The following is a 113476-nucleotide window of genomic DNA, read 5'->3' as shown; positions in this document are numbered from 1 at the left end:
AGTCGGTCACCTCCGACAACACCGGCCAGCCGCTGGAGGTGGTCAAGTCCCTCTATCGGGCCGACCTCTTTCAGTTTTCGGTGGTCCTCGACCAGGAGGACCCCGGCCAATAGCGGGTAGAGCACAGAAAAAAGAGCGCCCATCCCCGACAGGGGTGGGGCGCTCTTCTTGTATTCTTGAAAGGGGGCGGCAATCAGCCGTCCAGGGAGAAGGTGTTGCCCCCCTCCGCCTTGGCCTGGTAAAGGGCCTTGTCCGAGCGGTGGTACAGCTCCTCAAAGGTGTCGCCCGGGCGGGCGATGGCAATGCCCACGCTGGCGCTGATGTCCGCGTGGCGGTTTTCACAGCGCTCCACCAACCGGCGGCAGAAGCCTTCGGCCAACTGTGTGGCCTCGGCGGCGCTGCAACTGGGCAGGCAGGCGATGAACTCGTCGCCCCCCAGCCGGCCCAGCACCCCGCCGGGGAAGGCCTCCTCCATGCAGCGGGCCAGCTCGGTGAGGACGTCGTCCCCCATCTGGTGGCCAAACCGGTCGTTGACCGACTTGAAGCGGTCCAGATCCAGCAGGAGGAAGGCGGCCGTCTCGCCGGGCTGCAATCCCTCCAACAGCTGCAGAACTTCCTTTTCACAGGTGCTGCGGTTGTAGAGCCCGGTGAGCCCATCGGTCTGGGAGCGGTGGAGGAGGGAGACCCGCTCGGCCCGCTCCTTTTCGATGTTGCGCAGCTTGCCGATGCAGTAGAGGGGGCGGTCTTCATCGTCATAGAGGCAGACGCGCAGCAGGGAGAACCAGGCGGAGGAGCCGTCGGCCAGGGAACAGCGCATCTCTGCCTGAACCGATTTTTGGTTGAGATCGAACATCTGCTTGACCACCTGCTCGTCCCACCCCGACAGGTTGGGGAAGAGTTCGCTCGCCCGCGCCTGGTAGTGGGGGATGACCAGGTCGCAGCCAAAGGCCTTGGCGAACTTGTCGGACACGGTGAGGGAGTCGGCCCGCACGTCGTATTCAAAGAGGAACTCGTCGCTGAGCTCGGCGATGGTGCGGTAGCGCTGCCCGTCCAGCACCAGCCGCTGCTGGTGGCGGATCTTGGTGCGCACAAAGAAGATGACCAGCCCCAGCACCACGGCGAAAAGGGCGACGACCATCAGCACCGATTGCAGGGGGTAGGCGTAGAGCAACCCCATCAGACTGACCTTTGGCTGGGTGGTGAGGGTGTTTTGAAAGACGGCGTCCTGCCGCTCCCGCTCGGAGATGCTGCCGATGGCCTTGCTGAGGACGGTGAGCAGGGTGGTGTCCGCCGGGCGGGGGAGTGCCAGGCAGAGCCCGGCGGAGGAGTCGTCCAGCGGGGAGTAGACCAGATTGCGGGAGGAGCGGTTTTGCAGGTACTGTTGCAGCAGGTAGGAGTTGGTGACAAAGGAGTCGACCTCTCCCCGCTCCACCGCCTGCAGGCAGGCCAAGGGGGTATCATACCAGACGATCTCCTGCCCAGCCAGCTCATCGTTGACCGGGTAGCCCCGCAGGCAGGCGGAGCGGTTTTCCCTGCCGGGGTCGGTGGCGTTGCCGCGCACCAGGATGCGCTGTAAGGGCAGGTAGGACTGGGTGAGGGTGAGGCCGGCCTCGGTGGCCGCCTCCGCGTTGGGGGGCGCCCCGATGAGGAGGTCGGCCTCCCCCGCCTGGACCATCTCGACTCCCTTCTGGTAGCTGGCCACCTCGCGGCAGTCAAAGGAGAGGCCGGTCTCGCGGCCGATCTGTTCCAGCAGGGTGGCGCTCACCCCGGTGAACTCCCCCTTTTCCTGGTGGTGTAGGGGGTCCCATCCGGCGGGGTAGACCGCCCGCAGGGTGCCGCTGGAGGAGATGTAGTCCCGCTCCTCCTGGCTCAAAAAGAGGGTCGGGTCGTCGTTCTCCCCAAAGTACTTCTCGTAGAGCTGGGTGTCGTAGTGGAAATCCACCTCGCGGATCTTGGCGAGACCGGTGTTCAGACCGCTGATGATGTCGGTCTTCCCCTTGGTGGTGGCAAAGTAGTGGGGGCTCTCGGCAAAGCGGGCAATGATTCGCCGATCCGAGCCCACCGCCGTGTCCGCCTCCAACAGGGCGTCCACCTCGCCGCTGTCCAGCGCATCCAGCCAGGGGTCCTCCCCCTGATAGGTCACCACCTGGGCGTCGATGTTGTTGGCCGTGCAGAAGCTCTCGAAGTGCTGGATGCGCCGCTTGGCGGTGGCCTGGGCCCCCACCCGGATGTTGGAGAGGGCCGAGTAGTCGCTCTCGCTGAAGCGGGTGTTGTCGGCGCGGACCGTCAGCACCGCAAAGGAGGTGCCGGCGCTGTACTCGGGAAAGTCGTAGAGCTCCTCGGTCTGCTCGCTGCGGAGCATCCCCCCCATCAGGTCGATCTCCCCGGACTCCAACATGTCCAGCAGGGTGGTGAGGGAGGTGTTGATGTCCCCCTCGACCTCGACAAACTCGTACTCCCAGCCGGTGTACTTGGCGATCTCCTGCAGGTACTCGTAGGTGTAGCCGGTGTACTCCCCGTCCGCCGTCTTTTCAGAAAAACCCTGCAAAATGGGGAACCCCACCCGCACGGTGGCGGTGGCCTGGGGCTGTGCCGCCAGGGCCGCTGCAGGGCCCCCAGGCAGAGCAGCGCGCAGAGAAGGGCACAGAGGAGGGCGATCCCCCGCTTGCCGTGTCGAAACATCAAAAATCCCCTCCTGTTTTGACTGATCTGCCGGATGGGCGCAGTGCGATACGGAAGGGGGGAGGTGCAGCCGGCTGCCCTGTCCCCCTGGGGGGAGGTAGGCCCTTGGCTTTGCGTCCCGGTCTTTCGCCCGGTTTGCCCATCTATTCAGTTGAAAAGTCGATATATTTGTATTATAGCAAGTTTGGCGTTGTGAAACAACGGATATTGTCCAAAAATAGTCGGCTTTTTTTAAAATATGCAAAAAGGCGGCGGAATGTGTTCCGCCGCCTGCAAAAGGCAATGGACCGTCGGCGCGTCAGCCGCCGTAGACCCCCATGCTGCGGTACTTCTGGTACCGGTTGTCCAGCAGGGTGCGGGTATTCTGGGTGCAGAGGGCCTCCAGCTCCCGCACCAGCACCTCCTTGACGGCGATGCAGGTCTTGGCCGGGTCGGTGTGGGCCCCGCCCTTGGGCTCGGGGATGATGCCGTCGATGATGCCGAACCCCAACAGGTCGGGGGCGGTCATCTTCAGCAATTCAGCGGCCTGCTCCTCCTTGGAGGGGTCTTTCCAGAGGATGGAGGCGAACCCCCGGGGGGAGATGACCGAGTAGACGGCGTTCTCCAGCATGTAGACCCGGTCGGCCACGGCCAGCCCCAGGGCCCCGCCGCTGCCCCCTTCGCCGGTGATGACGGTGAGGACCGGCACCTTGAGGAACATCAGCTTTTGGATGGAGCGGGCAATGGCCTCGCCCTGGCCCCGCTCCTCCGCCCCGACCCCGCAGAAGGCGCCGGGGGTGTCGACGAAGAGGAGGACCGGCCGCCCGAACTTCTCGGCCTGGTCAAACAGCCGCATGGCCTTGCGGTACCCCTCGGGGTGGGCCATCCCGAAGTTGTAGCGGATGTTCTCCTCGGTGGAGTGGCCCTTGCGGTGGCCCACCACCGTCACGGCCCGGCCGTCCAACAGGCCGATGCCGCCGTAGATGGCCGCGTCGTCGCCGAAGGCGCGGTCGCCGTGAAACTCGATAAAGTCCTCCACCAGGGCGGAGACGTACTGCTCCACGCTGGGGCGGTGGATATTTTTGATGAGCTGCATCCGCTCATAGGCGGTTTTCGGTGCCATGGCGCGCCCTCCTTACTTGCTGTGAATGGCCAGGATCTTTTGCAGGGTCTCCCGCATCTCGGGGCGGGGGACGATCCGGTCCACAAAGCCGTGCTCACAGAGAAATTCTGCCGACTGAAAGCCGCTGGGCAGCTTTTCGCCGATGGTCCCCTCGATGACCCGGCGCCCGGCAAAGCCGATGGTGGCCCGGGGCTCGGCGAGGATGATGTCGCCCTGCATGGCAAAGCTGGCGGTGACCCCGCCGGTGGTGGGGTCGGTGAGAACGGTCACGTAGAGCAGCCCCTCCTGGGAGTGGCGGCCCACGGCGGCGCTGACCTTGGCCATCTGCATCAGGGAGTAGATGCCCTCGTGCATCCGCGCCCCGCCGGAGGCGGTGAAGAGGACGACCGGCAGCTTTTTCTTGGCCGCGTACTCAAAGAGACGGGCCAGCTTCTCCCCCACCACGCTGCCCATCGAGGCCATGAGAAAGTGGCTGTCCATCACCCCGACGGCGGCGGGGTGGCCGCCGATCTTCCCCACCCCGGTGACCACCGCCTCCTGCAGGCCGGTGGCGCTGCGCAGGTTTTCCAGCTTTTCGGGGTAGCCCTTGAACTTGAGGGGGTTGGCGCTGCGCAGCTTGCGGTCGAGTTCGCGAAAGCTGCCCTCGTCGCAGGTCATGGCGATGCGGTCATAGGCCGAGACCCGGCTGCAGTGGCCGCAGAGGGGGCAGACGAAGAGGTTTTTGGCGTAATTTTGCCGCAGCACCTCTTTTTTGCAGCGCTTGCAGACCACCACCTCTTTGGGGTCGCCCTCGTCGTCCTTCTGCGGCTTGAGGAACTGCGAGACGGTGCGGGTCTTTTTGAACATGTCCAGGATCACGGTCTATTCCCCCTCTCCCTGGCGCGAAAACTGGGCCAGGAGATCGCTCTTTTCCAAAAAGTTGGTGTCGAAGTTGCCGGTGGTGAACGCCTCGGAGCTGATAATGGCCATGGAGAGGTCGATGTTGGTGATGACCCCGTCAAAGAGGTATTCGGCCAGGGCGCGCTTCATCCGTGCCAGGGCCTGTTCCCGGCTCTCCCCCCAGACGATCAGCTTGGAGAGCATGCTGTCGTAGTAGGGGGGGATGGTGTAGCCCTGGTAGATGGCCGAGTCCACCCGCACCCCCGGCCCGCCGGGGACATGCAGCCCCTCCACCGTGCCGGGGCGGGGGGCGAAGTTGTGGTAGGGGTCCTCGGCGTTGATGCGGCACTCGATGGCGTGGCCGTGCAGGGCGAGGTCTTCTTGGGCAAAGCCCAGCGCCTCCCCGGCGGCGATGCGGATCTGCTGCTCGATGAGGTCGAGGCTGCAGACCAGCTCGGTGACCGGATGCTCCACCTGGATGCGGGCGTTCATCTCGCAGAAGTAGTAATCCCCCTGCCCGTCCACCAGAAACTCCACCGTGCCGGCCCCCCGGTACCCCGCCTGTTTGGCCACCGCCACGGCGGCGGCGCCCATCTCGGCGCGCTTTTCAGGGGTCAGCAGGGAGGAGGGGGCCTCCTCCACCAACTTCTGGTGGCGGCGCTGGATCGAGCACTCCCGCTCGAAGAGGTGCACCGTGTTGCCGAGCGCATCGGCCAGGATCTGAAACTCGATGTGCCGGGGGTCGGCCACGAACTTCTCGATGTAGACCCGCCCGTCGCCAAAGCTGGCGGCGGCCTCGGCGGCGGCCTCCATAAAGGCGTTTTTCAGCTCTTCCGGCCCATCCACCTTGCGGATGCCCTTGCCGCCCCCGCCGGAGGCGGCCTTGAGCATCACCGGAAAGCCGATCTCCCGGGCGATCCGCTCCACCTCTCGGTATTCGCCCACCGCCCCGTCGGAGCCGGGGGTCACCGGGACCCCGGCCTCCCGGGCGGTCTGGCGGGCGGCCACCTTGTCCCCCAGCAGGGAGATGGTCTTGCTGGAGGGGCCGATAAAGGCGATGCCGCAGTCCTCGCAGGCCTTGGCGAAGTCGGGGTTTTCCGAGAGGAAGCCGAACCCGGGGTGGATGGCCTCGGCCCCGCTGGCCTCGGCCGCCCCCAGCAGATTGCGGATGTTGAGATAGCTGTCCTTGGCCAGCGGCCCGCCGATGCAGATGGCCTCGTCGGCCAGCTGGGTGTGCAGGGCCTCCCGGTCGGCGGTGGAGTAGACCGCCACGCTGGTGATGCCCATGTCCCGGCAGGCGCGGATGATCCGCACCGCAATTTCGCCCCGGTTGGCGATGAGAATTTTAGAAAACATAACGAGAGACCTCCATTGCGCTCGAATCAGATGGCTTGGCGAAGGCGTGTTTGCTTACTGGATGGCAAAGGTCAATTCGCCCGAGGCGGCCTTTTTGCCGTTGACGTAGGCCACCCCTTTGCCGATGCCGATGGGCCCCCGGCGCTTAATGATCTCCACCGACAGCTCCAGGGTGTCCCCGGGGCGGACCGGCTCTTTAAAGCGCACCTTGTCCAGCCCGCCGAAGAGGCCAATCTTCCCCTTGTACTCGGGCAGGGAGAGGATGGCCACCGCCCCGGTCTGGGCCAGCGCCTCCATGGTAAAGACCCCGGGCAGGATGGGGTAGCCGGGGAAGTGCCCGTCAAAAAACACCTCGTCGCCGCTCAGGTGCATCCGCCCGACGGCCCGCACCCCGGGCTCGAGCTCGGTGATCTCGTCGATCAGCAGCATGGTGTTCCGGTGGGGGATGATTTCCTGGATCTGCTCTTTTGTCAGCAACACATCGCTCATATCGTCTGTTTCCTCTCTCAAGGCGGGGCCCCAGAGGGGCCCCGCAAAAATTTGCCAGGTCTTACTGAATGACCATCACCGTCTGGCCGAACTCCACCAGCTCGCCGTTTTGCAGGTAGATGCGGGCCACCTTGCCGTCGCAGGGGCTCTGGATCTCGTTGAGCATCTTCATGGCCTCGACGATGCAGAGGACGTCGCCCTTTTTCACCTCCTGCCCCACGGTGACGAAGGGTTCGTCTTCGGGGGAGGGGGAGCTGTAATAGGTGCCCACGATGGGGGAGGGCACCGGCGTCCCCTCGATGGCGGGGGCGGCAGGGGCGGGGGCAGCGGCCGCTGCGGGGGCGGCAAAGACCGGCGGGGCAAACTCCGCCTTGAAGGAGAACTCTCCCAGGTGCAGTTCTACGGCCGTGGCCCCCTGGGCCTTGGCCTGAGAAAGCAGCTCACTGGCTGCGCTTTGCGCTTCGCGAATATCCATGGTGTTTCCAACCTTTCCAAAAGGGGCGCGCGAGGGGGGAGGCCAGACGCTTCCCCGCGCCGAACTCTGCGGGGCGGCCCCGCTCTTTTTTGGGATGTGCTCTTTACCGGTAGGCCCGAACGACGATGGTGGCGTTGTGGCCGCCGAAGCCCAGCGAGTTGGTCAGGGCCACCTCCACCGGGGTGTGCAGGGCCTCGTTGGGGGTGTAGTCCAGGTCGCATTCGGGGTCGGGCTCCCGGTAGTTGATGGTGGGGGGGATGACCCCGTCGCGCACCGCCAGGGCGCAGACCAGGGCCTCCACCCCGCCGGCGGCCCCCAGCAGGTGGCCGGTCATCGACTTGGTCGAAGAGATGTGCAGCCCCTTCGCCGCCTCGCCGAAGGCCAGCTTGACGGCGTTTGTCTCAAAGGCGTCGTTGATGGGGGTGGCGGTGCCGTGGGCGTTGAGGTAGTCCACCTGTTCGGGGGTGACCCCGGCGTCCGCCATGGCCAGCTGCATGGCGCGGCAGGCCGCCTCGCCCGAGGGGTCGGGGCTGGTGATGTGGTAGGCGTCGGAAGAGGCGCCGTAACCGGCCAGCTCCCCGAGGATCTCGGCGCCCCGGGCCTTGGCGTGCTCCTCGCTCTCCAGCACCAGGATGCCGGCGCCCTCGCCCATGACGAACCCGGCGCGGCGGGCGTCAAAGGGGACCGAGGCGGCGTCGGGATCCTCGCAGGTGTTGAGGGCGTGCATGTTGGAGAACCCGGCGATGGCCAGGGGAACGATGCAGGCCTCCGCCCCGCCGGCCACCATGCAGTCGGCATAGCCGTGGCGGATCAGGCGGAAGGCCTCGCCGATGGCGTGGGCCCCGCTGGAGCAGGCGGTCACCGGGCAGTAGCTGTCGCCCTTGGCTCCAAAGCGCATGGAGATGCGGGCCGCCGCCATGTTGGAGATCATGGTGGGGATGAAGAAGGGGGAGACCCGGCCGGGGCCCTTGGTGAAGTACTTCTCAAACTCGTCGCAGAAGGTCTCCATCCCGCCGATGCCCGAGCCCACGATGGTGCCGAAGCGGTAGGGATCGGTGTTCTCGGGGGTGATGCCGCTCTGTTCCATGGCTTGGCAGGCGGCGGCCAGCGCGAACTGGCAGAACCGGTCCATCTTCCGGGCCTCTTTTTTCTCGATGTAGTCGGTGGGCTCAAACTCCTTGACCTCGGCGGCCAGGGTGGCCTTGAACCCCTCGGTGTCAAAATGGGTGATCTTGCCGATGCCGTTTTTGCCGGCAATCAGGTTTTTCCAAAAGGTCTCGATGTCGTTGCCGATGGGGGTGATGGCCCCCATGCCGGTGATCACTACGCGGTTCATACAAATCCTCCGTCTTTTCTGTCTGGATGGGGGCTACATGGCCAGCCCGCCGTCTACGATGAGAACCTGGCCGGTGATGTAGTCGGCCGAGGGGGAGCAGAGAAAGGCCACCGCCCCGGCAATGTCCTCCACGGTGCCAAAGCGCCCCAGGGAGATGGAGGCCTTGGCCCCCTCCACCACCTTTTCGGGCAGGGTCTGGGTCATGGCGGTCTCGATGAAGCCGGGGGCCACCGCGTTGCAGGTGATGTTCCGGCTGCCCAGCTCCTTGGAGATGGTCTTGGTCAGGCCGATGAGCCCCGCCTTGGAGGAGGCGTAGTTGGCCTGGCCGGCGTTGCCGTACACCCCGGCCACCGAGGAGATGTTGACGATCTTCCCCCGGCGGGCCCGGGTCATCCCCTTGGCGCAGAGTTTGCTCATGTAAAAGGCCGAGTAGAGGTTGACGTTGAGGACGGCCGAGAACTGCTCCGGCTTCATCCGCAGCAACAGCCCGTCCTTGGTGATGCCGGCGTTGTTGACCAGCACCGCCACCGGCCCGTGCGCGGCGGTGATCTCTTCCACCGCCTGCTCACAGGCGCCGTAGTCGGAGACGTCCCAGGGCTTGGCGATGACCTTTGCGCCGGCCGCCTCGCAGGCCTCGATGGTCTCCCGGGAGACCGGCAGGTCCAGCTCCTCCTGCGAGATGCTGTTGATGATGAGGTCAAACCCCTCTTTCGCCAGCCGTTTGCAGATGGCGGCGCCGATCCCGCGGGAGCCGCCGGTGACCAGCGCCAGGGGGCGCTTATTCTCGTGTTCCATTCTCAAAACCCTCGTTTCTTCTGGATGATCGGTTTGTCCACCCGCCCCGCCGACTGGCGGTGGGAAACGGGGCCGCCCCGGGCGATTCCCGGCGGCAAAACCTCTTTTTATTTTACCATAAAATTGACAGAGGCAGTACCGGTTGCGCGAAAAGATGCAAAAAAAATTTACATTTCCCGGCAACCGCGGCGGCGCGAAAAATGCTTCGATTGACAAACTAATTGTTTTTCATTATAATGGGGGCCACAGTGTTTGTCAACTTTTTCCCAACGCCTCTGGCGGCGGGGGCCCTGCCGCCCCGCACAGGGGCTGTTGGGCGGGCCGGCTGTTTGCAGCGCCGGCCTCCCTTTTATAATAGGAGGAATGAACGATGAGCCAAATCACCCTGCTGTTCCCCGGACAGGGCGCCCAATTCACCGGCATGGGGCAGGACCTCTGCCAGGCCTACCCCGAGGCCAAGGCGGTCTTTGACCTGGGCAGCCAGGTCACCGGCCGCGACCTGGCCGCCCTCTGCTTTGAGGGGGACGAGGCCACCCTGGCCAAGACCGAGAACGCCCAGCTCGCCATCTTCGCCCACTCGATGGCGGTGACCGAGGTGCTGCGGGCGAGAGGGATCGCCTTTGAGGCGGCGGCCGGCTTCTCCCTGGGTGAGTGCAGCGCCCTCTGCGCCGCCGGGGCCTGCACCCTGGAACAGGGCTTTGCCCTGGTGGCCGCCCGCGGCCGCCTGATGGGGGAGGCGGCTGCCGCCCAGGGCGGCGCCATGGCCGCTGTCATGGGGCTGACGCCCGAGCAGATCGCCGACTGCTGCCGACAGATCGAGGGATATGTGCTGCCGGTGAACTTCAACTCCCCGGCCCAGACGGTGATTGCCGGCGACCCGGCGGCGGTGGCGGCGGCCTGCGCCCGCTGTGCCGAGGCGGGGGCCTCCCGCACGGTGCCCCTCAAGGTCAGCGGGGCCTTTCACACCCGGTACATGGAGCCCGCCTCCGACGCCCTCTACGCCGAGCTGGAGGGGTTTGCCTTCGCCGACCCGGCCCTGCCGGTCTACGCCAACGGCACCGGGGAGCCCATCCCCGCCGGCGTCGACCTGCGCGCCCATCTGGCCCAGCAGATGAAGGGCCCGGTGCAGTGGGTCAAGACGGTGGAGAACCTGGTGCGCGACGGCCACCTGCTGGGGGCCGAGTGCGGCCCCGGCAAGGTGCTCACCGGCAACGGCCGCCGCATCAGCCGGGAGATGAAGGTGAAAAACCTGCAGACCGCGGCCGACGTGCAGAAATTTCTCGACGAGCAGGCCTAAAACGGCCACACCCAACAGAGAGAGGAGGGGAGCGGGTGCCCTGTTCCCAGCAGATCAACCACTTTTTGACCGCCATCTTTCAAAACATCCTCTCGGTGGAGGAGGGGTTTGTCCACAATGCCCTCAAGGACCGGCGGGTGACCATTACCGAGATCCACATCCTCGACCAGATCGGGCCCGAGGGGGCGCGGCGGATGGGGGACGTGGCCGAGAGCCTGGGGGTCACCCTCCCCACCCTCACCGCCTCGGCGGAGCGGCTCTGCCGTAAGGGGCTGGCGGTCAAGGCGCGCGACGGCGTCGACCGGCGGGTGGTCAACATCTCCCTCACCGCCGCCGGAAAAGAGGTCTGCCGGCTGCACAGCGAGTTTCACCAGCGGCTGGTGGCGCGGGTCACCCAGGGGCTGGAACCCGGCGACCTGCCGGCGTTTACCCGGCTGCTGGAGCAGGTCAACGGCTTTTTTGAGGAGCTGGCCGCCGAGGGGGGCGCCCTCCTCGGCTGACGGGCCCTTTCCGGCCTTTCAAGCCGTTTGGCATCGCCCCTAAAAATATAGGTCCAGCGAAACACGGCGGCACAGGGACTGCAAGCGCGGTCCCTGTGCCGCCGTCTCCGTCTCCGTCTGTCACAACGCCGGGGGGACAAGGGGACGACATCTCTTCCGCTGTCGTCTGCCGCCGGGCTGCGCGGTAAAAAAGCGGTCTTTTTTCAGCCGACCGGGGCTGCGGCCGCCGGGAAAAGCGCGGTGCGATTCCGGTGGCCGCATTTTGTTAAAATGGTGTGAATGGGGGCAAAAAGACGCTTAAAATGGGCCAAAATGTGTGACTTACTAACCGTTTTTGGTTAAATTTTTCATTTTTTCCTATTTTTTCTGAAAAATGATTGACAAAAATGAATGGAGGAGGCTATACTGAAATTCCAGACCGATGCGTTTTCAGTAGAGACGCCGCGGTTTGGTATAAGACTGCAAGAGAGAGCGCCTGGGACAGAAATGCCCCAGGCGCTCTCTCTTGCGAAGATAATCCTTATTTGGCGGTCAGATCCATTCCCAATTCGTCCACTTGGGGAACGGCTCCCGTCTTGTCGTTTTCCGCTTCCCAAAAGGCGCGGTAGAGTTCGTCGGCCTCCTCACTGTGAAAGTCCACGATATAGTTTTTTCCGTCTTTTCCGGTGATCCACTCACACTCCAGGGGACCGTATTTGTCCTGCCGCTCCAATACGAAGTGAAAGCGGTCGTTGTCATACAGCATATAGCGGACAAAGCTCTCCCCCTCTTTGCCGGGGATGGCGAGCCGGCAGTCGTAGAGATAAACCTTCTCTTCGGGGGGCAGGTTTCCGGTTGCCGCAGCGCCGTCCCGCAACGCCGCCTCCACCATGTACATCTGCCCGATATTGGGGACCGAGATGGTGGCGGTGTCCGTCTGGCGGGGTTGGTCGCTGTTTTCCTGCAGCAGTTGCTGCCAGTATTTTTGGGTGTCGGCATAGGCGTTTTCCTGGGAGTTGCCCTCCTCCGTGTAGGCGTTTTTTCGCTGTTTTTCAAATAGCTGCTCCCGGTTGGAAAAGATCGTCACCCCGACAACTGTGACGACAATGCCCAAAAACAAAAGCTGCAGGCCGAACTTGAGTCCCTTTTTCATGGCGCTTGACCTCCTTTTCGGTGGGAAACGACACACCTCTTGTACCTTAAACATACCACAAGACGGGAATTGGAAAATACGGGCATTTTGCACAAATATAATCCAAAAAGTTGTATTTGTGAGTATAAAACAAAAATTCGACAGGTTTCGACTTTTATTCTAACAATTGCCTTTGCAAACTGGACAATAGCGATAGTTGCCTCTGTAAATTATATATAGTATACATAAAATAATTAAAAGTTATAAAAAAATGGGCATATTGACTTTTCTTGCTAAAACGATATACTGAAATCAGAAACAGCGCTGTTTGGTAGAGAAAGGTTTGTTGACAGGGAACTCTGGAAAGGAGAAGGAAGATGAAAAAGACAAGTGTCAAAAAGTGGTTTGTTGCGGCGACGGCGGCGGCAATGCTCCTTCTGGCCTTTGCCGGCACCGCCCTGGCGGGAAAATGGTGGGCGGTAAAGACGGCGACGGGGAACTACACGACGTACTCGGCTTGGTCGAACACGAGCTCGTATGTGGCTGCACATGTGGAACAGGCCGGCTCTGACTCGGGGACACTCTATCTGAGAGGGGTCGGCAGAAACAATGGCGATAGCACCCCTCAGCTCAGCATGTCGGATATGCGGAGCTGGCAGGGTTATCTCCTCACTGACCAGTACCGGGCTGCCCTGTGGGGCGCGGGCACAGGAACGGGGTATGTAGCAGTCTGACAGGTTACCTTGCAAAATCCAGGGGGCCCCCTGGATTTTGCGCGTTTGGGAGATGTGGTTAAAAGGAGGGCTTTTCTATGCTGCAGATGACCAAAAACAGCTTGCGCCTGTTTTTTCGCAATATCGCGCTGGTTCTGGCCTTTGGCGCGGTTCTGGCCGCGCCCCACCTGTTGATGCTCCCCCGAATGGATTCGCTTGTCTCCCTGGGGGCCGGCCAAATAGCCAGCTATCACTTTGCGAGCCTGCTCCTGCAGCAGGCGGGCCTCTTCTTTTTGCTCTTCGCCTTTATCGGCTATGAATTTTTCTCCCGGTCAAAAAGGGCCTTTTTGCTGGAGACGGTCAAGACCTGTCCCAACGGCCACCTTCGGCTTTTGGGCGCGCAGTTTCTGGCCATGGAGTTGTTGCTCCTTGCCGCCGTTGTCAACGTGAGCCTCTATTTCGTCTTCGGCGTCGCCTTCACCGGCAATACCCAGGGGCCGGTCGTCGCCAACCTGCTGCTCTCCCTTGTTCTCTACTTCCTCCTCTCGGGGACGGTGGCGCTGTTGCTGGGGTGCGTGTTGGCCCTCTGCGCCGGGCGGATGGCGGCCTACGGGGTGATGGTCCTCTGGAGCTACCTGGCTTCCGATCTCCCCTATATGGTTTTGACCAGCTTGCAGGAGAAGATCGGCCCCGCGGCCTACTGGCTGCGGGACCTGCTGGGCGTCTGCTTTGCGGGGGAGGGGTTTGTGGACCCGGCCTACGGGCTCCCGGTGGAGTGGTATCGCTTTGCCCTGGTGTTTTTCTGGGTGTTGGCGCTGGGCGCCGTCGTCCTCATCTTTACCCGCCCCTCTCCCCCCAAAAACAGACGCTGGGTCGCGGTGGGGATGGCGGCCCTCTCCCTTTTTTGCCTGACAGCCTATCTCTGCAAACAGGGGTATCGCCCCATGGACTCGCGGATAGACGGGCGGATGGTCGACTCCTACTATTCGTACGCCGACGTGCAGCCCAGGGAGGAGCCGGCGGGATTCGCCGTTTCCGCCTGTGAGATGGACCTGCGGGTTGGCGATGGGCTGAAGGCCCGCGTCGTGCTGGACCTGGAGCAGACAGAGGGGCTGGCAGGGCTGAAGTTTACCCTCTACCACGGCTACCGGCTGCAGGCGGTGACGGACGGGGCGGGCAACCGCCTCCCCTTTGAGCGGGAGGGCGATTACCTGTATGTCCCCCAGGATGCCGGGACGCCCCTTTCCCAGTTGACCTTTTCCTACGGCGGCATGTCGGGGGAGTTTTATTCCAACGCGCAGGGGATCCATCTGCCCGGCTACTTCCCCTACTTTCCGATGGAGGGGTATCACCGCCTGGACGGGGGACTATCGGGCGAGTTTGCGCCGGGCGCCCGCGAGCCGCATCTGACTGAAAGCCGCCCCATCACCCTGCGCCTGCAGACCCGGCTGCCGGTCTTTGTCTCGCTGCCGCAGCAGCCCGACGGCAGCTATGCGGGGCTGTCCACAGGGGCGACCATCTTTGGCGGCCAGTACGTGCGCGGGCCTTTGGGAAGTTACGACGCGGTCATGCCCCAGATGTCGGCATACCCCTTTTATGTGGATGGATTTGAAGAGGCGCTGGAGCGCTTGGGCGGCCAACTGGGCGTCGACCTCTCCCAAAAGTTTAGGGACAAACCCCTCTTTGTCTCCCCCCAGGGCTTTACGAGAGGCGAAAAAAGTTGCTATATTGAAATGGAGGACTGCTATGTCATCCTGGGGGCGCTGGCGCCGCGGCCGATCACCAACGTGATCAAGATGTTGGCGGGGAGCAACTTGGAAAAGCAGCACGTGGCCTACCTCACCCACCTCTACCTGGACGTGGGCATGCGGGACGACTTTATCGCCTATTTCACGGGAAAGTGGGACGGCTCCATTCCCAACGAATTTGCCGGTGATCTGGGTCCTGCCGGGTACAAGGAGATGTATCAGACGTTTATGGACGCCATTGAAAAAAATGGCGAAGACGCCGTTCTGAAACAGGTGGGTGCCTATTTGACAGATGACGGTGACACGCGAGACCGCTACACCTTTGTCAACAGCTTGATGGAGTAGCGGCACACGGCAAACAGATGGAGGAGGGTCCAGCCATGTTGGAAATGAAGGCCGTACAGAAGAGTTTCAAGAAAAAAATGGTCCTCAAGGGGATCGACTGTGAAATCGGCGAAGGGGTATATGGCCTCCTGGGCCCCAACGGCGCGGGGAAGACCACCTTGATGCGCTGCATCGTCGGCCTGTACAGCTTGCAGGGGGGACAGATCCTCTTCGATGGAAAAGACGTGGCGAAAAATGGCGATTTGCTCGCCCGTATCGGCTATCTGCCACAGAAGTTTGGGCTTTTCAAAGAGCTGAAAGTCTACAATATGATGGAGTATTTTGCCACCCTCAAAAACATCCCCAAGGAAGAGCAGCGGCCCGCTATCGAAAAGAGCTTGGAGATCGTCAATCTCAGCGAGCGCATGGGGGATCGCGTAGGGGCGCTGTCCGGCGGGATGATCCGCCGGTTGGGCATTGCACAGGCTGTGCTGGGAGAGCCGGAAGTGATCCTTTTTGACGAGCCGACAGCGGGCTTGGACCCAGAGGAGCGGATGCGTTTTAAAAATATCATAGCTTCCATTAAAAAAGGGCGGACCATCTTGATTTCCACCCATATTGTAGAGGATGTTGAGGCAGTTTGTGATCACATTCTGGTGATGGACAACGGCTTGATCGTTGGTGCAGGCACCGACAGTCAGGTGCGGGCAGCGGCGCAGGGCAAGGTCTACTTGATACCAGAGCAGGAAAAGCTCCCCGCCGGAAGCTATATTGAAAAGCGACTTGAAGGGGAGGAGGGGGTCCTTTTGCGTGTTCTGTCCTCCGCCCCCCTAGCTGGGGCGAGGGAAGCAGCGCCCACAGTCGAGGATGGCTATATGTCGATGATCAAGCGAATTTGACGGGGAGGGGATTTTGTGGTCCGCCTGGTCTACCTTCGGTTTCGCGCCATGGGGAAATTGTATTTTGTTGTGCCGCTCGGGCTGTTCGTCCTGTTGCCGATACTCTGCTGGTTGGCCTACCAGCAGCCCGGAAATTCGGCCTATTTGGATGTGGCCGATTACCTGGAGCAGCTGGGTGTACTGCTCTGTGTCTGGTGGCCCTGTGCAGCTTTGAAAGAGGATATGGAGGGCGATGGCAACGAGTTGCTTTTCATGTATATGGGCAAAAAAGGGCGTAGGCCGGTTTGCGATTTGGCCAATATCGGCTGGTATCTGCTCCACTTTTGGCTCATAGGTTCGATGTTGCTGTTGGTAGATGGGCGCTACGGGATGTTTCTCGTCCGCACAACGGGGCAGATCGTATTTATTTGGAGCGCTTGCTATCTTTTGATCGGACTGCTGCAGTCGACCGCCATTCCCCTGATGCTATCTGTGGGGTATTTTTTGGGCGGACATTTAATAGAGGCCGATGTGCGTGGAAAGCTGACGATTTTTGAACCGGCCTTTCAAGTCACCTGGCAGTTGGTGCAGCAGAAGACAACGATACTTCTGTGCATCGGCTTGGTTTTCTGTGCTGTGGCCCTCGCCCTTATGAGACGCCCTGTCAAATAGATGAGAATGGGATTCGAGCTTTTTCACATTGGGTTGTGAAGAAGCTCCTTTTTCTTTATAATAGAAGAAAAGACGAGGGGAAAGGACGGAAGCGACATGGCCTACTATGTAGGGATCGACCTGGGGGGGACCAACATCGTGGCGGGGGTGGTGGATGAGCACTGCCGGATCCTCGCCAAGGCGGAGACCAAGACGAGGGCGCCCCGCCCGGCGGAGGAGATCTGCGCCGACATGGCGGCCGTCTACCGCCAGGCAGTGGCGGCGGCCGGTCTCGCGGAGGGGGCGATCGACTGGATCGGCGTGGGCTCTCCCGGGGTGATCAACAAGGCGGCCGGCCAGGTGGAACTGGCGGCCAATCTGGGCTTTCAGGGGGCGCCGGTGCGGCAACTGCTGCAGGCGCTCACCGGCAAATCGATCTACGTGGACAACGACGCCAACGCCGCCGCCTACGGCGAGTTTTTGGCCGGGGTGGGCCGGGGCGCCGACAGCCTGGTGATGATCACCATCGGCACCGGCATCGGCGGGGGGATTATCCTGGGCGGAAAGATCTGGTCGGGCTTTCGCTACGGCGGGGCCGAGCTGGGACACATGGTCATCCGCGCTGGGGGGAGGCGTTGCACCTGTGGCAGAGAGGGCTGCATGGAGGCTTACTGTTCCGCCACCGGCCTCATCCAGACCACCCGCGAAGCCATGGAGGGGGCGCCGGACTCCCTTCTCTGGCAATTTGGCGGCGATTTGGACGGGGTCTCGGGGCGAACGGCCTTTCAGGCGGCCGATCGGGGGGACGCGGCGGCCCAGGCGGTGCTCGAGTGCTATATAGACGACTTTGCCTGCGGGGTGGCCAACGTCATCAACCTCCTTCAGCCCGAGGTGATCGCCATTGGCGGCGGCATCTCCCGGGAGGGGGAGCGGCTGGTGGGTCCCATCCGGGAGCGGGCACTGCGGGTGGTGATGTCCCGCCACTCCCCGCAGAACACCCGCATCCTCCCCGCGGCCTTGGGAAACGACGCCGGGATCATCGGCGCGGCCTTCCTGGGCAGAGAGGGACAATAGGTAAAAAAGGGCGGTTTCGACTCTGCGATACCGCCTTTACTTTTGTGTGGGCCGATGATAGAATAGACAACGTGATTGCAAAAATGATGGAGGGGAGACGGGCTATGAAACAGGGGTTTGACCACGAGAAATACCTGCGGGAACAGTCGGAATTTATTTTGGAGCGGGTCAACAGCTGCGAGAAACTCTATTTGGAGTTCGGCGGCAAGTTGATGGAGGACATGCACGCCAAGCGGGTGCTGCCGGGGTACGACCCTAACGCCAAGCTGAAGCTGCTGGAGAAGATGAAGGACCAGGTGGAGGTGGTCATCTGCGTCTACGCCGGCGACATCGAGCGCAACAAGGTGCGGGCGGATTTCAACATCACCTACGACATGGAGGTGTTCCGCCTCATCGACGACCTGCGCTCCTATCAGCTGGACATCAACAGCGTGGTCATCACCCGCTACGAGCAGCAGCCGGCGGCCACCCAGTTCATGAACAAGCTCAACCGCCGGGGGATCAAGACCTATATCCACCGGGCCACCAAGGGCTACCCCACCGATGTGGACACCATCGTCAGCGACGAGGGGTACGGCGCCAACCCCTATATCGAGACCCAAAAGCCCATTGTGGTGGTCACCGGCCCTGGGCCGGGCAGCGGCAAGCTGGCCACCTGCCTCTCCCAGCTCTACCACGACTACCGCCGGGGGCAGCCCGCCAGCTACTCCAAATTCGAGACCTTCCCCGTCTGGAACGTCCCCCTGAAACACCCCCTCAACGTGGCCTACGAGGCCGCCACCGTGGATTTGAAGGACGTCAACATGATCGACTCCTTCCACTACGACGCCTACGGCGTGCTGGCGGTCAACTACAACCGGGACATGGAGATGTTCCCGGTCATCAGCCGGATCATCGAAAAGATCACCGGCAGCCAGCTCTACCGCTCCCCCACCGACATGGGGGTCAACCGGGTGGGCTTTGGTATCACCGACGACGAGGTGGTGAAGGAGGCCTCCCGACAGGAGATCATCCGCCGCTACTTCAAGACCGCCTGCGAGTACAAAAAGGGGACCCTCGACCAGGAGACCTTCCACCGGATGGACGCCATCATGAAGGCGGCCAACCTCAAGCCGGAGGACCGCACGGTGGTGGTGGGGGCCCGCAAGTACGGGGCTTTGAAAAACGCCGGTCTGCCCGAGGGGGAGAGCTGCTCGGTGGCCGCCATCGAGCTGGCCGACGGCAAGATCATCACCGGCAAGTCCAGCGAGATGATGAGTGGGTCGGCGGCGGCCGTCCTCAACGCCATCAAATACTTGGCCCACCTGGCGGACGAGATCCATCTCCTCTCCCCCATGATCCTACAGCCCATCATCAACCTCAAGAGGGGGACCCTGCACAGCCGGCGCACCACCCTCAGCTGTGAAGAGATCCTCATGGCCCTGAGCGTCTGTGCCGCCACCAACCCGGTGGCCCAGGCCGCGCTGGACAAGCTCTCTCTCCTGCAGGGGTGTCAGGCCCACACCACCGCCATCTTGAGTCAGAGCGACGAGCAGATTTACAAAAAGCTGGGGATGGACGTGACCAGCGACCCCGAATTCCCCTCGGAAAACCTCTATTACATGTGAGATAGAGAAGAAAAAGCCCCCGGCAGACAGCGTCTGCCGGGGGCTTTTTGATTTGTTGGATGAAAGAGCAGTTAAAAAATGTCTTTTGCGTCTGATAAAAGATAGAAAAGAGCTTTTTATTCGACATTTTTCGCGAAAACGGCAAATAAATTAAGAGACCCGTTTCTGGGAGATAGGTTCCTCCTGTGCAGGGGAGGTGGTGACACCGGGGACAGACACCTCGTCCCCCTCGGCGTAGTTTTTGCGGGTGAAGACCACGTAGACGGTCATAAAGAGGATCTTTAGGTCCTGCCAGAGGGAGAAATGGCACAGGTACTCGCGGTCCATGGCCACCTTTTTGTCGTCGTCCACCAGATCGCGGCCGTTGGTCTGGGCAAGGCCGGTGATCCCCGGGCGCAGCTGATAGACCCCAAAGCTGTGGCGCAGTTGATGGGTGTAGGCCTCGGTCACCACCAGGGGACGGGGGCCGACCAAACTCATGTCGCCCCGCAGCACGTTCCACAGCTGGGGCAGCTCGTCAAGGCTGGTGCGCCGCAGCACCTTGCCCACCCGAGTGATGTATTCGGTGGCATTTTTCAGCTCCGCCGTGGCCACGTTTTTGGGCGCCTCGGTGCTCATGGAGCGGAATTTGTAGACGCGAAAGACCTTCCCGTCCTTTCCCACCCGTTTCTGGCGGAAGATGGCAGGTCCCTTGGAGTCGAGTCTGACCGCCAGCGCGGTGAGAAGCAGCAGCGGACTGAGAAAAACCAAGGCCACAGCCGAGAGGAGGATGTCCAACAAGCGCTTGAATGCCGCATACACGCGCTGTGCGGGGGTGAGGCGGAGGGATCGTGCAGCCGAAAACACAGGCGCGGGCGAGATCCTCTGCGAACCGGTCCCCTGCGCGAGATTTTCAGTGTTGTCCATATGAAAACCCCCAACAAAATAAAAACTAAATTGATTTACAAATTATGGTTTTTCGTTCACAAAAAAATTCTGTAAAAAAGGCACAAAGAGCCACTCGGTTTTTGGCCAAATTGGCTTTTTTTGTGCCGATCAAAGGGTGGTTTTTTGAGAACGAAAACGCATACGATCTTCTTCCCCAACATTATACCGTAAAGGCTTTTTTTCGTCAAATGGGAGAATCCGGCGGCTTCGGGAATGATTGTATCCCCTGGGGCATAGAGATGTACCAATATTGACGCGGCGGCCAACGAGAGCCGTGAGAGGGTGAGTGCGTGAAGGGGAATGTGGAAGAGCGGGCCATCTCGCTGGGCAACTTTATTGTGGAGAACAAGACGACGGTGCGGCATGCGGCCAAGGCCTTTGGGGTGAGCAAGTCCACGGTGCACAAGGATGTGTCCGACCGGCTGAAAAAGCTCAACCCCGCCCTCTGCCGGGAGGTCAAAAAGGTGTTGGAGATCAACAAGCAGGAGCGGCATATCCGGGGGGGCCTTGCCACCCGGCACAAATACCAGGTGTTAAAAGAGGAGGAGTGACCCCCCTCCCCCCGCTTTGCGGCAAAAAAAGAGAGGCCTGTCAGCCGACAGGCCTCTCTTTTTTTGAGAATATTGAATGATTCGCTGTTTTCTGTGCACAAAAAATAGCGGGGGGACAGCCGGAGTTATTTGGAGAAATAAGCTGCGGGGTCCACGTAAGCGCCGTCTTTTTTGAGCTCAAAGTGCAGGTGGGTGCCGAGCTTGCTCTCCCCGGGGATGGACTGGGCCACCGTGCCGATGACGTCGCCGCTCTTGAGGGTCTGCCCCTCTTTGACGGTGACCTTTTGGGACAGGGACTTGTAGATGCCGGTGGCGCCGCCCTCAAACTGGATCTCCACCACGGTGCCCCAGATGTCGTCGTCCCGCACCGAGGTCACCTTGCCGTTTTGGCAGGCCTTGACCTGGGCTCCGGCCTCGGCCTTGATGTCGATGCCGTTGTGGGTGCGCCAGTCGCCCAGGGTCTGGTCCTTGATCACCTTGCCGTCAGAAAAGGGGTTAATGGTCTCGCCAGAGATGGGCGAGACAAAGACCCCATTGGACGCAGTCTGCTGCAACGCGGGTTCGCTTTGCTGCCCGGCAGAAGCGGACGAGGAAGAAGAGCCCTGCCCCTGCGAGGACGAGGTACTTTGCGAATTCGACGCGGCGGAGGACGACTTGGGTTGAGAGGTCACCGGCTTTTCCACCACCTCTGTATCGGATGAGTCCCATGAAGGCACCTCCTGGTTGATTTGACTTTGGGGGTCGCCGCTCTGAACGGCGTTTTGGATCAGCGCCCAGGAGGCCAGCCCGGCCCCCAGCAGACAGACCGCCAGAGCGACGTAGAACCCCTTGCCCCGAAGCCATTTTTTCAGGCGGGGCTGGTTGTAGCGTGGGTTTTGCATGTTTTTCACCTCCGACAGTAGTCTTGACAGCCAACGGGCGAGATATGCGCCCGCCGCCGGGTCGTTTTGCGCCCGTTCCCCGCTCAAAAGTGCGCGCAAAAAACCGCCCCTCTTACAAAGAAGAGGGGCGGAAACGGGTGCCGGCTTGCTATTTCACCTGGTCGCGGGGAACCACTTCCAGGGTGTGGCAGATGGCGTCGAGCACCTCGAAGTGCGCCTTGTAGTGCTCGGGGTCGCCGTTGAGGTAGAGGACATAGAAGTTTTTCTCATCCTCTAAATAGTAGATGCGGCTGGCCACCTTTTTGCCGTCCTTTTCGGTGTCGACGTCATACCCTTTGGCGGCGTCAAAATGTTCAAAGGTGAACTCCTGCAGGTCGCCGAAGGTCGAGTACTTGTGCAGGTATTCCAGCCCGTTGGCATAGTACAGCTCGATGAACTGGTCCAGCGTCTTGACGCTGCGCTCGGTAAACATCTCGTCGTCCTTTCGGTAGCGGACGATCTGCAGATTGACCTTTTCGTCGATCCAGTCCAGGCCGATGGCGTTTTTCTCCACGCTGGAGAGCTGCTGAAAGTGCTCCTGATAGGCCACGCGCATATAGCCGTCGGCGCTGGTGAAGTAGCCGCTGCCGTCGTAGTCGTAATAGGTGTCGCCGCAGCCGGTGAGCAGCCCCAGGGCGCAGAGTGCAACCGCCGCGATGGCGGCGAATCGGCCCAGGCGGGCGCGAAGGTATTTTTTCATGGAACCTGTTTCCCCCTTGTAAGACATCCAGAGAGCCGACTTTTCGGCGGCCCGGCGGGCGCGCTTGCCCGCTGCTATTGTTACATTGTAGCATATTTTGCCACAAAAACAAGCGGCATAAATCTCCAAGCGGCAAGAAACACTATCGCAAAGGGAGGAATGCCAAATGCAACTGTCCAATATGGAATACGATAAAATGGTCAAAAAATATTCGCCCAACAGCAGCCTCTTCAAAGACTGCGTCTGGGCGTTTGTGGTGGGCGGGGCCATCTGCACCCTGGGCCAGGCGCTCATCGGCCTCTACGGGTACTGGGGGGCGGACAAGCTCACCGCCGCCACCCTCACCTCGGTGAGTCTGGTCTTTTTGAGCGCCCTGCTCACCGGCCTCAGCCTCTACGACAAGATCGCCAACCACGCAGGGGCTGGCACCCTGGTGCCCATCACCGGCTTTGCCAACGCCGTGGTCAGCCCCGCCCTGGAGTTCAAGAGCGAGGGGATGGTGCTGGGCCTGGGGGCCAAACTGTTTGTCATCTCGGGACCGGTCATCGTCTACGGGGTCTCGGCGGCGGTGATCTACGGGGTGATCTATTACCTGATGGGCCTGTTTGCCTGATGCGTTTGGAGGAGATAAGATGATCAAGAAAATCGGCCAGAGGACCCTGGCCTTGGAATCCGCCCCGGCCCTGATCCAGTGGGCGTCGGTGGCGGGCAAACGGGAAATGGAGGGCCCCCTCTCGCAGGAGTTCGACTTTGTGACCGGGGACACCAGCTTCGGCGAAAAGACCTGGGAGAAGGCGGAGAGCGCCATTCAGAAAAAGGCGGTCGCCCTGGCGCTGGAAAAGGCGGGGCTGCAAAACAGCGACATCGACTACGTCTTTGCCGGGGACCTGCTCAACCAGTGCATTGCCTCCAGCTTCGGCCTGCGGGAGTTCGGCATCCCCCTCATCGGCCTCTACGGCGCCTGTTCCACCATGGCCGAGAGCCTGTCGCTGGCCAGCATCTTTGCCGCCAGCGGCTGCGCCGACCGCTGTGCGGCCGTGGCCTCGTCCCACTTTTGCACCGCCGAGCGGCAGTTTCGCCTGCCGCTGGAATACGGCGGCCAGCGCACCCCCACCGCCCAGTGGACCGCCACCGCCGGCGGCTGCGTGGTGGTGGCGGCCCCGGGCCAGGGCAGCGGCCCCCGGGTCCGGCACGTGACCATCGGCAAGATCGTCGACCTGGGGGTCACCGACGCCAACAACATGGGCGCCGCCATGGCCCCCGCGGCGGCCGACACCATCAAGACCTATCTGGAGGACACCGGCACCGCCCCCACCGACTACCAGCTGATTTTGACCGGCGACCTGGGCCAGGTGGGCAGCTCCATCCTCTACGACCTGCTGGCACTGGATCAGATCGACATCGCCCCGGTGCACAACGACTGCGGGCTGCTGATCTACGACCGGCAGAGCCAGGACGTCAAGGCTGGCGGCTCGGGCTGCGGCTGTTCGGCCTCGGTCCTCTGCTCCCTCATCCTGGGCAAGTTTGCCCGGGGAGAGCTGGATAACATCCTCTTCGTCGCCACCGGCGCCCTCCTCTCCACCACCAGCTCCGCCCAGGGGGAGAGCGTCCCCGGCATCGCCCACCTGGTGCACATCTCGGCGGACAGAGATCGGCCCACCGGCAAACCCGCTGCCCGGAAAGGGGGGAAGTAGGATGGAATACCTGAAAGCCTTTGTGGTCGGCGGTCTGCTCTGCGTCATCGGCCAGATTTTGGTGGACAAGACCAAATTGACCCCCGCCCGCATCCTGGTGGGATTCGTGGTGGTCGGCGTGGTGCTGGGGGCCCTGGGTCTCTACCAGCCCCTGGCCGATTTCGCCGGGGCCGGGGCCACCGTCCCCCTGTCGGGCTTTGGCAACCTGCTGGCCAAGGGCACCAAAGAGGCCGTGGACAGCCAGGGTCTGCTGGGAGCGCTCACCGGCCCCTTGACGGCCGGGGCGGCGGGGATCACCGCCGCCATGTTCTTCGGCCTGTTGGTGGCCCTCATCTTCAAACCCAAGGACAAGGCCTGATTTTGCGCCGAGAGCGCCGGCCCCCCTCTCCCCGCCCTTGCAGCTTGCAGGGGGAGAGAGGGGAACCGGCGCTCTTTGAGAGGGCAAAGGCGCGGCACTTGGAAAAAAAGACAATAAAAAAAGCAGACCCCTGAGAGGACTGCTTTTGCGTCACACACTAAAAAGAGACCATTACGCGCTGGCGTTCAGTTTGCGAGCGAGGCTGGATTTTTTCCTGGCAGCGCAGTTCTTGTGAAGAATGCCCTTGGTCACGGCCATATCGATCTTCTTGATGGCGTTGCCAACGACCTCCGCTTTGTTCTCGCTGTTCTTCTCCAAGGCAATCTCGGCAGACTTGATGCTGGAACGCAGAGCGGACTTGATCATCTTGTTGCGCAGGTTCTTGGCCTCGTTGACTTTGACTCTCTTCTTAGCTGACTTGATGTTAGGCATAATCGCACCTCCTTCGCATGGAATCGTACAAGTTATCTTAGCATTTTTGCCGCGGGATTGCAAGGATTTTTTTGAAAAAATCTCGATTTCGCGCCGTATGGGGCAAGTCCCCGCCCAAAAGGAGTGATCAGCAGATGGATATTCGCACCGACCTGGCCATCGAGTGGCTGGACATGGCCGCCGGCCTCGGCCCCGACGACTGGCAGCAGGAGGAGACCGTCGAGGGGGGGATCACCCTCTCGACCACCCGCATCCGCACCCAGGCGGCGGCCGAGCGCATCGGCAAACCGGTGGGGCAGTACCTCACCGCCAGCTTTTCAAACCTCCTCCACGACGCCGCGCAGAACACCGCCCTGGCAGAGCTGCTGGGGGAGCACCTAAAGCGCCTTCTGCCCGAAAAGGGGGGCGTACTGGTCCTGGGGCTGGGAAACCCGTCCATCACCCCCGACGCGGTGGGCCCCCGCGCGGTGGAGGGGGTGATGGCGACCCGGCACATCGGCCCGGCCCTGGAAAAGGCCATGGGCATCTCCTTTCGGCCGGTGTCCGCCCTGGCGCCGGGGGTGTTGGGGCAGACCGGGGTCGAGGTGCAGGAGATCGCCCGCGCCCTGGTGCGGGACACCGCCCCAGCGGCCCTGGTGGTGATCGACGCCCTGGCGGCCAAGGCCACCCAGCGGCTGGGGCGGACCGTACAGCTCTCGGACGCGGGGATCGTGCCCGGCTCGGGGGTGGGCAACGCCCGCAGCGAGCTCTCCCAGAACACCCTGGGTATCCCGGTGGTCGCCATGGGGGTGCCGACGGTGGTGGACGTGGGCACCCTGGTGCGGGAGTACACCCAGGAGAACATCGAGGAGGAGCGCTCCCGAATGATGGTCACCAGCAAGGAGATCGACCAGATCATTGCCCGCATCTCCAAGGTGCTGGCCCTGGCGGTCAACCGGGCGCTGCAGCCCCACCTCTCGGCCGAGGACATCGCCCTGCTCACCGACTAGGGGCGAATAGGCGGTTTTCCGGCCGGTCATACTGGTGAAGGGGGCGCCATATACTGTACCAACAGACGTGTAGGAGGTGCAGCATGGCGCGCAGTAGGACAAGAACTCCTCCCAAAAGGCGGGGACCGAAAAAGTGGAAGATGGGGCTGGCGGCCTGCACGGTGGTGCTGGCCGTCTGCTATGCCAATTTGGGCAAGATCCTCTCCCTCTGGCAGGGGCTGACTGCCCAAAACCGGGCCATCGTCCAGTCGCTGGAGGGGGGCGTCCCCTCGGAGGAGAGCGGAGAGGGCGGCGCGGTGCTGGAAAAGGGGGAGAGCTGGACCGACTTTTCCGCCCTGCTGCCCCAGACCACCGCCCCCGCGGACACCCCGCCGGAGGGCACCCAAAAGCCCGAGGGGGCGATGCCCACCGAGGCGGTGGACCTGGCGGTCCAGAGCGGCGTCAACTACCAGTCGGCCTACATCAAAAACAAGACCAGCCTCTCGGACGGGCAGATCGCCGAGCTGCTCGGCACCGGGCCCGGGGCCAAGATCGAGCTGGGCAGCGACCAGCCCCAGGTGCTGATCGTCCACACCCACGCCACCGAGAGCTACGAGCACTACGACCTGGGCTACTACGACCCGGACGCCAGCTCCCGCAACACCGACAACGCCCAGAACGTCACCCGGGTGGGGGAGGAGATCGCCCGCCAGCTCAACGCCGCCGGCATCAAGACGGTGCAGGACAAAACCCAGCACGACTACCCCCAGTACACCGGGGCCTACGATCGCTCCCGAGAGACCATACAGAGCTACCTCGAAAAGTACCCCAGCATCCAGGTGGTGCTGGACGTGCACCGGGACGCCATTCAGTATTCCGACGGCACTCGAGCCAAGCCCACCACCGTCATCGACGGGAAGAAGGCCGCCCAGGTGATGTTCATCGTGGGCTGCAACAGCGACAAGACCCCCATCCCCAACTACGAAAAGAACCTGCGCTTTGCCGCCAACTTGCAGTCCAGCCTCGCCCAGAGCTACGACGACTTCATGCGCCCCATCCTCTTTGACTACCGCTTTTACAACCAGGACCTGGCCCCGGCCTGTATCCTCATCGAGGTGGGGGGGCACGGCAACAGCCTGGGGGAGGCGGTCTACTCGGGCCAGCTCATCGGCAAGGGGATGGCCGAATATCTCAAGACCCTGGCGTGAGCGCCGGGGCGGACGAAAAAGAAAAAGGAGCATCTGCTGTGAGCGCAACCAGAAAGTACGCGGCCGCCTTTGTTTTCACCCTGGCGGCGCTGATGGTGACCCTGGCCATGGGGGTGGCCTATCTCAACACCTACCGCATGGTGCACGGGCCGGTGTCCATCCCCCAAATCGACGTGGTTCCCTATATAAAGGAAGGGGCGGCCCTCCTCTGGAAGGCCGCCCCCTCGGGGCTGCGGCTGCTCGTCGCCGCCCTCTTTCAACTGTGAGTGCCCGCCCCCCGCTCTGCCGGGGGGCGTCTTTTTGGCAAAAAAGGCCGCGCGGCGTTGCCTGGGCTCCCCCGGCCGTGGTATAATAACCGCATTGCGACCACCGCTCTTCGCCCTTTGGCCCAAAAGCGGGGCGGCGGTCACCGAGTGACATTGACGCGTCGGCCGGGGTCGGCCGACGGACAGGGGGACATCCATGAGCTATCGCGACAACATCCGCAACTTCTCCATCATCGCCCACATCGACCACGGCAAGTCCACCCTTGCCGACCGGCTGCTGGAAGCCACCGAGTCGGTGGCCCAGCGGGAGATGAGCCAGCAGCTGCTGGACAACATGGATTTGGAGCGGGAGCGGGGCATCACCATCAAGGCCCGGGCGGTCAAGCTGGACTACCGGGCCGAGGACGGGCAGGTCTACACCCTCAACCTCATCGACACCCCGGGGCACGTGGACTTCAGCTACGAGGTCTCCCGCTCTCTGGCGGCCTGCGAGGGGGCCATTTTGGTGGTGGACGCCACCCAGGGCATCGAGGCCCAGACCCTGGCCAACACCTACCTGGCCCTGGAACACGACCTGGAGATCCTGCCGGTCATCAACAAGATCGACCTGCCCTCCGCCGACGTGGAGCGGGTGGGGAAGGAGATCGAGAACTTCATCGGCATCGACGCCAGCGAGGCGCCGGCGGTCTCGGCCAAGATGGGAACCAACATCGAGGCGGTGCTCCGCCAGATCGTCAAGCTGATCCCTCCGCCCCAGGGGGACGAGGGCGCCCCCCTGCAGGCGCTGATCTTCGACTCTTTTTACGACAGCTACAAGGGGGTCATCGTCTACATCCGGGTCAAGGAGGGGGAGGTGCGCCCCGGCCAGCGCATCCGGATGATGGCCACCGGCGCCGAGTTCGACGTGGTGGAGGTGGGCTACCTGCGGGCCACCCAGATGGAGAAGTGCGACCGGCTGCGCGCCGGGGAGGTGGGCTATCTCACCGCCAGCATCAAAAATGTGCAGGACACCCAGGTGGGCGACACCGTCACCACCGCCGAGAACGGGGCGGCCGAACCCCTGCACGGCTACCGCCAGGTGCAGCCGATGGTCTTTTCCGGCCTCTACCCGGCCGATGGGGCCAAGTACAACGACCTGCGCGACGCGCTGGAAAAGCTCAAGCTCAACGACGCCTCCCTCTCCTTTGAGGCGGAGACCTCGGCCGCCCTGGGCTTTGGCTTTCGCTGCGGCTTTTTGGGCCTTTTGCACATGGAGGTCATTCAGGAGCGGCTGGAGCGGGAGTTCAATATGGACCTGGTCACCACCGCCCCCAGCGTGGTCTACAAGGTGGAGCTGACCGACGGCACCGCCAAGGTCATCGACAACCCCATGGACTACCCCGACCCGGCCACCATCGCCCAGGCCTACGAGCCCTTTGTCAACGCCAGCATCTTCTCCCCCTCGGAGTACGTGGGCAACATCATGGAGCTGTGCCAGGAGAAGCGGGGCGTCTTTAAGAATATGGAGTACGTGGACGAAAACCGGGTGGACATCCGCTATGAGCTCCCCCTCAACGAAATCATCTACGACTTTTTCGACACCCTCAAGTCCCGCACCCGGGGCTACGCGTCGCTGGACTACGAGCTGTCGGGCTACCAGCCCTCCAAGCTGGTCAAGTTGGACATCCTCTTAAACGGCGAGGTGGTGGACGCCCTCTCCTTTATCGTCCACACCGACAAGGCCTATGCCCGCGCCCGGCGGATGACCGAGAAGCTCAAGGAGCACATCCCCCGCCAGATGTTCGAGGTGCCCATCCAGGCGGCGGTGGGGGGGAAGATCATCGCCCGGGAGACGGTGCGGGCCCTGCGCAAGGACGTGCTCGCCAAGTGCTACGGCGGCGACATCACCCGCAAGAAAAAGCTGCTGGAAAAGCAGAAGGAGGGCAAGAAGAGGATGCGCCAGCTGGGCAGCGTCGAGGTCCCGCAGGAGGCCTTTATGGCGGTGCTCAAGCTCGACAGCGACTCCTAAAACGCCGTCCGGTCTGCCCGGGGCCCTGCACGAGCGGATCGTGTGGGGCCCCGGCCGCAAGGGGAGAAACGAGATGAAGATGCCCACCGCCATCCCCGAGGGGATGCTGGCCTCCTGCGGGATGAACTGCCTGGTCTGCTACAAGCACTGCCTCTCCCCCCAGCCCTGCGGGGGCTGCCGGGAGGGCGGGGAGGGGATGCCTGTTCACTGCCGCCGCTGCACCATTCGGGCCTGTGCCGAAGGGCGGGGGCTGCGCCTCTGCGCGGCCTGTCCCCTATTTCCCTGCCGGCAGGTGAAGCGGCTGGATCGGAGCTATCGCGTCCGCTACGGGGTCTCTTTGATCGAAAACGGACGGAGGGCGGCGGCGGAGGGGACGGCCGCCCTGCTGCAAGAGGAGGCGCGCCGCTGGCGGTGCCCCGGGTGCGGCGGGGTCGTCTCCCTGCACGACGGGGTCTGCAGCGACTGCGGGGCGGAGAAGAGATGAGAGAGGCGAGAGGGGGAGCGAGGATGGAGGACCGGCCGTTGGGGATGTATCTGCACATCCCCTTTTGCAGGCGAAAGTGCAACTACTGCGCCTTCTACTCGGCCCCTGCCGGGGAGGCCGCGTGGGAGGGGTACGCCGATGCCCTCTGCCGCCACATCGCCCTCTGGGGGGAGAGGCTGGGCCGGCGGGCGGTGGACACCGTCTATTTCGGCGGCGGCACCCCCAGCCTGCTCTGGCGGCAGTTGCCCCGGGTGTTGGCAGAGCTGGGGCGCTGTTTCCAGCTGGACACCGGGGCGGAGATCTCCCTGGAGGCAAACCCCGGCACGGTGGGGCGGGAGGAGCTGCGCGCCCTGCGCCAAGCGGGGTTCAACCGCCTCTCCCTGGGGGTGCAGTCGGCGGTGGAAGGGGAGCTGCGGGCCCTGGGGCGGCTGCACACCGCCGCCGAGGCCATGGCCTGTGTAGAGGCCGCCCGGGAGGCGGGGTTTGCCAACCTCTCGCTGGATTTTATGCTGGGCCTGCCCGGCCAGAGCGAGGAGAGCCTGGAAAGGATGGAGGACTTTGTCCGCCGGGCGGCACCCCAGCACCTCTCGGCCTACATCTTGAAGGTGGAGGCCGGCACCCCCTTTGGGGAGATGGGGGAGGCGCTGCGGCTGCCCGACGACGACACCGCCGCCGACCTGTACGAGAGCTGTGTGGCCCGCCTCTCCGCCCTGGGCTATGGCCAGTACGAGGTGTCGAATTTTGCCCTGCCCGGCTTTGCCTGTCGCCACAACGAGAAGTACTGGAGCCTGGAGGAATACCTTGGCATCGGCCCGGCGGCCCACTCCCTGTTGGGGGGCACCCGCTTTTTCTACCCGGCCGACCGGGCGGCCTTTGTGGGCGGGGGGCTGGAGCAGCTCCAGCGGGAGGGGACGCCCGACTGGGAGGAGTACGCCATGCTGCGGCTGCGCACCGCCGCCGGGCTGGACACCGGCCGCGCAGGATTGCCGGACGGGCTGTTGGAGCGGGCCCGACCCTTTGAAAAGCCGGGGCTGCTGTACATCGAGGGCCCGGTCATCCGGCTAACCCCCAAGGGGTTTCTGGTCTCCACCCCCCTCATCGCCGAAATTTTGTACGGCTGAAAAGAGCGGCCCGGCCAACTGGCCGGGCCGCTCTTGCAGCGCGATGGAGGGGGAGGGGTCAGCCCTCCTCCTCGCTGGTGGTGTGAAATTGGACGGCGACCCCGGAAATCGCCAGGGCAATCCCTGCCAACAGCCCCCAGAGGGGGTTTTTCAGCCCCAACAGGGGGAGGAGGCCCGCCCCTGCGCAGAGCCCGCCGCCGATGCCGGTGGAGAGGATGAGGGCGGGCCGCAGCAGTTTGAGGGAGAGGCCCCCCGCCAACAGCCCGGCGGCACAGCCGGCCAGGGCCCCGGCCCAGGGGATGGAAATCAGGGAGTAGATGCCGACAAAGGCGGTCAGAAAACAGAGCAGAAAGACCCCGCCCCGGTAGACGCGGTAGGCCAGCAGGGCCCCGACCACCCCCAGCAGCAGGATGGGGAGGAGCAGGAGCCACCCCTCAATGGAGAGGAGGGCGGCGAGCCAGCCCCCCAGGGCCGCGCCCAGGACAAAGCCCGCCAGGGAAATCCAGAACTTGCTCAGCTTGAAGCCCAGAAAACAGTCGGCCAGGGCCAGCAAAACGGTAAAAATCGTCGGCCAGAGGGCCGCTGGGGCGGAGAAATCAGGCATCACAGGTGCTCCTTTCTAAAGGGCGGCCTCCCACTCGGCGGGGCGAAAGCCCACCAGCACCCGGTCCCCCAAAAGCAGCAGCGGGCGCTTGATGAGCATGCCGTTTTGGGCCAGCAGGGCGTACTGCTCCTCCTCGCTCATCCCGGGCAGCCGGTCCTTGATGTGCTCGTTTTTGTAGACCAAACCGCTGGTGTTGAAAAACCGCTTCAGGGGCAGGCCGCTGCGGGCGTGCCACTCGGCCAGTTCGGCCGCGGTGGGGGTCTCCTCCACGATGTGGCGGGTCTCGCAGGCCACGCCGTGCTCGTCGAGCCAGGCCTTGGCCTTTTGGCAGGTGGAACATTTGGGGTACCAGATCAGCAGTGCGTTCATTGACAAATTGCCTCCCATCCGCCCCGGCGACAGGCCGGGACGCCGTTTGTATTTGTATTTTTAATAAAAAGAGGTCGGTGCGCGGCGCTCCCCTTCCGGCGCGCCGCGGCAGCGGGGCAGATGCCGCCTCGCCGCAGGCAGAAGACCGAGGGCAGGGGAAGGGAACAGGGGCCGTCTGCGCCGACCGGGCCGCTGTGGTATCGCGACCGCCCTGCGGCCGACAAGGCCACAGGCGCTGCGGCATTTGGCCGTGGGGCAGAGGGCGTCCGCACATCTGCCGGACCGCTGCGACATCGTGACCGCCCTGCGGCCGACAAGATCACAGGCGCGGCGGCATTTGGCCGTGGGGCAGAGGGCGTCCGCACATCTGCCGGGCCGCCCCGGCATCGCGACCGCCCTGCGGCGGACAAGGCCACAGGCGCTGTGGCATTTAGCCGTGGGGCAGAGGGCGTCCGCACACCGGCCGGGCCGCCCCGGCATCATGGCCGCCCTGCGGCTGCCATACCGCCGGCGCCGAGGGCGCGGTGGCACTCGGCCAGGGGGCAGGGGGCGTAGAGCAGGCGGCATTTGCATTTCTGCCCGGCCATCCCCGGCAGCACAGCCGCCTTGTGGCCATTATACCACAGCGGCGGGCGAGGGGGGAGGCGGGATCACCGCTCCTCCCCCGTGAGCCCCAGGAGATAGTCGGCGCTGACGCCGTAGTAGCGGCAGAGGGCGATGACGTGGCGCACCGGCATCTCGTTGGCCCCCCGCTCATAGCGGGCGTACATGGTCTGCGAGGTGCCCAGTACGGCGGCGATCTCCGCCTGGGTCTTGTCGTGATCCTCCCGCAGATCCCGCAGCCGCTGCTGGTAGGGCACCATGGTGAGTCGTCCCCTCTCGTTTGGTGTTGAACTGGCAGCATTTTAGCATAGTAAAAATATTTACTATTGACTTTAGTACATATATTTACTAGAATGGGTAGAAAAGGCGGTGATATTCGTGAAAGAGGAGAGAAGGGACGAGAATTTGGCGGCCAAGATCGTGCGCAACTTCGCCTATCTCGACGCGGTCTGGAGCTTTCTCCTGGCCATTGCCGACGGGGCCAGCCTCTCATCGGGCGGTCCGCCGGTGCCCTTCACCGCCCGCTTCGCCGTCTTTTTGGACAGTTTCTGCGGCGCCCTGGTGGGGGTCTTCCTCCTCTATGCGGTGGCCGAAGGGGTGCAGATCCTGCACGACATCCGCCGCGCCCAGCACCCCATCTCCCCCGAAGGCCGCCCCGGTGAGGGCGGCCCGGGCAGGGGAGGCGCCTCCCCGCCTCTCTAACATCCCCCGCCGCGCAGGCGGAGCGCACCCCTTGAAAGGGGGGCCCCAGTGGCCCCTCTTTTTTTGTGCAGAAATACCCCCTTTAGAGGGTACGCCGGGGAAACTGTTGCCAATATGTAAATATTTATTTCAGTTCTTGACTTTTATTGACTTTGGGGGTAGACTGTATGTGTTGGCAGTCGAGAGGTTCGACTGCTAAACGCAAAAACGGCGCTGCTTCGGCATTTGTCCCCCCTAAACGGGTGCCGCAGCCGCCGGAAAGGGGGTGGGAAGATGTTGACGCCGAGACAGGGATTTGTGCTTCAGGCCATCTGCGACCTCTACTCCGAGACCGGGGAGCCGGTCTCCAGCGGGGCCATCGCCAAGCTGGCGGGCGACGCCTTTTCCAGCGCCACCATCCGCAGCGAGATGGCCCGGCTAGAGGCCCTCGGCTGTGTCAAACAGCCCCACACCTCTGCCGGGCGCATCCCCACCGCCCAGGGCTACCGCTACTACATCAATCACCTGATGCCGCGGCGGGAGCTGCCGGTGGAGAAACAGCGGGAGATCGCCCGCTTCCTCCGCCAGGGGGTCAGGGACCCGGACATCCTCCTGACCCGGGCCAGTTCCCTTCTGGCCTACATGACAAACTACGCCGTCCTCGCCACCTCCCCCCAGCTCTCCGACCTGTCGATGGAGAAGTTGGAGGTGGTGGCCCTCACCCCCCAAACGCTGGCGCTGGTGGCCCTCACCAACACCGGGTTGGTGCTCAACCAGGTCTGTCAGCTGGGGCTGCCGGCGGGGGAGCGGCAGCTGGAGAAGCTCTCGGGCTTCTGCCGCAAAAACCTCCTCCACCGGCCGCTGCACGAGGTGGCGTTGCTGCGGGACGACTTCCTGCAGCGGGAACTGGGGGGCGACTACCTCTGTCTGGCCCCCGCGGTGCAGCTCATCTGCCGGATGTGCGCCGAGCTCTGCCGGGCCAAGGTGCACCTGGAAGGGCAGTCGAACCTCCTGCGCTACGCCGCGCCGGAGCACGGCTACAACGCCTTTCTCGAGCTGCTCAAGGAGACCGACACCCTGCTGCGGGCCGCCCCCAAAGAGGGGGGGAACGTGGCGGTGCTGCTGGGCGACGACCTGGACCAAGAGCTGGCGGGCACCACCCTGGTGAGTACCGGCTACCTCTTCGGGGACGAGCACACCGGCGTGTTGGGGATCATCGGCCCCCGGCATCTGGACTACACCAGGATCATCCCCCACTTGGCCTATTTTACCGACCTGCTGGGCAGGATCTTGAATGGAACCGACGGGGACGGATGAGGGATCCCTCCCTCCCGACCCAATAACAATAGAGAGGAGCTTGCAGGTGGAACCGGAAAAGAAGACGGCCCAGACCGAAGCTGAACAGACCGCCCCGGCGGAGGAGAAAGCCCCCGCCGCCCCTGAAAAAGAGGAGAAGGCGGCCGAGAAAAAGTCCAAAAAGCCCAAGAAGAACAAAGAGGTAGAGGCCCTGGAAGAACAGCTGGCCGGCTGCCGCCAGGAAAACAGCGACCTGAACGACCGGCTGCTGCGCCTGAGCGCCGAGTACGACAACTTCCGCAAGCGCTCCACCAAGGAGAAGGAGGGGATGTTCACCGACGGGGTGGCCTCCGCCCTCTCCCAGATGGTGGTGGTGCTGGACAATCTCGAGCGGGCGGTGGACGCCTGCCAGGAGGACAGCGACCTCAAGACCGGGGTGGAGATGACCCTCAAACAGTTCCGCGAGGTGCTGGAAAAGATGGGTGTCTCGGAAATCAACCCGGTGGGCGAATCCTTTGACGCCCAGCTGCACAACGCGGTGATGCACGTGGAGGACGAGACCTTGGGCGAGAGCCAGGTGGTGGAGGTCTTCCAAAAGGGCTATCTGCTGGGGGAGCGGGTCATCCGCTACGCCATGGTCAAGGTGGCCAACTAGACAAAATATCCCGGGGCGGGCAGCCGCCCCTCACAACCATACAGAACAAATCGACGGATCGAAATAGGAGGAAACGACAATGGGAAAAATCATCGGCATTGACTTGGGTACAACCAACTCTTGCGTGGCGGTCATGGAGGGCGGCGAGCCGGTCGTCATCGCCAACGCCGAAGGCGCCCGCACCACCCCCTCGGTGGTGGCCTTCACCAAAGACGGCGAGCGGATGGTGGGCCAGGTGGCCAAGCGCCAGGCCATCACCAACCCCGAGCGCACCGTGATGAGCGTCAAGCGCCACATGGGCAGCGACTACCACGTGGCCATCGACGGCAAGAACTACACCCCCCAGGAGATCTCGGCCATGATCCTGCAGAAGCTGAAAGCCGACGCGGAGGCCTACCTGGGCACCACCGTCACCGAGGCGGTCATCACCGTGCCCGCCTACTTCACCGACGCCCAGCGCCAGGCCACCAAAGACGCCGGCCGCATCGCCGGACTGGACGTGAAGCGGATCATCAACGAGCCCACCGCGGCCGCCCTCTCCTACGGGGTGGACAAGGAGGACGACCAGAAGGTCATGGTCTACGACCTGGGCGGCGGCACCTTCGACGTCTCCATCATCGAGATGGGCGACGGGGTGCAGGAGGTGCTGGCCACCGCCGGCAACAACAAGCTGGGCGGCGACGACTTCGACGACCGGATCATCGGCTACCTGGTCAGCGAGTTCAAGAAGGACAGCGGCATCGACCTCTCCTCGGACAAAATGGCCATGCAGCGCCTCAAAGAGGCCGCTGAGAAGGCCAAGATCGAGCTGTCGGGCATGGCCCAGGCCAGCATCAACCTGCCCTTCATCACCGCCGACGCCACCGGCCCCAAACACCTGGATATGACCCTTACCCGCGCCAAGTTCAACGAGCTGACCGCCGACTTGGTGGAGGCCACCATGGCCCCGGTCCGCCAGGCTCTCAAGGACTCCGGCCTCTCCGCCAGCGAACTGCACAAGGTGCTGATGGTGGGCGGCTCCTCCCGGATCCCCGCCGTGCAGGAAGCGGTCAAGAACTTCATCGGCAAAGACCCCTTCAAGGGCATCAACCCCGACGAGTGCGTGGCCATCGGCGCCGCCATCCAGGGCGGCGTGCTCGGCGGTGACGTGGAGGGCATCCTCCTGCTGGACGTCACCCCCCTCTCCCTGGGCATTGAGACTATGGGCGGCGTCTCCACCAAGATCATCGAGAGAAACACCACCATCCCCACCAAGAAATCCCAGATCTTCTCCACTGCGGCCGACAACCAGACCTCGGTCGAGGTCCACGTGCTGCAGGGCGAGCGGGAGATGGCGGCCGACAACAAGACCCTGGGCCGCTTCCACCTGGACGGCATCGCCCCCGCCCCCAGAGGGGTGCCCCAGATCGAGGTCACCTTTGACATCGACGCCAACGGCATCGTCCACGTCTACGCCAAGGACCTGGGTACCGGCAAAGAGCAGAACATCACCATCACCTCCTCCACCAACATGTCCAAGGACGACATCGACAAGGCCGTGAAGGACGCCGAGGCCTTTGCCGAGCAGGACAAGAAGCGCCGCGAGGAGATCGACGTGAAAAACAGCGCCGACCAGATGGTCTACCAGACCGAAAAGAGCATGGCCGACCTGGGCGACAAGCTGCAGGGCGAGGAGAAATCCGCCCTGGAGGAGAAACTCACCGCCCTCAAGAGCGCCATCTCCGGCGGCAATGTGGACGAGATGAAGCAGAAGACCGAAGAGCTGCAGAAGAAGTTCTACGAGGTCTCCGAGCGCGTCTACAAAGAGGCCGCCGCCCAGCAGCAGGCCGCCGGCGCCACCCCCGGCGCCCGGCGCGGATGCCGGCGCTGCCGGCGCCCAGTCCGCCCCCGGCGACGACGGGGTGGTCGACGCCGACTTCACCGAGGTGGACGACGACAAGAAATAAGTCGCTGCGCCCAAAAGCAGCGGGTCACAGGCCGACGAGCAGAGCAGTCGGCCTGTTTGGCGGCAGGGGCATCGGTGGACGCTGCGCCGGGTCTGTGCTATACTGGTACGGCAAAAGCGCCCCCTTCCCACGCTACTTTAAAAAGGAAACAGGTGGTATCCATTGGCAGATAAACGCGATTACTACGAGGTCTTGGGCGTCTCCAAGAGCGCCAGCGACGACGAGCTGAAAAAGGCTTACCGCAAGCTGGCGAAAAAATATCACCCCGATCTCAACCCCGGCGACAAAGAGGCCGAGGCCCACTTTAAAGAGGTCAACGAGGCCTACGAGGTGCTCAGCGACTCTGCCAAGCGGCAGCGGTACGACCAGTTCGGCCATGCCGGGGTGGACCCCAACTACGGCGCCGGCGGCGCTGGCGGGGCTTACAGCGGCGGGTTCGGCGGGTTTGACGACCTGGGCGACATCTTCGAGAGCTTTTTCGGCGGCGGCTTTGGCGGCGGCGGTCGCGGCCGCCGGCAGAACCCCAACGCCCCCCGCCGGGGCGGCGACAGCCACATCAACGTGGTGCTGGACTTTTTCGAGGCCGCCCACGGCTGCACCAAGACCGTCGAGGTGCAGAAACAGGAAGCCTGTGACGAGTGCGGCGGCACCGGTGCGGCCAAGGGAACCACCCCCAAGACCTGCCCCGACTGCGGCGGCACCGGCCAGGTGACGGTGGGCCAGCGCACCCCCTTTGGGGTCATTCAGTCCACCCGGCCCTGCTCCCGCTGCGGCGGCACCGGCCAGATCATCGAAACCCCCTGCTCCAAGTGCCACGGGAGCGGCCGCAAGACCGTCACCCGCAAGGTGGAGGTGAAGATCCCCGCCGGCATCGACGACGACCAGACCATTGCCATGCGGGGCTATGGGGACGCCGGGTACAACGGCGGCCCCAGCGGCGACGTGATCGTGGTGGTCTCGGTCCGCCCCGACCCCCTGTTTGAGCGGCGGGGATTCGATGTCTGGTGCGACGTGCCCATCAGCTACTACACCGCCGTCATGGGCGGCGAGGTGGTGGTCCCCACGGTGCACGGCAAGGTCAAGTACCAGATCCCCGAGGGCACCCAGCCCGGCACCACCTTCCGCCTCAAGGGCAAGGGCATCCAGTACCTCAATGGGCGCGGCAAGGGCGACCAGTACGTCAAGGTCACCATCGAGGTGCCCAAGCGCCTCAACCGCGAGCAGAAGCGGGAACTGGAGGAGTTCGAGCAGTCCCTCTCCATCGAGCAAAACTACGAAAAGCAAAAGAGCTTTCTCGAGCGCATCAAAGACCTCTGGAAGTAGAGGTCTCTGCACAGGACCCCGGCCATCTGGCCGGGGTCCTGTTTTTTTGTCCCTCCCCGGCGGAAAGCGCTCCACCTTTCGCGGGCAGCGTTCCGCCGGAAAACGCAGCAAACCGTTTTTACCAAAAAGCTGACCCTTTTTTATCAAAAATGGGGAGCTGTGCGCAAAGTGGATGACCCCACAAAAGGGCGGCAAAGGGCTGAGCGGATTTTCAACATTCTGCATGAATTTTTGGAGAGGTGCAAAAGAGAAGATACAAAAGTTTGTATGAAAGAACAAATTTCGCCCTGTTTTTGCCGCGCACTTTCGGCGCGCCCTCCCCTTGCTTTTGGGGGAGGGGGTGGGGTATACTCGGGGTGTCGCTGGTTGCTATATAATACCCGGATATGGCGGGTAGTTTCTACACTTCACCGTAAATGAAGTACTATGGCTAACTTCTCACCGGCCTGGCGGAGCTGTCTCTCCGCCTCCGCCGGCCGCGTGCGTGTTGTGAGTTGTCCATTTAGTGACTGCCGACAAAAAAGCTGCAGAAACCAAAACAACAACCCGAAACGCGAAAAGAGGAGGAAAACTATGGGACAGCTGTCGAAATTTTTCGGCCTGCGCGAGCGCAAGACCTCGGTCAAGACCGAGGTGATCGCCGGACTCACCACCTTTATGACCATGGCATACGTGCTGGTGGTGCAGCCCAGCGCCATTGTGGGATTTGGCGCGGTGCCGGCCATTGTCGACATCAACGGGATTTCTGTATCCAAAGAGGCCGTCGTGGTCACCTGTGCGGTGATCAGCGGCCTCATTACTTTGCTGATGGGACTTTACGCCAACATGCCCTTCGCCCTCTCCACCGGCATGGGCAGCAACTTCATGCTGGGGGCGCTGCTCCAGTCGGGCAGCATCTCCTTTGGGCAGATCATGGCGGTCATCCTGGTCTCGGGCCTCATCTTCCTGGGGCTGTCGGTCTTTGGCATCCGCGATTTGATCGTGCGGATGATCCCCAAGAACATCAAGCTGGCCATCGGCTCGGCCATCGGCTTTTTCATCGCCTACCTGGGCTTCAAAAACACCGGCATCGGGGTGTTTGAAGGGGGCATCGGGCTGGGCGATTTTCGTTCCCCCTCGGTCATCCTGGCGGTGGTGGGGCTGCTGATCATCGCCGCCCTCACCGCCTTCAAGGTCAAGGGCGCCATCCTCATCGGCATCGTCGCCACCACCCTGCTGGGCATCCCCTTCGGGGTCACCACCCTCCCCACCCAGCTCTTCAAGCTGCCCGACTTCAGCCAGGTGGGCAACCTCTGCTTCCAGTTTGACTTCACCGGCCTCTTCACCCCGGCCTTTATCGTGCTGATCTTCATCGCCTTCTTCGGCGACTTCTTCTCCACCCTGGGCACCGTGCTGGGGGTGGCCGGCAAGGCGGGGATGCTGGACGAGGACGGCAACCTGCCGGGCATCCAGAAACCCTTCCTGGTGGACGCCATCGGCACCTGCGTGGGCGCCCTCACCGGCTGCACCACCATCACCACCTATGTGGAGTCCTCCTCCGGGGTCGAGGCAGGCGGCCGCACCGGCCTCACCGCCGTCACCACCGCCGCCCTCTTCCTCCTCTCGGTCTTCGCCGCCCCCCTGTTTTTGATGATCCCCGACGCCGCCACCGGCCCGGCCCTCATCTTCGTGGGCTTTTTGATGATGGCCGACATCGGCAAGATCGACTTCTCCAACTTCTCCGAGGCATTTGGTCCCTTCGTGATGATCCTCTTCGTCATCTTCACCGGCTCCATCGCCAGCGGCATCGCCGCCGGCATCCTCGCCCACGTCTTCATCAAGTGCATCACCGGCCGCTTCAAAGAGGTCCATCCCGGGATGTACGTCCTCTGCGTGCCCCTTGTCCTCTACTTCCTCTACAACACCCCGCTGTAAGGCGGCGTAGAGCTCACCCGAACACCCTGCGGAGAGAGACCGGCACCCGGGCGCCCCTTGCAGCGGGCGGCGGCCGGGCCGGGGAAAAGAGAAAAGGAGACCTGAAAAGATGAAATACCAGCCCAACGACAAGCGCGCCCTGTTGCAGGCGGCCCTGGGCCGCATCCCCTGCGACCTGGCCATCGCCAACGTCCAGTACGTCAACGTCTTCACCGGCGAGGTTTACCCCGCCACCGTCTTTGTCCACCAGGGCTTTGTGGCCCACGTGGAGGCGGGCGATCCCCAGGCGGATCTGCACCTGGCCAAAGAGGTCTACGACGGGCGCGGCCGCACCCTGGTGCCCGGCTTCATCGACGCCCACGTCCACGTGGAGAGCTCGATGCTGACCCCCCGCAACTTCGCCGCCGCCGTCCTGCCCCACGGCACCACCACCGCCGTCACCGACCCCCACGAGATCGCCAACGTCGCCGGGGAGGAGGCGGTCCACTACATGCACGACGCGGCCCTGGGCCTGCCCATGCGCCAGCTCATCAACATCCCCTCCTGCGTCCCCTCGGTCCCCGGGCTGGAAAACGCCGGGGCCACCTTTGACGCCGCCACCATCCACCGGCTAGCCAAGCTGGAGAACGTCCACGGCCTGGCCGAGGTGATGGACTTTGTCGGGGTGGTCGAGGGCGAGGAGCGGATGATGGACATCATCGCCGCCGCCGAGGAGGAGGGCCTCTACCTGCAGGGCCACCTCCCCCGCCAGACCGGGCGGATGGTCTCCGCCTACCGGGTGGGCGGCCCCTGGACCTGCCACGAGTCCACCACCAGCGAGGAGTCGGTGGACAAGATGCGCGCCGGCATCTACGTCGACGCCCGGGACTCCTCCATCTCCCGCAACGTCACCGCCGTCTGGGAGGGGGTCAAGGACTTCCCCTGCCTGGACCGGCTGACCTTCTGCACCGACGACAGAGAGGCCGACGACATCCTCTACGTGGGGCACATCGACGACGTGGTCCGCCACGCCGTCAGCCTGGGGATGGACCCGGTCCTGGCCATCCGCAGCGCCACCCTGCTGCCCGCCCAGGCCGCCCGCCTGGACAACCTGGGGGCGGTGGCCCCCGGCTACGTGGCCGACTTCCTGCTGCTGGACGACCTGCAGAACCTGCAGGTCAAGGAGGTCTTCACCGCCGGCAAAAAGGTGGCGGAGGACGGGGCTCTGCTGGTGGAGATCCCCCAGCAGGCCCACCCCTTCGAGACGGTCAACTCCATGGACGTGCCCAACCTGACCGCCGCCGACTTTGCCCTGGCGGCCCCCGCCGGCTGCGGGGAGCAGGTGGCGGTCAACGTGATGACCTACGGCGACATGGAGGTCTCCACCGCCGACGCCGTGGTGGAGACGCTGCCGGTCAAAGAGGGCCGGGTGGACATCTCCGGCGACAGCGACCTCTGCTACGCCATTGTCATCAACCGCTACGGCAACGGCACCCTGGCCAAAGGGGTGGTCCGCGGCTTCGGCCTGGAGCGGGGGGCCGACGGCTCCACCGTCTCCCACGACTGCCACAACCTGACCATCGTCTACAAGACCCCGGAGGACGGCTACGCCGTCTACAAAAAGTTGCGGGAGTGCGGCGGCGGCATCGCCTGTGCCGCCGGGGGAGAGGTCCTCTGCACCTTCCCCCTGCCGGTGGGCGGGCTGATGTCCAACCTCTCTTGGGAGCAGGTGGCGGCCCAGTCGGTGGCCATGAAAAAGGCCCTGCGCCAGGTGGGACTGCAGCAGAAAAACCCCCTGCTGCGCATCGCCACCCTGGCCCTGCCGGTGATCCCCAAGGTGAAAATCAGCGACCTGGGACTGGTGGACGTGCTCAAAAAAGAGCTGATGCCCCTCTTCCCCGAGGCGTAGAGACTCTGATAGAAAAAAGAGGACTGGCTTTCCCCGCCTCCTAATAAGAAAACATGAGATAGTCCAGTAAAATCAATGTTTTCAGAGGCAAGGAACACGATGTGAAGTCAAAAAATCAAATACTGGCAGGATAAAGGGTGCTGATGTGAAATATCAGCACCCTTTTCCTGTCCCAAACGCCATAGGAAATCCTATGGCGTTTTTTACTTTCCATCAAGTACACGGAAAACTGTATTGAAAGGGGTGAGAAATCGAAGGTATTTCTTCATGTAGGAAATGCAAATCAAGTGTCCATAGGTTTTCCCACATGGAAAAGCAAATGGGCACAGAATTGAATTTTTTCCGAAAACGAACACTTTTCCAGACCGCCGGAGGGAGGTGAGATTATGGCGGTATTTCGCATTGAGAAAACCCGCGACTACACGGTGATGGCAAACCATCATCTGCGGAACACGGTGCTGTCGCTGAAAGCGAAAGGGCTGCTGTCCCTCATGCTATCCTTGCCGGAGGATTGGGACTACACCACCAAAGGACTTGCCCGGATATGCCGGGATGGAGTGGACAGCATTTGTGCTACGGTCCGGGAGCTGGAGGATGCGGGGTACATTATCCGTGAAAGAGTCCGTAACGCCAACGGGCGGCTCGGCAGAATCGAGTACACGATCCTGGAGCAGCCCAGACCGCCGGAACCTAAACCGGGAAAACCTGAACGGGAAAATCCAGTTCAGGTAAAACCAGTCTTGGATTCTCCTGTCTTGGGAAAACCTGAACAGGAAAACCCCGCACAATTAAATACTAAAGGATCAAGTAACCAAATATCAAATACTGATTCATCAAGTACGGAAGGATCAAATCCTATCCAATCAAGCCCCCAAACCCCCGCAGGGGGCAACAGGGCTGGACGGGACTGGACGCGGGAGCGAGAAGGCTATCGGGAACTGATTTTGGAGAACATTGAGTATGACATCCTCGTACAGAACGAGCGCATGGACCGTGACCGCCTGGACGAGCTGGTGGAGCTCATGGTGGATACCGTCTGTTCCCGCAGGGAGACGATCCGCATTGCCGGGGACGACTATCCGGCGGAGGTGGTCAAATCCCGGTTCCTGAAGCTGAACAGTTCTCACATCGAGTATGTGTTGGACCGTATGCGGGAGAACACCACCTATGTCCGCAACATCAAGAAATATCTGCTGGCTGCCCTGTATAACGCCCCGGCCACCATCGACAGCTACTATGCGTCCCTGGTGAACCACGATCTGTATGGCAGCGGAGAAAGGAGGTAATCACTCATGCAGGAAGAAGTCACCCAGCGCACCGTTGCCCTCTGCGTGGAGGCTACAAAGCTCTCCGCTGGGATGCTGCAACAGGCCATGAAAAAAGTGCTGGACGAGATGCAGAAAGGCGTGACCGGCCACAAGACCAAGCTGCACCACGGAAAACAGACCCTCCGGCAGCTGATGAAGCACAACACCGGCGTTTCCAACATCGAGATCACCGACCAGAACATCCGGGCCTTTTCCGCCACCGCCAAGAAGTACGGCATTGACTTTGCTCTGAAAAAGGACACCAGCGGCGAGATACCCCGCTACCTGGTGTTTTTCAAGGGGCGGGATGCCGATGTTATCACGGCGGCCTTTCGGGAGTTCTCCGCAAAGAACCTGGAGAAAGAGAAAAAGCCCTCCATCCGCAAGGAGCTGGAGCAGGCAAAGCAGCAGGCCAAAGCCCAGCACCGCCAGCGGGAGAAGGTCAAGACCAAAGACCGGGGTGTGGAATTATGACGGTTGACTGGAAGAAAAAGCTGCTCCCCAACCTCCCATATCTGCTGTTCGTGTATCTCTTTGATAAGCTCTGCCAGGCGGTGCGCCTTGCGCCCGGCCTTGACGCCTCTGAAAAGTTTCTGCATTTGAGCCAGGGCTTTACGGAGGCGTTTTCTTCTGCGGCGCCCAGCCTGCACCTATTAGACCTACTGGCAGGTATCGCCGGGGCGATCATTGTTCGGCTGGCGGTGTATGCCAAGAGCAAGAATACAAAGAAATATCGCAAGGGCATTGAGTATGGCAGCGCCCGGTGGGGCACAGCGGCGGATATTGCCCCCTATGTCGATCCGGTCCCTGACTGGAACATCCCTTTGACCCAGACGGAAAAGCTCACCATGTCCAGCCGCCCGAAAAATCCCAAGTACGCCCGGAACAAAAACATTCTGGTCATCGGCGGAAGCGGCAGCGGCAAGACCCGGTTCTTCGTCAAGCCCTCCCTGATGCAGATGCACAGTTCCTATGTGGTCACCGATCCCAAAGGACAGCTTTTGTCCGAGGTGGGGACCATGCTGCGCCGGGGCGCCCCCAAGCTGGACGAGAACGGAAAGCCCATGCGGGACGCCCGCGGAAAGGTCATCTATGAGCCGTACCGCATCAAGGTCCTCAACACCATCAACTTCAAAAAGAGCATGAAATACAACCCCTTCGCCTATATCCGCAGCGAAAAGGATATTTTGAAGCTGGTCAATGTCATCATCGCCAATACCAAAGGCGACGGAGAAAAATCCTCGGAAGATTTTTGGGTGAAGGCCGAGCGGCTTTTGTACTGCGCCCTGATCGGGTACATCTGGTACGAGGCGGAACCGGAGGAAAAGAACTTCCTCACGCTGCTGGAGCTTATCAACGCATCGGAGGCCAGAGAGGACGACGAGGAATTTCAAAGCCCTGTTGATCTGCTCTTTGCCAAGCTGGAGAAGGAACACCCGGACCACTTCGCCGTGAAGCAGTACCGCAAATTCAAGCTGGCCGCCGGTGATATATGCTCTAAGTGACTTCTTAATCATGATTTTGTCATGGTTAGTGAAGCAATTACTTAGAGCATTTTTGTATCAGGAGGTACAGCCATGAGAAATGAAAAAATTACCCCACTGTACGAGCGCCTGAGCCGGGACGATGAGTTACAGGGCGAGAGCAATTCCATATCCAACCAAAAGCAGATGTTAGAGGATTTTGCCCGCCGGAATGGGCTGCCCAACCCTACGCACTTTACCGATGATGGTATCTCAGGCACCCGTTTTGACCGCCCCGGATTTTTGGCGATGATGGAGGAAGTGGAGGCAGGGCGTGTAGAGGCAATCGTCATCAAGGACATGAGCCGGTTAGGGCGTGACTATCTGAAAGTCGGCCAGGTCATGGAGATTTTGCGGCAGCGCGGCGTACGGTTAATTGCCATCAACGATGGCGTGGACAGTCTGAAAGGCGACGATGATTTTACGCCCTTCCGCAATATCATGAATGAGTTTTACGCCCGCGACACCAGCCGGAAAATCCGATCTGTGTTTAAGTCAAAAGGCATGAGCGGTAAGCACCTGACAGGCACCGTGATTTACGGCTACTTGTGGGATGAAAAGCGGGAACATTGGCTGGTAGATGAGGAAGCCACCGAAGTGGTACGCCGTATCTTTTCCCTCACGCTGGAGGGATATGGGCCTTATCAGATCGCTTGCAAGTTGTCCGCAGACCGGATTGAAATTCCTGTCGTACACCTTGCCCGATTCAACGAAGGTGTGAACCGTTCAAAGCCGGTCAAAGACCCCTATGGATGGGGATCATCTACCATCGTGAACATTTTGAAAAAACGAGAGTATTTAGGGCATACCATCAATTTCAAGACCCGCAAGCACTTTAAGGACAAGAAAAGCCACTATGTTTCTGAGGATGAATGGACGATCTTTGAGAATACCCATGAAGCCATTATCGACCAGCAGACCTTTGATTTGGCGCAGAAAATCCGCAGCAATGTACGGCGTTATCCAAACGGCTGGGGCGAAGCGGCTCCCCTCACAGGTTTGCTCTATTGTGCCGATTGTGGCGGCAAGATGTATGTCCACCGCATCAACAATGGCAGGCGGATTTCTCAATATACCTGTTCCAATTATACCAAAGTTCCGTGTGGGACACTATGCCCTACACAACACCGTATCAATGAGAGTGCTGTTCTGACATTGGTTTCTGACACGCTCCGGGCTATCGCTGAATATTCCAGAAATGACCGGACGGAATTTATTCACACCGTTCAGGAAACGCAGGTTGCTCAACAGAGTGCCGATATATCGAAAAAGCGCAGGCGTCTGGCTGCTGCTCAAAAGAGAACCGGAGAACTGGAAAAACTGATTTGCAAAATCTATGAGGACAATGCCCTCGGCAAGCTGTCGGATGCACGATATAGGGCGCTTGATGCACAGTATGCCAAAGAGCAGGACGCACTTGAGATTGAAATTGTGGAGCTGGAAAAGGCTGTTACCGGCTATGAGCAGAGCCAGAAATCCGCAGAGAAATTTATAGCCCTGATTGATAAGTATGAGAATTTTGACACGCTGACAAACACCATGCTCAACGAGTTTGTAGAGAAAATCCTTGTCCACGAACGCGCCCGAAAAGGCAGCCAGGACACCACGCAGGAAATTGAAATCTACTTCAATTTTTTAGGACGCTATATCCCACCATCCTTACAGCCGGTTCCTTTAACCCCGGAGGAACAGGAAGAACTGCAGAAAAAAGAAGAACGCAAGGACAGGCTTCATCAGAATTATTTGAAGCGGAAAGCCAGCGGCGCACAGAAACAGTATGAGGACAAAATCAAGGCGAAGAAAAAAGCGGAAATGGACGCTAAGAAAGCCCTGATCCGGGCTGAGGATATGAAAAAAGGCGTTTTTTCTACTGTCGGACAGCTGCCGAAAGAAGAACCACGCAAAGGCAGCATAGCAGCCAGCGCAGCAGTCTAATCATCACGAAGCAAAGGAGAATGAATATGAGTAAGTTGACTTACATTCGTTGTGGAGATTATGATATACCCAACCTAAAACTTTCTGAACAGCCGGAAACTTCTATCGGCAAGTACGGCAGAATGCGAAAATCCTACCTAAAGGAACATCGCCCCATTCTCTACAACCATCTGCTGATGAGCGAGAAGCTGTATCCACACCTGTTAGAGATTGAGCGGACAGCACAGGGGCGTGTGGAAACCATGTTGCCTCACATGATGGAAGTTGCGGGTGTCACGGAGGAACTGAAAGCCTGTGACCCTATGCGCTGGATGGGGCTGATGAACACGCTGAAAGCGCAGGCAGAAGAAATCATATTAGCAGAATTGATTAACGACTGATTCCCTAACAATAAATTACAATATAATCAAAAAGACGAAGTTAGTGTAAATAGACTGACTTCATCTTTTTTGATTCCTATATTCTTCTGGGGATTTTCCATAAACTTTACGGAAAGTGGCCGCAAATTTACTTGCATTGGCATAGCCCAAATGCTCTGCAATATTGCCGATTGTCAAATTCGGTTTTGACATCAATAAAAGCGCATACCGCATTTTTGCCTGTCGGATATAAGCCCCAATAGGAACACCATACATGGCTTTGAATGATTCTCGAAGTTTGGTCTGCCCCATTGCTGCTATTTTGCAAAGCTGCGAGAGTTCTGGTGGGTTTAAAATATTCTGTTCAATAGCCAGACGTACAGATTCCAGCGCCTTTTTCTCTTGTTTGGAAAGAGACTGGTGTTTAGATGCTATCTCCTGTCGCTGTTTATGAAAGTTGCCTGCCACAATAGAAAGCAGTTCACCTACTTTGCTTTCGTAGTAAAGACGGGAGGTTTCGCCAGCAATCAGTTTATCCCGTATCTGCAAAAACAGGGTTCCAATTTCCGGGGTATTATAATCAAAAGCTTTCCAATCATAAACCTCTGCATAGTCAAAATCGTCCGGGGTAAAACGGTCTTGCAGATTTTTCTCTATGTAATCTTCAAACAGCAAAACTGACGCATAGCTGATTGGTATATTGGGTTGATATAATACTCGCCCCTGTGACGGCTTATTTAGATAAAGGTGGATTCCCTCTGTGATAGGTTGGGCTTTCCGCCCATTCTGGATCAGGGTAACACCGCCGGATTCCAAATAATAAATTTTCACCAGCTTTTGATTGATCTCATATTTGCGTTCCATTGAGGCGTATGGTATCCAGCTTCCGGTTGACAGGAATAATCCATCTGTCGGTTGAACCTGATAGATATTTCCATAGCCTTGTCTGTTTTGCGGCTGCAAGGTGCAGATTCCATTATGATTATCCTGTCGAAAATGATAATCATGCAGATAAAAAGAAGCATCCCCTAATTCGTGCGCGGCCTGTGTAGAATCGGTCTGCATCCTGCTCACCCCCGTTTCTTATGTAGTCGGAATAATCCGCAGTATCTTTTTTTATGCTCCAAAATGTCGCAAAGGCTGTCAGCAAAACCACAAAAAGCACTGATATATCCGGTTGTTTTTCCACTTTTAACTCCTGTTTTGACCTTTTTTGCCGGATTTGACACCCAAAAAATCACTGAGTAGAATGACATTACTGGCTGGTTAGCTGACTCTAATCACAGCAATTCTATCACGATTTTGTGCGTAGGTCAATGAGGCTTCTGCCAGCAAATAATAAATAGGAGGACGTTGAAAATGTCTAATTCACAACAAATGAAAAAAGGGCTGTCTGTGCGTGATTTGATTACCACCGGCATCCTTGCTGCTTTGTACATGGTATGCGCCATGATTGGCGAGGCTATCTTTGGGTTCTTCCCTGTACTGACTTTCCTTTGCCCGCTGTCTATTGCGCTGCTGTGCGGCCCGGTTTATATGTTGATACTGGCGAAGGTGCCGAAGCATGGCCCAATCATTGTCACCGGTATTTTGGTAGGAGGTGTACTGTTCGTACTCGGTATGTACTGGTCTATGTGTTTGGCATATTGTATTCTCGGCGTTGTGGCCGATCTGCTGGCCGGTTCCGGGAACTTTAGAAACAAAGGGCGTAACCTGTTGTCCTACATGATTTTTGTTCTCAGCCCAGTTTTCTCCTACGGTATGCTTTGGTTTGACCGCGACGCCTATGTGCAATATTTGGTAGAAAAGGGAACAGAACAGACCTATATGGACACAATGGTTTCAACCGCGCAAAACTGGATGCTCCCGGCAATGATTATCGGCGTGTTGATCTGTGCTGCTATCAGCGGTCTTGTAGGCCAGAAACTATTGAAAAAGCATTTTGAAAAGGCCGGAGTAGTGTAATGGAGATGCAACTGCAAACAAAAGACACACTTGCCACATTACATTTAGACCCTCGCACAAAACTATATCTGTTGATCGTCGGAAATGTTGCGTTGTTCCTTGCGCCCTCTTTACTCTATGAGATTGCGCTGGTTGTATGCGTTGTGATTCTCGGCATCCTTGTAGGAGCAAAGCGGTTTACGGTAAGAATGGCTGCTGTCTATGCGGGAATGGTTGTTCTGCATATCATTGGAACAAATTATTTGACAGGGACTTTGCAGATTGCGATTGTAACATTTACCGTATTTATCCGTAAAATCTTTCCTTGTGCCATGCTCGGAGGTATTTTAGTCAGCACGACAAGGGTAAATGAATTTATGGCGGCCATGAACCGTATTCATATGCCAAAAGCAATGGTTATTCCTCTGACGGTCATGCTCCGCTATTTTCCTATGGTGCATGAGGATTGGGGCTATATCAGCGACGCCATGCGGATGCGCGATGTCGCTCCAACCGTCAAAAGTCTGCTGACCCATCCGGCCCGAACAGTGGAATGTATCTATGTTCCGATGATGATGTCAGCACTGAAAGTGGCGGATGAATTGTCGGCGGCGGCTGTTACAAGGGGGCTGGAAAATCCGAAGCCCCGAACCTGCTTGCAGGAAATCCACTTTAGTGTTGCGGATGCCGTATGCTTTATCCTGTTCACTTTGTTTATGTCAGTGTCAATCTGGCTGAAATTGAAAGGGGGTGCAGGCTAATGATCCGTTTTGACAAGGTTTCTTTTACCTATCAGGAATCATTACAAAATGGCGGACTGCGCGATGTTGATTTGACAATCAACAAAGGCGAGTGTGTGCTGTTGTGTGGGCGAAGCGGCTGTGGGAAAACCACATTGACCCGTCTTGTGAATGGCCTGATTCCATACTTTTATCCGGGAGAAGTCACCGGAACAACCTATGTTGACGGTAAAAATATACAGGATTATCCCATATATGAAGTGTCCGAGTATGTGGGGTCTGTATTCCAAAATCCACGCTCTCAATTTTTTAATGTAGATACAGACAGTGAAATCTCCTTTGGAATGGAAAATCTGACTTATCCAAGGGAAAAAATGAAAGAACGCATTTCAAAGACAGTTGCGGATTTAGATATAGCACATCTGACGGGGAGAAGCATATTTGAATTGTCTGGCGGTGAAAAACAAAAGGTGGCGTTTGCGTCCATCTATGCTATGTCTCCGAGTATTTACTTGTTAGATGAACCATCGTCCAATCTGGATATGGATGCTATTGAGGATTTGCGGCGTACACTTGAACTCCTAAAGAAACAAGGCAAGACCATTCTAATTGCAGAACATAGGATTTATTATCTGAGGGAATTAGTTGACCGCATTGCGTATATGGAAAACGGGGCTATATCTGCTGTGTTTTCTCCAAGCCAGTTTCTTTCTATTCCTGAAGAACAGCGGCATAGTATGGGACTTCGCGCTTTAGATTTGTCAAAGGTACAGCCAAGGGCCTTTGCTGAAAATTCTCAAAAGCCGATTTTGGAAGTCAGGAACTTATCCTTGTTCTATAAGAAAAAACTGGTTCTGGACGATTTGAATTTGAGTGCGGCACCGGGAGAAATCATAGGAATTATCGGCCATAACGGAGCCGGGAAATCTACATTTTCCAGAACACTATGCGGCCTGCACACAAACTGTACGGGACAAATTCTTTGGGATGGTAAAGAACTGAACGCAAAGAGCCGGTTAAAACGCTCCTATATGGTGATGCAGGACGTAAGCTATCAGTTATTTGCCGATACATTGGAAAAGGAATGTGTATTTGGAATTAAGCATCCTGATCTGGATGCAGCAAAACAGGCAATGGAACGGCTGGGTATTTATGAGTACCGTACTCATCATCCCAATACACTTTCCGGGGGGCAGAAGCAGCGTGCAGCCGTGGCGGTCAGTATGGTATGCCGTAAGGATGTTTTAATTTTTGATGAACCAACTAGCGGACTTGATTATGACAGCATGATTCAGGTTGCGGGGTTATTTCAAACGCTTTCCAAAATGGGAAAGGTAATTTTTGTTGTAACCCATGATTACGAATTTTTAGCGGCAGCCTGTACAAGAGTGATTCATTTAGATAACGGAAAACAGCAGGAAGATTACCCACTTTCCCCCGACAATCTGCATCGACTACATGATTTTTTCTTGCGGTCAGAAAGGAGGCAGAACCTTGAGGAGAATGGAAAATGACCTCCTGTTCTTCCATGAGCTGATTGGTAACTGTTCCGTTGAAAAGGATTCAAAGATATATACAATTTCTCCCAAATTTGGGAAAGGCACCATGCAGAGCTTTGAAGTGATGCCTGGTGCTGAAATTGTTTATAGCAATGTTCATATCACAACTCCAATTCAAAAAAATATCCAATGTATAGATCGTTTTATTGAAGTCACCTATTGCTTTCATGGGCGAGTGAATATGCTGTTCAGCGACCAGCCGGAGATGATTATGAGCGACCATTATATTTCTGTTTTCAATGGTGCAAGCCACCTGAAAAGCTGTGATTTTGGAGAAGAACCTTTTGTTGGTGTTTCAGTGGTGGCTTATCTGCCGCAGATCATAAACAGCCTGAATATCATGCTGGGGACAATCGCGTTTGACGAGGACATGGATTTTCAAGGACTTTTTACAGCGGGCGGATGCTTTATAGCACCCGCAACAAAAAGTGTGGAGCATATTTTTACCGAACTGCTCTTGCTGCCGGAACAGTACCGCAATTACCTTATGCGTATTAAAGTCATGGAACTATTGCTATACCTGGTTGGCAAAATGGAGTATCGGACAGATTTTGGAATTTCACTATTCCGCAAGGAGGAGATGAATTGTAATGAGTGATGTAAAAGCCCTGTTTGGACTAATTGATAAGAGAAATAAGCGCCGCCTGATTGGTGCGGTGATCTGTTGCGTCCTGTCTGTTTTGTGCGGCATCCTGCCCTATTTAGGCGTTTGGGGTATTGTGACCTGTTTCCTGGATGAACGGACAGAGAACCTTTTTCAATATGTGTGCCTGATTGCCGCAGCAATCATTTTGAAACATCTGCTGTTTGGAACCGGCACAAAAATCTCTCACAAGGTAGCCTACCAGACATTGGGGGAAACCCGTAAAAAGCTGTTCCGTAAAATTGCCCGCTTACCAATGGGCTATGTGAAAACAACGGCATCCGGGCAGGTCAAAACGATCATTATGGACAATATGGAACAGTTGGAGACATTTTACGCCCATAACATTCCAGAGATTATTTCCGGCCTCGCTGTACCGCTGTGTATGGAAATCCTGCTGGTGATATTGGACATCAGGGTAGCCGGTATCATGCTGATTCCGGTCGTTCTGTTTATTCTTGTCGGTATTCTTATGATTATCGTTCAGATGAAAAAAATGGACGAATTTAATCAGGCGTTTGCCGATGTCAGCGTTAAGACGGTGGAATATGTCAACGGTATGAAAGAACTGAAGATATTTGCTGCCGACGAATCCACTTATGGCCGCCTGTCAGAAAGCATCCGCACTTACAGCACCGTTGTAACAGAGTGGTTCCAAAGCTGCTTGAAATATGTTGCTTTCAATCATACCGACTTAAACAGCAACCTTGTGTTCCTGTTTCCGCTTGCCGGTTTGATGTACCTCTCCGGCAGCGTGACAGCGGCCAGCTATATTATGTATCTGTTTATGGGGCTTGCCATGCTGATTCCGTTGGAAACTGTTTCTAATAACTTTGATTATATCGGCATGAACGCCTCTGTTGCAAAAAAGATAGACGAAATTCTGAAGCTGGATGAAATGGCGGATACGACCTCAAAGGCAGAACTTGCCGACCACACGATTGCGTTTGAACACGTTACATTTTCCTATGGGGAAGAACAGCCGGTATTAAAAGATGTCTCATTTACTGTTCCTGACGGAAAAGTAACGGCGCTCGCCGGTGTTTCCGGCAGCGGCAAAAGTACAGCGGCCAGCCTGATCTGCCGGTTTTGGGATATAACCGAGGGACAGATTTGTATGGGCGGCGTACCGCTGAACCAGATTCCGCTATCCGATCTGATGTCCCAGATTTCCTTTGTGACCCAGAATACGTTCCTGTTCAAAAAGAGCATCCGGGATAACATTATGATGGGAAACCCAGAGGCCACGGAGGAAGAAATGATGCAGGCAGCCAAGGATGCCGTATGTCACGACTTTATTATGCGGCTTCCAAAGGGCTATGACACAGTGATAGACAAGGAAACCAAGTTGAGCGGCGGTGAAAAACAGAGAATCACATTGGCAAGGGCGATTCTGAAAAATGCGCCGGTCGTGATTCTAGACGAGGCAACGGCTTACATTGATGCCGACAATGAAGATTTACTGCAAAAGGCGCTAGCTAAATTATCAGAGGGAAAAACCGTACTTGTAATAGCGCACCGTCTTTCCAGTATCAAGGAAGCTGATTCGATTGTGGTTCTGGAACAGGGCAAAGTGATTGACTGCGGCACACATGATGAATTGATAAACCGTTGCTCCCCGTATCAGGATATGTGGGCGGCCTTTGAGCAATCCGATCAATGGAAAATGGGAGGTGTAAACGCATGATTGCTATGATAAGGAAATTCTTAGACCTTGCAGGCGAGCGCAAAAAGCAGCTTTATCTTGCGTGGCTGTTTCAGGCGTTGACCTCAATTTGTGAGGGCGCGATATATTTCATGCTGTTCCTTGCGATAAAAGATATTTTGGGCGGCTCGTTTACAAGGGAAAAACTGATGCAGTATAGCCTTATGTTTCTGGTCTATACTGTCCTGCATTTTGTTTTTTATTACTTTACGATTGCAAAACAGCGCCCGGTATCTTATGCCATGATGCGGGATGAACGTCTTTCGATTGCGGCGAAAATCAAACAGTTTCCGCTCTACTACTTTACAAAAGACAAGATCAGCCAGCTTACATCTTTGTTTACAACTGATTTAAGTTTCGTGGAAATGAATATCATGGAGATTATTGCCGGTTTCGTTTCCAGCATGATCATGACGGTTGTATTTGCTCTGATGCTGCTTAGTGTGGACTGGCGTATGGCGCTTCTTCTGTTTGCGGGGATCATCCCCGGCTATATCCTCTACCAGCAGTTTCAAAAGAGCATGGTTCAACTGGGAGAGCAGAAGAAAAATACGCAGGTGGCAATGATTGATTCCACGCTGGAATATGTACAGGGCATGGAAACGATCAAGGCATACCGGCTGGAGCAATCCGGTAAGCTCGTGGAGAAGCAGGTGAACGGATATTGCACGGCTTCTGACCGTTATGAAGCGACGCTGACGAATTGGAGCATGGGTTATAAAATCTGCCTGAATCTGGGCCTGTTTTTGAGTTTGGGTGTTGGCATTGCAATGGTTCGTTCTGGTTCATTAGCCCCGGCAACCTATTTGTTTTTTGCAATCATGGGTATTATTTTTTACCGTCCGCTGGAAGCTCTGATGGGTTCCTTTGCCATGATGAATCTTGCAAACGCATCGTTGGATAATATAGCAGAAATCAACAACCTGCCGACCGAAAATGAAAAACAGGGAACTACACAGTTTGCAGATACACAAGCCGATGTACGGTTTGAAAATGTATCGTTTAGCTATGATGGAAAGCGTGACGCAGTTAGTCATGTAAGTTTTTCAGCTAAACCCGGAACGATCACTGCATTGGTGGGTCCTTCTGGAAGCGGCAAATCCACTCTCCTTAATTTAATTCCGGGATTCGTGACGCCGAAAAACGGGCGGATTCTGTTGAATTGGAAAGATGCGGCAACATTAAAGCATAGTGATCTGGTGCGTCATGTGAGTGTCGTTTTTCAGGAAGTATATCTTTTTCAGGATACCATGATGAATAATATCCGAATGGGAAACCAGAGCGCAACGGACGAGCAGGTGGTAGAGGCGGCAAAAAAGGCTCACTGTCACGAATTTATAGAAAAGCTCCCACAGGGCTATCAAACGGTTATCAGCGAGGGCGGCGCAAGCCTTTCCGGTGGAGAGCGTCAGCGCGTCGCTATTGCGAGGGCAATTTTGAAAGATTCCCCGATCATTCTTTTAGATGAGGCGCTGTCCAGTCTGGATGCCGAAAATGCCGTAGCAATACAGAAGGGCATAGAAGAAATGATTAAGGGCAAGACGGTGTTCCTTGTATCACACACTTTGTCCTATATCCAAAATTCAGATCAGATACTTGTCCTATCTGACGGCATATTGCAAGGCTGTGGGAAACATGAAGAACTGTTGCAGACCGTGCCGCTTTATCAAACTATGTGGGAAAAAGAGAAATCTATTAAAAACTGGAAGCTGGCATAATGAGCAGCAAGAACAAACTTCATGCGTCCGGGGAGGACTACCTGGAAACCATCCTTGTTCTCCAAAAGAAACGCGGTATGGTACGCTCCGTAGATGTGGCCCGGCACATGGAGGTGTCAAAGCCCAGCGTGTGCCATGCAGTGGCTATCTTGCGGGACGGCGGCTTTCTCACTATGGACGAAGATCACTTTCTCCATCTGACCGATGTGGGCCGCGAGGTAGCCGAAAAAATCTACGAGCGTCACTGCTTCTTTACCGAGCAGCTTATCGCCGCAGGCGTTGACCCCAGGACTGCGGAGGCTGACGCCTGCCGGATTGAACACATCATCAGCGATGAGAGCTTTTCACGGCTGAAAGAGGCAGCCGAACAGGAACAAACCTAAACCAAATAAGACAAGCGATCCTGCCCCGCAAGACGGGGAAAGAAAAAAACCGTTGCAGGGCAGGCAGCTTCGTGCGCCCATAATGGATTTCCCGGGTACTGCGGCGGTTTTGAGTAACATCAAGGCCGCCGTTCCTTATGCCCTCAACAAAGGAGTGACGACTACACGCTGACACGGCGGCTTTAGGAGGGAACCGCCATGAAGCACATTGACCGCCGACAAATTCAGACGATATTTCACTACCGTCAAAAAAAGCCCAGTCAACGAACAGGCCCCGTCTGGTAGCCGGTGTGAAAATTGTCATTCTGTAAGTGAATATTGGAGTTTTTGCGCTCGAATAGCTTTTTGCTGTCCGGGCGCTTTTTTGTCCCTATGGAGCCGGAACATCGGGCCAGCATGGCCCGAACCCTGGCCCCGGTGCCGCTCCCCGCCGCCCCATTCAGATTTACTAAAAAAATCTGAATGGAGGAAAGGCAGATGGAAGTTACCATCAATTATAACGGACAAGCTGTGGCCGTGGAGGTTACGCTGGAAGTCTATGAATTTCTTGACCGGGCCGATCATAAAACGGAGAACCTCTTCCATGAACAGCGGCGGCATTGGGATGGCCGGGAGTTTGACGAGTACATCATTACCACCGAGGGTGTAGGGGTCTACGGCGAAACGCCGGAGGAACACCTTTGCCGCATGGAAACGCTGCATGAGCTGATGGCTGTTCTGGACACCTGTACCGAGGCCCAGCGCCGCCGGTTCCTGCTCTATGCGCTTGACGGGCTGAGCCTTGCAGAGATCGGTGTGCTGTGCGGCTGCTCCAAAGTGGCTGTTTATCAAAGTGTGGAGGCGGTCAGAAAAAAATTTATAAATTTCTCTGAGAACAGGCTTAACGAATGACCTGTTTTCGGGCTACCAAGTGAAAGGGATTATTTCCCTTATCTCAGCGAGGGGCGGACAGCGGACAAGCTGCCCGCCTCTCCGATTTTCAGGAGGTAAGCCTATGAAAACAATCAATCTGCGGTGGATGTATCCCCACTACCGGCATGACGAGTTTGTGGATGTTACAGACAAGGTATGGGCAGCGATGTATCAGGCCCAGCGGGAGATGGAGAATTATGAGCGCCGGAAAGTCTACCACCGCGCCTACTACTCTCTGGACGCATACAGCTGGCTGGAAAATTACGCACTGGAACACAGCAGATCGCCGGAAGATATTTTGCTGGAACGAGAAGAAATGACCACCCGCCTATACCTGATTGCAGCTCTGCCGGTGGCTCTGGCTCATGCCACTCCGACACAGGCCCGCCGTGTTCACGCCTACTACATTGCCGGTATCAAGCAGCCGGAAATCTCTCGGATAGAGGGTGTCCACAGCAGCAAGGTCAGCGTTGCCATCCGCCGGGGGCTGCGGAATATGCGCCGCTTTTATGATGGCCTTTTTCAAACAGAGTGAGGGCGTGCCTATGCAGACCATCAATCTCAAACAATATTATCCATTTTGCAAAGAGGACATTTTTGTGGAGGTGTCCGATGAGATCGTCGAAGCGTTTCTTCTGGACAAGAGAGCCGAGGCCGCCAGAGATCGCAAGATGTTCCGGTATAAGGCGTTTTATTCCCTCGATTGTAACGATGGAATCGAAAATGCCGCCATCGGCTGGGCGCAGCCATCGCCGGAGGACTACCTGATAGAAAAAGAAGAATTAGCCGAATACGAAGAATTGATACGGCGATTGTACGAAGCCATTTCCTCCCTGCCGCCTATGCAGGCTCGCCGTGTTCACGCCCGCTATATGCTGGGTATGAAAGTGAAAGATATTGCCGCAATGGAGGGTATCACGCCATCACAGGCGGGAAAATCCATCCATGCCGCACTGCGGAGGCTACGCCGGTACTTTGCTCGACAGAAATGGACGGTCAATCTATGAGTATTTTCAAAGAAAAGAGGTGCCTGACATGAACGAAAAAATTACAGCCCGCCCCCAAAAAGAAGAACGGGAGAAAGTCCTGAAGGAGATTCGGCAGCTTGAAAACCGAAAGAAGATTTTGGAGAACAAGCAGCGCAACGAGGAACGCAAGGCCCGCACCCGCCGCCTGATTGAGCGTGGGGCCGTTTTGGAGGGCATTTTCCCTCTGGCCCCCGACCTTCCCGGCGTAGAGGTCAAAGCGTTCCTGATTGCCCTGTCCCATCTTCCGGGGGCGGCAGAACTGGCCGCAAAACTGCCGAAATCCGGGGACAAGCCGTAAGTCCCTTGTTTACAAGGGCGCACTTATACACCGTTGCCGGTGCTGTGCGCGCGTCGTCGCAAAGTCCGCTCTGTTTCGTTCCCGCCTTGCGGCGAAAACTGCACACGCTCCCTTGCTCCTCCTTTCCCCACAAAAACCGCTCCGCTGGGTTTCTGTGGGGGCCCCATATTCGGGCGTTGCGTACTTCGTCCGCGATGGGGCGCTACACTCCCCAAACCCCTTGTGCGCCCCGCGCAGCCAAACACCCGCTTTGCGTTTGTCCGGCTCCACAGAGCCTGTTATCCCCTCACTGAAAGGAGGTGTTCCCCATAGATTTCTGTCATATCCCCGTCAGTATCATAAAGCGCAGCGCAGGCCGTTCTGCCGTTGCCGCAGCTGCTTACCGCAGCGGAACCAAGCTGACAAATGAATGGGACGGAATGACCCACGACTACACCCGGAAAGGCGGCATTGTCCATGCGGAGATCATGCTGCCTGCCCACGCGCCGCCGGAATTTGCAGACCGATCTATCCTCTGGAACAGCGTGGAGCAAATCGAGAAAGCAAGGGACAGCCAGCTTGCCCGCGAGATTGAAGCAGCCCTGCCCCGTGAACTGTCCGGCGAACAGCAGCTTGCCCTTGTGCGTGCCTATGTGAAGGACAACTTTGTAGACAAAGGAATGTGTGCTGACTTTGCTATCCATGACAAGGGAACCGGCAACCCTCATGTCCATATCATGCTGACGCTCCGGCCTCTGAAAGAAAATGGACAGTGGGGTGCAAAGTGCCGCAAGGCATACGATCTGGACGAGAATGGACAGCGTATCCCGGATGGGAAAGGCGGCTGGAAAAATCACAGAGAGGATACGACCGACTGGAACGATAAAGAAAATGTGGAGATTTGGCGGGCAGCGTGGGCGGCTTATACCAACCGGGCATTGGAGGCTGCCGGTCAGCCCGCCCTGGTAGATCACCGCAGCTACAAGCGGCAGGGCATTGATAAGATTCCCTCTGTCCATCTGGGGCCAGCTGCCAGCCAAATGGAAAAGCGCGGCATCCGCACCGACAAGGGCGAAGTAAACCGGCAGATCGCCGCCGACAATAAGCTGCTGAAAGAAATCAAAGCCCGCATTACCCGTCTTTATCGCTGGTCGAAAGCCGAAACGGAAAAACCACAAACACAGCAAAGCAGCTTGACAGCTTTGTGGGAGGCCCAGCAGCAGTTGGACGCTCCCCGCACCCGCACCGGCAAAATCCGGGCTTTGCAGGAAAGCGCTGCACTATTCAGCTTTTTGCAGGCAAACGGCATCCAGTCTATGCAGCAGCTTCATGAAAAAATCGCTGATATGAACAGCCGTTACTATGACCTGCGCGGAAAGATCGTCAAGGCCGAGCGCCGGATCACTACCCTTACCGAGCGCGGGGAGATGTGGGAACAGTACAACCAGTACAAGTCCATCCACAAGCAGCTTGCCAAAGTAAAGCCGGAAAAACGGGAACAGTTTGAACAGCGCCACAGCCGGGAACTGATTCTGTATGACGCAGCGGCCCGGTATCTGAAAGAACTGAAAGACAGCGGCGAGGCAATCACCCCAAAGGCATGGCAGCTGGAAATTGACCAGCTGGCCGCTGGAAAGCAGACGGACACGCTTGCCATGAAATCCATGAGGGAGGATTTGAAAGCAGTGGAACGGCTCCGCAAAACCGCCGAGCAGCTGTCCCGACAGGAAAGGGACAAGTCTCACGACCGTGGGCCGGAGCGGTAAAGTCTACCGCGTTTTGGCGTACCCCTTTTAGGTGCGTCGCGTTTCACGACATACCTTTGCACACAGAAAAACCGCCGTACAGGTTTCCCCATACGGCGGCAGACTGTTTATTTGCCGAACAAGTCGCTGTGTGTGCCGGTGCGGGCCAGCGTCAGCACCAGAACATCATCTTCTATGCGGTAGACAAGCAGCCAGTCCGGGAGAATGTGACATTCCCGATGGCCTGCCCAATCGCCGGACAGGTCATGGTCACGGTTCTTATCTGGCAGCGGTTCGCCCATCGCCAGCAATGCTACGACCTGCTCCAACAGCTCAATCTTCAAGCCACGCTTTATGGCTCGTTTGTAGTCCTTTTTGAAACTGGTCGTGTACTTGACGGTATATTTGGTTTCTTTCATCTTTTCAGGTCAGCAAACAACTCGTCAAGGTCATTATAGCCCTTTACAGACGGGTCTTTTGCAATCCTTTCCGCTTCCAGCATGGCAGCAACCGTTTCTTTGTTCGGCTGTTCCAGCCTTACTTCAAAGGGAATGCCGCCCTCACGAAGCGACTGGCGCACAAAGATGTTAAACGCCGTAGTCAGGTTCATGCCAAGTTCAGTAAACAGTGCGTCCGCCTGCGCTTTCAAATCTGCGTCCATGCGGATACTGATGTTTGTGGTATTTCCAGCCATACGATCAACCCCTTTCTGCTGGCAATTATAGTATATGCCATTTGCACGAAGAAAACAATACTTTGCACGAATATTTAACAATAAATTCATTCAAGGAGGTTACCGGCTTTATGAAAGAAATCATTTATGAAGAACAACAAGACTGAACCTATCCCTGTCATGGATTACCACCAGTATCGCAGAGCGCGGAGGCTGGTGCATGAGTGCTGTAACTACATCGACGGAAACTGTATCGCCCTGGACGATGGGGAGGAATGTGTCTGTGTCCAGTCTATTTCCTACTCCCTGTTGTGCAGGTGGTTTCGGGCGGCGGTATTGCCGCAGGATAAGGAACTGGAAACGGCGCTGTTCCACCGGCTGAATGCTAAGAAATGCTCCGTATGTAAGGCACTGTTTACCCCCGGTTCCAACCGAGCCAAATACTGCCCGGAATGTGCCGCACGCATGAAGCGGATCAACGCCGCAAAGCGCAAGCGGAAACAACGGGAGAAATGTCACGCTTTAGGGGATGAAAAACCCTTGTAAATCAAGGTTTTTTTCGGGGGTGTCAAAGGCAGTCTGATAGATTTATCCTCTGCCCACTAAAATAGCCTTAAAATGCGTACAGAATCCCAAGAGAACCCCAAGGAGGAACCCTATGTCAGACAATCGAAAATATTATTACCTGAAACTCAAAGAAAACTATTTTGACGATGATTCCATCGTGCTGCTGGAAAGTATGCAGGATGGTGTGCTGTATTCCAACATTCTGCTCAAGCTGTATCTGAAATCGCTGAAACATGGTGGACGGCTTCAACTTGACGAGGACATTCCTTACACGGCGCAGATGATCGCCACCATTACCCGCCAGCAGATCGGCACTGTGGAGAGAGCTTTGCAGATCTTTTTGAAGCTGGGTCTTGTGGAGGTGCTGGACAGCGGCACATTCTACATGAGCAACATCGAACTTTTAATCGGCCAGTCCTCTACCGAGGCTGAGCGAAAGCGGGCTGCGAGGCTCCAAAATAAGGCTCTTTCTGCGCCCCGGACAAACGGCGGACATTTGTCCGACATTCGTCCACCAGAGATAGAGATAGAGTTAGAGAAAGAGATAGAGATAAAGAGAGAGATAGAGAAGGGACACTCCGCCCGCGCCTATGGCCGTTACCAAAATGTTTTCCTGACGGACGAGGAAATGGCAGACTTGCAGGCCAGCTTTCCCACCGTATGGGGTCAGTACATCGAAAAACTGTCCGAGTACATGGCTTCTACCGGCAAGCGTTATCAGAGCCATGCAGCGACCATCCGGCGCTGGGCCGGTGAGGACGCGAAGAAAGCAGCCCCGCCCTCTCGCAACCGGGATTACAGCGTAAAGGAGGATGAAACCGTATGATTGAGATTACCGCAGAAATCCGGGCGCTGATCGACAAGGCAGCCGCCGGTATGGAACTGGCCGGGGACGAGTACATAGACCCGGCAGACGGCCTCATTCACTGTAAAAAGTGCGGCGGCCAGAGGCAGACCGTTGTGCCATGCTTTGGGAAACCCGGCTACTTTATGCCGCGCTGCATCTGCCAGTGCCAGCGGGAGGCTGAGGAGCAGCGCAAGGCCGCCGAGGAACGGCAGCGCCGCATGGAGCGTATCAAACGCCGAAAGGCACAGGGCCTGCAAGACCGTTATCTGTACGACTACACATTTTCCAATGATAACGGGCAAAACCCATTGATGGACAAGGCCCGCGCCTATGTGGAAAATTGGAAGGAGGCATATAAAAACAACACCGGCCTGCTGTTGTTCGGGGATGTGGGAACCGGCAAGTCTTTTTTCGCCGGTTGTATTGCCAACGCCCTGCTTGACCGGGATGTGCCGGTGCTGATGACGAACTTTCCCACCATTCTGAATCGCCTGACAGGGATGTTCTCCGAGGACAGGGCCGACTTTATCGCCAGCTTTGACGAGTACGACCTGCTCATCATTGACGATTTGGGTGTGGAGCGCAATACCGAGTATGCGATGGAGCAGATGTTTTTCGTCATTGACAGCCGCTACCGCAGCCGCAGGCCCATGATTATTACAACAAACTTGAAACTGTCCGAGCTGAAAAACCCACCTGATCTGGCTCACGCCCGTATCTATGATCGTATTTTGGAACGGTGTGCGCCGATTCTCTTTGACGGGAAGAATTTCCGGGAAGAAAATGCCGGTGCTACCCGACAGACAGCAAAAGACATTGTAAACAGTAAGCACGATTGATTTTTTACCGGGTGTCACAGACCCGTTCGGAGAAAGGAGCGCCATGAACAAAGAACCCCGTACTATGCAGGTGGCAGACGCCGCTACTGCGTCCAGAGCGCCGGAAAACACGCCGGCGATGGTAAAGAAAATCGGAAAGACAACCTACAAAGTTCATGTCCATTTCAGCAATACCAGCACAGAAACCATGAGCGATAAAATCAAGCGTATGCTCAAAAATGAAATTCAGCAGATGTGACAGACTGATAAACGAAGCTGCCTTGTGCTAAACTGATGATGGTACGCACCAAAATTTTTGTCAAGGAGGACACGAAAATGCTTTACACAGAAAAAGAGAAGCATGAAATTGAACGAGTAAAGGAGGTCTTTGCGGAACATCTGCGGCAAAGCCCTGATTTTGAACTGCTCTGGTCGGACAAGGTAGGCTATGTCTGGCTGGCGATTGGCGTAAATCCGCTTTATGTGGATACTGGCATCAGGATAGAATCAGCCGCTGATCTCTGCGGTAGATGTTTGGATGATGTTGCTACGGATGTTTTATATATGACGGGCAACGATCACGCGCTGGAAGCAGCCGATCCGCTGGAATTGGCCGAAATCAAGCGGCGCTGGGAGCCATATATCAACCAGCTGCCAGACTATGCGTATCTCTGCAAAGACCTGCTGAACGGAAAAATGTAATCTATCAAACGAGGTGTCAGGAGCCATACGGTGCTTCTGGCACCTTTTTTGTAGATTTTTTGTGAATTTGATTAAAAAGTCCTTGACAATTTGTCTCTGGCAAGACCCTGAAATCCATCTTGATTAGCTGCGGCGCCCGCCTTGCCCCCTTCGATATTGCGGAGCTGCGGGAGATCATGTCGGACGATGAACTGGAGCTGGATACCCTGGGCGACCGCAAAACGGCGCTGTTCCTCATTATGAGCGACACAGATACCACCTTCAACTTCGTCATCGCCATGCTGCAAAGCCAGCTATTCAATCTCCTTTGTGACAAGGCGGACGATGTGTACGGCGGCAGGCTGCCCATCCATGTGCGGTGCCTCCTGGACGAGTTCGCCAACATCGGGCAGATACCCAACTTCGACAAGTTGATCGCCACCATTCGGAGCCGGGAAATCTCGGCTTCTATTATTTTGCAGTCCCAAAGCCAGTTAAAGACCATCTACAAGGATGCCGCAGATACCATTGTGGGCAACTGCGACACCACCTTGTTTTTGGGAGGCAAGGAGAAATCCACCCTGAAAGAAATCTCGGAGCTGCTGGGCAAGGAGACCATCGACAGCTTCAATCAATCCGAGAACCGAGGCAGCCAGGTTTCTCACGGCCTCAACTATCAAAAATTAGGAAAGGAGCTGATGACCCAGGACGAGATCGCGGTGATGGACGGAGGCAAGTGTATCTTGCAGCTGCGAGGGGTGCGGCCGTTTTTCAGCGACAAGTTTGATATAACGAAGCATCCCCGCTACAAGTACCTTGCCGACGCCGACAAGAAAAACACCTTTGACATTGAACGGTACATGAAACGCAGACCGGCTATTGTGAAGCCGGACGAGCCTTTCGATCTGTACGAATTGAGAGCCACCGACCTTCAACCCAACAATTCAAACGAACGAAAGGAAATGTGATTTATGGATTTCTTTACTAATGCTATTGACGTTTTGCAGACTCTGGTCATCGCTCTGGGCGGCGGCCTGTGCGTGTGGGGCGGCATCAACCTTCTGGAAGGTTACGGCCAGGACAACCCCGCCTCCAAGAGCCAGGGCATCAAGCAGCTCATGGCGGGCGGCGGCGTTGCCCTCATTGGCCTCACCCTGATCCCCCTGCTGTCCGGTCTGCTGTCCACCACCTGATGTTGCTCCAAAACCGGCGGGGGCTTTCGCTTTGCAGCGGGAGCCCCCGCAAAGGAGGTGATCTCCCTTGATATTGGATATGATCCAGGAGTGGTTCAAGGAACTGCTCATTGACGGTATCATTTCAAACCTGACCGGGATGTTTGATACCCTGAACACAAAGGTGGGCGAGATCGCCGGGGAGGTCGGCATGACGCCCGCCGCCTGGAACAGCAGCATCTTCAACATGATCCGCAACCTCTCGGAGACGGTGATCGTCCCCATCGCAGGCATCATCCTCACCTTCGTCATGTGCTACGAGCTGATCCAGCTCATCATCGAGAAAAACAACCTCCACGACTTTGACACCTGGATTTTCTTCAAGTGGATTTTCAAGACCTTCTGTGCAGTGCTGATCGTCACCAACACCTGGAACATCGTCATGGCGGTGTTCGATGTGGCGCAGAATGTGGTCAGTCAGTCGGCGGGGGTCATCATCTCGGACGCGGGTATCGACATCTCCGGTGTGGTGGGCGATCTGGAAACCCAGCTTGCCGACTGGAGCGTGGGCGCCCTGCTGGGGCTGTGGTTCCAGAGCGTGTTCGTGGGGCTGTGTACGCAGATTCTTTCTATCTGCATCTTCCTGGTGATCTACGGCAGAATGATTGAGGTGTATTTGGTCACCTCAATAGGACCCATCCCCTTTGCCACGATGGTCAACCGGGAATGGGGCTCCACGGGGCAGAATTACCTTCGCTCGCTGCTGGCCCTGGGCTTCCAGGCCTTCCTTATTATGATCTGCGTGGGCATTTATGCCGTGCTGGTGGAGGGCATCTCCACATCCGGCGACAACATATCCGCGGCCATCTGGGGCTGCATGGGCTATACGGTCCTGCTGTGTTACACCCTGTTCAAGACCGGCAGCCTTGCAAAATCCCTGTTCGGCGCCCACTAAAGGAGGCAGATATTTGAGAGTAGGCCTTATTGATGTGGACTCACATAATTTTCCCAACCTGTGCCTGATGAAGCTCTCGGAGTATCACACCAGACGCGGGGACCGGGTAGAATGGTGGGACCCTGCAAAGCAATATGACCTTGTTTATAAAAGCCGGGTATTTACAGACACCTATTCCAAAGACACCATACAGGTGAACAATGCGGATAAGGTCATCCAGGGCGGTACAGGTTACGGCCTCGGCAAAAACCTCCCGCATGAGATTGAGCATATTCGGCCGGACTATTTTCTATATCCGCGGTTTTTAGGTACAGCCTATGGCTTTTTAAGTCGTGGCTGTCCAAGGAACTGCGGATTTTGTATTGTCAGCAAAAAAGAAGGGCGCAGGAGCGTCCGGGTGGCTAATCTTTCCGAGTTTTGGAATGGTGAGGAAGAAATCAAACTGATGGACCCGAACCTGCTTGCCTGTCCCGACCATGAAAGGCTCATTGAGCAGCTAATTGAGAGCCGGGCGCTGGTGGACTTTACCCAGGGGCTCGATATTCGCCTTATCAGCCGTGATAATGTATCTCTGCTGAACAAAGTGCGGACAAAAGCGGTGCATTTTGCATGGGATAACCCGGACGAGGACCTGACGGAGTATTTCCGTCGCTTTCGTGAACTTACTTCCATAAAGAGCGACCGAAACCGCCGTGTCTATGTCCTGACCAATTACGGCAGCACCCATGAACAGGATTTGTACCGGGTAAACACCTTGCGGGCATTGGGATATGATCCCTATGTGATGATCTATGAGCGTCCCACGGCTCCACGCATTACCCGCCATCTGCAAAGATGGGTAAATAACAAACGGATTTTTCATTCCGTATCAGATTTTAAGGACTATGCGCCGATGAAAAAGGAGGTGTAAAACATTGGCTTATGTAACGATCCCGAAGGACCTGAGCCGGATACAGAGCAAGGTCCTGTTCGGGCTGACCAAACGACAAGTGATCTGTTTCGGAGCGGCGGCGCTGGTAGGCGTACCGCTTTTCTTTTTGGCAAAGGCGAGCCTGGGAACCACCACGGCGGCGCTGTGCATGATCCTGGTGATGCTGCCCTTTTTCCTGTTCGCCATGTACGAGAAGAACGGGCAGCCGCTGGAAGTGTTCCTGGGGCATCTGATCCAGAACAAATTCATCCGGCCGAAGGTACGCATCTACCAGACAAACAATCTCTATTCCGCCCTGGTGCGGCAATCCCAACTGGAACAGGAGGTGAAGCGGATTGCGAGAAAAGGCAGAAAAACCGGCAAAGCGTAAGCTCACCCGTGCCGAGCGCAAGCAGATCGAGGCGGTGATCCGGCAGGCGAAGGGCGACGGAAAAGCCCATACGGTGCAGGACAGCATCCCGTTTCAGAATATGTTCCCGGACGGTCTGTGCAGGCTGGAGGGCGGCACCTTCTCCAAGACCATTGCCTTTGAGGATGTGAATTACCGCCTGGCGGGGCCGGAGGATCAGCGGAGCATCTTTGAAAGCCTCTGCGATTTCTACAACGGCTACGACCCCTCCATCGGTGTTCAGGTCTCTTTGGACAGCCGCAGCGGAGGCAGCGCCGCCGATGAAATGTTCGGCATCCGCAGGCAGGGCAACGACCTGGACCCCATCCGGGACGAGGCGGTGGACATCCTGCGGATGCAGTACAAGCGGGGCAACAACGGCTATGTGAAAACCAAGTATGTGACCCTGACCATCGAGGCGGAGAACCTCCCTGCGGCCCGGGCGCGGTTTGCCCGCATTGAGACCGACACCCTCAACCGCTTCAAGGTCATGGGTGCGGCCGCTCATGTGCTGGATGGAAAGGAGCGGCTGGAGCTGCTTTACAACATCCTCCACCCGGAGGGCGGCCAGTTCGCCTTTGAATGGGACTGGCTCCCGGCCAGCGGCCTTTCGGTGAAGGACTTCATTTCTCCGTCCTCCTTCCACTTCGGGGAGACCCGCACCTTCCGCATCGGCAGGCGGTACGGGGCGGTGTCCTTCCTGCAAATCCTGGCGCCCGAGATGCACGACCGTATCCTCACCGACTTCATGGAGGCGGACGGAAATATCATGGTGACCATGCACATCCGGGGCATCAACCAGAACGAGGCCATCAAAATGGTCAAGCGGAAGATCACCGACCTGGACGCCATGAAGATACAGGAGCAGAAGCGGGCGGTGCGCAGCGGCTACGATATGGACATACTTCCCAGCGACTTGTCTACTTATGGCGGCGCGGCGAAAGACCTTCTCACCGACCTGCAATCCCGCAATGAGAGAATGTTCAACATGACCTTTCTGGTGCTGCACACGGCGGAGACCCGGCAAAAGCTGGAGATCGCCGTATCCCAGGCGGCCAGCGTTGCCCAGACCTACAACTGCCTTCTGTCCCGGCTGGACTTCCAGCAGGAAGATGGGCTGATGTCCTCTTTGCCCCTGGGCCTCAACCGCATCAAGATCGAACGAAGCCTCACCACTTCGGCCCTGGCGGTGTTCGTCCCCTTTGTCACCCAGGAGGTATTCATGGGAGGCGACGCCATGTACTACGGGCTCAACGCCCTCTCCAACAACATGATTCTGCTGGACCGCAAGCAATCCCGCTGTCCCAACGGCCTTGTGTTCGGCACCCCCGGCAGCGGCAAATCCATGAGCTGCAAGCGGGAGATCACCTTTATCATGCTGATGACCCAGGATAATGTCATCATCTGCGACCCGGAGGACGAGTATTCGCCCCTGGTGAAGCGATTGGGCGGTCAGGTGATCCGGCTGTCCCCGTCCAGCACCGACTATGTGAACCCTCTGGACATCAACCTCAACTACTCCGAGGAAGAAAACCCGCTGGCGCTGAAAAGTGATTTCGTGCTGTCCTTCTGTGAACTCATCATGGGTAGCAAGACCGGCCTGGAGGCCATCGAAAAGACGGTCATCGACCGGGCGGTGCAGATGATCTACCAGCCCTACTTTGCCGACCCCCGGCCGGAGAATATGCCGATTCTGGGCGATCTGATGAACGCCCTGCTGTCCCAACACATCCCGGAGGCTGACCGGGTGGCCCAGGCATTGGACCTGTATGTGAACGGTTCGCTGAACTTCTTCAACCACCGTACCACCGTGGACATCTCCAACCGCCTTGTCTGCTTTGACATCAAGGGCCTGGGCAAGAACCTGAAAAAGCCGGGGATGCTCATTGTCCAGGACGCGGTGTGGAACACCGTCACCATCAACCGTGCCATTGGACGGTCTACCTGGTATTTCGTGGACGAGTTCCACCTTCTGCTGAAGGAGGAACAGACCGCCGCGTACAGCGCCGAGATTTGGAAACGGTTCAGAAAGTGGGGCGGCATCCCCACCGGGGCGACCCAGAACCCCAAGGACCTGCTTTCCTCCCCGGAGATCGAAAATATCCTGGAGAACAGCGATTTCATCTATATGCTCAACCAGGCAGCAGGCGACCGGAAGATACTGGCGGAGCGGCTGAACATTTCATCGGAGCAGCTTGCCTATGTGACCAACTCCGAGCCGGGCCACGGGCTGCTGTTCTTCAACAATGTCATCCTGCCCTTTGCGGATGACTTCCCGAAAGACACCGAGCTCTATAAATTGCTCACCACCAAGCCCAGCGAGGTTGCACACGAAACTGTGGACGACGAAAAGGAGGACCAGAATGGATAACAAGATGGCGGTTTTCAATAACCGCGAATTTGGCAGCATCCGAGTGATCGAGCAGAACGGCAATTATCTGTTTTGCGGAAAAGATATTGCAAAAGCGCTCGGATACCAACGCACGGCTGATGCCATTTCAGCCCATTGCAAAGGGGTCTGCGTTTTACCGACCCCTTCTAATGGCGGGATTCAACAGATGAAATTCATTTCCGAGGGTGATGTGTACCGCCTGATCGTTCATAGTCGGCTGCCTGGTGCGGAACGCTTTGAAAAATGGGTGTTTGACGAAGTTCTCCCCATGATCCGCAAGACGGGCGGGTATATGACTGCCTCCCTTCTGGAGCAGGCGGCGGAAAAGCCGGAAATACTGCTGGCTTTTGCCGACCAGCTTCTTGCCGAGCATGAGAAAAACCGACAGCTCTCCGGCGAGGTGGAACGGCTGCGGCCGAAAGCAGATTTCTATGATGCCTTTGTCCATGAAGAAAACTGCACCAATATCCGGGCTACGGCGAAGGAACTGCAAATCGGGGAGCGTGCGTTTTGCCGTTTCCTGATGGACGCGGGATTTCTGTACCGCTGCCCGGCCGGATACCTTCTGCCCTATGCCAAGCCTTCCAATGACGGGTTGTTCCGTGTGAAGGACTTCTGGAAATACGGGCATTTTGGACAGCAGACCTTGATTACGCCCCAGGGGAAGAATGTGATCCGTCTGCTGCTGGATGATGGGCAAATGCGGCTGGAATGGAAGGAAAGGATGGGATAAGGATATGGAACAGGAAAAGCTGTATGTCATCGAGGAAAAGACCTATGAGGCACATATCGACGAGGAAGTGCATCTCTATGGGCTGCTTCATCAGCTTGCCTTCCTTGCCGGAAAAATCAAGGACCGGGAGGATGTCGAGGCGTTCATTGCGGCGGCGAAGCGGTACGGCCAGATCGCCGATGACAAGTTTGATGCCTGGAACATTCCCGGCCGTTACCTGGTGTTCGGCGACAAGGCGGACCTTGCCGGGATGAAGGCGCGGGAGCTGTGCGAGCTGGACGCCTTCTATGTGGAGTGCGAGGACGACGAACCCGAACCGGGCGGCGGCCGCCAGGAGGAACACTATCTGATCCCCGGCAGCGGATTCCGGCTGCTGGTGAGCGAACTGCACATGTTCCTGGTGACTTGGTACAGCATCGCCAAGTGTCTGTCGCAGGCGCAGAACGAGAAAGATTTTCTCCGACTGCAAAAGAAATACGGGAACTATGAAAAGACGCTGAACAGGCTGCGCCGCAAGCTGGGTCTTTCCGCTGACAGTAACTTTTGTCAGGATGAATTGGAGGCGGCGGTCATCAAGCGGTTCCGGGCGGAGCTGATCCCTGGGGAGCAGATCAGCCATGAATAAGCTCACTCATGTCAGCCTCTTTTCCGGCATCGGCGGGCTGGACCTGGCGGCAGAGGCGGCGGGCTTTGAAACGGTCTGTCAATGCGAGTGGGCGGACTATCCCTATTCCATCTTGCAAAAGCATTGGCCGGATGTGCCGAAATTCCGGGACATCACCACATTCACGAAGGAGGCGTTTTTTGAGAAAACAGGACTTGAAACCATCACGATTCTCTCCGGCGGATTCCCGTGCCAGCCCTTCTCCACCGCAGGAAAGCGGCGGGGCTTTGCGGATGAACGCTACCTGTGGCCGGAAATGTGCCGCATTATTACCGAACTGCGGCCCCGTTGGGTGCTTGGGGAAAATGTTGCTGGCTTCATCAATATGGGGCTCGACAAAACGATTTTTGACCTGGCAAAAGCGGGATACGCTGTTCTCCCATTCGTATTTCCGGCTTGCGGCGTCGGCGCATGGCATGAGCGCCAGCGAACTTTTATCGTCGCGGCTGATGTTTCCCACACCCCTTGCCTCCGACAAATCCACGGGGCGGGACGCTGCCAACCTGGATGTGTTCCTGTCGGACAACGGGATATTCCGCAAGCGGAACAAGGATGGGTCGATTTGGAGCCTGTCCCTGTCGGCGGCGGTGTTCTACCTGACCCCGGCGGCGTCGGAGGGCTACCGCTCCACTTTGAAACCGGCGGCCTTCCGGGACAAATCCCCGTCCTCCAACCTGTCGGCCCAGGTGATCCGGCAGGAGCAGCCCCGTTCCGAGAAAGCGGCGCTGAACCCGGACTGGGTGGAATGGCTTATGGGATTCCCCCTGAAATGGACGGACGCATCCTATGGCGTGCCGAGCCCGAAGGAGTCCCCCGCATGACCGAGGACACGGACAACCGGGCGCTGCGGCTGAAAACCCTGGGGAACGCGGTCTGCCCGCCCCAGGCCTATCCCATTTTCCAGTACATCGCCATGATCGAAACCGGGGCGTGTGTCAACATCTGCCCCTATGGAACAGGAGGTGACGCACCTTGAAAGAATGGAAAGCCCCCGAAAAGGAGGCGCAGAAGATGACCCGTGACGGGGCAGTATCCGTCAATCTGGTCACGGGCGAAACTACCTATCCCGACCACCGGGAGCCGGAGCAGGACTATTCCACATCCGGCGACGCGGCGGGCGCCGCTGGAAAAGCGGTGGACCGTGCGGAACTGCACCGGGAACAGGCAGCAGCCAAAAAGAAGCGCCGGAAACAGCGCAGGGCCTATCGGGAGGGCGAGGCGGCAGCGAGCCGCCCATCCTCCCGATTGCAGTTTTCCGAGGCAGACCATGCCAAGCCGGAGCTGCAAGGGGCCATCCGCAAATCGGACAAGGCGGCGGACCGGATGGACGCGGCAAAGGCTGCTGTTCCGTCCAAACCGCCATCCCCCCAGCATACCAATCCGCTGTCCCGCCCCATCCAGGAGGCGGGCGCCGCCATCCACGGCAAGGTCCGGGAGGTGGAGCAGGAAAATTCCGGCGTCCAGTCGGGCCACCTGGGGGAACGCAGCTTTGAGAAGGCTGTGGGCTACGGAAACCGCCGTGTCCAGAACTGGCGGGCGGAACGCAAGCTGAAACCCTGGCGGGACGCAGCAAAAGCGGAACAGGCGGCGGTCAAGGCCAATGCGGATTTCTACTATCGGAAAGCCGTGGCGGAGAACCCCCAGCTTGCATCCAATCCCATCTCCCGCCTGTGGCAGAAACGGAAGCTGCAAAAGCAATATGCGGCGGCATACCGGGCGGCGGGCAAAACCGCCCAGGCCGGGAAAACAGCGGAGGCCACGGCAAAGGCGGCCAAGAAAACCGCCCAGGAGTCCAAGCGCACCGCCCTTTTCCTGAAACGGCATTGGAAGGGTGCGCTGATCGTGGGCGGCATCGGCCTTCTGCTGGTGATGCTGCTGGGCTCCCTGCAATCCTGTTCCTCCATGTTCGGCGGCGGGGTGTCCAATATCATGGCGTCCTCCTATCTGTCCGAGGATTCCGATATGCTGGCGGCGGAAGAAGCCTACTGCGCCAAAGAGGATGAATTGCGGGAATACCTGGATACCTACGAGGCCACCCACAACTATGACGAGTATCACTTCGACCTGGACGAAATCGAGCATGACCCCTATGTGCTGATCTCCATTCTGTCGGCACTCCATGAAGGGGTGTTCACCATTGACCAGGTACAGGGCGACCTTCAAACCCTCTTTGACAAGCAATACATTCTCACCGAAACCGTGACCACGGAGACCCGCTATCGGACGGAAACAAGGACGGACAGCGAGGGCAACACCTATACGGTTCGGGTGCCCTATACCTGGACCATCTGCACCGTCACGCTGGAGAACTTCGACCTCTCCCATGTGCCGGTCTATATGATGGGCGAGGAACAGCTTTCCTTGTATGCCACCTATATGTCCACCCTGGGCAACCGCCCCGATCTGTTCCCGTCCTCCAGGTATGTGAACAAGTACATCGACAACCCTCCCACCGCCTGGGAGATTCCCGCTGAATACCTGACGGACGAGCGATTCAACACCCTCATTACCGAGGCGGAAAAATATCTGGGCTATCCCTATGTGTGGGGCGGCAGCAGCCCCAGCACCTCTTTTGATTGCAGCGGCTTCGTCAGCTATGTGCTGACCAACAGCGGCCTGTGCAATACCGGGCGGTTGGGCGCCCAGGGGCTCTACAACATTTCCACCCCGGTATCCGATCCCCAGCCCGGCGATCTGGTGTTCTTCGTGGGGACCTATGATACCAGCGGCGTGTCCCATGTGGGCATTTATGTAGGCGACGGGATGATGCTGCATTGCGGCGACCCCATCCAGTATTCCAACCTGAATACAAGCTACTGGCAGTCCCATTTCTACGCATACGGCAGACCGCCGTACAACTGATGGAGGTGATGAAGCATCAATATGGTTTCCTATGGGGGCGGCGCCAACAGCACCGCCCTTTTGATCGGGCTGCACCAGCACCGTATCCCGGTGGACCTGATCCTCTTTGCGGATACGGGGGCGGAGCATCCCCACACCTACGCCTATCTGGATGTGATGGATGACTGGCTGAAGGACCACGGGATGCCGCCTATTACCAGAGTGTATAAGACCACCCGTGACGGGAAACGGCTGACGCTGGAGGATGAATGTCTGCAAAGTTGCAGCCTACCGTCCATTGCCTACGGCTTCAAGCGGTGTTCCCTGAAACACAAGATCGGGCCGCAGGAAAAGTTCTGCAACCATTACCCGCCGTGTCAAAAGGCGTGGGCGGCGGGCAAACGGGTGGTCAAGTTCATCGGTTACGACGCGGGCGAGGGCTACCGCAGCGACAAGGTTCTGCTGGGCGACCTGGCCGACCGAAAATACAGCAAGTGGTATCCCCTGATGGAATGGGGATGGACGCGGGACGATTGCATCCGGCAGATTGAGGCGGCAGGGCTGCCCCAGCCGGGAAAATCGTCCTGTTTTTTCTGCCCCAGCATGAAACCCGACGAGATCACCGCCCTGCGGGAGCAGCATCCCGATTTGTTCCGCCGCGCCCTGGCGCTGGAGGACAACGCCCGGAAAAACCTGAAAACGGTCAAGGGCCTGGGGCGGAACTATTCCTGGAGAGAACGATTTGGAAAGGAGTTTTGCACACATGGCAACGGTTGAGAAAATCCGCAAAGACATTGAAAAAACGAAGGAGAAGATCTCCGCCCAGCAGAAGCGCCTTCGGGAACTGGAGGCGCAGCTCACCGAGGAAGAAAACCTGGAGATCGTCCGCATGGTCAAGGCGGTGCGCATGGACAACAAGGAGCTGACCGCCTTCCTGAAGGCCTACGCCAGTGGCCTTATCACCTTGCCCGATGGGATGATGGAGGCGGAGGCAGCGGCGGACCCTGACGACGCGGATGTGGAAGGAATGGAGGATGGCGAAGATGAAGCGTAACAGAGTTTTCCGACTTCTGGCGTCCCTAACGGTGGTGGTCCTGTGCATGACCGCCTTCTCCGTCACCGCCTTTGCGGGCGGTGGGGATGGCGACTACTACACGGGGGAGCCCGCCGAGACGACGCCGGAACCCACCGAGGAACCCGCCACCGGGGGCATGGAGCCGGAGGGCCAGCCCCTTACCCCGGAGGGCAATGCTACGCTGGTGGACGATTATTACGGCGACAAACAGCTTATTACCGTGACCACAAAAGCGGGAAACTATTTTTACATCCTGATCGACCGGGCCAACGAGGACAAGGAGACCGCCGTTCACTTCCTGAACCAGGTGGATGAAGCCGACCTGATGGCGTTGATGGAAGATGGACAGACGGAGGAAAAGCCCGCTGCTTGTACCTGCGCCGAGAAATGCCAGGCCGGTGCGGTGAATACCGCCTGTCCGGTCTGCGCGGTAAACATGAGCGAGTGCGCCGGGAAAGCGCCGGAGGTGGAGCCGGAGCCTGAACCGGAACCGGAGAAGGAGTCCGGCAGCGGCGGCGCCCTGGTGCTGATCCTGCTGCTGGCGGCCCTGGGCGGCGGCGGAGCCTTTGCCTACATTAAGTTCATCAAGCCCAAGCAGGGCGCAAAGGTCAGCGCCGATCCGGACGACTATGAGTTCGAGGACGAGGAATACGAAAACGAGGACATTCCTGAACAGGAAAAACAGGAGGACCAGAATTGAGCAAATTGGTGATCTGCGAAAAACCGAGTGTAGCAAAGAGCATCGCGTCGGCCCTGGGTGTCACATCCAGGGCCGATGGCTATTTTGAAGGCGGCGGCTGGCTGATTTCCTGGTGCATCGGGCATCTGGTGGGGCTGGCGGATGCGGCCACCTACGATGACCGCTACAAGAAGTGGCGGTATGAGGACCTTCCCATCCTGCCCACCCCCTTCCGCTATGTGGTGTCCGAGGAAAAGGCTGCCCAGTTCCACATTCTCTGTTCCCTGATGGAGCGCCCCAATGTTACCGAGCTGGTCAACGCCTGCGACGCGGGGCGCGAGGGTGAGCTGATCTTCCGGCTGGTCTATGAGGCTGCCGGATGTTCCAAGCCTTTCTCCCGTCTCTGGATTTCTTCGATGGAGGATGCGGCAATCCGGGAGGGCTTTGCCGACCTGCACCCCGGCGCGGACTATGACCCGCTGTATCAATCGGCGCTTTGCCGCCAAAAGGCGGACTGGCTTATTGGTATCAATGCCTCACGGCTCTTTTCGGTGTTGTATCATCGAACGTTAAATATTGGGCGGGTGCAGACGCCCACCCTGGCGATGCTGGCCGACCGGGACAGTAAGATCGTCCTGTTCCGCAAGGAGAAATACCATCATGTGCGGCTGGCGCTGGAGGGGGCCGAGGCGGTCAGCGACCGCATTGTTTCCCCGGAGGACGCCCAGGCCATCCGGGATGCCTGTGACGGGCAGCGGGCCGTGTGTGTATCCCTGGTGCGGGAGAAAAAGACGGAGAAACCGCCCAAACTGTACGACCTGACCACCTTGCAGCGGGAGGCGAACCGGGTGTTCGGTTACACGGCCAAGCAAACCCTGGACTACGCCCAATCGCTCTATGAAAAGAAGCTGCTGACCTATCCCCGCACGGACAGCCGGTATCTGACCGGCGACATGGCGGAGACCGCCTCCGTGGTTCTGCATCTGGCAGCACGGGTGACGCCCTTCGATGCCTGCCCGGAGTTTTTCCCCGATGTTCTGGCGCTGGTGAACGACAAGGAGGTATCTGACCATCACGCGATCCTGCCGACGCTGGAACTGGAGAAAGCGAACGTTCCGGGGCTGCCTGTGGGTGAGCGCAATATCCTTCTGCTGGTCTGCTGCAAGCTGCTGTGTGCGGCGGCGGAGCCTTTCGTGTATGAGGCGGTCACGGCCACCTTTGATTGCGGCGGACATACCTTCACGGCAAAAGGAAAGCAGGTGCTTTCCCAGGGCTGGCGCGCCATCCAGGAGGTGTTCCGTTCCTCCCTGAAGGAGAAGCCGGAGGATGAAGATGCCGAGGGTGTTCTTCCCGCCTTGACCGAGGGGCAGGTCTTTGAGCCGGTCTCCGCCTCCGTCACCGAGCACTTCACTTCGCCCCCCAAGCCCTACACGGAGGACACCCTTCTGTCGGCCATGGAGAATGCGGGCAAGGAAGATATGCCGGACGAGGCAGAACGCAAGGGCCTGGGCACCCCGGCGACCAGGGCGGCCATCATTGAAAAGCTGGTGTCCGGCGGGTTCGTGGAGCGCAAGGGCAAGAACCTGATCCCTACAAAGGCAGGCGTCAACCTGGTCACGGTGTTACCAGAGCTGCTGACCTCTCCCAAGCTCACAGCGGATTGGGAGCAGCGGTTGAACGAGGTGGCAAAGGGCCAGGCGTCGCCGGAGGACTTCATGGACGGGATCGAGGCAATGGCGGCGGAGCTGGTGCGGAAATACTCCCACATTTCCGAGGATGGGCAAAAGCTGTTCCAGCCGGAGAAAGAGACGGTGGGCCTCTGCCCCCGCTGCGGCAAGCCGGTCTATGAAGGTAAGAAGAATTTCGCCTGTTCGGACCGGGCCTGCCAGTTTGTCATGTGGAAGAATGACCGTTTCTGGACCAGCCGCCGCAAGGAAATGACCCGGAAGATGGCGGCCGACCTTCTGAAAAAAGGCCGCACTTCCGTCAAGGGGATGTGGTCGGAGAAGAAAGGTTCCACCTATGACGCCGTGGTGATCCTGGACGATACAGGCGGCAAGTATGTCAATTTCAAGTTGGAGTTTCCCAAACGAAAGGATGGTGTGCATGGCAAAAAGTAAAACCGAGGTCAACTTCATGGAGCATTTGAAGCCGCTGCTCCCCGCAGGTGGTGACGCAAGCGAACTGGAGGCAGCGGCCCAGGCGCTTGCCGGACTTTCCCCGGAGGACCGTGACCTCCTGGCCGCTGTCCAGGAGTCTCCCTTCCGACTGACCACCCTGGAGCAGTTCCGGGAGTTTCCCGCGAATACCGAGTATTTCATTCTGGAGCCCAACATCAGCAAGGTGGAGGATGTGGGCTGGCGCTATCTGGCGCAGCATTTGGACGTCCTTCTGCCCCCGGAGCTGCTGGACGCCATTGATCCCGTTCCCTTCGGCAATCATGCCATGCAGGAGGAACAGGGCTGCTTTACGAGCCGAGGCTATCTCACTCTCTCCGGCGACGAGTGGGAACATGAGCGCCCTAAGGAGAGGCAGACGGAGAAAAAGCCCTCCATCAAAGAACGGCTGGAACAGAGCCGGAAGGAATGTGCCAACCAGAGCAAGGCGCAGCCCCATCGGGAAAAGCCTGCGCCGGAGCGATAAGGAGGTGTCGCTATGCCCCATTATGACTATGACAAAGATTATCCCTTTGCCGCTTTCATCACCAACCTGGGCAAATACAACGAGGGCGCCCTTGTGGGCGAATGGGTGAAGTTCCCCACCACGGCGGAGGAACTGAAAAAAGTCTTTGAGCGCATCGGGATTGGGTCAAAGGACGAATTTGGGCAGACCTATGAGGAATGGTTCATCACGGACTACGACTGCTATGTGGACGGCCTCTATGACCTGCTGGGCGAGTATGCCAACCTGGATGAACTGAACTACCTGGCCTCCAAACTGGATGATATGAGCCAGGATGAATATGAGCGGTTTCAGGCGGCTATGGAGATCGGCGACCACACGGGCAGCATCCAGGAACTTATCAACCTGACGGAGAACCTGGACTGCTACGACGTTTACCCCGACATCCACGACCACGACGATCTGGGCCGGTATTACATCGAGGAACTGGACGCCATGCAGGTGCCGGAGCATCTGCGCAACTACATCGACTATGAGGCCTACGGGCGGGACATCGCCCTGGAGGAAAGCGGCCAGTTCACCGACCTGGGCTATGTGCGGGATACCGGGGACAGTTTCCATGAGTATTACGATGGCGAGCGCGGCAGCATCCCGGAGGAATACCGGGTGATGACCTTCCAGGACGACATCCCTGAAGAAGAAATTTCGGAATGGGCCATGGACCTTGCCTACGATATGGACGAGTTTTTCCGGCAGAACGATCCGCAGTATGCCGCCGAGCACCCGGAGGAACATGCGGCGAAGGAAGAAATCTACGAGAACCTTTCCGATTGCCGCATTGCCTCTCTGGAAGAAAAGCTGAAGGCGTTGGGCCAGACCCCGGAGGACTACCTTCCCTCCGAGTTGGAGAAGTTCAAGGAGGCTGTGGGCTACGAGGCATATTTGGATGTGGACCCGCAGGTGATCCGGGAGGCCATTGAAAACCCGGATCAGTCCCATGTGGACGAGATGCTGTCCTTTGCGGAGCAGGCAAACCGGGAGTATGAAGCGGAGTTGTACGGGCAGCAAGCGGCGCCCACCCCGGATGACCGAGAGACCGGCGAGACGGTGCGGACTCCCAGGGGCACCTTCCATGTGACGGATATGAGCCGGGAACAGATGGAGGCGGCTGGATACGGTTTTCACCACGAGTCCGAGGACGGAAAGTATCTCATCATGGCCAACGGCAGCCGCGCCTTTGCCATCCCCAGCGGAGACGCACCCGAACATACCGCGCCGGAGAAGTTGACTGTCCTGGTGGTGGAGCCCATGAAGGAACCCTATGTGAAGGAAATCGACCCCGGCCTCCATGCGCTGCAAGCGGAGGTGGGCGGCGACATTGCCGCCTCCTATCCCTTTGACGATCCGGTGGGGCTGGTGCTGAACGACGAGGGCAAGCTCATCGGTCTGGACCTGAACCGCTCTCTCCGGGACGAGCATGGGGAGATTTACGACATTGTGGCAGGCACCTTCTTGGTGGTGGGCCTGGGGCCGGAGAGTTTTGCGTCCCTGCCCCCGGACATGATCCAGAAATACACCGAGCAATTCAAGCGGCCGGAGCTGTTCGCCAGCATCAACGGGCAGATCGTATCCGTTCCCGTGGAGCCGGAAAACCCGCTGCGCACGGCGGAAATGACCCTGGAGGATGACTACGGCATGATCGACGGGATCATCAACAACGGCCGCCGTGGTGAGGAATTGGAGAAAGCCCAGACCGAGGCGCGCAGGACCACGCCGGAGAAAAAGCCTTCCATCCGGGAGCGACTGGAGGACGCAAAACGGGAGTGCGCGGAACGGAAAAGCCCGGACAAGCCTGCCCCGCAGAAGAAGCCCCCGGAGCTGGGCGACTTATGAGCCGGAGCAAGAAATGGCGTCTGGAATGGGCGTTCTTCCTGGGCGAGAACGGCAGACGCCAGTATAACAAGCTATGCAAGGGCTGTGTCCATCCCTGCAAGCAGAGTTTCCGGGCGGTGGTGTTGTCCTGTCCGCACTATCTTTCCCTCCGTTCCAAAAAGTGCGGGAATTAGGGTTCAAAACAGTCAAAGAAACCGGCTGTGACGGCTTTTCCGTGTAGGGGCAGTATGATTTCCCATGTGGAGCGGCAGGGCGTTTCTGCATAGGAAAAACGCCGGATTTTCACCTTTTATCAAGCAAAATGGGAGCGTCAACATCGGATGCAGTTATCCGAGGTTGGCGCTCCCATTCTTTTTTTGTTCTGGCTGCGTCGCAGTCGATCAGTCATCCTCTAACAGCTTGGAGGGCGGGATTTTCAGCACTTGGGCGATCTTGAACAATGTTTCAAGAGATACGCCACGAACCGTACCTGTTCCTTCTACCTGACCAACGAAGTTGACACTTTTCCCGATCCTCTCCGCAAGGACCTCCTGTGTCATCCCCGCCTTTTTTCTGTAATATGCGATCTTCAAGCCCAAAGTGATATAGCGTTCTGGAAACTCCGTTTGCATAATATCACCTCCTGATATTATGCTACCAACAAAACAGGTAAATTATAATTGAAACCAATTAGAGGATTATTTACTTTAAGTCAATGATTGTATATAATGAGAAGTAGATTATTTACTTTGTTGGAGAGGCTGGCTTGAAAATGGCGAAGATAGAACCGTGAACATATTTACCGTTAGTTTTTTTGGACACAGGATCATTCCGGAGTTTCGTGAGGCGGAGGATCGTGTGGAGGCGCTGGTTCATGCGCTGCTTTTGGAAAAGGAGTATGTGGAGTTCCTGGTCGGACGGGACGGAGATTTTGACCAGATCGTTTCCTCCGCTGTCAAACGCCAGAAGCGGATTGTACGGGATGACAACAGTTCCTTGATTTGGATACTGCCATATCCCACGGCGGAGTTACACAACAATACGGAAAACTTTGAAGCCTATTATGATGAAATCGAAATATGCGGCAGCGCGGCCAGCAGTCACCCGAAAGGTGCTTTTCAAATTCGCAACCGGCAGATGGTGAAGCGAAGCGATCTCGTTGTATTCTATGTGGACCATACAGGCGGCGGAGCTTATCAGACCATGCGCTATGCGCAGAAAGAAAAAAAGAATATACTAAATCTTGCTGGGGAAGGATACGGAGAAAAAGAATGAGCGCCATCATCTTTCGGTGATGGCGCTCATTTTCAGCAGCAGTAGTAGGTGCTGTGGGAATGTGTGTAAACGGTCAAAGGGGCGGAGCTGTGGGAAACAATGTTTGCGGGCTGTGGGAAAGCTGACAGCTTTTCCATCGAGCCGTGAATATTTGTTTTCCATCGGTGAAGCGGCCGTTTTCCACATTTCCATAGTGCTATTCTGGAATATAGGAAGTCCCTCTTGTTATGAACAGTCGATAGATGGTCAAGGGAATATACCAGGCAGCCACCAGCAGTCGCCAGACCAGGACGAAACCGCCGATCACTCCGCCAATAATAAAGTTCAGCAGAAACAACGGAAGGGCGGTTCCCAAAGAGCCGCCGGGCACGATCCAGGCAAACATCCGTGGGATACCAAAAGGCAGGCCGCAAAGGATGAACAGCCATACATAGTCGGTGACTCCATCTTTTGTGCAGGCGGATTTGAAAATGCAGTACAGCAAAGCCGCCACCGCCACGGGCAGCACGCTCTTTTTGAAAAACTCTTTGATTACTTCGGATTTCGTCACAGTCAGCACCTCCATTCCTGGTTCCATTATATCAGCCGGATAACCATGCGCCCAGGGGTTTTGCAAAGACTGTAAAAAGCGCCCAATCCCCGTTACTCCAAGTCGTTGCTCCGCTGCCGCTGCTGTTCCTGTTCCTTCGGCCTTTCCAGTAGGGCGTCCACATTCTGGCGGAGGGTGTCATACTCCTTTTCCTCCCGCCGTATCTTCCGAAGTTCCGTTTGCAGGGCGGTCTTGCGGGCGGAGAGTCCGTCCAATTCTGCTTTCAGCTTTTCGGAGGAAGGAAGTTTGGTGAGCCCGGCCTTTTTGATTTCCCTGGCTGCCGCCTCGAATAAGATAATCTCGCTCTCAAAGCCGCGCAGGAATTTTTCCTTGTCCTTTGATGCCTTGTATCGGTCATAGACAGGTTTCAGCTTGCGATAAGTGTCAAGCTGCTTTCCCAGGAGGGCAAGGTCGGCGATCCGCTGTTCCGTATCCCGCAGGCTCTCCCTGGTACGGATGGAGGCGGCGGCAACGGCGTCGCACCGTTCCACCAATTCCTCATAGCTGCCGATGCCGTGTTCGGTGAGAAAGTTCATGGTGGCGGCCGCACGTTTCAGATTCTCGATGGTCGCCCACCGCTGGTATCCGGCGCTCTGCTGGGCCTTGATATTGTTCTGAATGTCAATGAGCAGGCTGACCTTCCTGCTGCGCTGCTGGGGCTGTCTGGAGGGGCGGAGGCCTCCGGCAATGCGGGAGACAACGGCTTCTTCCGTGTAATCGGCGCCCAGGGTTTTGAGCCGGGTAAACCTCTCCTGGTCCGGCGCCCTGGCGGAGATATACTTTCCCCACTTGATTTCGTATCCTTCCCGCTGCAACCGGGCAAGCAAATCTTCCAGGCTGGAGGATACGGGGATCAGCCGGTCGATGGCGGCTTTCAGCTTTGCCTTGTAGCTGGTGCCGTTCTGTGCGGCCTGATGCTCAATGTAGCTCTTACCCTTATCCCGGCCAGGGACGATGACGGACAAGCCGTGTTCTTTGCACAGCCGGTCACTGGCCCGGCGTATCTCGTGATAGCTGCGCTTGTTGGAATGGTAGTGCTTGTGGTCGGTGAAGCTGACCGCATTGAAAATCAGGTGATTATGGACGTGATCCTTGTCAATGTGGGTGGTGAGGACAAATTCATATTTGCCGCCCAGGACCTCCCGCGCCAGTTCCATGCCGATCCGGTGGGCTTCCTCTGGCGACACCTCTCCAGGCTCAAAGGCTTGGATCAGGTGGCGCCCCAGGTGAGTGCCCTTGTCGATAGCATGGCGGCGTGTCCAGCCAAACTCAATGTCGGCGGTCTCGGCGGCGCAGCCAAAAGCGGACACCAGCAGCTTTCCGTCCGTCTTGTCGGGATTGCAGATATAATCAATGGCCGCTTTCAGCGTTGACTTAATAGGATGCGTCTTTGTAACTGCCATATCTGATCCAGCCTTTCCCGGATTTCCTCCATGTCGGCCTGATAGGTGGGGCCACCGGCGTTGACCCGCTTGGCGATTTGGTTAATGTTCCGGCCAATGGCGGACAGGAGCTTGTTCATCTCCTTAATGTCCCTGGTGTCCACATAGATGATATATCCGTCAATCGCCATCTTCCGCAGATAGGCGCCGATGCGCTTTGTCTGGAGCTGGGCCATCTTTTGTTCCATCAGTTCCTTTTCCTCGGCGGTCACATAGAACTTCACCTGGATATTTCGTTTTCGGTTTGCCATCGTGGTATCTCGCCTCTTTTCGTATCAGGGTTTGGGATGTTCCCAACAAGCATTTTTCGGGTTTAGGGGGAGGGTTCCCTAAAGCCAAAAATCGCAAGCGGGTACTCGCTTGCTGTGCTTGCTATCTACTCCATACCCCCACCGAAAGGCGGTATTTGTTGCGCGTTCCTTTGATTTTGGACGCAAAAAAAGATTGCAGCCGCCATGCGCTGCAATCTCCCGATTTCTCATATTGTGAGGTTAATCCTCTGCTTTTTCGACTTCCGTTATCTCCCTTGCTGTTGCGGTTACAATCCGTATGCCTTTATCGCTCATACCGTCCAGCAGCGCGTCAAGCTGCCGCCGCCCGGTGGATTTCTCCGCATTGCTGTTCGGGAAGAAAAATTGATCTACCGAAATATGATACCGGGTTACAAGGTCATAGAATACCTGTAAACTCGGCTGTTGTCCCTTGTTCTCGATATTCGCAAGGTAGCGCGGGGAAATATATAACTCGTCGCTTACCTTTTTGCGGCTCTCGCCGTATTCATTTCTCGCGGCTTTTATAGCTGCCCCGAAAGCCTTAAAGTCGTACAATGGTACGGGTCTTTTTGCCATTTTCATTCACCCTGTTACATTTTACAGTTCACCTTTCTTTTTGGATATGTCCACACAATTCATATCATTAGGTTAAATACTTCCTGTTGTGTATTGACAGTAGACTGATTTTCTGATAAAATAAAATTTATGTAAAAGGAGGCGGCGTTTATGTTGCATAGCATGCGTATTAGGTCAGTTTACAAGGAACTACACGCAGACCGTGAAACGGGCTGCTGACAACAAACGGCGCTATGCTCCCGGCTGGGTGCATAGCACCTGTTTGTTGCGGGGGTTTCCAAAGGGGGCAGCGCCCCATTTGGCACACGACTTTGCGGAGCAAAGTGTAGTGTGTTATACGCTCTGTCGGCGTTGCCCTGAAAATACCGTTGCCGCCGGGGAGGGCAAGGGCATTTGACGCGGCAGGAAAGCAGGGCTTTGTTTGGGGCTGGTAAGCCGGAAACAAAGGGCTGATTTCAGCAGCAGACAGGGCGTATTATGAAAGCCCCCGTCCCTCGTCCTCCGCCCCCGGCCTATGGGACAAAAAGTCCCAAAGCTCTGGACACCGTGACCAGATGTGTGGCCACACTCCGGGAAAAGTAGCAGGACGGCAGGAAACCGTCAAGGCTGAAATGAATGGGCTGACGCCCGGCCTTGACCGTTCCCCGCCGCCCCGCTGGATGGGTGGACAAGGTGGCCAATCCCTAAAAGTGTTTGGCCGCACTCGTTCATTTTGGGGCCTTTCTTCTCCCAAAATTGAAATGGGCGGGAAAGCCCTAAAATGGCTTTCCCGCCTTGATTACCCATTAGCAAAGACGGGCGAGACTGTCAACGGCGGCGCTGAAAGCGCCGTTCATCTTGACCGTTGACTGGCTCGCCTGGCTTTGCTACTGCCCGTAAGAGATGGAAAAACAAGATGGAAAACAAGGTTAAAAATGGTTGACAAGTCTATCGGATGTGTGTTATACTGTGCGACAGTTTGAGATTGGAAGGAGGCTTACGTGTGTTAATTTGTGTACGCTAATAAGCAATAAAAAGTAGAAGTACCTTTCCACATGATGGTGGGCTTTTTTTGCGTGCGTATGCAAAGGAACACGTAGGTTTGACACGAGCAGTCTTTGAACTGTATCGTGGTGTTTTTTCGTGCTTTGTTGTTATGCAGGCGTCTGCCCTCTCTGTGGGACAACGCCTGCTTTTTATTGCAGAAACAAAGGAACAATGCAATAAAAAAGGAGGTTCGCATTATGACCCAAAACAACAATTCATGGAGAAAAACTTATTTTACACTTCTTGCCGGACAAGCAATATCCTTTATTAGCAGCGGTATTTTGCAAATGGCCATTATCTTTTATTTGGTTGCGAAAACTAATTCTGCAATCATATTGACGGCGGCAACACTGATTGGATTTTTGCCGCAAGCCTGTTTAGGCCCGTTTGCAGGTGCTTTTGTTGACCGGCACAGCCGTAAAAGCGTAATGATTGGTGCGGATTTGATAATTGCCGCCGCTGGCGGTATTCTGGCGCTGGTGGCGTTTTACATGGAATTGCCCGTATGGTCTATTATGGTTGTCCTGTTAATCCGAAGTGCGGGAACTGCTTTTCATTCTCCAGCATTCAGCGCAGCAACACCTATGATTGTGCCAAAAGAGGAACTTACAAAATGCGCTGGTTACACGCAGACCATGCAAGCAGTAAGTGCGATTATCAGTCCAGCTGCCGCAGCGTTTTTATATGCTGTTTGGCCTCTTAATGCAATTATATTGTTAGATATTGTGGGTGCAATCCTTGCCTGTGTGACTGTTGCGATTTCGTCCATACCAACGCCTGAACTATGTCCAGAAACGAAAAGACAACAGTTTTTACAGGATATGAAAGAGGGGTATGTGGTATTAAAGCAAAACAGGGGCCTCTTTGCTCTGCTCTGGATTGGTGTAATTTATATGTTCTTTTATATGCCAATCAGTACGCTTTTTCCTCTCATCTGTATGTCATACTTCAAAGGAACACCGGCCCATGCCTCTGCCGCTGAAATTGCTTTTGCGGTTGGTATGCTGCTTGGCGGAGTCATTCTGAGCATTTGGGGCGGTTTTAAGAAACGGCGGTACACCATCGGTCTTTCCGTTCTCCTGATGGGCGTTAGCAATATGCTCTCCGGGCTTTTGCCGCCAGACGCATTTCTTGTCTTTGTTGTGTGCTGTACTGTTATGGGAATTTCCGCTCCATTTTACGGTGTGCAAGATGCGATTTTTCAAGAAACGGTCAAACCAGAATATCTGGGGAGAGTTTTTTCTCTACTGACAAGCGCCGCTTCCCTCGCCATGCCGTTTGGCCTTGTCATTTCCGGGCCTCTGGCGGAGCGGCTGGGAGTTGAGAAATGGTTTGTCATTTGCGGAATTGGCATTATCATCGTTGCGCTTGCCGTATTTTTACTACCCGGTTTGAGAGAGATTGACAATACGCAATAATCAACTGCACCTTAGATAAGCATTGAAAAAAAGGATTTTCCTCTTTTCTGCCCTAAATGCAAATTGACGCATATCATTGATGTAGAAAAATTAGAGATTGTAATCAAAAATACAGAAAAACAAACTTTTATTATTTAGAAGAAAGGATATAAAAATGAAACGTTTACCTAAATATACGCCTGCGGAAGTACGGAATGATCCATACGGATTTACTTACAAAGAAATGTCGGAAGTTATTGGCGAGAATGAAGCAAAAGCCTTATATGAAGAATTATATAAGCAATTACCACGCAAAAAAAATCTATCAATGTTGGTAAAAAATATTTGCAAAAGCAGTGATACTGAAAAGTATGTTTACGAACTGAAAGACAACAAATACATTGAAACGGTTTTTATCAAGCGGCGAGATGGTGGAACTGTTTGCGTGAGCACACAAGTCGGTTGTCCTGTTGGTTGTATTTTTTGTGAGTCCGGGCGAAATGGCTTTGTTCGTAATCTAACATCGTCAGAAATCGTACAACAGATTATATTGTTGCGTCGAAAAGTAAACCGTATCGTTTTTATGGGTATGGGAGAGCCTTTATTCAATTATGACAACTTGATAAAAGCAATCCATATTCTCCGAGATAGATATGGGCTCAACTTTCCAACCGACGGCATTACCATATCAACAGTTGGTCCGGTCGATCAATTAAAAAAATTGCGCGAGGAACATCTTAAAATTCAGTTGACAATATCTTTACACGCAGCAACACAATCTGCAAGAAATCGTATTATTCCTCACATGCGCATATATGCTATTGAAGATGTTGTTAAGCAAGCCTTATCCTATTCTGAAAGGCATAATCGCAAAATTGTCTTTGCGTATTTGCTTTTACCGGGTATAAATGACCGGCCCTCAGATGTAAGACAACTTGCAAAATGGTTTCGGGGCAAAAAAGTTATGATTAACGTGTTACAATACAACCCAACAAGCAATTCAAGAATTAAAGCACCACAGAAACGGGAAATAGTTGCATTCAAACATCAATTAGAGCAAGCAGGACTTGAAGTTACTATGAGAGTTTCTCATGGCAGAGAGATTAACGCGGCTTGTGGACAGTTAGCTAACACATATAATAAATTCAAAAAAAAATGATTAAAAGTGCCAGACGCATAGACGCAGAGCCGATAACGCATTAGGTCAAAAAACCTATGTGTTATCGGCTTTTTTATTTAATATTGCGCAAAAGCCGCTGTTCCCTATTATAGAATGGATTGCGGGTAGTGTATTAAAGTCGCCCTTTTTTAAGGATACGGCGGTATCGGGGAGGTATCGCCGTGTCCATTTTTATTTACTGTAACCCGCCTAATGCTTTGCGGTCAAAAAAAGCTATGCTCCGCAAGCGGGATATTCCGGCTATGAGTATGAACTGTCAATACATCTAAATACTTCTTACATTTCCTTTGCGCTCGTCCGCGTCTTGCGGACGGGCGCATTTTGCTTTTTTCAACTTTTTTCTGAAAAACGCACTCAAGAGCCATCTCCCGAACGGGTACGGAGCGAAAGGGGCAGAGAGGACAAGCCCTTAACTCCCGTCCTCTACTCCACGCGGGAAGGAGGTGAACTCTATGGAGCTATCTTCTTCCGACAAGGAAAGAATACAACATCAGTACGACGCATTAGCAAAGAAAACTTTGGTTGGCGAAGCGAAAAGCCACCGCCGCACTCTTGCGAAACGCGCAGCACGCGAAGTACCTTTTTCGGATTTGAGCGAAAGCGAACTCGCGCAGCTTTTCACAACGGACGAATACAAAAGCGATTATTTCCGTTTTCAAGTGTCCGGCTTTGATGTACTCGTCAAAAATGAACTGCTTGCCGAAGCCCTTAACGCTTTGCCCGAAAGGAAACGCGACATTATCCTTTTGTCCTACTTCTTGGACATGAGCGACGCGGAAATTGCTGAACTGCTGAATGTTGTACGCACGACGGTTTTCCGGCACAGGAAATCCGCGCTTGCGAAAATCAAACAGTATTTGGAGGGAAAAGCAGATGATGAATACCGTTAGGAAATCTGAAAATCTGTTGCCGTTCCCTGTCATTTCCGCAGCGGCAAACGGCGACACAACCGCCATGTGCGCGATCTTGAAGCATTACGAGGGTTACATAGCGAAACTTTGTACCCGCACGCTGAAAGACGACGCGGGCAATACCTATTCCTATGTGGACGAGGAAATGCGTAACAGGCTGCAAGTGCGCCTTATTACCCGCACCCTTGCTTTTCATGTAGGATAATCTTTTAGCCCATGCGGGGAGCATGTCCCCTTTCCATGCTTCCCGTTATGGGCTATTTGTCGTTCCGTAAAAGCATATCGGAAACGATGTGTTTTTACAGGCCGACAAAGCCTTTATTGTTCTTTGACAAAGAAAGCCCGGCGGGAGGCCTCCGGCGCAGTATAAGGCAGACGGATACGATCTGTCTGCGTTGAGCCGGTCGGCCGGTGCGCCATGACCCTGTTGCAAGTCCGCAGGACGGGACCCCTACCAAACAGGAGAGCGACAAACATCAGGCCGCAAAACAGGTGTGGCAGCCTGTGGGCGAGGACGCGCAGGCAGGATAATGAGACTCCCGCGTTGAACGCCCTCAAAGCATTGCGCGGCACACCCATCAGCATGGGCCGGGGTGAGATTCCCGTGGAGCTGCGGCCAGCAGCCATCCGTTTTCTGCCTCTTTTATAGCTTTAATGAAATGGCATGAAAGGGGCTTTATCATGCAGAAAAATCAATCTGAAAATAAATATGCCCCGCCTATGCGGAGCAAAAAGAAGATCGGCAACACGACCTTTATCGTCAATTCCTTTTTCCCTCAAACGGGAAATCAGACGATAGCCTCCAAACTGGAGAACCTGATAAAAGCCGATATTCAGAAACAAACTGTGACTTGAAAACCTCCTAACAGGCAGACAGGGAAAAGAAAGCGCGGTATAATGAAGTTGGACTTCAATATCGTGTTTGACTGCCGGATAGGAGGTATTTATGTATTATCAGTCAAACACCGCTGCCGCGCTTCAATTCCCTTACACGGCTATGAGCTCCGAAGAACTTACAGCTTTGTATTGTCGCTTATCCCGTGATGATGAATTGCAGGGTGACAGCAATAGCATTGTAAACCAGAAAAAAATCCTGGAAAAATATGCCCGTGAGCATGGATACAGCAATTTCAAATTCTATGTTGATGATGGCATCTCAGGTACGACCTTCAACCGCCCAGGCTTTCAGCAGATGATTGCAGACATTGAGGCTGGCCTTGTCAAGAGGGTCATCATCAAGGATATGTCACGTTTCGGACGTGATTATCTGCAAGTCGGCATATATACGGAAATCATGTTTCCCGAACATGATATTCACTTTATTGCGGTGAATGATGGTGTGGACAGCACTCAGGGTGACAACGAGTTTACGCCCTTCCGCAATATCATCAATGAATGGTACGCCAAAGACACCAGCAAAAAAATCCGTGCCGTTATGAAAGTGAAAGGCAATGCAGGAGAACATTTGACTGTTTTGCCTCCGTATGGATACATGAAATCGTCTGATGACAAAAAGCAATGGGTGAAGGATGAAGAAGCCGCCCAGGTAGTTTATGAAATTGGTCTCTATATCATGGATGGTTTGGGACCCTCGCAGATTGCAAGAAAACTGACGGAAAGAAAAATTCTTACTCCGGCTGCTTACTATGCGAGCAAGGGCAGAACAACCAATGTCACAAAGAAAGGTTCTCCTTACGCTTGGGATTCTTCTACGATTGCCGACATCATGGACCGCTGGCGTGAATACCTGGGGCACACAGTTAATTTCAAAACCCGTAAAAAATCCTACAAGAGTAAAAAGACCTTGCACAATCCTGAAAGCGAATGGAAGATTTTTGAGAATACCCACGAAGCCATCTGGACGGAGGCGATTGCCGATGCAGCAAGGCTCGCAAGGCAATCGCGGCGCCGCCCTACAAAGATGGGAGAAATGGGAATGTTCTCCGGCATGATGTTCTGTGCCGATTGCGGCTCCATCATGTACCAATGCAGGGCAACCAATTTCCGGCGCGATCAGGAATATTACCTGTGTTCCGGCTATCGGAAAAGCCGTGATGTATGTGGGCAGACACATTCTATCCGAACTGTTATCCTGGAAGAATTAGTTCTGCAAAATCTGCGCGAGATTGTTTCCTTCGCATCACAGCGCAAAGACGATTTTGTGAAGATGGTCATGGATGCGGATATGCGCCAGCGTAACCGAGGTTTGGCAAAACGGCAGAAAACATTGGTCTATGCCGAAAAGCGGATCGCAGAACTGGATACCATCTTCAAGCGTCTTTATGAAGATACCATTTCTGGAAAACTTTCTGACGAGCGTTTTCAAAAGCTCTCCGTCGGCTACGAGCAAGAGCAGCATCAGCTTCAAGAGGTAGCGGCTACCCTTCGTGGTGAAATCGAGGCGGAGGAACGCAAAAGCGCCAATGTGGAAAGGTTTCTCTCCGTTGTCGAACGGTATACGGAAATTCCCGAATTGACTCCGTGTATCTTGCATGAGTTTATCGAGAAGATTGTTGTCCATGCTGCCAGCGATTCGAAGGGCAAGAACCGTACCCAGGAAATTGACATCTACTATAAGGGCATTGGGGCCCTGGAAGTATCCAAAGTCACTTCATCAAGGCAAGAATGAGAAAAACGGCATAGCCGAAGCTATACCGTTTCTCTCTTGCCCCACGATGTTTTCTTATCGGGAGGCACCTTTTGCCAGTCCTCTTTTTTTGCGGCGCAGAGAAGGGGGGCAGACTAGCCCTCGCCCTCCAGCCGGCGCTCGAAATCCGCCAGGGGCATGGGTTTGGCAAAGACAAAGCCCTGCACCGTGTCACAGCCGGCCTCCCGCAGGAAGGCCACGCTGTCCATGCTCTCGACCCCTTCGGCAATGACGCGGATGTGCAGCTCCCTGGCCATCTGAATGATGTTGCGCACCACGATGCGCTCCCGGTTTTTGTCCACGCTCTTGTGGAAAAAGAGGATGTCCAGTTTGAGGACGTCGATGGGCAGGTTTTTCAGCAGGTTGAGGGAGGAGTAGCCCGACCCAAAATCGTCCAGCGAGCAGACGAACCCCCGCTGGTGCAACTGCTGCACCAGTTGGAGAAAGAGGGTCTCGCCCCCCAGGGCCAGGCTCTCGGTGACCTCCAGCTCCAGCTGGCCGTCGGGCAGGGAAAATTCCTCCTTGGTCTTTGCGTAGTAGTCGACAAAGTCCTCCCGCAGGAGCCCCGCCCGGGAGACGTTGACCGCCAGGTTCAGCGGCCGCCCGCCCCCGTCCAGGTGGCGGCGGTACCACTGGCAGGCCTGGCGGAACATATAGCGGTCCAGCTGGACGATCAGCCCGCTCTTTTCAAAGGCGGGGATGAATTCACAGGGGGGGATCACTCCCCGCTCGGGGTGGATCCAGCGGCAGAGCACCTCTGCGCCGGAGAGGCGCTCCCCGCCCTGAATGTCAAACTTCGGCTGGAAATAGGGCTGGAACTGCCCCAGGCGCAGGGCCTGTTTGCCCTCTGCCTCCAGCGCCGCCTCCTGCAGGTTTTGCCGGCGCAGCGACTCGGTGAAGAAGGCGCAGCCGCTGCCTGCCTCCCCCTTGATCGACTTTTGGGCCATGTTGGCCCGGTTGACCAGCTCGTTGACCGTCAGGGCGCCGTCCTCTGGCGCCAGACAGCAAAAGCCCATGCACAGCCCGATGTAGGTCAGGTTGGCGGCGGTGTCCTCCGACTGGTGGAGGGCGTGCAGCAGCCGGTCGAACCAGTCGGTCAGCTCCCGCCGCTCCCGGTAGCGGCGCAGCCCCACAAAGTTGTCCGCCTACATCCGGCAGAACACCTCGCCCGGACGCTCGTCCTCCTGAAAGAGGCGGTCCATCTGCCGCAGCAGTTGGTCGCCCATCTGGTAGCCCAGGGCGTCGTTGTAGTATTTGAATTTTTTGAGGTCGCAGTACCACATGGCAAAGGGGCCGTCCCCCCTGCGGGCGGCCTCGGCGTCCAGGAGGAACTTGTTGTAGTTGCGCCCGCCGGTCAGCGGGTCCACATAGGCCAGCCGTTCGATCTCCGCCTGGTTGCGGCTCATCATCCGCCGCTGCTGGAACAGCAGCAGCAAAAACAGGGCGCAGGCCGCGACGATGATGGCGACGGCCCCCACCGAGGTGGCCAGGTAGCGCTGGCGCAGGGCCTGCAGGGGGACGGAGGCCAGCACGAACCAGTCCTCGATCCCCGCGGGTTCCAACACCGCCAGCATGGCCACCCCGCCGGCGAGATAGCGAAAGTGGGTGCTCTCCCGCTGCTCCAGCGCCGTCTGCAGGTCGCCCCACGCCGCCCCATCCAGCTCCTCCAGCGCCGCCGGGGCCGCGGAGGCATCCCGCGACGAGGCGAGGATCACCGCGCCGGTGTTGCTGTACAGGTCGGTGTACCCGCTGCCGTCCAGGAGGGGGGCGTCGAGGATCTCCTGGATGACCGCCACGCTGTTGACCGCGCAGAGGACGCCCAGCGTCTGGCCGTCGGCCCGCTGCACCGGCACGGCGTAGTAGTGGACCGATTCCCCCTCGCGGAAGGGGTCGTCGATGGCGGCGGAGATGACGTCCTCCCCCGCCAGGGCGCGGACAAAGAAATCCTCCCTTGAAACATCCAGATTTCGGTAGCGGCGGCCGCCCAGCTCCATCAGTTCCAGCCGCCCCTCGGCGGTGGCAAAGCCCATGCAGGTGAAGGCGTTGCCCTCGTTGACCTCGCCCACCAGCCGCGCCAGCTGCTCCAAGTCGGTGATGTCCTGTTCGGCCACAAAGACGCTGACCCCGTGCAGGGTCTGAAAGTCGCCGTCCACCTGTTTGACCAGGGCGGTCTCGTGCTGGCGGACGGCATTTTCCAGGTAGAGCAAGCTCTCGTCGTTGTACTGGTGTCCCATCTGCGCCAAGAACAGGATGCTGCCCGCGACAAAACAGAGGCAGAGGAGGATGGCTGTGCCCGTCCAGCGGCGGTATCCCTTTGGCTTTTCCTGCAGCGGCATGCGGGACCCTCCTTTCGCCTCTTTTTCCCTTATTTCCTCAATTTTAACAGGTTGTGGGCAAAAGAACAAGACCGGCATTTTGGCAAGGCGGAAATGATCGTCAGAAGCCGCCGCTTCCCCAGTGAAAAAGGGAGGGGGGAATGCCCCCTCCCTTTACGCCATTTCCTGAATGACCCGCACCAGCAGTTCGGCGCTCAACTCGGCGGCGCGGTCGGCAAAGTCCTCGTAAATGCTCTCGGCCTCGTCGTCGGCCGTATCCGACAGCAGCCGGATCACCCCGAAGGGCACCCCGTTTTTGACGGCGGTGTGGCCCACGGCAGCCCCCTCCATCTCGGCGCAGTCGGCGCCGGTGCGGGCGATGATGTCGGCCTTGACGGCGCTGTCGCTGACAAACTGGTCCCCCGTGGCGACGACGCCCCGCTTGTAGCGCACCCCGCCGATCTGGTCGAGGCAGCGGCAGATCTGCTCCACCAGCGCCCCGTCAGCCTTGAGCACCGGGGTGTAGGGGTGGCACTGGGCGAAGGTGGAGGGGTCAAAATCGTGGTAGAGCACCTGCTCGGCCACCACCACATCCCCCAGCCCCAGGTCGTCGGCCAGGTTGCCGGCAATGCCGGTGTTGAGAAGGGCGTCCACCCGATAGCGCCCGCAGAGGATCTGGGCGCTGATGGCGGCGTTGACCTTGCCGATGCCGCTGCAAGTCAGCACCACCTGCTGTTTCCCCAGCTGGCCCGAGAGGTAGGTGCCGCCGGCCACCACCTCCTCCTGCAGGTTTTTCAAGTTGGCCCGAATGAGGGCGATCTCCTTTTCCATTGCGCCGATGATCCCGATGGTCTGCATCTCTCGTCTCCTCCTGTTTTGCGCCCGGTGGGCGTCTGTCTCGTTTGGAAATTGTACCACATCCGGCTGCATATTGGTACCCCGGATCGCCCATATTGAAGGGTGAAAAACACCGGGCGGCAGGGCCTGTCTCTGCGCCCCCAAAATGGGAGGAATCTTCTATGGAACTGCAAAACAGCCAGACCCACGACAACCTGTTGGCCGCCTTCGCCGGGGAGGCACAGGCCCATCTCAAATACCTGCTCTACGGCAAAAAGGCAAAGGAGCAGGGGTACGAGCAGTTTGCCGACCTCTTCAAACTCACCGCCGCCAACGAGCGCGCCCACGGCGAGATGTGGTTTGAATACCTCAAGGGGGGCGAGGTCCCCGGCGTCGCCGACAGCCTGGTGGACGCCGCCGAGAAGGAGCACTTTGAGTGGAGCGAGATGTACAAGGAGTTTGAGAAGACCGCCCGGGAAGAGGGGTTTGTCGCCATTGCCGAGCGCTTTCGCCTGGTGGGGGAGATCGAAAAGAGCCATGAGGAGCGCTACAACCAGATGAAGCAGAACCTGGACGGCGGCGAGGTGTTTCAAAAGCCCCAGGCCGAGACCTGGATCTGCAAAAACTGCGGCTATATCTGCACCGGGATGAAGGCGCCGGAGAAGTGCCCGGTCTGCCACTACCCCCAGAGCTATTTTGAGCTGGAGGGCGGCAAGCTGTAACAGACGACTGTCCATGGGAGAGGGGGCCTGTCGGGCCCCCTCTTTTTTTGCCCACTGGCCGCCCGCCGGGGAACGTGGTATACTAAAACCCGCAATAGAGAAAAGGAGGGCGCGCCCATGGGCAGGGAGAAAAAGGCGGAAAAGACCAACGTGATGCGCATTCTGGAGCGGGAGGGGATCCCCCACCAGACCCACGCCTACGACCACCGAGACGGGGTCATCGACGGCCAGGGGGTGGCGGCCAAACTGGGGCAGGACCCGGCGCAGGTCTTCAAGACCCTGGTCTGCCGGGGCCACAGCGGCAGCTATCTGGTCTTCTGCATCCCGGTGGCCGCCGAACTGGATTTGAAGGCGGCGGCCCGGGCGGCGGAGGAGAAGAGCGTGGAGATGATCCACGTCCGGGAAATCAACCAGGTCACCGGCTACGTGCGGGGCGGCTGTTCCCCCGTGGGGATGAAAAAGCCCTACAAGACGGTGGTGGACGAGAGCTGCCTCCTCTTTGACACCATCCTCTTCAGCGCCGGGAAAATCGGCTTTCAGGTGGAGTGCGCCCCCAGCGACCTGCTGAAGCTGGTGGGCGGCACCACCGCGGAAATCGCTATTTTGTAATTTTTATTAAATTTTATATCTAATTTTTGATTATCCGTATAAACACTATACTTTCAAATATTTTGAAGTATAGAAAAGCACTCATTTTACCACGAATTTACCATAATTAAACGAGCCTTGATATGACTATAAATAACACTAAAAAGACCTCACACCTAAACGGTGTCTTTTTTAAAAGCAGTCAATCATAAGACCAACTGCTTTGTAAATATAGATATTAAATTGTTAAGCTGAGATTTTACTTAGATTTATCTTTCACTGGTTTGCTATTTTCATCATTTTCTCCTTCAAGCCATGCCATTATGCCAAAGTTACAAAATGGATAAATTATTACTTCTTTATAAACTTCTTGCTCACAACGAGGGCAGATGACATATTCTTCACCTTTTACATTTTTTAATTACCGAAATGCCCTTTTTTATTTGCAAATTACATGTCTTATAGCTTACCATGTTTTTCGTATCTTGCGACTCTTGATATTTTGTTATCCTCATCTACAAATACTACTTTAGGTGGATTTTTCTTTACCTCTTCTGGAGTCATCTGTGCATAGCACATTATGATTATCTTATCACCTGTCTGAACACATCTTGCAGCAGCTCCATTGAGACATATCATTCCGCTGCCTCTTTCTCCTGCAATTGTGTATGTCTCAAATCTGTTCCCATTATTTATATCTACGATACTTACCTTTTCATACTCCAAAATTCCGGCACTGTCAAGTAAGTCTTCGTCTACAGTGATGCTTCCTACATAATCAAGTTCTGCTTGAACTACTGTAGCTCTGTGTATCTTCCCCTTTAACATTTCAAATGTCATATTTAACCCCCGTTTAACCTTCGTAAATAAAGTTGTCAATCAATCTGGTTTTGCCGATATAAACTGCCATGGCAACTAGTACTGGTGCTGTCATCTCCTTGACCGGTTTAACTGAAACAGCGTCTACAGCCTGAACATAATCTATTTTCGCCATAGGCTCAGTTTCAATAAGCTTAATCATTTCTGATACAATTTTATCTGTATCTTTTTCTCCTGCTTTTGCCATATCTTCTCCGAGCTTAACTGCTTTGCTTAAAATTAGTGCCGCCTTTCTCTCATCTTTGCTTAGATATGTATTTCTTGAACTCTTTGCAAGACCATCCTCTTCTCTAACTATAGGGCAGCCCACAATTTCGATATCAAAGTTCAAATCTCTAACCATTCTTTTTATAATCGCAAGCTGCTGTGCATCCTTTTGACCAAAGTAAGCTCTGTCGGGATTTACAATATTAAAAAGTTTAGATACTACTGTGCCTACACCCCTGAAATGTATTGGTCGTGATTTTCCACAAAGTTCCTCTGAAAGACTTTCTATGTTTACATATGTTGAAAAATCGTCAAAATACATATTTTCCGGCTCAGGATTAAATATTAAATTAGCACCTGCCTCCTCACATAGCATAGTATCCCTTTCCAAATCCCTCGGATAGCTTTCCAAATCTTCCCCTACTCCAAATTGAGTCGGATTTACAAAATCACTGACAACAACTCTATCGTTTTCTGAAACAGCCCTTGTAATTAAACTCTTATGTCCTTCGTGCAAAAATCCCATAGTAGGAACAAGACCTACTGTAAGACCTTCTTTCTTCCATTCTTTGACTATAACTCTCACTTCATCTACGGTTTTTACTATTTTCATCGTTCTATCTCCTAATATAACTTGTTAATTACATCTTCTGAAATTTTAAATGTGTGTTCAGGTGCTGGAAAGCTTCCCTGTTTAGTTTCTTCTATATATGCAGCAAAGGCTTCTTTCATTACATCTCCTACCTTTGCGAATTGTTTTACGAATTTAGGTGTAAAGTCAGAGACCATTCCAAGCATGTCCTGATAAACGAGAATCTGTCCATCGCAGCCAGATCCTGCACCTATTCCTATTGTAGGAATATTAATGCTTTCAGAAATAATTTCCGCTAATTTTGCAGGTACGCATTCCAAAACAATCGCAAATGCTCCTGCTTCTTCAACAGCTTTTGCCTCTTCAATGAGTTTCTTTGCTCCCTCTTCACTTTTTCCCTGAACTTTAAAGCCTCCAAAAACGTTCACTGACTGAGGTGTAAGTCCAATATGTGCCATAACAGGAATTGAAGCAGCTGTAATAGCTTTAATCTGTGGACAAACAGAGGCTCCACCTTCTAGCTTTACTGCTTGACATCTTCCTTCTTTCATAAGTCTTCCTGCGTTATACATGGCCTCTTCAACTGAAACTTGATATGACATAAACGGCATATCTCCAACTACTAAGGCATCTTTGGCACCTCTTGTAACTGCTCTTGTATGGTGAATCATATCTTCCATTGTTACCGGCAAAGTATTTTCGTATCCGAGCATAACCATGCCAAGAGAATCTCCAACGAGAATACCGTTAATACCTGACTGATCCATCAATTTAGCTGTCGAATAGTCATAGGCTGTCAGCATTGTAATCTTATCGCCCTTAACCTTCTGTTCTTTAAAAGTGGATACTGTGTTTTTCATTTTTAATTACCTCCGTCATCTTCAAATAGTCACTGTCTAAATGTTTTTCCTGTGCAATACTGAGAAGCTTTTCTGAAAGCAAAAGATATATCATCTCATATCCCACCTTTTCCTCAGACTCGTTTATCCATGCTGCCTTAATAGCTTCAATGTGTTTTGTGATAGTCGACAAATCATTTCGCTCAACAGGACCTGTGAGGGCAGCCGCAACCCCTTTTTCTGCCAATGTGTCGGCATTTCCAGTAAACAAAGGCACTAAGGCTTTCTTTGCATCTTTTTTATCAAAGCCGCATTTTACAAGCATTTCAGCCCCCACTTGAAAAAGTCCGTTTACGAGATTGCTTACAACTACTGCACCGCAGTGGTAAAGAGATTTATTTTCCGCTCCCATTGCGATTACCTTATTTCCTGCTCGCTCAAAGATACTCTTAATCTCATCTAGATTCTCTGCCGAACCCTCCACAGTAAAATAAGCCTTATTCAAGTGTTTCCATGATTCGCACTTATCACTTATTGCATATAGGGGATGTACCGAATAGATATTTGCACCGAGGTTTTCACCATCAAAAAAAACGGTTGATGAAATCGAACCGCTGCAATGACAAATATTTTTATTTTTAATATCCAGATTCTTCATATAATCCCATACTTTGCTTATCTGTCCATCAGGCACAGTAATAAACAGGGTATCACTGTCACTTAAGATATTCTCTATACTCTTATATAGTTTTGTGTTAGTAAAATCTGCTGCTGATTTAGCTGATTCCGGTGATTTGCTGAAGTAACCCGTAATCTCTACGCCGTTTTCCTTCAGGTATTTTCCAAGGGAAAATCCTACTTTCCCCGCTCCGATAAATCCTGCTCTCATATCGATCACTCCTTTCTGGGAAGTGACAATCATGAAAATCTGCATGGATGAGGTCTCGTTCAAACTGATATAATCCTCATGGTTTAAAAATAAAAAATATGTGGTATAGTTTCTGTTCGAATACTATCTACCCATTACTATAGCACCTATTTAAGTGATTGTACAGAGAAAAAAATAAGGCACCACTCTAACTAATTTATCATTAAAGTGATGCTAATATAAATCGTGTTATTTAGCTTTTCTGTATTTAATCATTTTCACAATCTGAATTATCAAAGTCGGGATAAAAATATAAAGCATGACAAAACACTTCTTCATTTTTCGCTTGATTACCCACCACAGAAAAGAAAGAACCCTGTAAAGAGCCTTACCACCATTGGTGGTGCTTTGCACTCTTGATTGGGCTTTTTGTTTGCTGTATCTTTCATGCAAGAGGAAAATTAAAGTCCTCTATTCCATTTCTCTTTTAGATAATCTTCATAGTCCGTTTCATTAAAATCTAATTGTGGCGAAGTGTTGGGAATGTTGTTTCTGTTGTCTATATCTGCAAGCTGACGGAATATCCAATCATCATAAGGGTCGTGATATTTATACTCTTTGGGCTGTTCTCTGTATCGGTCTAACCCTCGCATTTCCTTATGTACTTTCATCATGCGTTCCAATTTCTGACGCTGTATCAACTGCTTGATTTCCATAAGTTCTTCCAACTCTACTACCTCACTAGAAAGATAATTGCTAATGTATCTAATCAATGTAGTTTCCATGTAAAATCTACATTCTTTTTCGTCATTGAAAAATTCATTTTCAGACAAATAATCTAAGGAAACATTAAAATCCTGTTCTCGTTTGATAACGTCCATGATATATGGCTCGGTGTGGTCAATATATTTCCATTCCCCCGACAATAATTCATTCGGTGTTACTCCCAGCACGTCCATTATCTTTTCCAATGTATCAAAGGTAGGATAATTCACACCTCGTTCAATCTTGGAAAGGCTCTGCATATTGATACCGATTTTATTGGCAAGTTCCTGTTGTTTCATTCCCCTGTGTTTTCTTATGATTTGTATGTTTTCTCCTAAGAAACTGATTTTCTTTTCATAATACTCCATAACTTAGTATAACCGCTCCTTTCGTTGCTTTTATTGTCATTTATAAGCATATCATACTTAATATATATCGAAAAGTCAATCGAAACTTCTTGACAAGTAATTCTAGTGGCGTTATTATCTTATCAGACAGAGTGATTAAGCACGCTAGGGTCAATCACACACTTGAGTAAGCATATATAAGAGATGTTTTCACTTTGATAGCATGAATGAGCATGGACTATCAGACTAAAAATAGGGTTTCTGACTGGGGCTGTTTCGTTTAGCCACGAGCCTCTCAAGGCTCGTGAGCGTTAAGAACGGAACAGACACAGGAAGAAAGGGAACGCCTTTAGGCGCTCGTAAAGGGCGTATATGTAACACCGCCCTGCGTATACATGTCATAGTACCTAGAAACTGTGATAAATAAAGGAAAAACACGATTTTTACCCCGCAAAAAACGGGGCATACGAAAGGAGAAATGCACTATAACTACACACAAAAATTTATCCGTTAAGATTGATTACATCAGCATTGTATTTGAAACGGCAACCGCTGAAGATGTAATCATGCACATTTTAGGTTTACCGACTGACATTTTCAATGTTTATCCAGCAACGATAAAATTCAAGACTTATCAAGCACGCTGGCAGGTTGGAGATATTTATGTATCGGGAGACGCAAGAAAGACAGAGGATAACCCACAGGGGCTAGGCTGTTATCTTGTTATGACTGGCAGAGGTTGTGATGATATTTTCCGTATTCTCAACAATAGGAATTATACCTTTGGGGATATGTTCCGACGCTGTGAGCGAAGATACGGACTGGATAACTTCCATTTCACAAGACTTGATATTGCCATTGATGATAAAAACGAAAAACCATTCTTTACCATAGAGCAGATAAAGAAGAAATGCGAAAAAGAGGAATTTATCTCGAATAGTGAGGGCTACCACTTTGACGAAAGCAAGTTTGATGATTTCGACACCGCAAAGACTGTTTATATCGGTGCTGGTAAATCGGGATTGTCCTACCGTTTTTATGATAAAGATAAGGAAGTCTGTTCAAAGCATAATAAGACACTTGATGAAGTCGGCAGTTGGAAACGGACAGAAATGCAACTGCGTGATGATAAGGCTCATGCTTTTGCCATGACATTCAAAGACAGACCGCTGGAACTTGGGGAACTGGCTTTCGGTCTATTGGCAAACAACCTACGCTTTGTCGTGCCAAACAGAAATGAAAGTAATAAGAGCAGATGGAAAACGTGTCGGTTTTGGGAACGCTTTTTAGGGGCTGTGGAAGTCTTAAAACTGCAAGTACCGAAACTACATAATTCTCTTGAGGAAACACAGCAATGGCTCACAGAGGGTGGCGTGATTTCCGCTGTGAAAAGTTTTTACTTCTTGGAAGAACATGACGCATTAGGTGGACTGGAAAAAGTGGGAACTATGCTTGATAAGGCAAGATACAGCAATTCCCTTTCCAGCAAACTAACCGCCCACTTACAGAGGATAGACCGCACCGACCTTATCCCCTATATCCAGTATGACACGAAACATGGGAAAGGGGGTATCTGATGAATAACAACGATATTCCTGTATGGGAAAAATACACCCTTACCATTGAAGAAGCGTCAAAGTATTTCCGTATCGGAGAAAACAAGTTAAGACGCTTGGCAGAGGAAAACAAGGACGCTGGCTGGCTCATTATGAATGGCAACCGCATACAGATTAAACGCCGACAGTTTGAAAAGGTCATTGACAAATTGGACGCAATCTAATGCAAATGAGCCTTGTATGTGTTATGATAAACACAAGTCATATCAAGGCTCTTTCCAATAAGGAAAGGAGCAGACACCATGAAAGAAAAAAGACGGGATAGCAAAGGACGTATCTTGCATACTGGAGAGAGCCAACGAACAGACGGAAAATACTTATATAAATATGTGGACGCATTTGGAAACACAAAATATGTGTATGCTTGGAGATTGACACCCACAGACCCGACACCAAAGGGAAAACGGGAAAAACCCTCACTTCGTGAACTGGAACAGCAGATAAGACGGGATATTGAGGACGGTATCGACAGCACAGGCAAGAAAATGACGCTTTGCCAACTCTACGCCAAACAGAACGCACAGAGGGCAAACGTGAAGAAAAGCACACAGAAACAACGGGAACAGCTCATGCGGTTATTGAAAGAGGACAAGTTAGGTGCTAGGAGCATTGATACGATAAAACCCTCTGACGCTAAGGAATGGGCGTTACGCATGAAAGACAAAGGCTTTTCCTATAACACCATTAACAACCATAAACGCTCGTTAAAAGCGTCATTCTATATCGCCATACAAGACGATTGTGTAAGGAAAAACCCTTTTGATTTCAAGTTGAGTGAAGTCCTAGAAAATGATACCAAAGAGAAAGTCGCATTGACAGAGGAACAGGAACTAGCCCTACTCTCATTCATCAAGACGGACAATGTGTATCACAAGTATTATGATGATGTGCTGATACTGTTAAAGACAGGACTTCGTATCTCGGAACTGTGCGGACTGACAATCATGGACGTTGATTTTATCCATGAGGTTGTAGTTATCGACCACCAGTTACTAAAGAGCAAGGAACAAGGTTATTATATTGAAACGCCTAAGACAAAAAGCGGAACAAGGCAAGTGCCATTAAGCAAGGAAACGATACAAGCATTTCAACGGGTTATGAAGAAACGCCCAAAGGCAGAACCATTTGTGATAGATGGACGGGGCAACTTCCTATTTGTCAATCAGAAAGGCAAGCCCAAAGTTGCGATTGATTACAATATGCTTTTTGTCCGTATGGTAAAGAAATACAACAAGCACCATAAGGATAACCCTTTGCCACATATCACACCGCATACGCTACGCCATACATTCTGCACAAGATTGGCAAGCAAGAACATGAACCCGAAAGATTTACAGTATATCATGGGACATTCAAATATCAGTATCACAATGAACTGGTATGCTCATGCGTCCATAGATACTGCAAAATCAGAGGTTCAGCGTTTAATCGCATAGAAGTATTTACCACGATTTTAACCACGCTTGATAGCGAAAATATAAGAAGATAGACCTAGATATGTGAGGTTTACCACAAAAGCAAAATGCCCGTAGAGCCGATAAAATAAGGCTTTGCGGACATTTAAGAAGATATAAAAAGATAGTTAAAAAGATATATATAATTTATAGAAAATAAAAGAATTTTTACAAACGGAGGGGCTGCGGTTCTGCATCCCCCTGTTGGAGGTGGAGGACTACCGCCTTCTCGACGGCTGGGACCGCACCAAGAAGCGGCGGGCCACCCGCAGCGACCGGGTGCCCACCCGGCTGTTCGGACAGGTGTGGGTCTCCGGCTGGCGGGAGTGGGGGGAGCTGATCCCCCCTGGCCTGCCGCAGCCGTTCACCGCCAAGGAGTACGCGAAAGCCGCCCGCCAGCGCCTGGAGATGGCCCGCCGAGCGCTGAACGTGCTGGCCTCCCTGGGGCTGGTGGAGCGCGCGGGCAAGGCGGGGCGGGCCTACCTCTACCAACTGCCTGCAGAGATGGAAAACGGCTGAGAGCAATCTGCTCTCAGCCGTTTTTTGTCGTGTCAGCGCGCCCGCCTCCGGCGTCTGCCGGGAAATCCAGTTGCCTTGGCACAGTATTCCCCGAAAGGAGGGGTGCCGAAGGCACAGAGAGAGGCGGCCGTTGGGTAGAATGGCGTGCGATGGCCCCCGGCCTGCCGTTTTACCGGTGACAGCGGGTGGCCGATGCGCACGAAATGTCAGCCGCGCGCAGGGGAAGGGGACCGTTGCGGGCGACCAGCGGGTGTCATGCGCGCACAAAATGGCGGTCCCCTTTTGGGGAGAGGTCTGAGCGATGTCCCGTTCGGGCCCGCGCGTGCCGCCCGTTTCGGCGGTGGTTTGGGTGGCGCGGGGCTACTGGGCGGCGACCTCCTCGGAGGGGGCGGGGCGGACAATGGCCTTGTCCTTCCAGCGGCCGGTCAGGTAGCGGACGGTGGTGCCGATGCACTCGGCCAGCCAGCCGATGACCACTGCGATCCAGATCCCGGTATACCCCAGAATGGGGGAGAGGGCCAGGGCGGCGATGGTCTTGGAGGCGATGCCCGAGAGGGCGAAAACCATGAAGAGGTTGACGTCCCCCGCGCCCTTCATCACCCCTTCGGCGGGGAAGAGCAGGGCCATCAGGAAGTAGGAGGCGGCCGAGTAGAGCAGGTAGTTGGCCCCGGCGGAAATCACCGCCTCGGCCCCCTCGCCGCTGACGAAGATGGAGCAGAGCGGCCCGCCGAAGAGAATCACCACCCCAGCCATCAGCACGGCAAAGCCCAGGGAGATGAGCAGGGAGTAGCGGTAGCCGGTCTTGACCCGGCCCACCTTCCCGGCGCCGATGTTCTGGGCGGTGTAGCCGGTGACGGCGGTGCTGATGTTGACCATGGGCATCATGGCCAGGCTCTCGATCTTCATGGCGGCGGTGTAGGCGGCCATGATGACGGGGCCGAAGCCGTTGACCAGGGCCTGCATGATCATCATCCCGGCGGAGATGGCGATCTCCTGTGCGGTGGTGGGGATGGCCAGCTTGATCATCTGTTTGAGCAGAGTGGGGGAGAACTGCTGGCGCAGGGGCTCGGCGTCCAGCTTTTCCTCATCGGCCGCGGCGATGGCGGCCAGCCGCTTTTGCAGGGCAAAGAGGGCCAGCACCGAGGAGAGCGCCTGGGAGATGACGGTGGCGATGGCCACCCCGGCCACCCCCCAGCCAAAGCTGATGACAAACCACAGATCCAGCACGATGTTGGTGATGGAGGAGATGATGAGGAAGAGCAGCGGGGTCTTGGAGTCCCCCAGCGCCCGAAAGACCGAGGAGAGGATGTTGTAGGTAAAGGTGAACACCAGCCCCAAAAAGTAGATGTAGATGTACTGCTTGGACATGCTCATCAGGGATTCGGGGGTGTTGAGCAGGCGCAGCAGAGCGGGGGTGGCGAGGATGCTCACCGCCGCCAGCACCAGGGAGAGGGCGATGGAAAAGGCCACGCAGGTGACGATGGAGTGGCGCACCTCCCGCTTGCGGCCGGCGCCGAAGTACTGGCCGATGAGGATGGAGGCGCCGTTGGAGAGGCCGAAGGCGATGCCGGTGATGGCGAAGGTGATGGCGTAGGAGCCGCCCACCGCCGCCAGGGCGTCGGAGCCGACGAAGTTGCCCACCACGATGGAGTCCACCATGCTGTACAGCTGTTGAAAGATGTTCCCAAACAAGATGGGAAGGGCAAAGAGAAAGAGGATCTTTCCCGGATTGCCGCGGGTCATGTCTTTTGTCATATCGATCATCCTTTCTGTAAATGTGTATCCTGTGCCGCGATCGCCCCGGGCGGGGCGGGGAGCAAACCCCGAAAAAAGCAAAAAAACAGCAAGGCGAAGCGGCTGCAACGCGTTGCTGCTGATCTTGCGGTGACGAAAAGGGCAAAAAAATAGGCAGAAGAGACAGCTTGCGCGTCAAACCTCCTACCACCGGTCCTCGGCAGTTGTGCCGATGTCCAGTCTCAGTATAGACAGCCCTGGACGGGAAAGTCAAGGAAGTAAGAAAAGATTGGCGATTTGACTAATATTGGACGATTATACACGGCGAGATGGCCAAAAAATGTTGTCAAAAGAGGGCGGAAGGGCCGTCCCATCGGGCAAACATGGGAATGGACGGGGAAAACGGCGGAAAGGATGCGGTCGCTGTAGAGGGACGTCAGAAAAAGGTCCTTGACAATTTGAACGCCGTTCAGTACAATGAAAGCAAAACTGAACGGCGTTCAAACAGAGGCGTGGGCAAGGAGGAGCGGGATGGAGCAGATGGAAGGGAAGAATGTGTCGGCCGGGCGGGCCTGTCCGGTGCGCGAGCGGATCGTGGAGGCCACCTGCGCCCTCATCGAGGAAAGCGGGGGCGAGGTGCGGGCCGTCACCACCCGGGCCATTGCCGCCCGGGCCGGGGTGGGGGTGGGGCTGATCAACTACCACTTTCAGTCCAAAGACCGGCTCATCGAGCTCTGCGTGCAGCGGGTCATCAGCCGGGTGGTGGGCAGCTTTCAACCGGCGCAGGGCGGCTCGGCGGGGGAGCGGCTGTCCGCTTCGGCCGTGCAGGTATTTGAATTCCTGGCCGCCCACCCCCAGGTCTCCCGCATCTCGATTCTGGGGGAGATGCAGCGCCCCGCCGCGGGCGACAACAGCGACAACACCCGCCGGGGATTTGCCGGCATCCTGGGGGCCGGAGGGGACGAGGGTCAGAAAAACCTGCTGGCCTTTGCCCTCACCGCCTCTCTGCAGGCGGCCTTTCTGGCCGGGGAGGAGTTGGAGGGGATGCTGGGCTACCCCCTCGACACGTTCGACGGGCGGGCCCGCTTTGTGGGGGACTTAGTGGCCCTGCTGACGGGCGGCCTGCGGGAAGGGGGGCAGGGAAAGTGAACCGGGTGATCGGCCGGGCGGCCGCGGCGATCAATCTGCTGTCGGTGGCCGCCTTCGCCCTCTCGATGCTGGTGGGCTGCCTGTTTATCAGCTATTTGAGCAGCCTTTTCATTGCCCTGAGCTTTCTGCCGATGATGGCTGTCTTTGCCCAAAAGGGGGGCGTGGCCGGGTCCTGCGCCCTGGGTTTTGGCGGAATGTACGCCCTCTGCAACGGGGTGGTCTACTTTGCCCAACTGGGGGCGGTCCGCCGGGGGCTGAGCGAGGGGGCCGCGGCCCTGCTGGACTTTCAGCGCTTCGGCCTCTTTTTTGATTTGGACCTGTTCGGCTACGGGCTGATGGCCCTGGCCACCTTCTTTGCCGGGCTCACCGTCGTCCCCCGGTGCCGGGAGGAGCGGTGGCTCAAGGGGCTGCTGCTGGGCCACGGCGTTTTTGCCCTGGGCTGCTTTGCCCTTCCCATCCTCGGGGTGTTCGGGCCGGGGATGGAGGGCGGGGCCTGGATCGGCACCGTCCTGCTGGAGGGTTGGTGCCTCTACTTTGCGCCGGTGGGGGTGCTTTGCCGGCGGTATTTCGGCAGGCGGTGTTAGGGCGCAAAAAAACAGGGGGCGGCAACGCGCGGTTGCCGCCCCCTATTTCTCTGCAAAACGGCCCTCACCGGGAGAGGGCCACGGCACAAAGGGTGTCGGCGCGGTCGGTGAAGGGGCTGCCGTCCACCCGGTCGAAGAGCTGTATTTCGCCAAACCCGCCTGCCGCCAACTCGTCTTGCAGGGACTGGGCGGTGTAGAGCTGGTTCCAGAGGTTGTAGCAGCGGCAGTCCCCCTCGGTGACGATGACCGACTGTTCGAGGGTGTTGTCCGTCTCGGCGTAATAGACGTTGTTTTGAAGGCAGAGGTGGGGCAGGGGGGACCAGTACCCCTCCTGTAAAAAGGAGACGGAGCGGCCTTCGGTGAAATGGCGCAGCTGCCTGTGGCTGAAGACGTCGAGGACCAGCAGCCCGCCCGGCCGCAGGGCGCGGCGGACATTTGCCAGAAGGACCTGCCGGTCTTTTGGGGAGAGGACGCCGAAGTCGCAGTAGATGAGCACTGCGGCGTCGAAGGCGGCCTCAAAGGGCAGCCGGAGGTAGTTTTGACAGCGGTAGTCGATGGCGAGGCCCTGTCGGGCGGCGCTCTCGGCGGCATAGGCGACAGAGCGCTTGGAGAGATCGACCCCGGTCACCCGCAGGCCGGCCAGGCAAAACCGCTCGGCATAGAGGCCGGGCCCGCAGCCCAGGTCGAGCAGGTCCACAGCGCCCCTGCTCCGGCAGAGGGCGGCGATCCACTCGGCGGAGGACCGAATAAAGCTGTGTTTTCGAGAGGCCCCGTCCCGATCGGGGGCGAGATGGGCCTCCAGCATTCCTTTGGAGATGTGCTCGTCGTCCCAAAAAGGGGCGGTGCTGGGCTGGTAGAGCGGGGGCGGGTCCCCCGCAAAGTGGAGCAGTTGTCGATGGTTCACGGTCGCTTTCTCCCTTTCTCTGCGCCGGTGCGCAGCCTCTGTCCCCCCTATCTCCCCGGCGAAGGGGGTGCCCCCGCCGGGCAAGATCCCGCGCTTTCCGCCCAGCCGGCGAGGGGGGGCTGTCGGTTTGGCCGGAGGGGTTGGCCGGACTGGCTCCCCGCGTCCCCTTCTCCTTTCGGCCGGCCGACCGGGCGCTTCGCACAGCGCCAATTTCTCTACCCCGGCAGGGGGGGAGCGGCGGGGATGGGCGCGCCCGGAGGAGGGGGGCTGGGTTGGCCAGCGGCAGGGCACTTCTCCCGCCAGAAAAACCAGGGGAGCGCGCGCCCGCCGGGCGAAACGGCCCCGCCTGTTTTCCCGGCGGTCTCTTTCCTCCCTATACTACTCTATTTCTCCAGCCCTGTCATCTGTCTGGGTGGGGTGCGGTTGGGCCTGCACCCACCCATCTCGCGCCCAGGGGCCTTTTCATCGCCACGGGCGCGCTGAATGGCTGTGGCGAACTGGGGAGAACAGCGGTTGGGCAGGGGGTGTTGCGGGCGTTTGCCTTGCAGCGCCGCCTCTTTTCCGCCGGGATATACCAGAGCACCGGCCATATCGCCCCACTCTAAAGACGAGTGGTCGGCCACGGCGATGCGGGCGGGGGAGGGCGACCCGCCCGAGGCCTGTAAACTGGGAAGCGATCCCCCCATTTAGGGCCTGCCGGTGATAGGGGCAGTGCCCGGACGGGCGTCGCAGCCATGAACGCCATCTCCCAACTGCCGGCGGGGGGAGCCGACTCGAGGCGAGGGGGTGGCGCTGCCGACCGAAACCAGTGCGGGCGAGGGAGAGGCTGTCTGCCTCCTGCCGCAAGGGTGGCGGACCTCCCCCACCAGGGCCTTTTTGTCCGCCCCACGGGGGAGTGGACGAAGGGAAGATGAGGGAAAAAGCCCCTGCGCCGAAGAGGGCGCAGGGGCTTTTGGGGAAGGGGGAGATCACCCCCCGATGAGCCCCATGACAAAGATGACGGCGATGAGGGTGGGCGCCACCCAGCGGATGAGGAAGCCGTAGACGCGGCGGATGGCAAACCGCTTGCCGCAGCGCTCCACCTCCTCGGTCACCTTGCCCACCCCCCAGACGTGGCCCACAAAGAGGCAGGTGGCCAGGGCGGCCAGGGGCATGAGGATCTTGTCGGTGAGAAAGCCCATGGCGTCAAACAGGTTCATCCCCCCGATGGTGAAGCCGGAGAGGGGGCCCATGGAGAGGCTGGCAAAGACCCCGATGAGGGCCATCAGCCCGCCCATCACCAGGGTGGCGGTGCGGCGGCGCCAGTGGAAGGTGTCAATGAAGAAGGAAGTGACCACCTCCAGCAGGGCAATGGCGCTGGTGAGGGCGGCGATAAAGACCAAAAAGAAGAAGGCCAGCCCGAAGAACCGCCCCAGGGGCATGGAGTCAAAGACCGCCGGCAGGGTTTTGAAGATGAGGCCGGGGCCGCCGGTGGGCTCCATCCCAAAGCTGAAGACGGCGGGCATGATGGCCATCCCCGCCAGCAGGGCCATCAGGGTGTCTAGCCCCACCACGGTGCAGGTGTCCTTGGTGATGTTGGTGTCCTTTTTCAGGTAGCTGCCGTAGGTGATGGCGATGCCCAGCCCCAGACTGAGGCTGAAAAAGACCTGCCCCATGGCCAGCACGATGGAGTCGATCAGGGCTTTGGGGTCGGAGAGGAGGGCGGTGTCGGGGACAAAGAGGAACTTGAGCCCCTCCATCGAACCGGGCAGGGTCACCGAGCGCACCACCACCCCGATGAGGAGGACAAAGAGGAGGGGGAGCAGCCATTTGCTGCAGGTCTCGATCCCCTTTTGCACCCCGCCGATGACCACGACCACGGTCACTGCCATGAACAGCAGGTGCCAGATGACCGGCTGCACCGGGGAGGAGACAAAGGTGTCGAACGCCGCCCCGTCGGAGACGTTGGCGCCGGTGAGGTAGCTGCCGATGTACTTCATCACCCAGCCCCCCACCACGCTGTAATAGGAGAGGATGATGAAGGCGCAGGCGATCTCCAGCACCCCGACGAAGGACCACTTCTTGTCGATGCTGCGGAAGGCGCCGATGGCGTTGAGCTGGGTCTTGCGGCCCACCGCCATCTCGGAGAGCATGATGGGGATGCCCAGCACCAGGGCGAAGATCAGGTAGAAGACGATGAAGAGCCCGCCCCCCGAGATACCCGCCACATAGGGGAACTTCCAGAGGTTCCCCAGGCCGATGGCCGACCCCGCGGCGGCCATGACAAAGCCCAGGGAGCCGGTGAAGTGGCCGCGGCCCGTTTTTTTCTTGTCCATGTTGTTTCACACTCCTTTGTTGATTCGGTCCCCCCTGCGGAGAACGCAAAAAAGTCCCGCCCCTTCACGGCGACGTGAAGGGACAGGACAAAAGGTTCCTGCGGTACCACCCAACTTGGCGCAAAGAGCGCCCAACTCTGCGGGATGCAAACACATCCCCGGCCGATAACGGGGCCTGCCGTGGCGGACTACTGGGGGGCGCGCCCCGTTCACCCGCCCTCTCGGGGGCGACTGACCCCACCCCGCTCGCCGCCGTGTTCACACCTGCCACGGCTCTCTGAAGGCGCTTGGATGGGCTTTTTCCCCGTCGGCGATTTGACACCAGCGGTCTGGTTTGGTCGCCGGCACACGAACTGCCGGCGGAATGGATTTATTATAGCGGCGCCCTGCCGGTTTGTCAAATGGGGCCCGGACTCAGACGTTGAAGCGGAAGAGGACCACGTCCCCGTCCTGCATCACGTACTCCTTCCCCTCGGAGCGGACCAGCCCCTTTTCCTTGCAGGCGGCCATGCTGCCCTGGGCGATGAGGTCGTCGAAGGCCACCACCTCGGCGCGGATGAACCCCCGCTCAAAGTCGGTGTGGATCTTGCCGGCGGCCTGGGGGGCCTTGGTGCCCTTTTTGATGGTCCAGGCGCGGACCTCGGGCTTGCCGGCGGTCAGGTAGGAGATGAGGCCCAGCAGCTCGTAGCAGACCTTGATGAGCCGGTCGAGGCCCGACTCCTCCAGCCCCAGCTCCCCCAAAAAGAGGGCCTTGTCCTCGGCGGACATGTCGGCGATGTCCTCCTCGATCTTGGCGCAGATGGGCAGGGAGAGGGCCCCCTCCCCCTGGGCCAGGGCGCAGAGCTTCTGGTAGTTCTCGTTGTTCGAGATGTCGCCGATGAAGTCGTCCTCGCTCATGTTGCCCACGTAGATGACCGGCTTGTCCGAGAGCAGGCCCATGGCGTCGATGAGGGCCTTCTCCTCCGGTTCGCAGGGGAAGACCGAGGCCCGCTTGCCCTCTTCCAGGTGGGCCTTCAGCCGCTCCAGCAGCTGGGCCTCGGCGGCGTAGGCCTTGTCGCCCTTGGCCAGCTTCTGGGCCTTTTGGATGCGGCGCTCGACGATGTCGAGGTCGGAGAAGATCAGCTCCAGGTTGATGGTCTCCACGTCCCGCAGGGGGTCGACACTGCCGTCGACGTGGACGATGTCGCCGCTCTCAAAGCAGCGCACCACGTGGACGATGGCGTCCACCTCGCGGATGTGGGAGAGGAACTTGTTGCCCAGCCCCTCGCCCTTGGAGGCGCCCTTCACCAGCCCGGCGATGTCGACAAACTCGATGGTGGCGGGGGTGAACTTGTCGGGCTGGTACATCTCGGCGAGCTTGTCCAGCCGCTTGTCGGGGACGGCCACCATCCCCACGTTGGGCTCGATGGTGCAGAAGGGGTAGTTGGCCGACTCGGCCCCGGCGTTTGTAATGGCGTTGAAAAGGGTGCTTTTGCCCACGTTGGGCAGACCCACGATTCCCAGTTTCACGTGCAGATCCCTCACTATTATTCCATTTGGGCGGCTTTTGGGGGGGCAGGGCCCCCGCCGCCCGGCGCTTTTAACAGTATAGCACAAATGGCCGCCCGGTGGAAATGCCCCCGCGCGAATTTGCCGCCCCTTTTTGCAGTTGACAGAAGGGGGGACGCCGAGGTATGGTAAAGGGGAAAGGGAGGGACGGCGAATGTGCGCCATTTGGACCCTGGAAATGAGAAGGAAAAGCCGCTCCGCGCAGATGGAAAGCGATGAGACGCTGTTCGGAGCTTTGACGGAGGGCTGAAAAGCGCCCTCCCCCTCTCGTCGGCGATCAGGCAGCCCGGCGGGTGCGAAGGCGCACCCGTCTGTTGGTGTTGCCCGCCGACGGGGGGATGGTTGCCGCCGACAGCGCCCTGCCGGCGGCTTTTTTGCGCCCCGCCGCAGGCAGGCCGGACGGGGGCGCGAAGAGAGACAAGGAGATTTGCAAGATGAAAGAGAACCACTACGACGACCAGACTTTTTTTGAACAGTACAGCCACTTCCCCCGCTCGGTGGAGGGGCTGTCGGCGGCCGGCGAATGGCATGAGCTGCGGCGGATGCTGCCCGCGCTGGCGGGCAAGCGGGTGCTGGATCTGGGTTGCGGCTTTGGCTGGCACTGCAAGTACGCGGCCGACCAAGGGGCTGCGTCGGTGCTGGGCACCGACCTGTCGGAAAAGATGTTGGCCGGGGCGAGGGAGCGAAACGCCGACCCCCGCATCCAGTACCGGCGGATGGCCATGGAGGAGATGGACTTCGCCCCCGGCTCCTTTGACCTGGTGCTCAGCTCGCTGGCCCTGCACTATGTGGAGGACTTTGCCCCGGTCTGCCGCGCCGTCTACGACTGCCTGGCGGAGGGGGGGAGCTTTGTCTTCTCCTGCGAGCACCCGGTCTTCACCGCCGAGGGCAGCCAGGAGTGGTGCTGCGACGGGGAGGGCAACCCCCGCCACTGGCCGGTGGACCGCTACTTTGACGAGGGGCGGCGCACCGCCCACTTCCTGGGGTGCGAGGTCACCAAGTACCACCGCACCCTCACCAGCTATTTGAACACCCTGTTGCAGGCGGGCTTTGCCATCAAAGAGGTGGTGGAGCCCCGCCCCGACCCCCGCCTGATGGAGGTGCCGGGGATGGCCGACGAGCTGCGTCGGCCGATGATGCTGCTGGTGCGCGCCGAGAGGGAGAAAAAATAGGGCCTTTGGCCTCAAAAGGGCGGTCTGCCGGGCGGCGGACCGCCCTTTTTTCCCGCCGTGGGGGGAGGGGGCGCAAAAAAGTGCTGCGGCGGGGAAAAAACAGGGGAAATGATATGGTTTCTTTCGCCGATCCGTACTATAATAAATGGTAAATAGGCGCCCTCACCGCGCCGTGCGGCAAACATTTAGAAACTGTTCACCTTTCGCGCCGAGCAGTCGCTATAATGTAAAAATAGAAGGTGAGGCGTCGGGCGGCCCGGCTGCCTGGCGGCAAAGAAACCGGAGGGGATTTACGCGTGGAAAAGATTCTCGTCGTAGACGACGACAAAAACATCTGTGAACTGCTGCGACTGTATATCGACAAAGAGGGCTATCAGACCGTTGTGGCCTACGACGGCAAACAGGCCCTGAAACTCTTTGAGGAGGAGGCCCCCTGCCTGATCGTGCTGGACGTGATGATGCCCGAGCTCGACGGCTGGCAGGTCTGCCGGGAGATCCGCAAGTCCTCCGACGTGCCCATCATCATGCTCACCGCCAAGGGCGAGACCTTTGACAAGGTGCTGGGGCTGGAACTGGGGGCCGACGA

Annotated in this window: 117 protein-coding genes, 3 pseudogenes and 2 riboswitches (2 of these 122 only partly in view); of the genes and pseudogenes, 84 read left to right on the top strand and 36 right to left on the bottom strand. The window is 56.8% G+C overall.

Annotation, left to right across the window (positions count from 1 at the left end; all coding sequences use genetic code 11):
• Positions 1 to 113: the 3' portion of a GntR family transcriptional regulator gene (locus BN3266_RS06850; protein ID WP_059004544.1), read on the top strand. Its footprint begins 619 nt before the window's first position; 113 of the gene's 732 nt are visible here — the last part of the coding sequence; its start codon lies off the left edge, out of view; the stop codon is at positions 111 to 113.
• Between the two features lie 80 nt (positions 114 to 193).
• On the opposite strand, the gene BN3266_RS13825 is transcribed toward BN3266_RS06850, so the two are convergent.
• The 8 genes from BN3266_RS13825 to fabG form a co-directional block, all read right to left on the bottom strand.
• Positions 194 to 2548, bottom strand: a complete 2355-nt coding sequence (locus BN3266_RS13825; protein ID WP_059004543.1) for a GGDEF domain-containing protein — start codon at positions 2546 to 2548, stop codon at positions 194 to 196.
• Between the two features lie 196 nt (positions 2549 to 2744).
• Positions 2745 to 2832: riboswitch (cyclic di-GMP riboswitch) on the bottom strand.
• 148 nt (positions 2833 to 2980) lie between these two features.
• Positions 2981 to 3784, bottom strand: coding sequence for an acetyl-CoA carboxylase carboxyltransferase subunit alpha (locus tag BN3266_RS06840; RefSeq protein WP_059004542.1), 804 nt, complete (start codon positions 3782 to 3784; stop codon positions 2981 to 2983).
• A gap of 12 nt (positions 3785 to 3796) precedes the next feature.
• Positions 3797 to 4642: an acetyl-CoA carboxylase, carboxyltransferase subunit beta gene (gene accD, locus BN3266_RS06835; protein ID WP_242861733.1), complete on the bottom strand. Its 846-nt coding sequence runs from the start codon at positions 4640 to 4642 to the stop codon at positions 3797 to 3799.
• Positions 4643 to 4645: 3 nt separating this feature from the next.
• On the bottom strand, positions 4646 to 6019 hold the full coding sequence (gene accC, locus BN3266_RS06830) for an acetyl-CoA carboxylase biotin carboxylase subunit (RefSeq protein WP_059004541.1): 1374 nt from the start codon (positions 6017 to 6019) through the stop codon (positions 4646 to 4648).
• Between the two features lie 54 nt (positions 6020 to 6073).
• Positions 6074 to 6508 (bottom strand): 3-hydroxyacyl-ACP dehydratase FabZ, encoded by a 435-nt coding sequence (gene fabZ, locus BN3266_RS06825; protein ID WP_021658226.1) that lies wholly within the window; start codon positions 6506 to 6508, stop codon positions 6074 to 6076.
• A gap of 61 nt (positions 6509 to 6569) precedes the next feature.
• Positions 6570 to 6983 (bottom strand): acetyl-CoA carboxylase biotin carboxyl carrier protein, encoded by a 414-nt coding sequence (gene accB / locus BN3266_RS06820; protein ID WP_059004540.1) that lies wholly within the window; start codon positions 6981 to 6983, stop codon positions 6570 to 6572.
• A 103-nt stretch (positions 6984 to 7086) separates the two neighbouring features.
• Positions 7087 to 8319 (bottom strand): beta-ketoacyl-ACP synthase II, encoded by a 1233-nt coding sequence (gene fabF / locus BN3266_RS06815; RefSeq protein ID WP_059004539.1) that lies wholly within the window; start codon positions 8317 to 8319, stop codon positions 7087 to 7089.
• 33 nt (positions 8320 to 8352) lie between these two features.
• Positions 8353 to 9114 carry a 3-oxoacyl-[acyl-carrier-protein] reductase gene (gene fabG, locus BN3266_RS06810; protein WP_059004538.1) on the bottom strand — a complete coding sequence of 254 codons (762 nt, stop codon included), beginning with the start codon at positions 9112 to 9114 and terminating at the stop codon, positions 8353 to 8355.
• Between the two features lie 370 nt (positions 9115 to 9484).
• On the opposite strand from fabG, the gene fabD reads away from it, so the two are divergent.
• Together fabD and BN3266_RS06800 are read left to right on the top strand one after the other, a co-directional pair.
• Positions 9485 to 10411 carry an ACP S-malonyltransferase gene (gene fabD, locus BN3266_RS06805; protein ID WP_059004537.1) on the top strand — a complete coding sequence of 309 codons (927 nt, stop codon included), beginning with the start codon at positions 9485 to 9487 and terminating at the stop codon, positions 10409 to 10411.
• A gap of 35 nt (positions 10412 to 10446) precedes the next feature.
• Positions 10447 to 10911, top strand: coding sequence for a MarR family winged helix-turn-helix transcriptional regulator (locus BN3266_RS06800; protein WP_021658346.1), 465 nt, complete (start codon positions 10447 to 10449; stop codon positions 10909 to 10911).
• Between the two features lie 520 nt (positions 10912 to 11431).
• On the opposite strand, the gene BN3266_RS06795 is transcribed toward BN3266_RS06800, so the two are convergent.
• Positions 11432 to 12043 carry a hypothetical protein gene (locus tag BN3266_RS06795; RefSeq protein WP_059004536.1) on the bottom strand — a complete coding sequence of 204 codons (612 nt, stop codon included), beginning with the start codon at positions 12041 to 12043 and terminating at the stop codon, positions 11432 to 11434.
• Between the two features lie 356 nt (positions 12044 to 12399).
• On the opposite strand from BN3266_RS06795, the gene BN3266_RS06790 reads away from it, so the two are divergent.
• The 6 genes from BN3266_RS06790 (at position 12400) to BN3266_RS06765 (ending at position 19017) form a co-directional block, all read left to right on the top strand.
• Entirely contained in the window at positions 12400 to 12756 is a 357-nt protein-coding gene (locus BN3266_RS06790; RefSeq protein WP_059004535.1) for a hypothetical protein, read from the top strand.
• A 77-nt stretch (positions 12757 to 12833) separates the two neighbouring features.
• Positions 12834 to 14828, top strand: coding sequence for a hypothetical protein (locus tag BN3266_RS06785; RefSeq protein WP_059004534.1), 1995 nt, complete (start codon positions 12834 to 12836; stop codon positions 14826 to 14828).
• A 35-nt stretch (positions 14829 to 14863) separates the two neighbouring features.
• The gene (locus BN3266_RS06780; RefSeq protein ID WP_059004533.1) at positions 14864 to 15706 is read left to right on the top strand and encodes an ATP-binding cassette domain-containing protein; all 843 of its coding nucleotides are present in this window, start codon (positions 14864 to 14866) and stop codon (positions 15704 to 15706) included.
• Between the two features lie 15 nt (positions 15707 to 15721).
• The gene (locus BN3266_RS06775; RefSeq protein WP_059004532.1) at positions 15722 to 16357 is read left to right on the top strand and encodes a hypothetical protein; all 636 of its coding nucleotides are present in this window, start codon (positions 15722 to 15724) and stop codon (positions 16355 to 16357) included.
• Between the two features lie 96 nt (positions 16358 to 16453).
• Positions 16454 to 17410: an ROK family protein gene (locus BN3266_RS06770; RefSeq protein ID WP_059004531.1), complete on the top strand. Its 957-nt coding sequence runs from the start codon at positions 16454 to 16456 to the stop codon at positions 17408 to 17410.
• A 104-nt stretch (positions 17411 to 17514) separates the two neighbouring features.
• Entirely contained in the window at positions 17515 to 19017 is a 1503-nt protein-coding gene (locus BN3266_RS06765) for a DUF1846 domain-containing protein (RefSeq protein ID WP_059004530.1), read from the top strand.
• Positions 19018 to 19167: 150 nt separating this feature from the next.
• Here BN3266_RS06765 and BN3266_RS06760 read toward each other — a convergent pair whose 3' ends face one another.
• Positions 19168 to 19797 carry a sugar transferase gene (locus BN3266_RS06760; RefSeq protein ID WP_075109689.1) on the bottom strand — a complete coding sequence of 210 codons (630 nt, stop codon included), beginning with the start codon at positions 19795 to 19797 and terminating at the stop codon, positions 19168 to 19170.
• 437 nt (positions 19798 to 20234) lie between these two features.
• On the opposite strand from BN3266_RS06760, the gene spoIIID reads away from it, so the two are divergent.
• Entirely contained in the window at positions 20235 to 20495 is a 261-nt protein-coding gene (gene spoIIID / locus BN3266_RS06755; protein WP_059004529.1) for a sporulation transcriptional regulator SpoIIID, read from the top strand.
• Between the two features lie 125 nt (positions 20496 to 20620).
• Here the strand turns inward: spoIIID and BN3266_RS13550 are convergent, their stop codons facing one another.
• Together BN3266_RS13550 and BN3266_RS06745 are read right to left on the bottom strand one after the other, a co-directional pair.
• Positions 20621 to 21376 (bottom strand): M23 family metallopeptidase, encoded by a 756-nt coding sequence (locus tag BN3266_RS13550; protein ID WP_082671700.1) that lies wholly within the window; start codon positions 21374 to 21376, stop codon positions 20621 to 20623.
• 148 nt (positions 21377 to 21524) lie between these two features.
• On the bottom strand, positions 21525 to 22115 hold the full coding sequence (locus tag BN3266_RS06745; protein WP_059004527.1) for a hypothetical protein: 591 nt from the start codon (positions 22113 to 22115) through the stop codon (positions 21525 to 21527).
• Between the two features lie 166 nt (positions 22116 to 22281).
• Here BN3266_RS06745 and spoVAC point away from each other — a divergent pair, with 166 nt between their 5' ends.
• Genes spoVAC through spoVAE form a run of 3 tightly spaced genes read left to right on the top strand, consistent with a single transcriptional unit; the run spans position 22282 to position 24167 of the window.
• Positions 22282 to 22728, top strand: coding sequence for a stage V sporulation protein AC (gene spoVAC, locus BN3266_RS06740; protein WP_059004526.1), 447 nt, complete (start codon positions 22282 to 22284; stop codon positions 22726 to 22728).
• A gap of 19 nt (positions 22729 to 22747) precedes the next feature.
• Positions 22748 to 23809, top strand: coding sequence for a stage V sporulation protein AD (gene spoVAD / locus BN3266_RS06735; protein WP_021659502.1), 1062 nt, complete (start codon positions 22748 to 22750; stop codon positions 23807 to 23809).
• A gap of 1 nt (position 23810) precedes the next feature.
• Entirely contained in the window at positions 23811 to 24167 is a 357-nt protein-coding gene (gene spoVAE / locus BN3266_RS06730; RefSeq protein ID WP_021659503.1) for a stage V sporulation protein AE, read from the top strand.
• 171 nt (positions 24168 to 24338) lie between these two features.
• Here the strand turns inward: spoVAE and rpsT are convergent, their stop codons facing one another.
• On the bottom strand, positions 24339 to 24599 hold the full coding sequence (rpsT, locus tag BN3266_RS06725; protein ID WP_021659505.1) for a 30S ribosomal protein S20: 261 nt from the start codon (positions 24597 to 24599) through the stop codon (positions 24339 to 24341).
• A gap of 134 nt (positions 24600 to 24733) precedes the next feature.
• Here rpsT and gpr point away from each other — a divergent pair, with 134 nt between their 5' ends.
• The 6 genes from gpr to hemW all read left to right on the top strand — a co-directional run bounded on the left by gpr (position 24734) and on the right by hemW (position 30654).
• Positions 24734 to 25588, top strand: coding sequence for a GPR endopeptidase (gene gpr / locus BN3266_RS06720; RefSeq protein WP_059004525.1), 855 nt, complete (start codon positions 24734 to 24736; stop codon positions 25586 to 25588).
• Positions 25589 to 25728: 140 nt separating this feature from the next.
• Positions 25729 to 26775 carry a stage II sporulation protein P gene (gene spoIIP / locus BN3266_RS06715; RefSeq protein WP_059004524.1) on the top strand — a complete coding sequence of 349 codons (1047 nt, stop codon included), beginning with the start codon at positions 25729 to 25731 and terminating at the stop codon, positions 26773 to 26775.
• 38 nt (positions 26776 to 26813) lie between these two features.
• Positions 26814 to 27041, top strand: coding sequence for a hypothetical protein (locus tag BN3266_RS06710; protein ID WP_059004523.1), 228 nt, complete (start codon positions 26814 to 26816; stop codon positions 27039 to 27041).
• A 196-nt stretch (positions 27042 to 27237) separates the two neighbouring features.
• Complete coding sequence (gene lepA, locus BN3266_RS06705) at positions 27238 to 29049, top strand: translation elongation factor 4 (RefSeq protein WP_021659509.1); 1812 nt, start codon at positions 27238 to 27240, stop codon at positions 29047 to 29049.
• A gap of 73 nt (positions 29050 to 29122) precedes the next feature.
• On the top strand, positions 29123 to 29533 hold the full coding sequence (locus tag BN3266_RS06700; RefSeq protein WP_059004522.1) for a DUF3795 domain-containing protein: 411 nt from the start codon (positions 29123 to 29125) through the stop codon (positions 29531 to 29533).
• 23 nt (positions 29534 to 29556) lie between these two features.
• On the top strand, positions 29557 to 30654 hold the full coding sequence (hemW, locus tag BN3266_RS06695) for a radical SAM family heme chaperone HemW (RefSeq protein WP_059004521.1): 1098 nt from the start codon (positions 29557 to 29559) through the stop codon (positions 30652 to 30654).
• 58 nt (positions 30655 to 30712) lie between these two features.
• Here hemW and BN3266_RS06690 read toward each other — a convergent pair whose 3' ends face one another.
• From BN3266_RS06690 to BN3266_RS06680, 3 genes are all read right to left on the bottom strand, one after another.
• On the bottom strand, positions 30713 to 31258 hold the full coding sequence (locus tag BN3266_RS06690; protein WP_059004520.1) for a hypothetical protein: 546 nt from the start codon (positions 31256 to 31258) through the stop codon (positions 30713 to 30715).
• A gap of 15 nt (positions 31259 to 31273) precedes the next feature.
• Positions 31274 to 31627: an arsenate reductase family protein gene (locus BN3266_RS06685; protein WP_059004519.1), complete on the bottom strand. Its 354-nt coding sequence runs from the start codon at positions 31625 to 31627 to the stop codon at positions 31274 to 31276.
• 650 nt (positions 31628 to 32277) lie between these two features.
• Positions 32278 to 32490 (bottom strand): helix-turn-helix domain-containing protein, encoded by a 213-nt coding sequence (locus BN3266_RS06680; RefSeq protein WP_021659516.1) that lies wholly within the window; start codon positions 32488 to 32490, stop codon positions 32278 to 32280.
• A gap of 118 nt (positions 32491 to 32608) precedes the next feature.
• Here BN3266_RS06680 and BN3266_RS06675 point away from each other — a divergent pair, with 118 nt between their 5' ends.
• The 12 genes and pseudogenes from BN3266_RS06675 (at position 32609) to BN3266_RS06620 (ending at position 47078) form a co-directional block, all read left to right on the top strand.
• A complete protein-coding gene (locus BN3266_RS06675) occupies positions 32609 to 32932 on the top strand; it encodes a hypothetical protein (protein ID WP_059004518.1) in 324 nt (107 codons plus the stop codon).
• Positions 32933 to 33205: 273 nt separating this feature from the next.
• The gene (gene hrcA, locus BN3266_RS06670; protein WP_082671698.1) at positions 33206 to 34228 is read left to right on the top strand and encodes a heat-inducible transcriptional repressor HrcA; all 1023 of its coding nucleotides are present in this window, start codon (positions 33206 to 33208) and stop codon (positions 34226 to 34228) included.
• Positions 34206 to 34862 (top strand): nucleotide exchange factor GrpE, encoded by a 657-nt coding sequence (gene grpE / locus BN3266_RS06665; RefSeq protein WP_082671697.1) that lies wholly within the window; start codon positions 34206 to 34208, stop codon positions 34860 to 34862. The genes hrcA and grpE overlap by 23 nt, the downstream gene beginning before the upstream one ends.
• Before the next feature lie 79 nt (positions 34863 to 34941).
• On the top strand, positions 34942 to 36981 hold the full coding sequence (dnaK, locus tag BN3266_RS06660; RefSeq protein WP_438819062.1) for a molecular chaperone DnaK: 2040 nt from the start codon (positions 34942 to 34944) through the stop codon (positions 36979 to 36981).
• The gene (gene dnaJ / locus BN3266_RS06655) at positions 36971 to 38131 is read left to right on the top strand and encodes a molecular chaperone DnaJ (RefSeq protein WP_059004515.1); all 1161 of its coding nucleotides are present in this window, start codon (positions 36971 to 36973) and stop codon (positions 38129 to 38131) included. Before dnaK ends, dnaJ begins: the two co-directional genes overlap by 11 nt.
• Positions 38132 to 38480: 349 nt before the next feature.
• Positions 38481 to 38578, top strand: a riboswitch (purine riboswitch).
• Between the two features lie 126 nt (positions 38579 to 38704).
• On the top strand, positions 38705 to 40045 hold the full coding sequence (locus tag BN3266_RS06650) for an NCS2 family permease (RefSeq protein ID WP_059004514.1): 1341 nt from the start codon (positions 38705 to 38707) through the stop codon (positions 40043 to 40045).
• Between the two features lie 109 nt (positions 40046 to 40154).
• A complete protein-coding gene (locus tag BN3266_RS06645) occupies positions 40155 to 41933 on the top strand; it encodes an adenine deaminase (RefSeq protein ID WP_059004513.1) in 1779 nt (592 codons plus the stop codon).
• A gap of 386 nt (positions 41934 to 42319) precedes the next feature.
• Positions 42320 to 43219: a DUF6017 domain-containing protein gene (locus BN3266_RS06640; RefSeq protein WP_059004512.1), complete on the top strand. Its 900-nt coding sequence runs from the start codon at positions 42320 to 42322 to the stop codon at positions 43217 to 43219.
• Positions 43220 to 43225: 6 nt separating this feature from the next.
• Positions 43226 to 43714, top strand: coding sequence for a PcfB family protein (locus BN3266_RS06635; RefSeq protein WP_059004511.1), 489 nt, complete (start codon positions 43226 to 43228; stop codon positions 43712 to 43714).
• Positions 43711 to 44727, top strand: a pseudogene (locus BN3266_RS14260) (type IV secretory system conjugative DNA transfer family protein); the annotation flags it as partial. The gene BN3266_RS06635 and the pseudogene BN3266_RS14260, both read left to right, overlap by 4 nt.
• Positions 44728 to 44817: 90 nt before the next feature.
• Positions 44818 to 46698, top strand: a complete 1881-nt coding sequence (locus BN3266_RS14255) for a recombinase family protein (protein WP_059004510.1) — start codon at positions 44818 to 44820, stop codon at positions 46696 to 46698.
• Between the two features lie 26 nt (positions 46699 to 46724).
• Entirely contained in the window at positions 46725 to 47078 is a 354-nt protein-coding gene (locus tag BN3266_RS06620; protein ID WP_024724768.1) for a TnpV protein, read from the top strand.
• A gap of 60 nt (positions 47079 to 47138) precedes the next feature.
• On the opposite strand, the gene BN3266_RS13225 is transcribed toward BN3266_RS06620, so the two are convergent.
• Entirely contained in the window at positions 47139 to 48122 is a 984-nt protein-coding gene (locus BN3266_RS13225) for a helix-turn-helix transcriptional regulator (protein ID WP_050004277.1), read from the bottom strand.
• Between the two features lie 294 nt (positions 48123 to 48416).
• On the opposite strand from BN3266_RS13225, the gene BN3266_RS06610 reads away from it, so the two are divergent.
• From BN3266_RS06610 to mobQ, 12 genes are all read left to right on the top strand, one after another.
• Positions 48417 to 49022, top strand: a complete 606-nt coding sequence (locus tag BN3266_RS06610; protein WP_015533385.1) for an MptD family putative ECF transporter S component — start codon at positions 48417 to 48419, stop codon at positions 49020 to 49022.
• Positions 49022 to 49762, top strand: a complete 741-nt coding sequence (locus tag BN3266_RS06605; protein ID WP_050004278.1) for an energy-coupling factor transporter transmembrane component T — start codon at positions 49022 to 49024, stop codon at positions 49760 to 49762. The genes BN3266_RS06610 and BN3266_RS06605 overlap by 1 nt, the downstream gene beginning before the upstream one ends.
• Positions 49762 to 51255, top strand: a complete 1494-nt coding sequence (locus BN3266_RS13220; RefSeq protein WP_050004279.1) for an ABC transporter ATP-binding protein — start codon at positions 49762 to 49764, stop codon at positions 51253 to 51255. Before BN3266_RS06605 ends, BN3266_RS13220 begins: the two co-directional genes overlap by 1 nt.
• Positions 51236 to 51898: a hypothetical protein gene (locus BN3266_RS06600; protein WP_059004508.1), complete on the top strand. Its 663-nt coding sequence runs from the start codon at positions 51236 to 51238 to the stop codon at positions 51896 to 51898. The genes BN3266_RS13220 and BN3266_RS06600 overlap by 20 nt, the downstream gene beginning before the upstream one ends.
• The gene (locus BN3266_RS06595; RefSeq protein ID WP_050004281.1) at positions 51891 to 53630 is read left to right on the top strand and encodes an ABC transporter ATP-binding protein; all 1740 of its coding nucleotides are present in this window, start codon (positions 51891 to 51893) and stop codon (positions 53628 to 53630) included. Before BN3266_RS06600 ends, BN3266_RS06595 begins: the two co-directional genes overlap by 8 nt.
• Positions 53627 to 55366 (top strand): ABC transporter ATP-binding protein, encoded by a 1740-nt coding sequence (locus BN3266_RS06590; protein ID WP_059004507.1) that lies wholly within the window; start codon positions 53627 to 53629, stop codon positions 55364 to 55366. The genes BN3266_RS06595 and BN3266_RS06590 overlap by 4 nt, the downstream gene beginning before the upstream one ends.
• Complete coding sequence (locus BN3266_RS06585; RefSeq protein ID WP_024724761.1) at positions 55366 to 55749, top strand: metal-dependent transcriptional regulator; 384 nt, start codon at positions 55366 to 55368, stop codon at positions 55747 to 55749. The genes BN3266_RS06590 and BN3266_RS06585 overlap by 1 nt, the downstream gene beginning before the upstream one ends.
• A gap of 477 nt (positions 55750 to 56226) precedes the next feature.
• The gene (locus BN3266_RS06580) at positions 56227 to 56640 is read left to right on the top strand and encodes an RNA polymerase sigma factor (protein WP_050617386.1); all 414 of its coding nucleotides are present in this window, start codon (positions 56227 to 56229) and stop codon (positions 56638 to 56640) included.
• A gap of 103 nt (positions 56641 to 56743) precedes the next feature.
• Positions 56744 to 57196, top strand: coding sequence for a hypothetical protein (locus tag BN3266_RS06575; protein ID WP_059004506.1), 453 nt, complete (start codon positions 56744 to 56746; stop codon positions 57194 to 57196).
• 10 nt (positions 57197 to 57206) lie between these two features.
• Positions 57207 to 57668 (top strand): RNA polymerase sigma factor, encoded by a 462-nt coding sequence (locus BN3266_RS06570; protein ID WP_009296689.1) that lies wholly within the window; start codon positions 57207 to 57209, stop codon positions 57666 to 57668.
• 28 nt (positions 57669 to 57696) lie between these two features.
• On the top strand, positions 57697 to 57987 hold the full coding sequence (locus BN3266_RS06565) for a DUF3847 domain-containing protein (RefSeq protein ID WP_059004505.1): 291 nt from the start codon (positions 57697 to 57699) through the stop codon (positions 57985 to 57987).
• A 299-nt stretch (positions 57988 to 58286) separates the two neighbouring features.
• Positions 58287 to 59732 carry a MobQ family relaxase gene (gene mobQ / locus BN3266_RS06560; RefSeq protein WP_059004504.1) on the top strand — a complete coding sequence of 482 codons (1446 nt, stop codon included), beginning with the start codon at positions 58287 to 58289 and terminating at the stop codon, positions 59730 to 59732.
• A gap of 107 nt (positions 59733 to 59839) precedes the next feature.
• Here the strand turns inward: mobQ and BN3266_RS06555 are convergent, their stop codons facing one another.
• Together BN3266_RS06555 and BN3266_RS06550 are read right to left on the bottom strand one after the other, a co-directional pair.
• Positions 59840 to 60130 carry a type II toxin-antitoxin system YafQ family toxin gene (locus tag BN3266_RS06555; protein ID WP_002596328.1) on the bottom strand — a complete coding sequence of 97 codons (291 nt, stop codon included), beginning with the start codon at positions 60128 to 60130 and terminating at the stop codon, positions 59840 to 59842.
• A complete protein-coding gene (locus tag BN3266_RS06550) occupies positions 60127 to 60405 on the bottom strand; it encodes a type II toxin-antitoxin system RelB/DinJ family antitoxin (RefSeq protein ID WP_005924829.1) in 279 nt (92 codons plus the stop codon). The genes BN3266_RS06555 and BN3266_RS06550 overlap by 4 nt, the downstream gene beginning before the upstream one ends.
• Positions 60406 to 60531: 126 nt before the next feature.
• Here BN3266_RS06550 and BN3266_RS06545 point away from each other — a divergent pair, with 126 nt between their 5' ends.
• From BN3266_RS06545 to BN3266_RS06445, 23 genes and pseudogenes are all read left to right on the top strand, one after another.
• Positions 60532 to 60930 carry a cysteine-rich VLP domain-containing protein gene (locus BN3266_RS06545; RefSeq protein WP_059004503.1) on the top strand — a complete coding sequence of 133 codons (399 nt, stop codon included), beginning with the start codon at positions 60532 to 60534 and terminating at the stop codon, positions 60928 to 60930.
• 112 nt (positions 60931 to 61042) lie between these two features.
• Positions 61043 to 61777 carry a phage replisome organizer N-terminal domain-containing protein gene (locus BN3266_RS06540; RefSeq protein WP_050617391.1) on the top strand — a complete coding sequence of 245 codons (735 nt, stop codon included), beginning with the start codon at positions 61043 to 61045 and terminating at the stop codon, positions 61775 to 61777.
• Positions 61774 to 62637: an ATP-binding protein gene (locus BN3266_RS06535; RefSeq protein ID WP_050617392.1), complete on the top strand. Its 864-nt coding sequence runs from the start codon at positions 61774 to 61776 to the stop codon at positions 62635 to 62637. The genes BN3266_RS06540 and BN3266_RS06535 overlap by 4 nt, the downstream gene beginning before the upstream one ends.
• Before the next feature lie 64 nt (positions 62638 to 62701).
• A complete protein-coding gene (locus BN3266_RS06530; protein ID WP_005924807.1) occupies positions 62702 to 62875 on the top strand; it encodes a transposon-encoded TnpW family protein in 174 nt (57 codons plus the stop codon).
• Between the two features lie 77 nt (positions 62876 to 62952).
• On the top strand, positions 62953 to 63318 hold the full coding sequence (locus BN3266_RS06525; RefSeq protein WP_059004502.1) for a hypothetical protein: 366 nt from the start codon (positions 62953 to 62955) through the stop codon (positions 63316 to 63318).
• Positions 63319 to 63404: 86 nt separating this feature from the next.
• Positions 63405 to 64265, top strand: a pseudogene (locus tag BN3266_RS06520) (VirD4-like conjugal transfer protein, CD1115 family); the annotation flags it as partial.
• Positions 64266 to 64268: 3 nt separating this feature from the next.
• Positions 64269 to 64490 carry a Maff2 family mobile element protein gene (locus BN3266_RS06515; protein ID WP_059004501.1) on the top strand — a complete coding sequence of 74 codons (222 nt, stop codon included), beginning with the start codon at positions 64269 to 64271 and terminating at the stop codon, positions 64488 to 64490.
• A gap of 79 nt (positions 64491 to 64569) precedes the next feature.
• Complete coding sequence (locus BN3266_RS06510; protein WP_050617401.1) at positions 64570 to 65424, top strand: VirB6/TrbL-like conjugal transfer protein, CD1112 family; 855 nt, start codon at positions 64570 to 64572, stop codon at positions 65422 to 65424.
• 13 nt (positions 65425 to 65437) lie between these two features.
• Positions 65438 to 66334, top strand: coding sequence for a radical SAM protein (locus BN3266_RS06505; RefSeq protein ID WP_059004500.1), 897 nt, complete (start codon positions 65438 to 65440; stop codon positions 66332 to 66334).
• A gap of 4 nt (positions 66335 to 66338) precedes the next feature.
• Positions 66339 to 66725, top strand: a complete 387-nt coding sequence (locus tag BN3266_RS06500) for a PrgI family protein (RefSeq protein WP_059004499.1) — start codon at positions 66339 to 66341, stop codon at positions 66723 to 66725.
• The gene (locus BN3266_RS06495; protein ID WP_059004498.1) at positions 66691 to 69114 is read left to right on the top strand and encodes a VirB4-like conjugal transfer ATPase, CD1110 family; all 2424 of its coding nucleotides are present in this window, start codon (positions 66691 to 66693) and stop codon (positions 69112 to 69114) included. The genes BN3266_RS06500 and BN3266_RS06495 overlap by 35 nt, the downstream gene beginning before the upstream one ends.
• Positions 69107 to 69868, top strand: a complete 762-nt coding sequence (locus tag BN3266_RS06490) for a BRO family protein (RefSeq protein WP_059004497.1) — start codon at positions 69107 to 69109, stop codon at positions 69866 to 69868. The genes BN3266_RS06495 and BN3266_RS06490 overlap by 8 nt, the downstream gene beginning before the upstream one ends.
• A 4-nt stretch (positions 69869 to 69872) precedes the next feature.
• Entirely contained in the window at positions 69873 to 70493 is a 621-nt protein-coding gene (locus BN3266_RS06485) for a hypothetical protein (RefSeq protein ID WP_059004496.1), read from the top strand.
• Positions 70486 to 70932 (top strand): annotated as a pseudogene (locus BN3266_RS14575) (DNA cytosine methyltransferase); the annotation flags it as partial. The gene BN3266_RS06485 and the pseudogene BN3266_RS14575, both read left to right, overlap by 8 nt.
• A gap of 109 nt (positions 70933 to 71041) precedes the next feature.
• Positions 71042 to 71353 (top strand): hypothetical protein, encoded by a 312-nt coding sequence (locus tag BN3266_RS14570; RefSeq protein WP_438819063.1) that lies wholly within the window; start codon positions 71042 to 71044, stop codon positions 71351 to 71353.
• Positions 71350 to 71508 carry a hypothetical protein gene (locus BN3266_RS14565; protein ID WP_243423658.1) on the top strand — a complete coding sequence of 53 codons (159 nt, stop codon included), beginning with the start codon at positions 71350 to 71352 and terminating at the stop codon, positions 71506 to 71508. The genes BN3266_RS14570 and BN3266_RS14565 overlap by 4 nt, the downstream gene beginning before the upstream one ends.
• Positions 71505 to 73394 carry a C40 family peptidase gene (locus BN3266_RS06475; RefSeq protein ID WP_059004494.1) on the top strand — a complete coding sequence of 630 codons (1890 nt, stop codon included), beginning with the start codon at positions 71505 to 71507 and terminating at the stop codon, positions 73392 to 73394. Before BN3266_RS14565 ends, BN3266_RS06475 begins: the two co-directional genes overlap by 4 nt.
• Positions 73395 to 73409: 15 nt before the next feature.
• Positions 73410 to 74150 (top strand): adenine nucleotide alpha hydrolase family protein, encoded by a 741-nt coding sequence (locus tag BN3266_RS06470; protein WP_059004493.1) that lies wholly within the window; start codon positions 73410 to 73412, stop codon positions 74148 to 74150.
• On the top strand, positions 74137 to 74427 hold the full coding sequence (locus BN3266_RS06465; RefSeq protein ID WP_059004492.1) for a DUF4315 family protein: 291 nt from the start codon (positions 74137 to 74139) through the stop codon (positions 74425 to 74427). The genes BN3266_RS06470 and BN3266_RS06465 overlap by 14 nt, the downstream gene beginning before the upstream one ends.
• On the top strand, positions 74417 to 75148 hold the full coding sequence (locus BN3266_RS06460; RefSeq protein WP_059004585.1) for a DUF4366 domain-containing protein: 732 nt from the start codon (positions 74417 to 74419) through the stop codon (positions 75146 to 75148). The genes BN3266_RS06465 and BN3266_RS06460 overlap by 11 nt, the downstream gene beginning before the upstream one ends.
• The gene (locus BN3266_RS06455) at positions 75145 to 77247 is read left to right on the top strand and encodes a DNA topoisomerase 3 (protein WP_059004491.1); all 2103 of its coding nucleotides are present in this window, start codon (positions 75145 to 75147) and stop codon (positions 77245 to 77247) included. Before BN3266_RS06460 ends, BN3266_RS06455 begins: the two co-directional genes overlap by 4 nt.
• Positions 77234 to 77770 carry a hypothetical protein gene (locus BN3266_RS06450; protein ID WP_059004490.1) on the top strand — a complete coding sequence of 179 codons (537 nt, stop codon included), beginning with the start codon at positions 77234 to 77236 and terminating at the stop codon, positions 77768 to 77770. Before BN3266_RS06455 ends, BN3266_RS06450 begins: the two co-directional genes overlap by 14 nt.
• A gap of 12 nt (positions 77771 to 77782) precedes the next feature.
• Complete coding sequence (locus BN3266_RS06445; protein ID WP_059004489.1) at positions 77783 to 79642, top strand: antirestriction protein ArdA; 1860 nt, start codon at positions 77783 to 77785, stop codon at positions 79640 to 79642.
• A 380-nt stretch (positions 79643 to 80022) separates the two neighbouring features.
• On the opposite strand, the gene BN3266_RS06440 is transcribed toward BN3266_RS06445, so the two are convergent.
• Positions 80023 to 80253 (bottom strand): helix-turn-helix domain-containing protein, encoded by a 231-nt coding sequence (locus tag BN3266_RS06440; RefSeq protein WP_059004488.1) that lies wholly within the window; start codon positions 80251 to 80253, stop codon positions 80023 to 80025.
• 226 nt (positions 80254 to 80479) lie between these two features.
• Between BN3266_RS06440 and BN3266_RS06435 the strand changes: the two genes are divergently transcribed.
• Positions 80480 to 80896 carry a hypothetical protein gene (locus BN3266_RS06435; RefSeq protein ID WP_438819061.1) on the top strand — a complete coding sequence of 139 codons (417 nt, stop codon included), beginning with the start codon at positions 80480 to 80482 and terminating at the stop codon, positions 80894 to 80896.
• 196 nt (positions 80897 to 81092) lie between these two features.
• On the opposite strand, the gene BN3266_RS06430 is transcribed toward BN3266_RS06435, so the two are convergent.
• From BN3266_RS06430 to BN3266_RS06415, 4 genes are all read right to left on the bottom strand, one after another.
• A complete protein-coding gene (locus BN3266_RS06430) occupies positions 81093 to 81446 on the bottom strand; it encodes a DUF6050 family protein (RefSeq protein ID WP_059004584.1) in 354 nt (117 codons plus the stop codon).
• Between the two features lie 92 nt (positions 81447 to 81538).
• On the bottom strand, positions 81539 to 82888 hold the full coding sequence (locus tag BN3266_RS06425) for a relaxase/mobilization nuclease domain-containing protein (RefSeq protein WP_059004486.1): 1350 nt from the start codon (positions 82886 to 82888) through the stop codon (positions 81539 to 81541).
• Positions 82849 to 83178: a plasmid mobilization protein gene (locus tag BN3266_RS06420; RefSeq protein WP_059004583.1), complete on the bottom strand. Its 330-nt coding sequence runs from the start codon at positions 83176 to 83178 to the stop codon at positions 82849 to 82851. Before BN3266_RS06420 ends, BN3266_RS06425 begins: the two co-directional genes overlap by 40 nt.
• A gap of 240 nt (positions 83179 to 83418) precedes the next feature.
• Positions 83419 to 83775 carry a helix-turn-helix transcriptional regulator gene (locus BN3266_RS06415; protein ID WP_002584957.1) on the bottom strand — a complete coding sequence of 119 codons (357 nt, stop codon included), beginning with the start codon at positions 83773 to 83775 and terminating at the stop codon, positions 83419 to 83421.
• A 1223-nt stretch (positions 83776 to 84998) separates the two neighbouring features.
• Between BN3266_RS06415 and BN3266_RS06410 the strand changes: the two genes are divergently transcribed.
• The 7 genes from BN3266_RS06410 (at position 84999) to BN3266_RS06390 (ending at position 90918) form a co-directional block, all read left to right on the top strand.
• Positions 84999 to 86219, top strand: a complete 1221-nt coding sequence (locus BN3266_RS06410) for an MFS transporter (RefSeq protein ID WP_002575857.1) — start codon at positions 84999 to 85001, stop codon at positions 86217 to 86219.
• A 15-nt stretch (positions 86220 to 86234) separates the two neighbouring features.
• A complete protein-coding gene (locus BN3266_RS13205; RefSeq protein ID WP_154669005.1) occupies positions 86235 to 86357 on the top strand; it encodes a cysteine-rich KTR domain-containing protein in 123 nt (40 codons plus the stop codon).
• A 16-nt stretch (positions 86358 to 86373) separates the two neighbouring features.
• Positions 86374 to 87357 carry a 23S rRNA (adenine(2503)-C(2))-methyltransferase RlmN gene (gene rlmN, locus BN3266_RS13200; protein WP_002584956.1) on the top strand — a complete coding sequence of 328 codons (984 nt, stop codon included), beginning with the start codon at positions 86374 to 86376 and terminating at the stop codon, positions 87355 to 87357.
• A gap of 473 nt (positions 87358 to 87830) precedes the next feature.
• Complete coding sequence (locus tag BN3266_RS06405; RefSeq protein WP_003502131.1) at positions 87831 to 88268, top strand: sigma-70 family RNA polymerase sigma factor; 438 nt, start codon at positions 87831 to 87833, stop codon at positions 88266 to 88268.
• Positions 88252 to 88494 (top strand): helix-turn-helix domain-containing protein, encoded by a 243-nt coding sequence (locus BN3266_RS06400; RefSeq protein WP_002604473.1) that lies wholly within the window; start codon positions 88252 to 88254, stop codon positions 88492 to 88494. Before BN3266_RS06405 ends, BN3266_RS06400 begins: the two co-directional genes overlap by 17 nt.
• A gap of 476 nt (positions 88495 to 88970) precedes the next feature.
• The gene (locus BN3266_RS13540; protein WP_021858596.1) at positions 88971 to 89144 is read left to right on the top strand and encodes a transposon-encoded TnpW family protein; all 174 of its coding nucleotides are present in this window, start codon (positions 88971 to 88973) and stop codon (positions 89142 to 89144) included.
• 91 nt (positions 89145 to 89235) lie between these two features.
• Positions 89236 to 90918 carry a recombinase family protein gene (locus BN3266_RS06390; protein WP_021858595.1) on the top strand — a complete coding sequence of 561 codons (1683 nt, stop codon included), beginning with the start codon at positions 89236 to 89238 and terminating at the stop codon, positions 90916 to 90918.
• A gap of 113 nt (positions 90919 to 91031) precedes the next feature.
• Here BN3266_RS06390 and BN3266_RS13535 read toward each other — a convergent pair whose 3' ends face one another.
• From BN3266_RS13535 to BN3266_RS06375, 3 genes are all read right to left on the bottom strand, one after another.
• Entirely contained in the window at positions 91032 to 92069 is a 1038-nt protein-coding gene (locus BN3266_RS13535) for a putative bifunctional diguanylate cyclase/phosphodiesterase (protein WP_059004485.1), read from the bottom strand.
• Between the two features lie 12 nt (positions 92070 to 92081).
• Positions 92082 to 93272 carry a sensor domain-containing diguanylate cyclase gene (locus BN3266_RS13530; protein WP_059004484.1) on the bottom strand — a complete coding sequence of 397 codons (1191 nt, stop codon included), beginning with the start codon at positions 93270 to 93272 and terminating at the stop codon, positions 92082 to 92084.
• Positions 93273 to 93425: 153 nt separating this feature from the next.
• Positions 93426 to 94109: a 5'-methylthioadenosine/adenosylhomocysteine nucleosidase gene (locus BN3266_RS06375; protein WP_059004483.1), complete on the bottom strand. Its 684-nt coding sequence runs from the start codon at positions 94107 to 94109 to the stop codon at positions 93426 to 93428.
• Positions 94110 to 94270: 161 nt separating this feature from the next.
• Here BN3266_RS06375 and BN3266_RS06370 point away from each other — a divergent pair, with 161 nt between their 5' ends.
• Entirely contained in the window at positions 94271 to 94810 is a 540-nt protein-coding gene (locus tag BN3266_RS06370; protein WP_021659528.1) for a rubrerythrin family protein, read from the top strand.
• Positions 94811 to 94927: 117 nt separating this feature from the next.
• Positions 94928 to 95419, top strand: coding sequence for a Cys-tRNA(Pro) deacylase (ybaK, locus tag BN3266_RS06365; RefSeq protein ID WP_059004482.1), 492 nt, complete (start codon positions 94928 to 94930; stop codon positions 95417 to 95419).
• Positions 95420 to 95857: 438 nt separating this feature from the next.
• On the opposite strand, the gene panD is transcribed toward ybaK, so the two are convergent.
• The 5 genes from panD to BN3266_RS06350 all read right to left on the bottom strand — a co-directional run bounded on the left by panD (position 95858) and on the right by BN3266_RS06350 (position 99916).
• Positions 95858 to 96238 (bottom strand): aspartate 1-decarboxylase, encoded by a 381-nt coding sequence (gene panD, locus BN3266_RS13180; RefSeq protein ID WP_004847071.1) that lies wholly within the window; start codon positions 96236 to 96238, stop codon positions 95858 to 95860.
• 13 nt (positions 96239 to 96251) lie between these two features.
• Positions 96252 to 97097: a pantoate--beta-alanine ligase gene (gene panC, locus BN3266_RS06360; protein WP_004847070.1), complete on the bottom strand. Its 846-nt coding sequence runs from the start codon at positions 97095 to 97097 to the stop codon at positions 96252 to 96254.
• 11 nt (positions 97098 to 97108) lie between these two features.
• Positions 97109 to 97936 carry a 3-methyl-2-oxobutanoate hydroxymethyltransferase gene (gene panB, locus BN3266_RS13175; RefSeq protein WP_004847068.1) on the bottom strand — a complete coding sequence of 276 codons (828 nt, stop codon included), beginning with the start codon at positions 97934 to 97936 and terminating at the stop codon, positions 97109 to 97111.
• On the bottom strand, positions 97911 to 98867 hold the full coding sequence (locus BN3266_RS06355) for a Rossmann-like and DUF2520 domain-containing protein (RefSeq protein WP_242861731.1): 957 nt from the start codon (positions 98865 to 98867) through the stop codon (positions 97911 to 97913). Before BN3266_RS06355 ends, panB begins: the two co-directional genes overlap by 26 nt.
• 377 nt (positions 98868 to 99244) lie before the next feature.
• On the bottom strand, positions 99245 to 99916 hold the full coding sequence (locus BN3266_RS06350) for a helix-turn-helix domain-containing protein (RefSeq protein WP_004847061.1): 672 nt from the start codon (positions 99914 to 99916) through the stop codon (positions 99245 to 99247).
• 395 nt (positions 99917 to 100311) lie between these two features.
• Here BN3266_RS06350 and BN3266_RS06345 point away from each other — a divergent pair, with 395 nt between their 5' ends.
• From BN3266_RS06345 to BN3266_RS06330, 4 genes are all read left to right on the top strand, one after another.
• Entirely contained in the window at positions 100312 to 101472 is a 1161-nt protein-coding gene (locus BN3266_RS06345) for a replication initiation factor domain-containing protein (protein WP_159461220.1), read from the top strand.
• Positions 101472 to 101675 carry an excisionase gene (locus tag BN3266_RS06340; protein ID WP_002610247.1) on the top strand — a complete coding sequence of 68 codons (204 nt, stop codon included), beginning with the start codon at positions 101472 to 101474 and terminating at the stop codon, positions 101673 to 101675. The genes BN3266_RS06345 and BN3266_RS06340 overlap by 1 nt, the downstream gene beginning before the upstream one ends.
• 78 nt (positions 101676 to 101753) lie before the next feature.
• Positions 101754 to 102947, top strand: coding sequence for a site-specific integrase (locus BN3266_RS06335; RefSeq protein WP_015536407.1), 1194 nt, complete (start codon positions 101754 to 101756; stop codon positions 102945 to 102947).
• A gap of 228 nt (positions 102948 to 103175) precedes the next feature.
• Complete coding sequence (locus BN3266_RS06330; RefSeq protein WP_207644006.1) at positions 103176 to 103484, top strand: hypothetical protein; 309 nt, start codon at positions 103176 to 103178, stop codon at positions 103482 to 103484.
• A gap of 360 nt (positions 103485 to 103844) precedes the next feature.
• Here BN3266_RS06330 and BN3266_RS06325 read toward each other — a convergent pair whose 3' ends face one another.
• Positions 103845 to 105239, bottom strand: a complete 1395-nt coding sequence (locus BN3266_RS06325; protein WP_059004480.1) for an MATE family efflux transporter — start codon at positions 105237 to 105239, stop codon at positions 103845 to 103847.
• 510 nt (positions 105240 to 105749) lie between these two features.
• Between BN3266_RS06325 and BN3266_RS06320 the strand changes: the two genes are divergently transcribed.
• Positions 105750 to 106367, top strand: a complete 618-nt coding sequence (locus BN3266_RS06320; protein ID WP_059004479.1) for a TetR/AcrR family transcriptional regulator — start codon at positions 105750 to 105752, stop codon at positions 106365 to 106367.
• Entirely contained in the window at positions 106364 to 106951 is a 588-nt protein-coding gene (locus BN3266_RS06315; RefSeq protein ID WP_075109688.1) for a hypothetical protein, read from the top strand. The genes BN3266_RS06320 and BN3266_RS06315 overlap by 4 nt, the downstream gene beginning before the upstream one ends.
• A 64-nt stretch (positions 106952 to 107015) precedes the next feature.
• Here the strand turns inward: BN3266_RS06315 and BN3266_RS06310 are convergent, their stop codons facing one another.
• From BN3266_RS06310 to ychF, 3 genes are all read right to left on the bottom strand, one after another.
• Entirely contained in the window at positions 107016 to 107855 is an 840-nt protein-coding gene (locus BN3266_RS06310) for a class I SAM-dependent methyltransferase (RefSeq protein ID WP_059004478.1), read from the bottom strand.
• 968 nt (positions 107856 to 108823) lie between these two features.
• Positions 108824 to 110170: a sodium-dependent transporter gene (locus BN3266_RS06305; RefSeq protein WP_021659540.1), complete on the bottom strand. Its 1347-nt coding sequence runs from the start codon at positions 110168 to 110170 to the stop codon at positions 108824 to 108826.
• A 414-nt stretch (positions 110171 to 110584) separates the two neighbouring features.
• Positions 110585 to 111679 (bottom strand): redox-regulated ATPase YchF, encoded by a 1095-nt coding sequence (gene ychF / locus BN3266_RS06300; RefSeq protein ID WP_059004477.1) that lies wholly within the window; start codon positions 111677 to 111679, stop codon positions 110585 to 110587.
• A 473-nt stretch (positions 111680 to 112152) separates the two neighbouring features.
• Between ychF and BN3266_RS06295 the strand changes: the two genes are divergently transcribed.
• Positions 112153 to 112890 (top strand): class I SAM-dependent methyltransferase, encoded by a 738-nt coding sequence (locus BN3266_RS06295; RefSeq protein WP_044992618.1) that lies wholly within the window; start codon positions 112153 to 112155, stop codon positions 112888 to 112890.
• 296 nt (positions 112891 to 113186) lie between these two features.
• Positions 113187 to 113476, top strand: the start of a protein-coding gene (locus BN3266_RS06290) for a response regulator transcription factor (RefSeq protein WP_021659545.1). It continues 397 nt past the right edge of the window; only the first 290 of its 687 coding nucleotides appear in the window; the start codon lies at positions 113187 to 113189; its stop codon lies beyond the right edge, outside the window.

This window comes from Bittarella massiliensis (ex Durand et al. 2017) (genome assembly GCF_001486165.1).
GTDB classification, from domain to species: Bacteria; Bacillota; Clostridia; order Oscillospirales; family Ruminococcaceae; genus Bittarella; species Bittarella massiliensis.
Note: the sequence above shows the minus strand (reverse complement) of the source record. Positions and strands in the feature narration are given on the sequence as shown.

Bases quoted from the DNA above. Each gene is read 5' to 3' on its own strand.
- BN3266_RS06840 (WP_059004542.1), bottom strand. From the start codon at position 3,784: ATGGCACCGAAAACCGCCTATGAGCGGATGCAGCTCATCAAAAATATC.
- accC (WP_059004541.1), bottom strand. From the start codon at position 6,019: ATGTTTTCTAAAATTCTCATCGCCAACCGGGGCGAAATTGCGGTGCGG.
- fabZ (WP_021658226.1), bottom strand. From the start codon at position 6,508: ATGAGCGATGTGTTGCTGACAAAAGAGCAGATCCAGGAAATCATCCCC.
- accB (WP_059004540.1), bottom strand. From the start codon at position 6,983: ATGGATATTCGCGAAGCGCAAAGCGCAGCCAGTGAGCTGCTTTCTCAG.
- fabF (WP_059004539.1), bottom strand. From the start codon at position 8,319: ATGAACCGCGTAGTGATCACCGGCATGGGGGCCATCACCCCCATCGGC.
- fabG (WP_059004538.1), bottom strand. From the start codon at position 9,114: ATGGAACACGAGAATAAGCGCCCCCTGGCGCTGGTCACCGGCGGCTCC.
- fabD (WP_059004537.1), top strand. From the start codon at position 9,485: ATGAGCCAAATCACCCTGCTGTTCCCCGGACAGGGCGCCCAATTCACC.
- BN3266_RS06795 (WP_059004536.1), bottom strand. From the start codon at position 12,043: ATGAAAAAGGGACTCAAGTTCGGCCTGCAGCTTTTGTTTTTGGGCATT.
- BN3266_RS06790 (WP_059004535.1), top strand. From the start codon at position 12,400: ATGAAAAAGACAAGTGTCAAAAAGTGGTTTGTTGCGGCGACGGCGGCG.
- BN3266_RS06785 (WP_059004534.1), top strand. From the start codon at position 12,834: ATGCTGCAGATGACCAAAAACAGCTTGCGCCTGTTTTTTCGCAATATC.
- BN3266_RS06780 (WP_059004533.1), top strand. From the start codon at position 14,864: ATGTTGGAAATGAAGGCCGTACAGAAGAGTTTCAAGAAAAAAATGGTC.
- BN3266_RS06770 (WP_059004531.1), top strand. From the start codon at position 16,454: ATGGCCTACTATGTAGGGATCGACCTGGGGGGGACCAACATCGTGGCG.
- BN3266_RS06765 (WP_059004530.1), top strand. From the start codon at position 17,515: ATGAAACAGGGGTTTGACCACGAGAAATACCTGCGGGAACAGTCGGAA.
- BN3266_RS13550 (WP_082671700.1), bottom strand. From the start codon at position 21,376: ATGCAAAACCCACGCTACAACCAGCCCCGCCTGAAAAAATGGCTTCGG.
- BN3266_RS06745 (WP_059004527.1), bottom strand. From the start codon at position 22,115: ATGAAAAAATACCTTCGCGCCCGCCTGGGCCGATTCGCCGCCATCGCG.
- spoVAC (WP_059004526.1), top strand. From the start codon at position 22,282: ATGCAACTGTCCAATATGGAATACGATAAAATGGTCAAAAAATATTCG.
- spoVAD (WP_021659502.1), top strand. From the start codon at position 22,748: ATGATCAAGAAAATCGGCCAGAGGACCCTGGCCTTGGAATCCGCCCCG.
- spoVAE (WP_021659503.1), top strand. From the start codon at position 23,811: ATGGAATACCTGAAAGCCTTTGTGGTCGGCGGTCTGCTCTGCGTCATC.
- rpsT (WP_021659505.1), bottom strand. From the start codon at position 24,599: ATGCCTAACATCAAGTCAGCTAAGAAGAGAGTCAAAGTCAACGAGGCC.
- gpr (WP_059004525.1), top strand. From the start codon at position 24,734: ATGGATATTCGCACCGACCTGGCCATCGAGTGGCTGGACATGGCCGCC.
- spoIIP (WP_059004524.1), top strand. From the start codon at position 25,729: ATGGGGCTGGCGGCCTGCACGGTGGTGCTGGCCGTCTGCTATGCCAAT.
- lepA (WP_021659509.1), top strand. From the start codon at position 27,238: ATGAGCTATCGCGACAACATCCGCAACTTCTCCATCATCGCCCACATC.
- BN3266_RS06700 (WP_059004522.1), top strand. From the start codon at position 29,123: ATGAAGATGCCCACCGCCATCCCCGAGGGGATGCTGGCCTCCTGCGGG.
- hemW (WP_059004521.1), top strand. From the start codon at position 29,557: ATGGAGGACCGGCCGTTGGGGATGTATCTGCACATCCCCTTTTGCAGG.
- BN3266_RS06690 (WP_059004520.1), bottom strand. From the start codon at position 31,258: ATGCCTGATTTCTCCGCCCCAGCGGCCCTCTGGCCGACGATTTTTACC.
- BN3266_RS06685 (WP_059004519.1), bottom strand. From the start codon at position 31,627: ATGAACGCACTGCTGATCTGGTACCCCAAATGTTCCACCTGCCAAAAG.
- BN3266_RS06680 (WP_021659516.1), bottom strand. From the start codon at position 32,490: ATGGTGCCCTACCAGCAGCGGCTGCGGGATCTGCGGGAGGATCACGAC.
- hrcA (WP_082671698.1), top strand. From the start codon at position 33,206: ATGTTGACGCCGAGACAGGGATTTGTGCTTCAGGCCATCTGCGACCTC.
- grpE (WP_082671697.1), top strand. From the start codon at position 34,206: ATGGAACCGACGGGGACGGATGAGGGATCCCTCCCTCCCGACCCAATA.
- dnaK (WP_438819062.1), top strand. From the start codon at position 34,942: ATGGGAAAAATCATCGGCATTGACTTGGGTACAACCAACTCTTGCGTG.
- BN3266_RS06650 (WP_059004514.1), top strand. From the start codon at position 38,705: ATGGGACAGCTGTCGAAATTTTTCGGCCTGCGCGAGCGCAAGACCTCG.
- BN3266_RS06645 (WP_059004513.1), top strand. From the start codon at position 40,155: ATGAAATACCAGCCCAACGACAAGCGCGCCCTGTTGCAGGCGGCCCTG.
- BN3266_RS06640 (WP_059004512.1), top strand. From the start codon at position 42,320: ATGGCGGTATTTCGCATTGAGAAAACCCGCGACTACACGGTGATGGCA.
- BN3266_RS06635 (WP_059004511.1), top strand. From the start codon at position 43,226: ATGCAGGAAGAAGTCACCCAGCGCACCGTTGCCCTCTGCGTGGAGGCT.
- BN3266_RS14255 (WP_059004510.1), top strand. From the start codon at position 44,818: ATGAGAAATGAAAAAATTACCCCACTGTACGAGCGCCTGAGCCGGGAC.
- BN3266_RS06620 (WP_024724768.1), top strand. From the start codon at position 46,725: ATGAGTAAGTTGACTTACATTCGTTGTGGAGATTATGATATACCCAAC.
- BN3266_RS13225 (WP_050004277.1), bottom strand. From the start codon at position 48,122: ATGCAGACCGATTCTACACAGGCCGCGCACGAATTAGGGGATGCTTCT.
- BN3266_RS06610 (WP_015533385.1), top strand. From the start codon at position 48,417: ATGTCTAATTCACAACAAATGAAAAAAGGGCTGTCTGTGCGTGATTTG.
- BN3266_RS06605 (WP_050004278.1), top strand. From the start codon at position 49,022: ATGGAGATGCAACTGCAAACAAAAGACACACTTGCCACATTACATTTA.
- BN3266_RS13220 (WP_050004279.1), top strand. From the start codon at position 49,762: ATGATCCGTTTTGACAAGGTTTCTTTTACCTATCAGGAATCATTACAA.
- BN3266_RS06595 (WP_050004281.1), top strand. From the start codon at position 51,891: ATGAGTGATGTAAAAGCCCTGTTTGGACTAATTGATAAGAGAAATAAG.
- BN3266_RS06590 (WP_059004507.1), top strand. From the start codon at position 53,627: ATGATTGCTATGATAAGGAAATTCTTAGACCTTGCAGGCGAGCGCAAA.
- BN3266_RS06585 (WP_024724761.1), top strand. From the start codon at position 55,366: ATGAGCAGCAAGAACAAACTTCATGCGTCCGGGGAGGACTACCTGGAA.
- BN3266_RS06580 (WP_050617386.1), top strand. From the start codon at position 56,227: ATGGAAGTTACCATCAATTATAACGGACAAGCTGTGGCCGTGGAGGTT.
- BN3266_RS06575 (WP_059004506.1), top strand. From the start codon at position 56,744: ATGAAAACAATCAATCTGCGGTGGATGTATCCCCACTACCGGCATGAC.
- BN3266_RS06570 (WP_009296689.1), top strand. From the start codon at position 57,207: ATGCAGACCATCAATCTCAAACAATATTATCCATTTTGCAAAGAGGAC.
- BN3266_RS06565 (WP_059004505.1), top strand. From the start codon at position 57,697: ATGAACGAAAAAATTACAGCCCGCCCCCAAAAAGAAGAACGGGAGAAA.
- BN3266_RS06555 (WP_002596328.1), bottom strand. From the start codon at position 60,130: ATGAAAGAAACCAAATATACCGTCAAGTACACGACCAGTTTCAAAAAG.
- BN3266_RS06550 (WP_005924829.1), bottom strand. From the start codon at position 60,405: ATGGCTGGAAATACCACAAACATCAGTATCCGCATGGACGCAGATTTG.
- BN3266_RS06545 (WP_059004503.1), top strand. From the start codon at position 60,532: ATGAAGAACAACAAGACTGAACCTATCCCTGTCATGGATTACCACCAG.
- BN3266_RS06540 (WP_050617391.1), top strand. From the start codon at position 61,043: ATGTCAGACAATCGAAAATATTATTACCTGAAACTCAAAGAAAACTAT.
- BN3266_RS06535 (WP_050617392.1), top strand. From the start codon at position 61,774: ATGATTGAGATTACCGCAGAAATCCGGGCGCTGATCGACAAGGCAGCC.
- BN3266_RS06530 (WP_005924807.1), top strand. From the start codon at position 62,702: ATGCAGGTGGCAGACGCCGCTACTGCGTCCAGAGCGCCGGAAAACACG.
- BN3266_RS06525 (WP_059004502.1), top strand. From the start codon at position 62,953: ATGCTTTACACAGAAAAAGAGAAGCATGAAATTGAACGAGTAAAGGAG.
- BN3266_RS06515 (WP_059004501.1), top strand. From the start codon at position 64,269: ATGGATTTCTTTACTAATGCTATTGACGTTTTGCAGACTCTGGTCATC.
- BN3266_RS06510 (WP_050617401.1), top strand. From the start codon at position 64,570: ATGATCCAGGAGTGGTTCAAGGAACTGCTCATTGACGGTATCATTTCA.
- BN3266_RS06490 (WP_059004497.1), top strand. From the start codon at position 69,107: ATGGATAACAAGATGGCGGTTTTCAATAACCGCGAATTTGGCAGCATC.
- BN3266_RS06485 (WP_059004496.1), top strand. From the start codon at position 69,873: ATGGAACAGGAAAAGCTGTATGTCATCGAGGAAAAGACCTATGAGGCA.
- BN3266_RS14565 (WP_243423658.1), top strand. From the start codon at position 71,350: ATGACCGAGGACACGGACAACCGGGCGCTGCGGCTGAAAACCCTGGGG.
- BN3266_RS06465 (WP_059004492.1), top strand. From the start codon at position 74,137: ATGGCAACGGTTGAGAAAATCCGCAAAGACATTGAAAAAACGAAGGAG.
- BN3266_RS06460 (WP_059004585.1), top strand. From the start codon at position 74,417: ATGAAGCGTAACAGAGTTTTCCGACTTCTGGCGTCCCTAACGGTGGTG.
- BN3266_RS06450 (WP_059004490.1), top strand. From the start codon at position 77,234: ATGGCAAAAAGTAAAACCGAGGTCAACTTCATGGAGCATTTGAAGCCG.
- BN3266_RS06445 (WP_059004489.1), top strand. From the start codon at position 77,783: ATGCCCCATTATGACTATGACAAAGATTATCCCTTTGCCGCTTTCATC.
- BN3266_RS06440 (WP_059004488.1), bottom strand. From the start codon at position 80,253: ATGCAAACGGAGTTTCCAGAACGCTATATCACTTTGGGCTTGAAGATC.
- BN3266_RS06425 (WP_059004486.1), bottom strand. From the start codon at position 82,888: ATGGCAGTTACAAAGACGCATCCTATTAAGTCAACGCTGAAAGCGGCC.
- BN3266_RS06420 (WP_059004583.1), bottom strand. From the start codon at position 83,178: ATGGCAAACCGAAAACGAAATATCCAGGTGAAGTTCTATGTGACCGCC.
- BN3266_RS06415 (WP_002584957.1), bottom strand. From the start codon at position 83,775: ATGGCAAAAAGACCCGTACCATTGTACGACTTTAAGGCTTTCGGGGCA.
- BN3266_RS06410 (WP_002575857.1), top strand. From the start codon at position 84,999: ATGACCCAAAACAACAATTCATGGAGAAAAACTTATTTTACACTTCTT.
- rlmN (WP_002584956.1), top strand. From the start codon at position 86,374: ATGAAACGTTTACCTAAATATACGCCTGCGGAAGTACGGAATGATCCA.
- BN3266_RS06405 (WP_003502131.1), top strand. From the start codon at position 87,831: ATGGAGCTATCTTCTTCCGACAAGGAAAGAATACAACATCAGTACGAC.
- BN3266_RS06400 (WP_002604473.1), top strand. From the start codon at position 88,252: ATGATGAATACCGTTAGGAAATCTGAAAATCTGTTGCCGTTCCCTGTC.
- BN3266_RS13540 (WP_021858596.1), top strand. From the start codon at position 88,971: ATGCAGAAAAATCAATCTGAAAATAAATATGCCCCGCCTATGCGGAGC.
- BN3266_RS06390 (WP_021858595.1), top strand. From the start codon at position 89,236: ATGTATTATCAGTCAAACACCGCTGCCGCGCTTCAATTCCCTTACACG.
- BN3266_RS13530 (WP_059004484.1), bottom strand. From the start codon at position 93,272: ATGCCGCTGCAGGAAAAGCCAAAGGGATACCGCCGCTGGACGGGCACA.
- BN3266_RS06375 (WP_059004483.1), bottom strand. From the start codon at position 94,109: ATGCAGACCATCGGGATCATCGGCGCAATGGAAAAGGAGATCGCCCTC.
- BN3266_RS06370 (WP_021659528.1), top strand. From the start codon at position 94,271: ATGGAACTGCAAAACAGCCAGACCCACGACAACCTGTTGGCCGCCTTC.
- ybaK (WP_059004482.1), top strand. From the start codon at position 94,928: ATGGGCAGGGAGAAAAAGGCGGAAAAGACCAACGTGATGCGCATTCTG.
- panD (WP_004847071.1), bottom strand. From the start codon at position 96,238: ATGACATTTGAAATGTTAAAGGGGAAGATACACAGAGCTACAGTAGTT.
- panC (WP_004847070.1), bottom strand. From the start codon at position 97,097: ATGAAAATAGTAAAAACCGTAGATGAAGTGAGAGTTATAGTCAAAGAA.
- panB (WP_004847068.1), bottom strand. From the start codon at position 97,936: ATGAAAAACACAGTATCCACTTTTAAAGAACAGAAGGTTAAGGGCGAT.
- BN3266_RS06350 (WP_004847061.1), bottom strand. From the start codon at position 99,916: ATGGAGTATTATGAAAAGAAAATCAGTTTCTTAGGAGAAAACATACAA.
- BN3266_RS06340 (WP_002610247.1), top strand. From the start codon at position 101,472: ATGAATAACAACGATATTCCTGTATGGGAAAAATACACCCTTACCATT.
- BN3266_RS06335 (WP_015536407.1), top strand. From the start codon at position 101,754: ATGAAAGAAAAAAGACGGGATAGCAAAGGACGTATCTTGCATACTGGA.
- BN3266_RS06325 (WP_059004480.1), bottom strand. From the start codon at position 105,239: ATGACAAAAGACATGACCCGCGGCAATCCGGGAAAGATCCTCTTTCTC.
- BN3266_RS06320 (WP_059004479.1), top strand. From the start codon at position 105,750: ATGGAGCAGATGGAAGGGAAGAATGTGTCGGCCGGGCGGGCCTGTCCG.
- BN3266_RS06305 (WP_021659540.1), bottom strand. From the start codon at position 110,170: ATGGACAAGAAAAAAACGGGCCGCGGCCACTTCACCGGCTCCCTGGGC.
- BN3266_RS06295 (WP_044992618.1), top strand. From the start codon at position 112,153: ATGAAAGAGAACCACTACGACGACCAGACTTTTTTTGAACAGTACAGC.